Below are 112,303 nucleotides of genomic sequence, written 5' to 3'. Positions count from 1 at the left end.
GTGTCCGTGATGACCAAGGTCGCTGCGAAGAAGACGGCAGGTGTACTGGGCGACGACTTGGCACTGAATGCCCAGCAGGTCACCGGCGTGAAGGCGGACCGCGAATTGCCCGTGGTGTGGGCGGTGGCGAAGGGATCGGTGGTCAACAAGGCCATCCTGGTGCCGGCCGCGCTGGCGATCAGCGCACTGGAAACCTGGCTGCACGGCAAGGGCTACAACGTCCCGCTGGTGACGCCGCTGATGATGCTGGGTGGCGCCTTCCTGTGCTTCGAGGGCGTGGAGAAACTGGCGCACAAGTTCCTGCATGGCAAGGACACGGACAGCGAGCACCACGCCGAACTGGTCAAGGCGGTGCAGGACACGAACGTGGACATGGTCGCGTTCGAGAAGGACAAGATCCGCGGCGCCATCCGCACCGACTTCATCCTGTCGGCGGAGATCATCGTCATCTCGCTGGGCACGCTGACGGGACGCACCTTCATGGAGCAGGTGCTCACGCTGGTGGCGATCTCCGCAATCATGACCGTGGGCGTCTACGGCCTGGTGGGCGGCATCGTGAAGCTGGACGATGCGGGCCTGGCATTGACCTCCGATGTCCGCGAGAGCGGCTGGGCGCGGTTCAAGCGCGCCTTCGGCCGCGGCATCCTCTACAGCGCGCCCTACCTGATGAAATTCCTTTCCATCGCCGGCACCGCCGCGATGTTCCTCGTCGGTGGCGGCATTCTCGTCCACAGCATCCCGGCACTGCACCACTTCATCCAGCCTTACGCGGAAGGCAGCGTGGGCTGGTTGTGGGAAGGCCTGTTCAATGCAGGCGTCGGCGTGGTGGCCGGTGCGATCATCGTGGCCGTGGTCACCGCCATCTCGCGCCTGCGCGGCAAACGCCACGGCGCCTGAACCAGCGACGCCACGGCCCTCGCCCCGTCTCCGGATTTCATGCGAGCATCACACCATGACCGCGCCGAAACGCCTCCCGCCCTGGCATGAACACTTCCGCCTGCCCAGTGGGCGCGAACTGCTGATCCGGCCGATCCGGCCCGAAGACGCCGGCCCCATCCAGGGCGCGTTCGGACTGCTGGGTCCGGAGGAAATACGCCACCGCTTCCTCTACGCACTGAAGGAACTCACGCCGGAGATGGCGCAGCGGCTGGCGCATCCCGACCCCAATACCGAATTCGCGCTGGTCGCCGCCGAAACGCTGCCGCCGGGCGAAGCGCTGGTGGGCGCCGTGGCCCGCGCGGCCATGGTGCCGCGTACGCGCGATGCCGAGTTCGCCATCCTGGTCAGCCACTTCATCGCCGGCCAGGGGCTGGGCCGCCACCTGATGCGCAAGCTCGCCAAGTGGGCGCGCTCGAAGAAGCTCGACCGCCTGTATGGCGACGTGCTGGATTCCAACCAGCCGATGCTCGCGCTGGCGCAGTCGCTGGGGTTCAAGCGCGTGCGCGAGAACGACGGCTCCGGTCTGGTCCGCGTGGTACTGGATCTCAACGAAGAAGCCTGAGGCGCGCAGCGCTGGCGTTCCGATCAACGGCCGCCCAGGCATCGGCGCGCAGGCGTAGGCTGCCGTGCAGGGGGCTGGCGGCAAGCCCTGCCGTGTTCGCCCAGGTCACGGCCCATGGCTATCGACAATGATCGCCTGAACACCTTCCTCGGCCGCGCTGTCGGCGATCTCGGCGCGGCGATCAGCGCTACGCTGATGCTGGTCGGCGACCGCCTGGGCTTGTACCGCGCACTGGCGGCATCCCCTGCCACGCCTGCCGACCTCGCGCAGCGCACGCACACGCACGAGCGCTATATCCGCGAATGGCTGGCCAACCAGGCGGCCGGCGGCTACGTCACCTACGACGCCGACAGCGGACGTTACTCGCTCGATGACGCGCAGGCGCTCTGCCTGGCCAGCCCCGACAGTCCCGTCGACCTGGCCGGCGCCTACTACATCGTCGAAGCGGCCTTCCATGCGCTGGAACGCACGACCGAGAACTTCCGCACCGGCCAGGGCATGGAATGGGGCGAACACCATGCCTGCCTGTTCCACGGCACGGAACGCTTCTTCCGTGCCGGTTACCACGCCCACCTGCTGACCGAATGGCTGCCCGCGCTGGATGGCGCGGTCGAGAAACTCGGGCACGGCGCACGCGTGGCCGACGTGGGCTGCGGCCACGGCGCCAGCACGCTGCTGATGGCAAGAGCCTTCCCGCATTCGCAGTTCGTCGGCTACGACTACCATGCCGATTCCGTCCGTACCGCCAACGAGCGTGCAAGCGCCGCCGGCATCCGCAACGCGCGTTTCGAGGTGGCCGATGCGGTGGGCTATGACGAAGAAGACCTCGACCTGGTGACTTTCTTCGATTGCCTGCACGACATGGGCGATCCGATCGGCGCGGCCCGGCATGCGTACCAGGCCCTCAAGCCGGATGGCCACTGCCTGCTGGTGGAGCCGTTCGCCGGCGACCACGTACAGGACAACCTCAACCCGGTGGGGCGCGTCTATTACGGCGCTTCTTCGCAGATATGCGTACCGGTATCCCTCGCCCGCCACGGCCCCGCGCTGGGCGCCCAGGCCGGACAGGCCCGGTTGCAACAGGTGATGGCCGAAGGCGGATTCCGGCGTTTCCGGCGCGCGGCGGAAACGCCGTTCAACCTGGTACTGGAAGCCCGTCCCTGAACCTTGCCGAGGAATCCGCCATGCCCCGCTACCTGATCGAACGCGATATCGAAGGCGCCGGCCTGATGACGCCGGCCGAGCTCAGGACGGTCGCGCAGAAGTCGTGCAGCGTGCTGGGCGAACTCGGCCCGCAGGTGCAGTGGGAACACAGCTACGTCACCGACGACAAGATCTACTGCGTCTACCGCGCGCCCAGCGAAGCACTGGTCCGCGAACACGCACGCCTCGGCGGGTTTCCGGCCAGCCGCATTTCCGCGGTGACGCAGGTGATCGACCCCCTGACCGCCGAGTGACCCCAGCCGGGCGTGACGGCCAGCCGGCGCGCGCTTGGTAAACTCCACCTCCCTTCGCGCTGGGTACCCCACGGTGTCCGGCGCTGCCGCTGTTTTGTGTACCCATGACCGATACCAAGAAACCTGCCCTGCCCGCTCCGCCACTGCCTCGTGGCGGCCAATCCCGTGCCTGGTGGCGCGCGCCTTCGTCGCCCACCGCGCTGGCCTGGTCCATCGCCGCGGCCGCACGCGCGCATCCCGGCCCGGTGCTGGTGGTCGCGCGCGACAACCACGAGGCGCACCAGCTGGAAGCGGACCTGCACACGCTATTGGGCACGACAGCCGACGTGCCGGTGGTGCCGTTCCCGGACTGGGAGACGTTGCCGTACGACCAGTTCAGCCCGCACCCGGACATCGTGTCGCAGCGCCTGTCCGCGCTGCACCGCCTGCCGACGCTGTCGCGCGCGATCGTGGTCGTGCCTGTGCAGACGCTGATGCAGCGCCTGTCGCCGCTGCGCCACATCGTCGGCGGCAGCTTCGACTATCGCGTCGGGCAGCGCCTGGACTTCGACGCCGAAAAGCGCCGGCTCGAAGCGGCCAGCTACCGGCACGTGCCGCAGGTACTGGACCCGGGCGACTTCGCCGTGCGTGGCGGCCTGCTGGATGTCTATCCGATGGGCGCGGAGGCGCCGCTGCGGATCGAACTGCTCGACGACAGCATCGACTCGATCCGCCATTTCGATCCGGAAAGCCAGCGCTCGCTCGACAGGACCGATGCCGTGCAATTGCTGCCCGGGCGCGAAGTACCCCTGAACGAGCGTTCGGTGGAGCGCGCGATGACGCTGCTGCGCGACCGCTTCGACGTGGACACGCGCCGCAGTGCCCTGTATCAGGATCTGAAGTCCGGGCTGGCACCGGCGGGCGTGGAGTACTACCTGCCGCTGTTCTTCGACCAGACCTCCACGCTGTTCGACTACCTGCAGGAAAACACGCTGCCCGTGCTCACCGATGGCTTCGGTGAAGCCGCCGAGGCCTTCTGGGCACAGACCCGCAACCGCTACGAGCAGCGCCGCCACGACATCGAACGCCCGCTGCTGCCGCCGGACGAGCTGTACCTGTCACCGGACGGCCTGCGCGAGCAACTCAACCAGCGTGCGCGCATCGAAGTCTGCGGCGCGCAGCACAGCCGGCAGGCCGATGCGCTGCCGCTGGGCGACCAGCCGTTGCCGCCGCTGCCGGTCGCGGCGAAGGACGCGCCTGCGGGCGACGCGCTGAAATCGTTCCTCGGCCACTACCCGGGCCGCGTGCTGATCGCCGCCGACTCGCCGGGTCGGCGCGAAGCGCTGCTGGAAGTGCTGCAGGCGGCGGAACTGAAGCCAATGGTGGTCGCCGACTTCAGCGCCTTTCTCCCTTCTCCCGCCGGGAGAAGGTGGCGCGAAGCGCCGGATGAGGGTGCGGCGGAGATCTCGACGACGGAGCCATCGCGCACGTTCCGCACCCTCACCCCAACCCCTCTTCCGGGGGGAGAGGGGCTTCCGCGCTTCGCCATTGCAGTGGCGCCGCTCGCCGACGGCTTCGCCCTCGACGACCCGCGCATCGCGGTACTCACCGAACGCCAGTTGTTCCCCGAGCGCGCCACCCAGGCGCACCGGCGCAAGCGCACCGGCCGCGAACCGGAAGCGATCATCCGCGACCTCGGCGAGCTGACCGAGGGCGCGCCCATCGTCCACGAGGATCATGGCGTGGGCCGTTATCGCGGCCTGATCGCGATGGACGTGGGCGGCATGCCGGGCGAGTTCCTCGAGATCGAATACGCCAAGGGCGACCGCCTGTACGTGCCGGTCGCGCAGTTGCACCTGATCAGCCGTTATTCGGGCGCGTCGGTGGAAACGGCACCGCTGCATTCGCTCGGGGGCGAAGCCTGGGCCAGGGCGAAGAAGAAGGCGGCGGAGAAGGTGCGCGACGTGGCCGCCGAGCTGCTCGAGATCCAGGCGCGCCGGCAGGCCCGCGCCGGCCTGGCGCTGCACCTGGACCGCGCGATGTACGAGCCGTTCGCGGCAGGCTTTCCGTTCGAGGAGACACCCGACCAGCACCATGCCATCGAAGCGGTCATCCGCGACCTGGCCAGCAGTCAGCCGATGGACCGCGTGGTCTGCGGCGACGTCGGCTTCGGCAAGACCGAGGTGGCCGTGCGCGCCGCCTTCGCTGCGGCCAGCGCCGGCAAGCAGGTGGCGGTGCTGGTGCCGACCACGCTGCTGGCCGAGCAGCACTACCGCAACTTCCGCGACCGCTTCGCCGACTGGCCGCTGAAGGTGGAGGTCCTGTCGCGCTTCAAGACCACCAAGGAGATCAAGGCCGAGCTCGACCGCCTGGCGGAAGGCAAGCTGGACGTCATCGTCGGCACGCATCGCCTGCTGCAGTCGGACGTGAAGTTCAAGGACCTCGGGCTGGTGATCGTGGACGAGGAGCAGCGGTTCGGCGTGCGCCAGAAGGAAGCGCTGAAGGCGTTGCGCGCGAACGTGCACCTGCTGACGCTGACCGCCACGCCCATCCCGCGCACGCTCAACATGGCGATGGCCGGCCTGCGCGACCTGTCCATCATCGCCACCCCGCCGGCCAACCGCATGGCGGTGCAGACCTTCGTCACGCCGTGGGACGCGGCCATGCTGAAGGAGGCCTTCCAGCGCGAACTCGCGCGTGGCGGCCAGGTGTACTTCCTGCACAACGACGTGGAGAGCATCGGCCGCATGCAGCGCGACCTGCAGGAGCTGGTGCCCGAAGCACGCATCGGCGTCGCGCACGGGCAGATGCCGGAACGCGAGCTGGAACAGGTGATGCTGGATTTCCAGAAGCAGCGCTTCAACGTGCTGCTGTGCACGACCATCATCGAATCGGGCATCGACATCCCGAATGCGAACACCATCATCATGAACCGCGCCGACAAGTTCGGCCTGGCGCAGCTGCACCAGTTGCGCGGCCGCGTCGGCCGTTCGCACCACCGCAGCTACGCGTACCTCGTGGTGCCGGACAAGCGCAGCATCACCGCCGATGCGCAACGCCGGCTGGAAGCCATCGCCTCGATGGACGAACTGGGCGCCGGCTTCACGTTGGCCACGCACGATCTTGAAATCCGCGGCGCCGGTGAACTGCTGGGCGAGGACCAGAGCGGCCAGATGGCCGAGGTGGGCTTCAGCCTGTACACCGAACTGCTCGAGCGCGCGGTGCGTTCGATCAAGGCCGGCCACCTGCCCGACGTGGACCTGGGCCAGGAGCGCCGCGGCGCCGAGGTTGAGTTGAACGTGCCGTCGCTGATCCCGGACGACTACCTGCCCGACGTGCACACGCGCCTGACGCTGTACAAGCGCATCAGCAGCGCGCGCGACAAGGAGGAACTGCGCGACCTGCAGGTGGAGATGATCGACCGCTTCGGCCTGCTGCCGGATCCGGCCAAGTACCTGTTCGCCACGGCGGAACTGAAACTCGCCGCGAACGAGATGGGCATACGCAAGCTGGAACTCGGCGAGCATGGCGGCCGCATCGTCTTCGAGGCCAAGCCGAAGATCGACCCGATGGCCGTGATCCAGCTGATCCAGAAGCAACCCAAGCTCTACACGATGGAGGGTCCGGACAAGCTGCGCATCAAGGTGCCGCTGCCGGAGGCGCCCGACCGTTTCAATGCGGCCAAGGCATTGCTGACCACGCTGGCGGTGTGATGCAACTTGGCCCTTGCAGGAGGGGCTCCAGCCCCGATTTTTTTCGGTCAGGTGAGGGACGACGAAGCAGGAAGAAGCATCGGTGCTGAAGCCCTTCCTACGGGGGTGAGGCGATGCAATCCGTCGCGACCGCGTGCGACCCTGGCGCTACAGCTGCGATTCGATCGGCAGCCAGCCGACGGCACGCGCCACCCATCGGCGCCACGCGCTCGCTTCCGGTTCACGCTCCCACACCTTCGGCGGCTGCGTGGACGCGTCCTCCCAGCGCAGCGCGCCATCTTTCAGGGACACGCGATAACTCCGGTCGGGTGCGATCTTGGCCTGGTAGCTGCGCAGCAGCGCGGCGGCAGCACCGCGATCGCGGAACAGCACGCCCATCTCGGTGTTGAGGTTGACCGAGCGCGGGTCGAGGTTGAAGGAACCGATGAAGCCGGCGTCATCGTCCACGACGAACGCCTTCGTATGCAGGCTGGCACCGCTGGAACCGAACAGGCTGCTGTCCTGTTCGCCATGCGGCATCAGCTCGAACAGCGTCACCCCGCCTTCCAGCAACGCTACGCGATAGGGTGCGTAACCCCCATGCACGGCCATGACGTCGTTGGCAGCAAGCGAGTTCGTCAGCACGCCGACGTCCACGCCCTGCGCGCGCCTGGCCACCAGCCAGCGCGCGCCTTCGTCGCCCGGCACGAAGTACGGCGAGATCACCCGCAGCTGGCGCTTGGCCTCGCCCATCGCCCTGCCCAGCCGATGGACCAGCCACTGGCCCTGTCCTTCCCCTTGGCCCTTGGAGGCGGGATCGGAATACACACCCACGTCATCCAGCCAGTGCAGCGTAGTGCCCCCCACCAGCGCGCGGACGCCGGGGGAACGCCGCAACCTCGCCACGTAGTCGCCCGCCTGTGCGGACGCATACCCGGCATCGCCGTTCTCGCGCAGCCGCTCCAGTGCGCCCTCCTCCGCGGTCGTCAGCGCTGCGAGTGGAATGACCGAGGCGCTGTTCCAGAAGTCGTCGAAGATCGCCGCTGCCTGCGCGACCGCAGGTCCGATGAGTGCCGCATCCAGATCGAGGAAATTGGTCTGCGCGGCGGCGTCGAAATACTCGTCGCCCACGTTGCGGCCACCCACGACCGCCACGCGTCCATCGGCAATCCAGGCCTTGTTGTGCATGCGGCGGTTCATGCTGACCGGGCGCAACAGCATCTCGCTGGCACGGCCCAGCACGCCGGCACGACTGCGCGAGGGATTGAACAGGCGCACCTCGATGTTGGCATGCGCATCCAGTGCGGCGAGCTGGGAATCCTTGCCATGCGCGGTCATGTCGTCCAGCAGCAGGCGCACGCGCACGCCGCGATCGGCCGCGCGCAGGGCCTCGTAGCTCAGCAGGTTGCCGGTGAAGTCCTGGTTCCAGATGTAGTACTGCAGGTCCAGGCTGCGGCCTGCCGCGCGCGCCGTGGCGGCACGCACGGTGAAGGCGTCCAGGTTGTCCTGCAACAGGGCCATCCCGCTCCGCCCCGGATGCTCGCGCAGCAAGGGCGCGATGGCGCGGTCGAGCGGCGTGGCATCGGCGGCGATCGGCAGCGACATCGAGGCAGGTCCGCGCGCGGCCTCGGCGAACCTTCCGTAGCTGTACAGCGCCGTGCACGACGCCACCACCAGGATCAACAGCAGGATACCCAGCCGACGCAACCACCTGCGCATGGTGCCCCCTTCTTCACGCATGGAGCCTTATCGTAGCCGCAGCCGTGTGAGGACACCGCTTGCGCGGTCCTGCCCACCGTTGCACGCTCGATGCCTCCGTCATGTCCGGGATTGCCATGCGCCTGCCGTACCTGCTCCGCTTTTTCGCCCTGCTGCTCATGCTCCCGTTGCTCGCTGCCTGCGCTTCCGGACCGGCGCGGGAGGCCGCCTCGGCCCCCCTGACCTTCATCGTGGTGCGGCACGCCGAAAAGGCCACCGACGACCCGGAGAATCCGAGTCTCTCCGCCGCCGGCCTGGCCCGCGCCGATGCACTGGCCCAACGCCTGCACGATGTCCCGCTCGTCGCGGTATATGCCACCGAGTTTCGCCGCACCCGCCAGACCGCGCATCCGGCCGCCACCGCCCACGGATTGCCGGTAGAGGCGTACTACGCGCGTGGCCCGGCCGGTGAAGTCGCCGCGCAGTGGAAACAGCGGCATCGCGCCGGCACCGTACTGGTGGTGGGCCACAGCAACACCGTGCCCGACCTGGTTGCCGCCTTGTGCGGATGCGCCGCGGCGCCGATGGAGGAGACGGAGTACGACCGCGTCTCCATCGTCCGTGTGCATGCCGATCGGCCGGCAACCCTCGAGGTGCAGCGCTACGGCGCACCGACCGCGCGATGAAGGCCCTGTTCGGCGACTGGGATGGCAGCATCGCGCACGCACGCCGGCTGCAGGAGCTGCTGGCGACGGAAGTCGTGCTGCGCGACGACAGGCCCGACGTACCACGCTGGCTGGCGGGATTCGATGTCGGTTTCGAAGACGAAGGCGCCATCACGCGCGCCGCTGCCGTGCTGCTCGCCGCCGACACGTTGCAACCCGTCGCATCGGAGGTGGTGCGCGTCCCCACCTCCATGCCCTACGTCCCCGGCCTGCTGAGCTTCCGCGAACTGCCCGCGCTGGTGGCGGCGCTGGAACGCCTGCCGCACGCGCCGGATCTGGCCTTCATCGATGGCCAGGGCATCGCGCATCCGCGCCGGCTGGGCATCGCCGCGCATTTCGGCGTGGTGACCGGACTGCCCAGCATCGGCGTGGCGAAGAACGTGCTGTGCGGCAAGCACGATGCGCTCGGCGCTACGCCCGGAGAGCGCACGCCGCTCATCCATCGCGGCGAGCAGATCGGCTGGGCACTGCGCAGCAAGCTCCGTTGCAATCCGCTGATCGTGTCGCCCGGCCACCGGGTATCGATGCAGGGCGCGCTCGACGGCGTTCTGCGGACCTTGCGGGGCTATCGCCTGCCCGAACCCACGCGGCTGGCCGACCGGTTGGCATCGCGACGGGACTGACGGCGACCGGTGTCGGCTCATGCCCTTGATGGGGGATGCGCTGCAACGGATCGTTTCCGTATCGTCTGCCGGCGCCACGCCCCCGCGTGCGATGCTTCCGCCCACCCCGATCAGGACGCCCCCATGACCACGATCATCGCTCCCCGCGTGCACGACCTCGGCGGCGGCTTCAACGTGCGCCGCGCGGTACCCAGCCTGCAGGCCCGCAGCGTGGGGCCGTTCGTATTCGTCGACCACATGGGGCCGGCGGTGTTCGAGCCCGGGCGCGGTATCGATGTCCGCCCGCATCCGCACATCGGCTTGGCCACGGTGACGTTCCTCTGGTCCGGCGCGATCAACCACAAGGACACGCTGGGTTCGGAACAGGTGATCACGCCCGGCGACGTCAACTGGATGACCGCCGGCCGCGGCATCGCCCACTCCGAACGCACGCCGGGGGATATCCGCACCGGCCAGCACACGGTGCACGGCATGCAGACCTGGGTGGCACTGCCGACGTCGTACGAAGAGGTCGCGCCCGAGTTCCACCACCACACGGCGGCCACGCTGCCGGTGCTGGAACGCCCGGGCGTCCGGTTGCGCGTCATCGCCGGCCATGCGTATGGGGAGGAGTCGCCGGTAAAGGTATTCAGCGGCACGTTCAATGTCGCCGTCGACCTGCAGCCGGACGCGGAACTGGAGATCGACAACGGCCACGCCGAACGCGCGCTCTACATCCTCGAGGGCGACGCCCAGGTGGACGGCGCCGACATCCCGGAGAAGCACCTGGTGGTGTTCGAGCGTGGCACCCGACCGGTGCTGCGTGCGAAGACACCGCTCAAGGGCCTGCTGATGGGCGGAGAACCGCTCGACGCGCCCCGCCATATCTGGTGGAACTTCGTCTCCAGTTCGAAGGAGCGCATCGAACAGGCCAAGCAGGACTGGCTGGACGGTCGCTTCGGCCACGTACCTGGCGAAACCGAGTTTATTCCCCTGCCCGAACGCTGATGGACCCGGGCTCGCCGCGAATGTGACACTTCCTTCATTGCCGTTTGAATGCGCCCGGCATAACGCAAAGCAAACACTTGCAGCGAGCGGCTTCCGCTATCGTGCGCGCACCGTCATGTGACGGGACGCACACCAATGGGGGCGGGCATGAGTCTGGCAAAGAAACTCGCGGCGGAGTTCCTGGGGACATTCTGGTTGGTGCTGGGCGGCTGCGGCAGCGCGGTACTGGCAGCGCATTTCGGCGGTGACGGCAACCCGCTCGGCATCGGCTTTCTCGGCGTGGCACTGGCGTTCGGCCTGACTGTGCTTACAGGCGCGTACGCGTTCGGCCATATCTCGGGCGGGCACTTCAACCCCGCGGTGAGTTTCGGGCTGTGGGCGGGTGGCCGGTTCCCGGTCAAGGAGCTGGTGCCGTACATCGTGGCGCAGGTGCTCGGCGGCCTCGCGGCCGGCTTCATCCTGTGGCAGATCGCCAGCGGCAATCCGGCCTTCGCGGTCGATCCTAACGCGGCGGGCGCATTCGCCAGCAACGGCTATGGCGCGATGTCGCCCGGCGGTTACTCGGTGGCGGCGGCATTCCTGACCGAAGTGGTGCTCACGGCGTTCTTCCTGATCGTCATCATGGGTTCGACCCATGGACGCGCGCCCACCGGCTTCGCACCGATCGCGATCGGTTTGGCGCTGACCCTGATCCACTTGATCAGCATCCCGGTCACCAATACGTCGGTGAACCCGGCACGCTCCACCGCAGTGGCGTTGTTCGCCGGCCCGGCGGCCATCGGGCAGTTGTGGCTGTTCTGGCTGGCCCCGATCCTGGGCGGCCTGATCGGCGGCATGCTCTACGGCTGGATGGGACGGGATCGCGACTGAGCCCTGCAGCCTGTGCCCGTAACCACCGGGCACAGGCCCGACCTGCGGCGTGACGGGTGTCGCCGTTCGGCCATCGCTTGCGTTGTTTTGCGACGCAGCATGGGCTATGGTCGGGTCAACTGCCGGGGGAAAACGGCAGCCGACGTCGTGGAATGCCAGGGGACTACGCAGCGGCCGCACGCGGCCTGCCACGACGCGCGGACGAGTTGGCTCCGCCTACCGGGGCGCTCCACCCAGGGGATATCCATGAAGACCGTGATTGCAGTTTGCCTTGCCCTCTTTTCCGCCTCCGCGTGGGCGCAGGCTGCACCCTCGTGCCCCACCCTGCCCGCCAGCGCCGGCCTGCAGTGGGAACAGCGTGCCGATGCCAGCTTCATCGCCTGCAAGGCGATCACCGCCGATGGACGCCAGGTACTGAACGTGATGCTGACCTCGCGCGATCCGAAGATCCGCCTGGAACGGCGCCTTCGCGAAGAAGAGAGCACGTTCTCCGGCGAGGAGATCTACTGGTACAAGCTGGACCTGGGCGGACAGGAAACCACACCGGCCATGGCGTCCCGCCGCATCACCGTGGTCGAACTCGGCGACGACCAGTACGCGCAGGTCTGGATCAACGCGGACTCCGCGCAGGAACTCAGCTCGATGATTTCGCTGGCCCAGCAACTCGACGTGCGTGCGGCCAGCGCGCAACTCTCCGCCGGCAACTGACGCCACCGGCGGCATCCTCGACGGGAAGGCATGCCGCCCTTCGCATCAGAACCGGCCTTCCTGGAAGTCGACGAAGGCCTGCATCAGTTCCTGGCGTGTGTTCATCACGAAGGGGCCATGCCGCATGACCGGTTCGCGCAGCGGCCGGCCCGCCACCAGGATCAGCCGCGCCGGCTGGCTGCCGGCACGCACCTGCAGCGTGTCGCCACCGCCCAGCACCCCCATCTCGTGCGTGTCCAGCGGGCGGGCTTCGTCGCCCTCGCCCACCGTCACCGCACCCTCGAACACATAGGCGAACGCGTTGTGGCCGACGGGCAGCGTGTACTCCCACGCATGTCCCGGCTGCAGCGCGATGTCGAGGTACACCGGATCGGTGGCCGGTTGCGAGATCGGACCCTGCGTATCGCCGACAGCACCGGCGATCACCTTCACTTCGATGCCCTTGGCCGGGTGCGCAACCGGGATCTTCTCGGGTGCGAACTCCTGGTACTTCGGCGCCGTCATCTTGTCGCGCGCCGGCAGGTTCACCCACAACTGGAACCCGCGCATCCGCCCGGACTCCTGCTCGGGCATCTCCGAATGCACCAAGCCCCGGCCCGCCGTCATCCACTGCACCGCGCCCGGCGTCAGCAGGCCCTCGTTGCCGTGGTTGTCGCGATGGCGCATGCGGCCGTCCAGCATGTAGGTGACGGTCTCGAAGCCACGGTGCGGATGCTCGGGGAAACCGGCGAGGTAGTCCTCTGCCTTGTCCGTGCCGAACTCATCCAGCAGCAGGAACGGATCGAGGTCCGGCAGGTCGGGGCCGCCGATCACGCGCGTCAGCTTGACGCCCGCGCCATCGGACGTGGGTCGGCCGCGGATCGTGCGGATCACCCGGGCGGGCGTGGTGTCGGTCAGAGTGTTCATGGTGCCTCCAGTTCAACTGCCGACAAGATGGCACCGGCATGGCGGCTTAGGAACGGCACCCCACGTAACCATCCGTTCCACCGATGGCATGCCCGCTGCAGGAGGGGCTTTCTCGCCCATGACGAAGCCGGGCAAGCCAGGCTCCACCACGCAGGTCAGGCCACGTAGACCGACTTGATGTTCATGAACTCGTGGATGCCATGACCGGCCAGTTCGCGACCGAATCCCGAGCGCTTGGTGCCGCCGAACGGCAGGCGCACATCGCTGCGCACGATCGCGTTGACGAAGGCGGCGCCCACCTGCAGCTGGCGTGCGATGCGGTCGCCCCGCTCCACGTCCTTCGTCCACACGCTGGCGCCCAGGCCGAACGTGGTGTCGTTGGCCACGCGGACGGCTTCGGCATCGTCCCTGACGCGCAGGATGCTGGCGACCGGGCCGAACAGTTCCTCTTCGTAGGCGGGCATGCCCGGCACCACGGCATCGAGGATCGACGCCGGATAGCCCGCATGCGACGCATCGGGCTCGCCGCCCAGCAACACCTTCGCGCCCTTCGACACGCTGGCCTGCACCTGCTTGTGCAGTTCGTCGCGCAGGTCCTGGCGCGCCATCGGTGCCAGCGTGGTGGCCTCGTCCTGGGGATCGCCGAGCTGCAGCTTCGATGACGCCTCGACGAAGCGCTTCACGAATTCGTCCGCGATCGCGTCCTGCACGATGAAGCGCTTGGCCGCGATGCAGGTCTGGCCCGCGTTGCCGAAGCGCGACGCGACAGCGCCGGCCACGGTTTTCTCCAGGTCGGCATCGTCCAGCACGATGAAGGCGTCGCTGCCACCGAGCTCCATCACGCTCTTCTTCAACTGGCTGCCGGCGTTGGATGCCACGGAGCGTCCGGCGCGTTCGCTGCCGGTCAACGTCACGGCGGCCACGCGCGCATCGCGGATCACCTCGGCTGCCTGGTCGTTGTCGATGTGCAGCACACCGAACACGCCCGCAGGCAAGCCGGCGGTCGCCAGCACCTCGCCGATGATGTCGGCGCAGCGCGGCACGTTGCTCGCGTGCTTGAGCACCGCCACGTTGCCGGCCATCAAGGCAGGCGCGAGGAAGCGGAAGACCTGCCAGATGGGAAAATTCCACGGCATCACCGCCAGCACGCAGCCGATGGGTTCGTAGCGCACGTAACTGCGCTGGCCATCGGTGGCGACAGGCTGGTCCTGCAGGTAATCGGCCGCGTGGTCGGCGTAGTAGTCGCAAGCGCCGGCACACTTGTCGACTTCGGCCAGGGCTTCCTTGCGCAGCTTGCCCATCTCGGCCGTCATGGTGCGCTGGATGTCATCGCGGCGACGGCGCAGTTCGGCCCCGATCGCACGCAGCACCTTGCCCCGCTCGGCGAGCGACAGCGCGGCCCAGCTTGGAAACGCCTGCTGCGACGCCGCCAGCACGGCATCGACCTGCGCGGAAGTCATCAGTTCGTGGCGGTACTCGACCTGTCCGGTCGCGGGATTGACGGTTTCGATGGTCATGGCGTTCGTTCGATGTCGTGATGCTTGGAAGAATCCGAGTGTATTTTGCGAGCCGCGGCGTTACGTCGCCGTGGCGGGTTCCGCGCTTGCCACACCCCTGCACCCTTCCGCCGTCATCCCAGCGCACGCTGGGATCCATTTTTTGACCTTCGCGTAGACCCGAAGGATTCAGGACAGAAGCAGGGTGGATGCCTGCGTGCGCGGGGATGACGGACACGCGATGCGATCGCACCATCGGCGACCTGCCCATCCTGCTCCCGACGGGTTATCCGTTCTCCTGCAACGCCAGTTGCACGTCGCGCTGGCGACGCTTCTCCTCGCGGTACATGAACCACCAGCCCAGGAATGCCGCCACACTGACCACCATGATCATCAAGGTGGCGAGCGCATTGATCTTCGGGCTCAGGCCCCGCCGCACCGACGAGAACACCTCGATCGGCAATGTGGTCGAACTCGGACCGGCGACGAAGCTGGCGATCACCACATCGTCCAGCGACAGCGTGAAGGCGAGCAGCCAGCCGGACACCAGGGCGGGCGCGATGATGGGCAACGTTATCAGGAAGAACACCTTGATGCGGTTGGCACCCAGGTCCATCGCGGCTTCCTCCAGCGACTTGTCCAGTTCCGACAGGCGCGAGGACACGACGACGGTGACGAAGGCCAGGGTGAAGGTGACGTGCGCGATCCAGATCGACAGGATGCCGCCCGGCTTGAAGCCTATGAACTGGCCCAGCGACACGAACATCAGCAGGATCGACAGGCCGATGATCACCTCCGGCATCACCAGCGGCGCGGTGATCAGCGCACCGAACAGCGTCTTGCCGGGGAAACGCCGCATGCGGGTCATCACCAGCGCCGCCATCGTGCCCAGTACCACCGCGGCACTGGCGGTCCAGAACGCCACCTTGATGCTGATCCAGGCGGCACGCAGCATCTTCTCGTCGCGGAACAGCTCGCCGTACCACTTGAACGAGAAGCCCGACCACACCGTGGCCAGACGCGACTCGTTGAAGGAATACACCATCAGGATGAAGACCGGCACGTACAGGAAAGCGAAACCCAGCCCGAGCACCACCCAGTTGACGGTACGTTGTCCGACGCGGCTCATGTCAGCCTCCCTTCCAGCTCGCGTTGCTGTACGCGGTTGAAGATCAGGATGGGGACCAGCAGCAGGATCAGCATGACGATGGCCACCGCCGACGCCGCGGGCCAGTCGCGGTTGTTGAAGAACTCGCCCCACAGCACGCGCCCGATCATCAGCGTGTCCGGACCACCGAGCAGTTCGGGAATCACGAATTCACCCACCGCCGGGATCATCACCAGCATGCACCCCGCGATGATGCCGGCCTTGGACAGGGGCAGCGTGATGGTGAAGAACGCCTTCCAGGGTTTCGCGCCCAGGTCGTAGGCGGCCTCCAGCAGGCGGTTGTCGTGCTTCACCAGGTTGGTGTACAGCGGCAACACCATGAACGGCAGGTAGCAGTAGACGATGCCGATGTACGCCGCGAGCGGGGTGTACAGGATCTGCAGTGGCTCGTCGATGATGCCGATCTTCATCAGCAGGTTGTTGAGCAGGCCGTTGTTCTTGAGGATGCCGATCCATGCGTAGACGCGGATCAGGAACGACGTCCACGACGGCAGCACCACCAGCATCATCGCGATGTTGCGCGACGACGGTGGCAGGCGTGCGATGACGTAGGCGATCGGATACGCCACCAGCAGCGCGAGGAAGGTGGAGATGGCGGCGATCTTGATCGAGCTCAGATACGCCTGGATGTACTGCGAATCGGTGAACAGCGCGGTGTAGTTGCCCAGGTTGAGCTTGAGCGTCAACGCCTCGTCGATGTACTCGAGGATGGGCGTGTACGGCGGCATCGCGATCGCCAACTTGGCGAACGAGATCTTCAGCACGATCAGGAACGGGATGGCGAAGAACAGCAGCAGCCACACGTAGGGCACCGAGATGACGCCCCAGCGCGGCCCCGGCAGGCGCTTGCCCAGGGAACGGAGGATGTTCATGAGGTCAGCACCACGCCGTCGTTGTCGCCCCACCACACCCAGACCTCGTCATTCCATGTGAGTCCCTCGCTGGCCCAGCGCTGCACGTTGGCGAAGTTGGCCATGAACTTGTACCCGCTCGGCAGGCGCACGTGGTAGACCGAGTGGCTGCCGAAATAGGCGATGTCCTCGATCACGCCCTTCGCCTTGTTGTGCGGCTGCTCGGGTTCCTGCTTGCCGATGCCCAGCTTTTCCGGCCGTACCGCGAAGCCGACCTCCTGTCCTTCGAAGCCCGAGATGCCATGGCCGATGTAGATCGGGTCCGGCAGCTGCGGCGAACGGATGGTGACGTAGTCGGCTTCGTCTTCCTCCACCACGCCTTCGATCAGGTTGACCGAGCCGATGAACTCGGCGGCGAAGCGGCTGGTCGGCTGCTCGTATATTTCGTCCGGCGTGCCGACCTGGCGGATCCAGCCCTGGTCCATCAGCGCGATGCGGGTGGCCATGGTCATGGCCTCCTCCTGGTCGTGGGTGACCATCACGCAGGTCACGCCGGACTTCTCGATGATGCTGACCAGCTCCAGCTGCATCTGCGAGCGCAGCTTCTTGTCCAGCGCGCCCATCGGTTCGTCCAGCAGCAACAGCTTCGGGCCCTTTGCCAGCGAGCGCGCCAGCGCGACGCGCTGTTGCTGGCCACCGGACAACTGGTGCGGTTTGCGTTTGGCCAGTTTGCCCAGCTGCACCAGCGCCAGCATCTCCTCCACGCGCTTCCTGATCGCGTCCTTCGACAGGCCGTCCTGCTTCAGACCGAAGGCGATGTTCTGCTCGACCGTCATGTGCGGGAACAGCGCGTAGGACTGGAACATCATGTTGAGCGGCCGCTCGTACGGCGGCAGGTCGTTGAGCAGTTGCCCGTCCAGGTAGATCTTGCCGGACGAGGGCTTCTCGAAACCGGCGAGGCATCGCAGCAGCGTCGACTTGCCGCTGCCCGATCCACCCAGCAGCGCGAAGATCTCGCCCTTGCGGATCGTCAGGTTGGTGTCGTCCACGGCGACGAAGCCGTCGAACTCCTTGCGCACATCGACGATGCGCAGGTACTCCTGCGGGTTCGCCTTGCCGCCCTGTGCCGCGTCCTTGCCGCCGTTGCCCTGTTCTGCCGCCATGGAATTCCCCTGGTCGCCGGACCGCGTGGGCGCCGGCCATCGATATATCGCGTGGGTCCGCCGGACACCGGCACGGGCATCGCCCGTACCGGCCGCGGCGCTTACTTGCCGGTCTTCAGTTCCGTCCAGATGCGGGTGTACTGGCGGTCCACTTCCGGCGGGATGATGGCGAAGGTGAACAGCTTGGCTTCCACCTCGGGCGTGGGATAGATCGTCGGATCTTCCGTGATCGTCTTCTCCATCAGGTCCTTCGCCTTGGGGATCGCGTTCGGATAGCTGATGAAGTTCGAATTGTTCGCCATCACCTGCGGGTCGAGCAGGTAGTTGATGAAGGCATAGGCCTCATCGATGTGCTTGGCGCCCTTCGGGATGGCCAGCATGTCGAACCATTGCGGCGCGCCTTCCTTCGGGATGGCATAGGCGATGTTGACGCCGTTGCCCGCTTCGGCGGCGCGGTCGCGCGCCTGGATGATGTCGCCCGACCAGCCCACGACCAGGCAGGTATCGCCATTGGCCATCGCATCGATGTACTGCGAGGAATGGAAATTGGTGATGTACGGGCGGATCGTCTTCAGCAGCGCCGCAGCCTTGTCGATCACCGCCGCGTCCTGGCTGTTGGGATCCTCGCCCAGGTAGTTGAGCGCGATCGGGATGATCTCCGAAGGCGTATCCAGGAAGGTCACGCCGCAGTCCTTCAGCTTGGAAATGTTCTCTGGCTTGAACACGATGTCCAGGCTGTTGGCGATGTCGGTGTTGCCGAAGGCCGCCTTCACCTTGTCGACGTTGTAGCCGATGCCGGTGGTCCCCCACATGTAGGGGATCGCATGCTGGTTGCCGGGGTCCTGGTTCTCCAGCCGCTTCATGATGGCCGGGTCGAGGTTGGCGTAGTTGGGGATCTTGCTCTTGTCCAGCGGCAGGAACACGCCGGCCTGGATCTGCCTGCCGAGGAAATTCATCGTCGGCACCACCACGTCGTAACCGCTGCTGCCCGCCAGCAGCTTGGTTTCCAGCACCTCGTTGCTGTCGAACACGTCGTAGGTCACCTTGATGCCGGTGCTCTTCTCGAAGTTCGGGATGGTGTCTTCGGCGATGTAGTCGGACCAGTTGTAGACGTTGACCTGCTTGGCGCCGCCGGTGTCGGTGCCGCCTTCCCCGGCGGGTTTTCCGCCGCATGCGGCGAGGGTGCACAGGGCCAAGGTGGTTGCCAGTACGCGCAGTTTCATCAATCTCTCTCCGTTCGGCCCGCAAGGGCGGCTTGATGTGGTCCCGTACCGGCCTGTGGCCGCCGCGGGCATGCTGTCATTGCAATGGCCTGTTCCGTGCCGGCGTTGCTCCCCTTCTCCCCTCCCCTGTGTCGCCACCCGCTCCCGTGGGTGACGCCACGATGACGAAGGGCGCGTCCGTCATGGCCCGCGCCCTCGTGTGTGTCAGCGTCCGGTCTTCAGCTCCGTCCAGATGCGCGTGTACTGGCGATCCACTTCCGGCGGCAGCACCGCGAAGGTGAACAGTTTCGCGTCCACGTCCGCCGGGGGATAGATGGTCGGATCGTCCGCGATGCTCTTCTCGACCAGTGGCCGGGACGCAGGCACCGGGTTCGGATAGGTCACGTAGTTGGTGTTCGCCGCCGCGACCTTCGGGTCGAGCAGGTAGTTGATGAAGGCGTAGGCGTTGTCGACATTCTTCGCATCCTTCGGGATGGCCAGCATGTCGAACCACTGCGGCGCGCCTTCCTTCGGGATGGAGTACGCCACATTGACGCCGTTGCCCGCTTCGGCGGCGCGGTCGCGCGCCTGGATGATGTCGCCCGACCAGCCCACCACCAGGCAGACATCGCCGTTGGCCAGGTCGTTGATGTACGAGGATGAGTGGAAGTTGCGGATATACGGGCGGATCGACTTCAGCAGCGCCGCCGCCTTGTCGATGGTGGCCGGATCGAAACTGTGCGGGTCTTCGCCCAGGTAGTTCAGCGCGATCGGGATCAGCTCCGACGGCGTGTCCAGCACCGTGATGCCGCAGTCCTTCAGCTTGGCCGCGTTCTCCGGCTTGAACACCACGTCCCAGCTGCCGGTTACGGCGGTGTCGCCGAAGATGGCCTTGATCTTGTCGACATTGTAACCAATGCCGCTGGTGCCCCAGAGGTAGGGCACGGCGTACTGGTTGCCCGGGTCCTGCAGCGCGATGCGCTCGAGCATCTTCGGGTCGAGGTTCTTCAGGTTCGGGAGCTTGCTCTTGTCCAGCGGCAGGAACACGCCGGCCTGGATCTGCCGCCCAAGGAAGCTCAGCGACGGCACCACCACGTCGTAACCACTGCTGCCGGCCAGCAGCTTGGTCTCGACCATCTCGTCGCTGTCGAACACGTCGTAGGTGACCTTGACGCCCGACTGTTGCTCGAAGTTCGGGATCGTGTCCTCGGCGATGTAGTCGGACCAGTTGTAGACGTTGAGGGTCTTCGAGGACGCGTCGGCGGTGGCCTGCCCGTCCTTGCCGCCACAGGCTGCCAGTACGGCGGCGGCCAGCATGACGGTGAGGGTCTTGAGCTTCATCGGGGTCTCCATGGAATCAGGATCGGGGGATGGAAACATCATACGCCCGGGCCGCGACGCCGTGACGCAGCGCACGCATCGCGGCGCGGCCTCACAGCCCCAGATCGTCGGCAGTGTCGTTGAGCGCCTTCCATGTCTTGTCGAACAGCTCGTCCACCTGCGTACGGGTGATCACCAGCGGAGGCGACAGCAGCATCGCGTCCCAGGTGGCGCGCAGGATCAGCCCGTGCCTGAGCGCGTGGTCGCGACAGCGAGGACCGACGGTGCCACGCTCGGGGAAGAACGCGCGCTTGCGCTTGTCCGGCACCAGTTCCAGCGCGCCGACCATGCCGGCGATGCGCGCCTGCCCGACCAGCCGGTGTTCGCCCAGCTCGGCCCAGCGCTGCGCCAGGTAGGGCGCGACGTCGGTCTTCGCGCGCTCGACGATCTTCTCGTCCTGGAGGATACGGATGTTCTCCAGTGCCACCGCCGCGCACACCGGGTGGCCTGAGTACGTGGCCCCGTGCGCCAGTTCGCCGCCCTGCTCCTTCAGCACCTTGGCCACGCGGTCGTTGAACATCGCCGCGCCCAGCGGGATGTAGCCGGAGGTAATGCCCTTGGCCACCGGCATGATGTCCGGCTGGAAACCGAAGTACTGCGAACCGAACCACTCGCCGGTGCGGCCGAAACCGCAGATCACTTCGTCGGCCACCAGCAGCACGTCGTACTTGCGGCAGATGCGCTCGATCTCGGGCCAGTAGGTCTTCGGCGGAATGTAGACACCGATGGCACCCATGATGGGCTCGCCGATGAAGGCGGCCACGCGGTCCGGGCCGAGTTCGAGGATCTTGTCCTCCAGTCGGCGTGCGGCAACCAGCCCATACTCGTCCTCGTCCATATCGCCGCCGTCGGCGAACCAGAACGGAGGATCGATGTGGTGGATGTCGGGGATCGGCAGCCCGCCCTGCTTGTGCATGCCCTTCATGCCACCGAGGCTGGCGCCGGCCATGGTGGTGCCGTGGTAGCCGTCGTGGCGACCGATGAAGATGTTCTTCTGTGGCTTGTCCTGCACGGCCCAGAAATGGCGGACCAGGCGCAGGATGGTGTCGTTGGCCTCCGACCCGGAATTGACGAAGAAGGAGTGATTGAGATCACCCGGCGCAAGTTCCGCCAGCTTTGCGGCCAGCGCGATGGTCGGCTCGGTCGTGCACTGGAAGAAGCTGTTGTAGTACGCCAGCTGCGTCATCTGCTTCGACGCCACCTCGCCCAGTTCCTTGCGCCCATACCCGATGTTCACGCACCACAGGCCGGCGAACGCGTCGAGCAGCTGATTGCCTTCCGCATCCCAGACGTAGCAGCCCTCCCCCTTGGTGAGGATGCGCGTGCCTTTCTTCGCCAGCGCGGCGTTGTCGTTGAACGGATGCAGGTGGTGCTCGGCATCGAGCTTCTGCAGGGTGCGGGTGTCGAGTCGGGTCATGTGAGCTCCATCGATTTGAGCCCCTCTCCCACCGGGAGAGGGGTTGGGGTGAGGGGTGATGGAGTCCCGACCATTCAAGCGTCATGACCCCGTTCGCCCCTCATCCGGCGCTTCGCGCCACCTTCTCCCGGCGGGAGAAGGGAACAGCATTCAGACGTTCAACAACAGGAACTCCCGCTCCCACGAACTGATCACGCGGAAGAAGGTCTCGTATTCCTTGCGCTTCACCGAGATGTAGGCGCGCACGAAACGTGCGCCCATCAGCTCCTGCAGCGGCTTGCAGGCTTCCAGTTCGTCGAGCGCCTCGCCGAGCGAACGCGGCAGCTCGAAGCCGATGTCCTGCGCGCTGCTGGCCAGCGGTTCCGTCGGCTTGAGCTGTTCGCGAATGCCCAGCAGGCCGCAGGCCAGCGTGCCGGCCATGGCGAGATAGGGATTGGCATCGGAACCGGCGAAGCGGCTTTCCACGCGCATATTTTCCGGCGTGTCCATCGGCACGCGCAGGCCGCAGGTACGGTTGTCGTAACCCCACTGCACGTTGATGGGCGCCACCTGACCCAGCGCCAGCCGCCGGTAGGAGTTGACGTTGGGACCGAAGAACGCCATCGCCATTGGCACGTACTTCTGCAGGCCGCCCAGGTAGTGGCCGAACAGCTTGCTGCCCTTGCCCTCGGTCTTGCCGGTGAACACGTTGCGGCCGGTCTTCACGTCCAGCAGGCTCTGGTGGATATGCATGGCGCTTCCGGGCTCGTTCTCCATCGGCTTGGCCAGGAACGTGGCGTACACGCCATGGCGCATCGCCGCCTCGCGCATCGTGCGCTTGAACAGGAACACCTGGTCGGCGCGCGACAAGGCATCGTCGTGGGTGAAGTTGACTTCCAGCTGCGCCGCACCGGATTCGTGGATCAGCGTGTCCACGTCCAGTTCCATCGCATCGCAGTAGTCGTACATCAGGTCAAGGATGGGGTCGAACTCGTTGACCGCATCGATCGAATACGACTGGCGCGCGGTCTCCGGACGGCCGGAGCGGCCCGCGGGTGGCAGCAGCGGGAAATCCGGATCGGTGTTCTTCTGCACCAGGAAGAACTCCAACTCCGGTGCCACCACCGGGCGCAGCCCTTCTTTTTCATAAGCGGCCAGCACGCGCCTCAGCACGTTACGCGGCGCCAGGTCGTGCGGCTTGCCATCCTTGGTGTGGCAGTCGTGGATCACCTGCGCGGTGGGGTCGGTGGCCCACGGCACCATGCGGACGGTGTCGGGGTCGGGCCGCAAGAACATGTCCGAGTCCGACGGCGAAGTGAGCTCGTAGTAGTCGTCCGGATAGTCGCCGGTGACGGTGGTGGCGAAGATGCCTTCGGGCAGGCGCGTGCCGTAGTCGTGACTGAACTTGTCGGCCGGGATGATCTTGCCGCGCGCGATGCCGGTGATGTCGGGCACCAGGCATTCGACCTCGGTGATGCTGCGCTCTTTCAGCCAACGGCGCAGTGAACTTTCGGAGGGCTCGGCCGCTGCGGCTTTCTTTCGTTGTGTCTGTTTCTGGCTCATGGGGAACACGGTCCTGGAAAGGGAGGCACCGGCGCGGGACGGCCGGCGGCATTGGACACGGGCGCTTCAGCGCCCGCCCTCCCATGGCGGTGGATGCCGCCGCTTCATGCCACGCCTCCGCGCCCTGCCGCACGGGCGCGACAGGCGTCGCCGAATGCCCGGAAAAGTGCAAGGTAGAACGGGTTTTCCGCGACCTTCCATTCGGGGTGCCACTGCACGGCCAGCATGAAGGCGGCGCCATCGTGGCGGAACGCCTCGATCAGTCCATCCGGTGCCTGCGCTTCGACGACCAGCCCTTCGCCCAGGCGGCGCACGCCCTGGCCATGCAGCGAATTGACGGTGGCACGCGTATCGCCGACCAGCGTGGCCAGCATGCCACCCGGCACCAGCGCGATGTCGTGCGCAGGGCCGTACTGCACGTCCAGCGGATCGTCCCTGTTCTCGCGATGGTCCATGAAGCCGGGCTGCTCGTGCACTTTCTGGTACAGGCTGCCCCCGAAGGCGACGTTGACCTCCTGGAAGCCGCGGCAGATCGCCAGCACCGGCACACCCATCTCGATCGCCAGCGGGATCAGCGGCAGGTTGGTGGCATCGCGGCGGGGATCCAGCAGGTTGCCTTCGTAGCTGGATTCGTCGCTGTAATGATGCGGTTCGATATTGCTGACCGCGCCGGTCAGCAGCAGGCCATCGAGGCCCTCCAGCACTTGGCGCAGTGGCAGCACCGGGTCCAGCGTGGGCACCAGCAGCGGCAGGCAGCCGGCCCCGTCGACCACCGCGCGCACATATTTCTCGCCGACAGCGAGGAAGGGATGTGCACCGATTTGCTTGTGGTCGGTCGGCAGACCGACCCGCGGCAGCGGGGTCATGCAGGAAGCCCGAAGTGGCTTGCAGGCAAGTTAACCCGGCCGTTTTATTTTTACAACACGACACGCCAGGATGGCGTTTTCGGCGCCGATGTGGTGCGCTGCGGCACCAATTTCGGGCATTTCATTGACCTGAAGGAATTCAGGCGTTGAGTATTCTTGACGCACCGGCAGCTCTGCTAAGCTGCCTGCAGCCTCCAGGAACACCATCATGCGCCCCGATTCCGCCGCGCCTTCCCTGCCTGCCGACGACGCCGCCACGCTGGCCTCGATCCCCGATTGCGAGCAGATCGACCTGCTGCTGCCGGACATGAACGGCCTGCTGCGCGGCAAGCGCGTCACCCGTGATGCACTGGAGAAGGTGTATCGCGACGGCGTGTGCCTGCCGATGTCGCTGATCGCCACCGACATCACCGGCAACACCGTGGAGGAAACCGGCCTGGGCTACGACATCGGCGACGAGGACCGCGTGTGCCGGCCCGTACCGGGTTCGCTGCGGCCGGTGCCGTGGTCGCCACGCCCGGCTGCGCAACTGTTGTTGAGCATGGAGGATGCGCAGGGTGGCATGTTCGAGGCCAATCCGCGCGAAGTGCTCAGGCGCGTGCTGGCGCGCTACGCCGCACGCGGGCTGAAGCCGGTGGTCGCGGTGGAACTGGAGTTTTACCTGTTCGACCAGCGCATGGATGACGCCGGCCGCCCACGTACCTCGATCAATCCGGCGACCGGCCAGCGCAACACCAGCACGCAGGTCTACTACATGGAAGACCTCAACGACTACCGGGGCTTCACCGATGCGGTGGCCGCCGCGTGCCGTGCGCAACGCATCCCCGCCGACACCGCCGTGGCCGAGTACGCGCCAGGCCAGTTCGAGATCAACCTCAAGCACCGCGACGATGCCCTGCTCGCCTGCGACGACGCGATCTACCTCAAGCGCGCGATCAAGGCCGCCGCGCAGCAGCAGGGCCTGATGGCCAGCTTCATGGCCAAGCCGTTCGCCGAGCAGGCTGGCAGCGGCATGCATATCCATGCCAGCGTGCTGGATGCCAGCGGCCGCAACATCTTCGCCTCGCCGCCTTCAGCGCCGGCAGAGGCTCTGAAGCACGCCATCGGCGGCCTGCAGCGCAGCGACCAGGACTGCCTGCTGCTGTTCGCCCCGCATGCCAACAGCTACCGCCGCTTCGTGCTGAATGCGTTCGTGCCGCTCAACGACGTGTGGGGCTACAACAACCGCACCGTCGCCATGCGCATCCCGCACAGCGACGAAGCGAACACGCGTATCGAACACCGCATCGCCGGCGCCGATGCCAACATCTACCTGGTCACCGCTGCGGTGCTGGCCGGCATGCTGCACGGCATGGAGGAGGGTTTCGACCCCGGTCCGCCGGTAACCGGCAACGCCTACGACCAGACCGAGATCCGCACCCCGTTCTGGCGCGAGGCGATCGGATCGTTCATGGGCAGCGAGTTCATCCGCGCGCAGTTCGGCACGTCGTTCCAGCACATCTACGGCCAGCAGAAGCTCAAGGAAATGCACGGCTTCTATACCGAGGTGACGGATCTGGAGTACGCGTGGTACCTGCGGTCGGTGTGAGACGAATGTCGCGCGCTCTTCCAGCCGTCATTCCGGCGTACGCCGGGCTCTCAACCGCCGAACGGCGGCTCATCCATCTTGCTCTCGCTGCTGCCGGACAGCGAAACAGCAACGTGGATTCCGGCGTACGCCGGAATGACGGCAGGGGAACGTCTTGACCGTCTCCCTCGGCATGTCCTACCCCGACAGCTGGTACGCCGCCAGCGCCACGCCATTACCTGCGCAACCTGCGTTGGAAGGCCGTATCGAGGCCGACGTCTGCATCCTCGGCGCCGGCTATACCGGCCTGTCGGCGGCGCTGGAACTGGCCGATGCAGGCTACAAGGTCGTCGTGCTGGAAGCCGAGCGCATAGGCTGGGGCGCGTCGGGTCGCAACGGCGGGCAGGCGATCGCGGGCTTCGGTTGCGGCGAGGCCAAGCTGGAAGCGCTGGTCGGTTTCGACGACGCGAAGAAGATGTTCGACCTGTCGCTGGACGGCCTGCGCTGGCTGCGGGGTCGCATCGACCGGCACGGGATCGACTGCGATTGGCGCGATGGCCACGCCACCGTGCCGATCAAGCCGCGCCAACAGCACGAGGTCGAGCACGCGATCGAGGACCTCAACACACGCTACGGCCACCCCGTGCAGTGGTGGAGCCGCGAGCGCCTGCGTGCCGAGTTGGCCAGTGACCGCTATCTGGGCGCGATGTACGACCCGCTGAGCGGCCACCTGCATCCGCTCGCCTATGCGCTTGGCCTGGGTCGTGCGGCGGCGGCCGCCGGCACGCGGATCTTCGAAGGCTCGCGCGTCACCCAACTGGTCCGTGGTACGCGACCCGTGCTGAAGACCGCCTGCGGCGAAGTCGTCTGCGACACGGTCATCCTCGCCGGCAACGCGCTGCTGCGCGGCATCGCGCCCGAACTGGAAGCGCGGATGATGCCGGTCGGCACCTACATCGCCGCCACGCCGCCACTGGGCGAGGGGCGCGCACGCGACCTGATCCGCAACGACATGGCGGTCGCCGACACCAACTGGGCGCTGGACTACTTCCGCCTCGGCCGCGACCACCGCCTGCTGTTCGGCGGCCGCGCCAGCTATTCGACGATGACGCCGCCCAACCTGCGCGGCGTGATGACGCGGCGCATGCACCGCGTGTTCCCGCAACTGCGCGACGTGGGCATCGAGTACCTGTGGGGCGGAATGATCGACATATCCCTCAACCGCGCCCCGCACTGGGGCCGTCTGGCACCGAACCTGTACTTCGCACAGGGCTTCTCGGGCCACGGCGTGATCGCCGCCGGGCTGGCCGGCACCGTGATCGCCGAGGCCATCCGCGGACAGTCCGAACGGCTGGACCTGTTCGCCAGGATCCGCCATCACCCCTTCCCCGGCGGACGCGCCCTGCGCACCCCGCTCCTGGTCGCCGCGATGGCCTGGTACAAGCTTCGCGACGCCCTCTGGTGAGGCCGCTGCACGCGCCGGTTTCGTGACGGCGCTCTCAAGTCCATCACGGAGCGGCCGATAACGGGTACATGGATACCCCGTGGCGCCGATGACGATGCCGACACCCCTGCGTGTTCCAACCGCCCCTGCGAGCAATCCGCCCCTGCCACAGCGCATCCTGGTGGTGGAGAACTCGCGCACGCATGCGCGGCTGATCGGCGAGGCCATCGAGCAGAAACTCAGCCTCCCGGTGGTCTATGCCTCCACCCTGGGCGAGGCGCGCGCGACGCTGGAGAAGCACCCGGACTGGTTCATGGTGGTGACCAGCCTGGTGCTGGCCGACGGCAGCCACGACGAGGTGGTGGAGTTCTTCCTCTCGCGCCACTTGCCCACGGTGGTGGTGAGCGGCGTCTACGACGACAGCCTGCGCGAACAGGTGCTGCGACGGCAGGTCGTGGACTACGTACTCAAGAACACGCCGGGCAGCATCGATTACCTGGTCTGGCTGGTGCAGCGGCTGGAACGCAATCGCCGCATCGCCGCGCTGATCGTCGACGACTCGCGCTCGGCACGCCAGCATGCGGCGGCGCTGCTGTCGATGTACGGTTTCCGCGTGGTGGAAGCGGCGGATGGAGAGGCCGGCCTGGCGATGCTGGATGCCAACCCGGACATCCGCCTGGCCATCGTCGACCAGGAAATGCCCGGCATGAAGGGGCATGAGTTCACCCGGCGCCTGCGTGCACGGCATGCGCGCGACCACCTGGCGATCATCGGCATCTCGGGCACCAGCGATGGCAGCCTGGTGCCGCGCTTCCTCAAGAGCGGCGCCAACGACTTCCTGCACAAGCCCTTCTCGCGCGAAGAGTTCTTCTGCCGCGTCTCGCAGAACATCGACCAGCTGGAACTGATCGGCACGCTGCAGGACCTGGCCACGCGCGACTTCCTCACCGGCCTGCCCAACCGCCGCCACTTCCTGGCCGAATGCCACGCACTGCTGCCCAATACGCTGGGACGGCAACAGTCGGTGACGTCGGCGATCATCGACATCGACCACTTCAAGCACATCAACGACACCTACGGCCACGAGGCCGGCGACGTCGCGTTGAAGGCCGTCGCGCAGACGATCGCGCGACATGCCGGCACGCAAGACCTGATCGCCCGTTTCGGCGGCGAGGAGTTCTGTGCGCTGGTGCCCTACCTGGGTGAAAACGAAGCGATGGAGTACTTCGAGTCGCTACGCTCCGCGATAGAAGCGCTGGAAGTCGACATCGGCAGCCACAAGCTGCGCATGACGGTCAGCATCGGCGTCTTCCGGACGCGCTTTCCGGGCCAGACGCTCAATCATCTGCTCAGCGAAGCCGACCGGCGCCTTTACCTGGCGAAGGCGGGTGGGCGGAACCGGGTGGTGTCCAGCGGCTGAGGGGCGTCGCTCTTGTGTAGGAGCGACGTGAGTCGCGACCGCAACGTCGATACAACCGCGTCGGGTCGACGCTGCAAAAGCCGGCACAACATCGGGAATGGTGTCGGCTGAACCCGAGGCTGCCGATTCCGCTGGGTCTATGGTCGCGACTCACGTCGCTCCTACAACGACCAACCTCTGCTGCGACCACCTGTCGCGGCATTGATCCCGATCAATGCCGCGACACAGGCGCACACCTAGATTACCCCGGCATTCCGGCATCCGCCGGCAGGGGAATCCGCACATGACACTGCTGATCTGGCAGGACGACATGGATACGGGCATCGACATCATCGATGGCCAGCACCGCCGCATCGTGGAGATGATCAACCACCTGCACATCACCCAGAAGTCGATGGAACGCTTCGCCGTGGCCGAGGTGATCGATGAACTGGTCGACTACACACTGTCGCACTTCGCGTTCGAGGAGGAGCTGATGGAGGAAGCGGGCTATCCCTTCAGCGCCGCGCACAAGCGCGTGCATGAAGTGTTCACCAAACGCGTTTCCGAATACCGCATGCGCTTCGAGGCCGGCGAGGACATCGTGGACGAACTGCGCAGCATGCTGTCGCGCTGGCTGTTCAACCACATCCGCAACGACGACAAGGCCTACGCGGATTCGGTGAAGCGCCATCTCAACCAGTTCGTGAAGGACCACCAGCAGGGCGGTTGGCTGAGCCGCATCGTGAAGCGACTGTTCGGCTAGCGTGCACCGCGCGCGCTCACCGGCATCGCATGGCCCCGCACATGGCGCACGCTACCTGCGGCGCGGCATCACCAGCAGCGCCAGCAATGTCAGTACCGCCATCGCGGCCAGATACCAGCCCACCGATGCCAGGCCATAGCGTTCGCCGAGGCGCGTGGCGATGTAGGGCGCGGGCGACGCGCCCAGGATGCCCGCAAGGTTAAAGGCCAGCGACGCGCCCGTATAGCGCACCGCCGTGGGAAACATCTCCGCCAGGATCGTGCCGCAGGGACCGTAGGTCAGCCCCATCGCGCCCAGCCCCAGCGCCAGGAACGCGAGCACGCCGAGGTCACTGCCCGATTCCAGCAGCGGGGCGAAGACGAACCCGAAACCTATGATCAGCAGCGTGGCCACGATCATCGCGTTGCGCCGCCCGAACCGGTCCGCATACAGCGCCGACACCGGGATGGTCAGCGCGAAGAACAGCACGCCGACCATCTGCAGCATCAGGAAATGCTCGCGCGTGTAGCCCAGCTTCGACGTGCCCCAGCTCAGTGCGAACACGGTCATCAGATAGAACAGCACGAACGTCGCCACCAGCGCGAACGTGCCGGTCAGCAACGCGAAGGGATGTTCGCGCACCGTGGTCAGCATCGGCACCTTGACGCGCTCGTCGCGATCCAGCGCCTTCTGGAAATCCGGCGTCTCGGTAATCCGCAACCGCACCCACAGACCAACGAAGACCAGCGCCGCACTGGCGACGAACGGGATGCGCCAGCCCCAGGCCAGGAATTGCGCGTCCGTCATCACCTGGGTCAGCAGCAGGAAGATGCCGGTGGAGCAGAGGAAGCCGACCGGCGCACCGAGTTGCGGGAACATGCCGTACCACGCTCGCTTGCCCGGGGGCGCATTCTCCGTCGCCAGCAACACGGCGCCACCCCATTCGCCGCCCAGGCCGATGCCCTGCCCCAGCCGGCACAACGCCAACAGCACCGGCGCCATGATGCCGACCTGTGCATAGGTCGGCAGCAGGCCGATGACCACGGTCGAGATGCCCATCGTCAGCAGCGCCGCCACCAGCGTCGCCTTGCGCCCCACACGGTCGCCGAAGTGGCCGAACAACGCCGAGCCCACCGGCCGCGCGATGAACGCCAGTGCGAAGGTCGCGAACGACTGCAGTGTGGCCGTCGTCGGATCGCTCTGCGGGAAGAACAGGTGCGGAAACACCAGCACCGCCGCCGTGGCGTAGATGTAGAAATCGAAGAATTCGATGGTGGTGCCGATCAGGCTGGCGAACAGCACGCGGCCGGGAGAGTTGGCAGGGGCTGAGGCAACGGCGGTAGCGGTCATGGGCGGGCCGAGGGATTGGACGGGGCGATTCTGGCAGAACCACAACGCGCGGTGCTCAATGTGCCTCCCTTCTCCCCGCCGCGCGGGGAGAAGGAACATCAGCTACCCAGGTTGATCCACGTCGCCTTGATTTCGGTGTACTTGTCGAAGGCGTGCAGCGATTTGTCGCGGCCGTTGCCGGACTGCTTGTAGCCCCCGAACGGCGCGGTCATGTCGCCGCCGTCCCAGTAGTTCACCCACACGCTGCCCGCGCGCAACTTGCGCGCCACCCGATGGGCGCGACTGATGTCGCGCGTCCACACGCCGGCGGCCAGTCCGTATTCGCTGTCGTTGGCCATGCGCAGTGCTTCCTCTTCGCTGTCGAAGGCGATCACCGACAGCACCGGCCCGAAGATCTCCTCGCGGCTGATGGTGTGCTCGTGCGCCACATCGTCGAACACGGTCGGCTCGATATAGCACCCACCACTCACCACGTCGGCGCGCTGGCCACCCAGCGCCAACTTCGCGCCCTCGGCCTTGCCCTTCTCGATGTAGTCGAGCACGCGCTGCGTCTGGCCTTCGTCCACCATCGCGCCCATCGGCGCGCCGGGATCCAGCGGATGGCGGGGTCGCATCGCCTTGCCGGCCTCGACCACGCGCGCGACGAACTCATCCTTGATCGACCGCTCCACCAGCAGGCGCGAGGCTGCGGTGCAGACTTCGCCCTGGTTGTAGAAGATGCCGCCGGCGGCGGCCTTCGCGGCCACGTCGAGGTCGTGCGCGTCGGCGAAGACGAGGTTGGGGCTCTTGCCGCCACATTCCATGTACGCGCGCTTCATGTTCGACAGGCCCGCGCACTGCAGCAGGCGCTTGCCGACCGCGGTGGAGCCGGTGAACACCAGCCCGTCCACGTCCATGTGCAGCGCCAGCGGCTCCCCCGCGGTCTTGCCGAAACCGGGCACCACGTTCAGCACCCCCGCCGGGATGCCGGCCTCGATCGCGAGTTCGGCCAGGCGGATCGCGGTCAGCGGCGATTTCTCCGACGGCTTGAGCACGATGGAGTTGCCCATCGCCAGCGCCGGTGCAAGCTTCCACGACGCCATCAGCAGCGGGAAGTTCCACGGCACGATCGCGCCGATCACGCCCAACGGTTCGCGCGTCACCAGGCCCAGCTCGTCCTGACCGGTGGCGGCGACTTCGCCATACACCTTGTCCAGCGCTTCGGCTGTCCATCCCATGCAACGGATGGTGGCGGCGATGTCCACGCTGCGCGCGTCGCTGACCGGTTTGCCCATGTCCAGCGATTCCAGCAGCGCCAGCTCGTCCGCATGCTGTTCGATCAGCTGGGTGAGCTTGAGCAGCACTTTCTTGCGATGCGTCGGCCGCGCGTTGGACCACGAACCTGCATCGAAGCTGCGTCGCGCGGCGGCGACGGCGCGGTTGATGTCCTCTTCCTGCCCATCGGCGACCCGGCCCAGCACGCGCCCATCGATCGGGCTGACGCAGTCGAAGGTCTCGCCCGAGACGGCATCGACGTACTTGCCGTCGATGAAGGCCTGCGTGCGGATCGACAGCGTGCCGGCCATCGCTTGCCAGTCCTGTTGCGTGCGGCGGTTGCTCATGGAAGCTCCTGGCTATGTTCCCTTCTCCCACCGGGAGAAGGTGGCGCGTAGCGCCGGATGAGGGTAGGGCGGAGTCCGTGATGCCGGAGTGCCATGGCTTCGCCGGACCCTCACCCCAACCCCTCTCCCGGTGGGAGAGGGGCTCAAACGATCAAAACGTCGCCGGCGTATTGGCGCTGACGATCACCGCATCTTCTTCACCGACGTTGCGGAAGCGGTGCGGCGTGCGGCTTTCGAAGTAGTAGCCCTCGCCGGCCTTCAACACGCGCACCTGGTCGCCAACGGTGACCTCGACTTCGCCTGCGATCACCACCCCGCCCTCCTCGCCGTCGTGCGCCAGCATGCTGTCGCCGGTATCGCTGCCCGGCGGCATCACTTCGCGCAGGATGCACATCTGGCGCTGCGGGCGGTGCTGGCCGACGAGGAAGTAATGAATGCCGTTGCTGCCCACGTCCGGCAACTCGTCGGCGACATAGAACGGACTGTCGGGCAGCCCCTTTTCCAGGTCGAGCGTGAAGAAGTCGGCGAGCGAAATCGGGATGCCGTCCAGCACTTTCTTCAACGAGCTCACCGACGGGCTGACCTTGTTCTGCTCGATCAGCGAAATGGTGCTGTTGGTGACGCCCACGCGCTTGGCCAGCTCGCGCTGGCTGAGGCTTTTGGATTTGCGGACCAGTTGCAGGCGTGCGCCGATGTCCATCACCACCCTGACAGGAAAGCGGAAAGTGTTGCTGGATACTTTACACCCCTGGGCAGCCGTGTTGGAAAGCCCCGGACCCGCGTTTTGTAGGAGGGGCTTTAGCCCCGAGGCTTCTGGTGTGAAAGCGTCGGGGCTAAAGCCCCTCCTACAACAGCGATGCGCTCAGGGGGACCCACGGCACATCAGTTGTAAAGTTTTTTCAACGCGCTAAGCTGCCCGCATCCGTCCCGTCCCCTGGAGCCGCGATGAGCGCCGACGACACCTCAGCTGCCCTGGCCGACCATTACGCCCGCCAGAACCTGGAGGCACCTGCCTCGCTCGACCATTTCTGGATGCCGTTCACGGCCAACAAGCAGTTCAAGGCCAAGCCGCGCCTGCTCGCCAGCGCCTCCGGCATGTACTACCGCGATGTCGAGGGCAACGAGGTGCTGGATGCCACCGCCGGCCTGTGGTGCTGCAACGCCGGCCATGCGCGGCCCCGCATCGTCGAGGCGGTAAGGCAGCAGATCGGCACGCTCGACTTTGCGCCCAATTTTTCGATGAGTTCGCCGCTGCCGTTCAGGCTGGCGGAACGACTGGCCGCGCTTGCGCCGGGCGACCTCAACAAGGTGTTCTTCAGCAACTCCGGCTCGGAAGCCGTGGACAGCGCGCTGAAGATCGCGCTGGCCTACCACCGGGTACGCGGCGAAGGCCAGCGCACGCGTTTCATCGGTCGCGAGAAGGGCTACCACGGTGTCGGCTTCGGCGGCATGTCGGTGGGCGGCCTGCCGAACAACCGCAAGTGGTTCGGCCCCGGCCTGCCGGCGGTGTCGCACATCCGCCACACGCTGGATGTGTCGCGCAATGCATTCTCGAAAGGCCCGCCGCCGCACGGCATCGAACTGGCCGAAGACCTGGAGCGGCAGATCGCGCTGTACGACGCCTCCACCATCGCCGCCGTCATCGTCGAGCCGATCTCCGGTTCGGCCGGCGTGGTGATCCCACCGCAGGGCTACCTGCAGCGGCTGCGCGAGATCTGCGACAGGCACGGCATCCTGCTGATCTTCGACGAAGTGATCACCGGCTTCGGCCGCGTGGGGCATGCCTTCGGCGCACAGCGGTTCGGCGTCACGCCGGACATGATCACCGCCGCCAAGGGCATCACCAATGGCTGCGTGCCGATGGGCGCCACTTTCGTGTCGGACCGCATGTTCGACGCGTTCATGAGCGGGCCGGACAGCGCCATCGACATGTTCCATGGCTACACCTACTCCGGCCATCCGCTGGCCTGCGCCGCCGCGCTGGCCACGCTCGATACGTACGAGGAAGAAAACCTCTTCGACAAGGCGCTGGAGCTCGGCGACTACTGGCAGGATGCGCTGCATTCGCTCAAGGGCTTGCCCAACGTCGTGGACATCCGCAACTACGGCCTTGTCGGCGCGATCGAGCTGGCGCCACGCACCGGTGCACCGGGCGCGCGAGCCTACGATGTGTTCAGTCGTGCTTTCCACGAGGGCCACCTACTGATCCGGGTGACCGGCGACGTCATCGCCCTGTCGCCGCCCCTGATCGTGGAAAAGCACCACATCGACCGGATCGTGAATGTCCTGGCGGACACCATACGGGCAACCGCGTAAAATTACGGACCAATGGCACCAGCGCTCCCCACGCGCGAAGCCCCTTCCCGCTACTGGAGAGCAACATGCTGATTGGCGTCCCCAAGGAAATAAAGAACCACGAATACCGCATCGGCCTTACCCCGGCCGGCGCGCGCGAGCTGGTCTCGAACGGCCACCAGGTCCTCGTGCAGCGCGACGGCGGCAAGGCCATCGGCTTGACCGACGAGCAGTACGTCAAGGCCGGCGCGCAGATCGTCGACACGGCCGAAGAAATCTTTGCGCGCGCCGACATGATCATCAAGGTCAAGGAGCCGCAGCCGAATGAGTGCGCCATGCTGCGCCCCGGCCAGGTGCTCTACACCTATCTGCACCTCGCGCCCGATCCGGAGCAGACCAAGGCGCTGGTCGCCTCCGGCGCCACCTGCATCGCCTATGAGACCGTCACCGACCGCAAGGGCGGCTTGCCGCTGCTCGCGCCGATGTCGGAAGTGGCCGGCCGCATGTCGATCCAGGCCGGCGCGCACGCGCTGGAGAAGGCGCAGGGCGGTTCCGGCGTGCTGCTGGGCGGCGTGCCCGGCGTGAAGCCGGCCGAAGTGCTGGTGATCGGCGGTGGTGTGGTCGGCATCAACGCCGCGCGCATGGCGATGGGCATGAATGCGCACGTCACCATCCTGGACCGCTCGCTCGACCGGCTGAAGTACCTGGACGAGCTGTACGGCCATCAGCTGACCACGATCTATTCCACCCGCGATGCCATCGAGGAACGCCTGCCCGACACCGACCTGGTGATCGGTGCCGTGCTGATCCCCGGCGCCGCCGCGCCCAAGCTGGTCTCGCGCGACCAGCTGAAGCTGATGCGCCCCGGCTCGGTGCTGGTGGACGTGGCGATCGACCAGGGCGGCTGCTTCGAGACGTCGAAGGCCACCACCCACCAGAACCCGACCTACGAAGTGGACGGCATCATCCACTACTGCGTGGCCAACATGCCGGGCGGCGTCGCCCGCACGTCCACGTTCGCGCTGACCAACGCCACCCTGCCCTTCGCGGTGCAGCTGGCCAACAAGGGCGCGAAGCAGGCCATGCTGGACGACGAGCATCTGCTCAACGGCCTGAACGTGCACGCCGGCAAGATCACCTACAAGGCGGTCGCCGACGACCTGGGTTACGCGTACGTGCCGGCGCGGGAAGCGCTGGCCTGATCCTGCTGTTCCCTTCTCCCCGCGAGCGGGGAGAAGGTGCCGAAGGCGGATGAGGGGCATGCCGGCGCCGCAGCATTCGGGTCGCACCAAACACCTCGAACATCCGGACACTCGATACATCGCATAGCAGTTTCCACACAGGCTCCGTCGCCCCTCACCCGCCCTCCGGGCACCCTCTCCCCGCAAGCGGGGCGAGGGATTCCACCAGGTAGTCCGTCATGACCGAAGCGCTCTCCCACTTCATCAACGGACACAAGGCCGCCGGCAAGGGCGACCGTTTCGGCGATGTGTTCGATCCCGCCACCGGCACCGTCACCGCCCGCGTGCCGCTGGCTTCTGCAGATGAAGTGAAGCAGGCGGTGGACGCCGCATCCGCGGCCTTCCCCACATGGGCCGCCACCACGCCGCTGAATCGCGCACGCGTGATGTTCCGCTTCAAGGAACTGCTGGAAACGCACGCCGGCGATCTGGCGAAGATCATCACCTCCGAACACGGCAAGGTGCTGTCCGACGCGCGCGGCGAAGTGACGCGCGGGCTGGAAGTGGTGGAGTTCGCCTGCGGCATCCCGCACCTGCTCAAGGGCGAGCACTCGCTGAATGTCGGCCGCGATGTCGATTCGTGGAGCGAGTACGCACCTCTGGGCGTTGTCGCCGGCATCACGCCGTTCAATTTTCCCGCGATGGTGCCGCTGTGGATGTTCCCGGTGGCGCTGGCCTGCGGCAACACCTTCGTGCTGAAGCCGTCCGAACGCGATCCATCCGCCGCGCTGTTCATGGCCGACCTGCTGAAGCGCGCCGGATTGCCCGATGGCGTGTTCAATGTCGTGCACGGCGACAAGGTGGCGGTGGACGCGCTGCTCGACGAACCGCGCGTGCAGGCGCTGAGCTTCGTCGGCTCCACCCCGATCGCCGAGTACATCTATGCGCGCGGCTCCGCCAACGGCAAGCGTGTGCAGGCGCTGGGTGGGGCGAAGAACCACATGGTGGTGCTGCCTGATGCCGACCTCGATGGCGCGGTATCCGCGCTGCTCGGCGCCGGCTACGGCTCGGCCGGCGAGCGCTGCATGGCGATCTCGGTCGCCGTGTGCGTCGGCGATGCCACGGCCGATGCGCTCGTCGACAACCTCGCGCCGAAAGTCGCCGCATTGAAGATCGGCCCGGGCTGCCTGGACCCCGAGATGGGTCCGCTGGTCACGGCCGTGCACCGCGACAAGGTCCGGGGTTACGTCGATACCGGTGTTGCGGAAGGTGCGGTGCTGGTCGTCGATGGCCGCGGCCATGTGGTCGATGGCCACGCCGATGGCTTCTTCCTCGGCGGCTGCCTGTTCGACCGCGTGACGCCCGACATGACGATCTACCGCGAGGAGATCTTCGGCCCCGTCCTGTGCGTCATGCGCGTGCCCGACCTCGATGCCGCGCTGCAGCTGGTCAACGAACACGAGTACGGCAACGGCACCGCCATCTTCACCCGCGACGGCGGCGCAGCGCGCGAATTCGCCCACCGCGTGCAGGCCGGCATGGTCGGCATCAACGTGCCCATCCCGGTGCCGATGGCCTTCCACAGCTTCGGCGGCTGGAAGCGTTCGATCTTCGGCCCGTTGCACGTGCATGGCCCGGACGGCGTGCGCTTCTACACGCGCCTGAAGACCATCACTGCCCGTTGGCCGGAAACGCACGCCGCCGAATTCGTGATGCCGACGATGAAGTAAAGTCGGGGCCGGTCCCCTCGAGGTACTGGCCGATGTCCCTGTGCTCCATCCGCATCCTGGTTTCCCTTGCCTGCCTGGTCGCGTCCACGGCGGCGTCCGCAGCCGAGCCCGTCGCGCAGGTGCGCGTTGCCTTCGACCGCAACGGCGTCGTCAGTACCCGTGCGGAAGGCATGGCGGACCTCGCAACCGGCCGCAAGGTCACCGCAGACGATCCCGTGCGCGTCGCCTCCATCTCCAAGCTGGTGACCGCGATCGGCGTGATGCGGCTGGTCGACGCCGGCAAGCTCGATCTCGATGCCGACGTCTCGACATATCTGGGCTGGACGCTGCGCCACCCGCGCTTCCCCGCCACGCCGATCACCCTGCGCCTGCTGCTGTCGCACCAGTCCAGCCTCACCGACGCCGCCGGCTACTACGCCACGCCGCTGGGCGAACCACTGAAGACGATCCTCGACGATCCGAAGGCCTGGGACGACGCGCATGCGCCGGGCACGCACTTCCGCTACACCAACCTCAATTTCCCGCTGGTGGCGATGGCCATGGAGAATGCCACCGGCGAACGTTTCGACCTGCTGATGCGACGACTGCTGATCGATCCGCTGCCGCTCGATGCCTGCTTCAACTGGGAAAGCTGCGACAGCGCGACAGCCGCGCGCGCCGTCGTGCTGTACCGCGATGGCCAACCGGTGCGCGATGACAACCGTGCCGGCAAACCGGCCTGCGCCGTGGTGGTCGGGGACGGGGCGGCCTGCGACCTTGCGCGCTGGAAGCCCGGCGAGAACGGCGCCCTGTTCTCCCCGCAGGGCGGCCTGCGCATTTCCGCGAACGGCCTGGCGAAGATCGGCCGCCTGCTGCTCAATCGCGGCGAGGTGGACGGCGTGCGACTGCTGCAACCGGCCAGCGTCGCCGCACTCCTGGGTCCTCAATGGACGTTCGACGGCCGCAACGGCGTGACCCACGAGGAAGACACCGGCAGCGGCCAGGCGAACGCCTTCTTCTGCCGCTACGGACTGGCCGTGCAGACGCTGGCCACTCCGGTGGCGGGCTGCGGCGACGATCCCTTCGGTGATGGCATCGCACGGGCCGGCCACGCCGGCGACGCGTACGGACTGCGCTCGGGCCTGTGGGTGGACCTGCGCGCGGGTACCGGCGTGGCTTATTTCGCTACCGATACCGGAAGCTCCCCTGCCGGCGCGCGCTCGGCATTCAGCGGCATCGAGGAAGCGCTCGCGACAGGTAATCTCCCGCGGCCCTGACATCTGCGGAGCATCGCCCCACGCCCGCGCTCAAGATCTCCCCGGACAGGCCGATAGTGCCTACATGTCGCCCCGCGTCGGCCAACGCCGCGGGGCCCTAACGATCCAACAGGGGGATCCATCACCATGACGTCACGTCCGACCGTCCTGCTTTGCGACGACTCGCGCGCACTGCGCATGCTGGCTGCGCGCCAACTTGCCGATTGCGGTTTTGAAGTGGTCGGCGAAGCCGGCAACGGCCACGAGGCCGTCAACCAGTACCAGGCCTTGCACCCCGACCTGGTGCTGATGGACCTGGTGATGCCCGAATGCGACGGCAAGCAGGCCCTCAGCCGCATCCTCGCGCAGGATCCGGCGGCGCGCGTGGTGATCCTCAGCTCGCTCGGCGCACAGAGCGACATCGAGGAATGCCTGAAGTTGGGCGCGCGGTCGTACCTGCAGAAACCCATCGATCCCGAAGTGATGGATCGCGTGCTGCACGAAGCGGTCGCCTGACCGCCGCGCACGCCCTTCCTTCACTTCCGCACGAGACGACACCATGGCAGCGAAATTCCTGGGCCAGTTCCTGCTGGAACGCGGCACCATCACCTCCGCACAACTCCTCGCCGCGCTCGATGCGCAGCGTGCGTCCAATCCCCTGCTCGGCGAGCTGGCCGTCCACCATCGCATGCTGGATGCCGCGCAGGCCCGCCGCATCAACGAGCGCCAGCGTGCCGAAGACCGGCGCTTCGGCGACATCGCCCTGGAAATGGGCCTGCTGGATGCCGGGCAACTCGATGTACTGCTGACCGCCCAGAAGAAAGGCCGCAAGCTGTTTGGCCAGATCCTGGTCGAGCAGGGCGCGGTGAGCGCAGAACTGCTCGACGCCGAACTGGTCGCCCATCGCCGTGACCTCGACGAAGCCAACCATGCGCTGGCGCTGGGCATTGCCGGCCACACGCTGGCCGACATGGCCACCAGCACCATCCGGGTCTGCAATCGGCTGTTTCCGCGCCTGGCCGGCAGCCAGTGCCAGGCATCGGGCATCGCGGACGATGCCGTGCTGGATGCCTGCGACGTCACCGCGCACGTACGCATCGACGCCGGTTCGGAATCCCTGCTGGTCGGCGTGGGCTGCAGTCGCGCCACCGCCCGGGCCATGGCCTGCTCATTGCTGTCGATCACGCCGGAGGAATGCGACGAAGAACTCGCCGTCGATGCGCTGGGCGAACTGGTCAACGTGCTGATGGGCTATGTGGTGCGGGACACGCTCGCCGAAGACGCCAGCTATCGCGCGCACCCACCGAGCACGGCCCTCTCCGCCGCCGACCTGGCCTCCAGCCGGAGCACGCTGGCCCTGTCGATGGCATCCCAGCGCGGCGACTTCGTCCTCATCGTCGGTTGAGGCGGCTTACGCCCGCGTCAGCCGCCACGCGCGGTGGATGCGGGCGTTGCGCTCGAAATCCGGGGGAATGGTTTTCGCGCTGATGTCCTCGCAGCGCGCGAACTCGGCTACCGCATCCTCGTCCAGCTTGAAGCGGCGGAAGTTGTTGCTGAAGTACAGCACGCCGCCCGGCGCCAGGCGGGCGACCGCCGCGCGCAACAGGCGCACCTGCTCCTTCTGCACGTCGAAGTCGTCGGCACGGGCGGAATTGGAGAATGTGGGCGGGTCGCAGAAGACCAGGTCGTACTCGCCCTGCTCCGCTTCCAGCCAACGCATGGCATCGGCCTGCACCAGACGATGCTTTGAACCGCCAAGGCCGTTCTCGGCCAGGTTGTCAGCGCACCACTGCAGGTAGGTCGCGGAAAGGTCGACGCTGGTCGTGGTCGCCGCGCCCGCCACCGCCGCCTGCACGCTGGCCACGCCGGTGTAGCAGAACAGGTTGAGGAACCGCTTGCCGCGCGCTTCCTGCGCCATGCGCCAACGCAGCGGCCGGTGGTCGAGGAACAGGCCCGTGTCCAGGTAGTCGAACAGGTTCACCCGCAGCAGCGCACCCGATTCGCGCACCACGACGAATTCGTCCCGCTGCTGCATGCGGCCGTACTTCGCGCCGCCCTTGCCGCGTTCGCGCGACTTCACCGCGATCTGCTCCTGCGGCACGCCGAACACCTCGCGCGTGGCCGCCAGCAGCTCGCTGAAACGGCGACGTACGTCGTGCTCGGGAATGGTGGCGGGCGCGGCGTATTCCTGCACGTGCAGGAAAGTCCGCGCCTCCCCGCCTTCCTCGGCATACACGTCGATGGCGGCGGCGTACTCGGGCAGGTCGGCGTCGTAGACGCGGTAGCACGTGACGCCGTCGCGCGCGCGCCAGCTCTTGAACTTCTTCAGATTCTTGCGCAGGCGGTTGGCCACCATCTGCGCGCCGTCCGACAGCGGACGCGCCTCGCGCGGTTCGCGTGCAGGCACCGCGACCGGGTCGCAGACGATCAGGGCGCACTCGATGGCCCCGTTGAACAACTGGTACTTCTTGCCGGCGCGCAGGCCGGTGGCATACCCCAGCTCCGCATTGCCGCACAGCAGGCTGGCCCGCCATTGCGGCACCGCGCGCTGCAACGCATCCCCCAGCGCGCGATACAGCGCGGCGTCGGCCGCCAAGCGTTCGTCGTAGGGCGGATTGCAGACCACCAGGCCGCGTGGTTCTTCGCGCACGGGCAATTGCGCCACGTCGCATGCCTCGAACTGCAACTGGCCGGCCAGGCCTGCGAGCACCGCGTTGTCCCGGGCAGCGCGGATCGACCCCAGGTCGACATCGCTGCCGAAGAAGGCCGGCCTGAGGGCCTTGCGGCCCTCGGATTCGCGCTGCACCGCGTCGGCGAACAGGGCACGCCACGCCTCCGCATCGAAGCCCAGCCAGCGCGACGGCAACAGGCTGCCGTGCCGCTGCAGGCCGGGTGCGACATCGGCCGCCATCAATGCGCCTTCGATCAGCAGCGTGCCGCTGCCGCACATCGGGTCCAGCAACGCGCCCCCTTCGTGGTACAGCGCCGGCCAGCCGCCACGCATCAGCACGGCGGCCGCGAGGTTTTCCTTCAAGGGCGCTTCGTTCTGTGCCTGCCGCCAACCCCGACGATGCATCGGCCCGCCACCCAGATCGATGGAGATCGTCGCGCGCCCCTTGCGCAGCGACAGATTGATGCGCACGTCGGGCTGTTCCACGTCCACCGAGGGCCGCTCCAGCCCCTGCTGGCGCAGGCGGTCGACCACCGCATCCTTGACGCGCTGCGCGGCGTAGCGCGCGTGGGTGATGGCTTCGCCGGAGACATGGGCATCGACCGCCAGCGTCAGCTCCGGCCGCGTGTGCTGCTCCCATGCGATCGCCATCACGCCGTCATACAGCGCCTGCTCATCGAGGCACTCGAACTCTGCAATGGCCCACAACACGCGGCTGGCCAGGCGCGACCACAACACGGCGCGCTGGGCATCCAGCGGTTCGCCATCGGCATTCACGCCCGCGACGGTGGCGGTGGCCTTGGGGACGCCGAGCGCAAGCAGCTCATCGGCGAGCAGGTATTCCAGGCCTTTGGCGCAGGAGACGAAGAACTTCAAGGGAAACCTCGGATATTGAGCGTCGTCATCCCCGCGAAAGCAGGGAGCCATGTCGATGTTGCTTCCGACCTTGGCAGTGACAGAAAGCAAGATGGATGACCCGCCGTTCGGCGGTTGAAAGCCCGGCATGCGCCGGAATGACGGCAGGGAAAATCAAAGACTGGCGAGCAACTGCCCGAATGCCTCCGCCGACGCAGCCACGTGGTCCGACAACCGGTGCCCGTCGTTCACCAGCAGCAGGCGGGCGCGGCGCGCGTGCGCCCAGTCGACCACGGCCTGCGCGGGAATCAGTTCGTCATCCCACCCGTGGATGACGGAAACCGGCACCGCGGCGGCGTCAAGTTCCGGCAGCGGGCCCATGCTGATCGGCGGTGCCATCAGGAACAGGCCGCGCACCGGAACCTCGCGCGAGATGCGGCCGGCGATATAGGCGCCGAGGCTGGAACCGGCCAGCACCACGGGGCCGCGCGCGGCCGCCGCCTGCGCCAGGCCACGCAGGCGATCCAGCCGCGCCACCACATCGCCCAGCGAACTGACATCACGCCGCGCGTCGAGGTCCGTGTAGTCGGGACGTTCGTGGCTCCAACCCAGGCGTTCGGCGACATCCGCCAGCGCGGTGACCTTGGTGGCGTCGGGGCCGCTCTCGAAGCCGTGCGACAGGATGCAGTGGCCACGCATCACAGCGCTTCCACCACGTCGCCGACGCGGAACGTGCCGCCCTCGACGACGCGCGCGCACAGGCCGCCATGGCCGCGCATCGCGTTGTAGCCGCCAGGGCCCAGCGCATCTTCCATGCGCGAACACGGATCGCACTCCTCGGTGCCCTCGAACACCGCGTCGCCGATGCGGAAACGACGCTCCTTCAGGGCGATCAGCGGAATGCCGGAGACGACCATGTTCCGTCGTAGCAGCGCGGGCACCAGGTCCGGACGCTGCGCGAGCGCTGCGATCACCGGCAGGTGCTCGGCCTGGATCAGGGTGATGCCACGCTTGCCGCTGCCGCCCTTGTAGCGGTCCCCGACCAGGCCAACGCCGGTGACGGCTTCGACGATCCCGGTGGCGACCATGATCTCATCGCGGGCCGGCCGCAGGCCGATCCACTCCACCTTGCCGGCACGCGGCAGGGTGGCCATGAGCTTGGCCAGCGGGGATTCGGGGTTGAGCGGCATGAGGAACCGGCTTGGCGGGGAAGGCCGCCAGTTTACCGGACCGGGCTACGGCCCGCCCCCGCCTGCTAGCATCGGCGCATGAGCACCGAACGCCCCACTTTCGCTTGCATCGTCGATCCGCTGCCCTACGAGGAGAAGCTGGATGCGCGTCCGCTGGCGCAGATCGACCTGGTGGTGATCCACTGCACCGAGCTGCCCGACCTGGCGATGGCTCGCGAGTACGGCGAACGCATCCTGCATGCGTCCGGCACCGGCAACAGCGGCCACTACTACATCGACCGGGACGGCAGCGTGCACGTCTATGTGCGGCCGGACCGCGTCGCCCACCATGTGCGCGGCTACAACCCGCGCTCGGTCGGCATCGAACTGGTCAATACCGGACGCTATCCCGACTGGCTCGCCGTCGGCAGCCAGAAGATGGAACAGCCCTACCCCGACGCGCAGATCGACGCCCTGAAAGCGCTGCTAGAGCATCTGCGGCAGGAACTGCCCGCGCTGCGCTACATCGCCGGGCACGAAGAACTGGACACCGCGCGCGAACCCGCCAGCGACGACCCGGACGTCAGCGTGCCGCGCAAGATGGATCCCGGCCCGCTGTTCCCTTGGGATGCCGTGCTGCGCGCCACCCCACTGGAGCGCCTGGTGCCAGACCATCCCGTGTAGGAGGGGCTTGAGCCCCGATGCTTCGCGTTGGGAGCCGCCAGAAGCGTCGGGGCTCAAGCCCCTCCTACAGGCTGGCCGCTATAATTCGCCGGTCATCGCCACAGGCATCGCGCCCTTGTCCCCCGCTCCCGAACCCGTCGTCTCCGAACTGATCGAACTGCTGTCGCTGGAGCGGCTGGAAGACAACCTGTTCCGCGGCCAGAGCCGCGACATCGGCACCAAGTATGTCTTTGGCGGCCAGGTACTGGGCCAGGCGCTGTCGGCCGCACAGGCCACCGTGGATGGCAGCAGCGGCGAGCGCCGCGCACATTCCCTGCATGCGTACTTCCTGCGTGCCGGCAACATCGAAGCCCCGATCGTCTACGAAGTGGACCGCACGCGCGATGGCGGCAGCTTCTCGGTGCGCCGGGTGACCGCCATCCAGCATGGCCGGGTGATCTTCTTCTGCGCCGCGTCGTTCCAGGCCGGGGAAGACGGCGCGGAACATCAATTGTCGATGCCGGAAGTCCCGCAGCCGGAAGACATCGCCAATGCCCCACCCGTGCCCGCGGACGTGATGGCCACCTTGCCGCCGAAGGTCCAGCGCTGGATGTCGCGGCGCGGGCCGTTCGAGTTCCGCCACGTCTATCCGCGCGATGAACTGAACCCGCCCAAGCGCCCGCCGTTCCAGCAGGTCTGGTTCCGCCTGAGCGAACCCGTGGGCGATTCGCCCGAACTGCATCGCGCGCTGCTCGCCTATGCCTCCGATTTCCAGTTGCTGGGCACGGCCACCTACCCGCACGGCATCAGCTACTACCAGCCCAACGTGCAGATGGCGTCACTGGATCATGCGCTGTGGTTCCATCGCCCGTTCCGCGCGGACGATTGGCTGCTGTATTCCATCGACAGCCCCAGTGCGAGCGGTTCGCGCGGCCTGGCGCGGGGACAGATCTTCGACCGCCAGGGCCGGCTGGTCGCCAGCACCGCGCAGGAAGGCCTGATCCGCGTGGTGCCGGACGCGGAAGCGGCGTCGGCCGTGCCGGCGAAGGACTGAGGGCGCACGCATGCGGCAAGTGTTCTCCAGCCAGCGGATCGAGACCGTCGAAGGCGTGGCCAAGATGCTGACCGAGGCGGGCATTCCCGTCTTCATCAGCAACGGCCGCTCCTACCAGAGCAAGCGCGGCGGACAATTCAGCTATACCGAACCGGTGAAGGCCCAGCTGCAGCCCGCGCTGTGGGTACGCCATGCCGAGGACCAGCCACGCGCCCGCGCACTGCTGCGCGAAGCCGGCCTGCTGGAGACCACGCGTCCGGGCCAGGGGCCCACGCTGACGTTCCGCACCGACCAGGAAGCCGACGCCGCGCCGCGGCGGTCGTGGGCCTGGCGCATCCGTCTGGTCCTGCTGGCGCTGATCGCCCTGGCTGCGGCCGTGATGTGGATGCGGCGCCCCGCGCCTGCGCCCGCGCCGGTACCGCAGCCGCAGGAAACGCCCGCCCCCGCACCGGCCGATGCAGCGCCGGAAGAAGACCGCATCCGCATCCAGCCCGCCACCGGCGGCTGAGCCCGGCACCTGCAGTGCCGGTTCTGGTCACATCCGTCGCACCGGTCCGTCAGGGTCATCAGCCCCTCCGATGATCCTGACCCGATGACTGCCCTTGCCCTCGACCTGATGCTGCAGACCGAACTGCCCGCTGCCGCGCGCGGCAGCCACGAAGCCTACGGCCGCATCGTCAACGCCTGCCAGAACACCGTCACCGCGATTGCCCTGGCGATCACCCGCGACGTGCAGGCCAGCGAAGACATCGCGCAGGAGGCCTTCCTCAAGGCCTGGCAGCAGCTCGACAAGCTCAAGAACACCGCCAGTTTCCTGCCCTGGCTGCGACAGATCACCCGCAACCAGGCCCGCGACTGGCTGCGTGCGCAGCACGGCCGCCCGTTGTCCGGCGAAGCGGCCGAGATCGCCATCGGCATGGCCGCCGATCCTGACCCTTCGCCGTCGGAGCGCCTGTTGCAGACGGAGGAGGAAATCGCTGCCACCGAGATCATTTCCGCACTGCCGGAGGACAGTCGCGAAACCCTGCTGCTGTTCTATCGCGAGGGCCAGAGTTCGCAACAGGTAGCCGAGCTGCTGGGCCTCAGCGATGCCGCCGTGCGCAAGCGGCTGTCGCGGGCGCGCGCCTGCGTTCGCGAAGAACTGTTGAAGCGCTTCAGCGACTTCGCGCGCACCACCGCACCCAGCGCCGCCTTCACCATGATCGTGCTTGGGGGACTGGTCGGGGCAATGCCGGCCGCGAGCGCGGCGACGATGATCGGCACCGGCGTGCTGGGCAGTGGCCTGGGCCTCGGCAAACTGGGGACGGGCGGGCTGACCACCGGCGGTATCACCGGTGGCGTGGCCGGTGGGTCGCTCGGCGTGATCTTCGAACAGATCACCCACCACCCGGCCGTGCTGGGCGGCATGATCGGCGGCATCGCCGGGGGCCTCGCGGGCTATGCCTTCACGTGGTGGTACCTGGCGCGCTTCTGCCAGACCGCGCAGGAACGCCAGCAGGTGCGCCGCTTCATGGCCCTCAATACCGTGACCGGCTCGGCATGGCTGTTCTGCCTGATGCTGGCGACCGTGCTCTTCACCGGGTCGCAGGCCATTCTCGCGGTAACGCTGGCCGGCCTGTGCGCGATCAACTACCAGTACCTGGTCACCCTGCCCCGGATCATGGATCCGATCCTCGCCCATCCGGCCAACACGCAACGGCGGCGCGGCTACGACTACGTGATCGGCAGGAAGGCCGTGGCATTGACCAGTGTGCTCGCTATCGGCGCCATCCTGTTTGCGCTGATCGACAGCGGGCGCCTGCTCCTGTAGTTCCCCGGCCTTCCCGGGCGGGTCACACTCTGCTTCGCCGGTCGTCGTGCCTGCATGACCACGAAGAAGCGAAGACATCATGGACGCCCTGGCGATCGAACTTTCCCTGCGTGAGGCATTGCCGGCGGCCGCGCGCGGCGACCATGCGGCGTACGGCCGCGTGGTGGCGATGTGCCAGAACGCCATCACCGGCATCGCGCTGGCGATCACGCGCGATATGCAGGCCAGCGAGGACATCGCGCAGGAAGCGTTCCTGAAAGGATGGCGGCAGTTGGCCACGCTGAAGAACCCGGACAGCTTCCTGCCCTGGCTGCGCGAGATCACCCGCAACCTGGCGCGCGACCACCTGCGCGCGCAGCGACGGCGTCCGATGACGGGCGGTACGGCGGAACTGGCATTGACGCTCGCCGCCGACACCGCGCCCACGCCGGCCGAGACGCTGTTGCAGACCGAACAGGAACAGGCCGCGCGCGAGGTCATCGCGGCCTTGCCGGAAGACAGTCGCGAAGTGCTGCTGCTCTACTACCGCGAAGGCCAGCGCTCGCACCAGGTCGCCACGTTGCTGGGCATCACCGACGCCGCCGTGCGCAAGCGCCTGTCGCGTGCGCGCCAGTACGTGCGCGAAGACCTGATGACGCGCTTCGCCGAGTTCGCGCACACGTCGGCGCCGTCGGCGGCGTTCGCCAGCGGGGTGTTGGGCATGCTGGCGGTTGCTGCACCACCCATCGCGGGGGCCGCTGTACTCGGCAGTGGCGGTGCGGTTGCGGGCAAGGGATTACTGAAGCTGCTGGGCGGATCGGCAGGCGTCGCGGCGCTGGGAACATTCATCGGCATCAGTGCGGTGTGGTTCGGCATCCGCAAGCCGCTGAAAGATCCTCTGGATGCGCAGGAACGACGCGACCTGGTTCGCTACGGCGTGTTCTGCACCCTGCTGATCGCGGGCTTCGTCGCGGGCATCATCGCCCTGGCACAGATGCGCGGGTGGGTACCGCACCTGGGGGTAACCCTGGTCTACATCGGCGGCATCTGCTGGGCCAGCGGGCATTGGCTGCCGCGCATCCTGAAGCGCCGCCAGGACCGGGACCTGCAACGCGACCCGGAAGGCATGCGCCGGCAGGTGCATCGCCAGCGCTTCTGGCGGATGTGGGGTCTCGTGCTGGCTGTTGGCCTGGCGCTGACCGGACTGTTCACGGGGCTGATCATGTCAGGCCGCCTCTCTTTCTGACGACCCGGTCCGTACGCACCCTGAAACCCGGGTGCGTGCGTGGTGCTCAGCGTCGGGAAGGCTTGCCGGCGGCCAGTTCTTCCCGGGACAGGGCGCCATCCTTGTTGCTGTCCAGCGCATCGAAGCGGCCGGCCAGGCGGCTGTTGTCCTTCACTTCATCGCGCGACAGGCTCCCATCCCTGTCCTTGTCCGCAGCGGCGAAGCGCTCATCCATGCGGGCCTGCATGCGCTGCTGGAACTCGGTGCGACGCTGCACGTCCGCCTGGTCGATCTCCGCACGGGTCAGCTTGCCGTCCTTGTCGGCATCGGCCTTGGCGAACCATTCGTCGCGGCGTTGCTTGCCGCGCGCTTCACGATCGGCGCGGTCGATCACGCCATCCCTGTTCGCATCCATCGTGTCGAAGCGTTCGGCGAAACGTGGCTGCGCCGCGGCTTCGGCACGGCTGACCTTCCCGTCGCCATCGGTATCCAGCTTCCTGAAGCCATCGCCGTGACGCGATCCGCCATGGCGGCCATGTCCGCGCATGCCCTTGTGCTGCGGACGTTCGTCGGCAGTCAGCTTGCCATCGCCGTTCTTGTCCAGCTCGGCGAAACGCTCGGCCAGGCGCGGATGCGCCGCCGCTTCGGCCTTGTCGATGGCGCCATCGGCATTCTTGTCCAGGCTCGCGCGCGCCGGCTTCTGCGCGTCGCCGGCCTGTGTGGCGGCCAGCGCGGAGCCGGCGCCAAGGGCGGCCAGCACGGCCACGAAAAGCAGGGTCTTGCGGTTCATCATGTTCTCCTGGAGACGCGGCGCCGGTTGCGCCACTGACACCGAAAACGCGCCGATGCCGCCCGCGTTGACGCGCCGACGACCGCGTTCAGCCAGCGGACGGTCGCGGTCCACGCGACACCGGCGCCGCAGTATGCTGACCGCATGCCTGCCCCACTCGCCCGCGCCCTCTCCATCTTCGGCCACCCGATGCTGGTGTTGCCGATGGCGGTGCTCGCCATCGCGCTGGCGCAGGGGGAACGCCGAACAGCGGCGTGGTCGGCACTGGGCTTCGGCGCATTCGCTGCGCTGGTGATGGGCTTCTCCTGGTGGCAGGTCCGTCGTGGGCGCTGGGGGCACGTGGACGCCAGTGCGCGGCATGAGCGCAGCGCCTTGAATCGCTTCCTGCTGATCGCGCTGACGGCTGGCGCCGTGCTGGTCGCATGGCGCGGGGCTCAACCATTGCTTGCGCTCGGGCTGGCATTGTCGGCCTTCATGATCCTGGCGGCCATGCTCACGGCGCGCTGGTGCAAGCTCTCCCTGCACCTCGCATTCGCGGTGTTCGCCGCGCTCCTGCTGCACAAGGTGGGAACACTGTGGATGGTCATCGCCCTGCTGTTCGCCACCGCCATCGCGTGGTCGCGCCTCGCGCTGGAACGCCACACGCGTCGCGACCTGCTTGCAGGCGCGGTGGTTGGCGCAGTGGCGGGCCTTGCGTTCTGGCCGCTGGCTGCGCGCTGGGGAGGATGACGTGGGCGAGAACAACCAGCCTATCGACGACCTGCGCCTGTTCCATACCGGAGAGCATCCCTGCGGATACTGGCCCGACCGCGTCGCGCGCGACCTGGTGCTGGACCCGCGCGACCCGCGCCTGCCGCAGTTGTATCCGGATGCGCTGGGCTGGGGCTTCCGTCGCTCGGGCGATATCGTCTACCGCCCGCACTGCCGGCAATGCCGTGCCTGCGTGGCGGTGCGGATCCCGGTGGCCGACTTCGCCCCGGACCGCAGCCAGCGCCGCTGCGCCGCGCGCAACACGCGCGTGGAAACGCGGATCGTCGCCGCGCTGCGTGGCGAGGAACACCTGGCTCTCTACCGGCGTTATCTGGCCGCCCGCCATCCGCTGGGTGGCATGGACGACCACGGGGCGACGGAGTTCGACCAGTTCCTGGTGGGCAGCTGGTCACGTGGCCGTTTCGTGGAGTTGCGCGAGGACGGCCAGCTGCTCGCGGTGGCGGTGACCGATGTCATCCCGGGCGCACTGTCGGCGGTCTACACCTTCTACGATCCTGCGCTGGAAGCGCGCAGCCTGGGTACGCTGGCGATCCTGCGGCAGATCGAATGGGCTCGGCGCGATGGCTACACGCACCTTTACCTGGGTTACTGGATAGAGGGCCATCGCAAGATGGACTACAAACGCCGCTTCCGGCCACTCGAGCACTTCGACGGTCGCCGCTGGCACCGCAGCACGGAGTGACGGCACTGGGGTGCACACGGGTGTCATGCCTGCATGGCATCATGCCGGCATGCGAAAACCCACCGTCCTGCTTCCGATGATCCTCGCCCTGGCCGCATGCAGCGGCTTCATCCCGCACAGCGACAGCCACGGCACAACGGGGCCGGCGTTGCGCGTGGCGACCTACAACACATCGCTCTTTTCCGACGAGGCGGGCGGCGTCATCCGGCAGCTTGAAGGCGACGACGCGCATGCGCGCAAGATCGCCGCCGTGCTACAGAAGGTGCGCCCCGACCTGGTGCTGCTCAACGAGTTCGACTACGACGACGCGCATCGCGCCGCCGACCTGTTCCAGCGGCGCTATCTGGATGTCGCCCAGCCCGGCGGCGGCGATCCGCTGCACTACGCCTACCGGTATCTCGCGCCGGTCAACACCGGCGTACCCAGTGGCCTGGACCTGGACCGCAATGGCAGTGTCGGCAGCGCGGGACGCGAGCGCGGCAACGATGCCTGGGGCTACGGGCTGCACCCCGGCCAGTACGGCATGCTGGTGCTGTCGCGCTTCCCGATCGATGAAGCGCAGGTGCGCACGTTCCAGCTGTTGCGGTGGAGCGCGATGCCCGGTGCCAGCAACCCCGTCGACCCGACGACACACGAACCTTTCTACGCCGATGCCGTCTGGAAGCAGTTGCGCCTGTCGTCGAAATCGCACTGGGACGTGCCGGTTCGCACACAGGACGGCGTGGTGCACTTCCTGGTTTCGCACCCGACGCCGCCGGTGTTCGATGGCCCGGAGAACCGCAACGGGCTGCGCAATGCCGACGAAATCCGGCTGTGGCGCGAGTACCTGGGCGCGAGCGATGTCCCGTGGCTCTGCGACGACCAGGGGCGATGCGGGGGACTGGCCGCCGACGCGCGCTTCGTCATCGCAGGCGACCTCAACAACGATCCCGCCGATGGCGACGGCCACCACGAAGCCATCATCGAGCTTCTCGAACACCCGCGCGTGATGCGCATGGCCACGCCCCGCAGCGAAGGCGGCGAAGAAGTCGCACTCGCCTACGCGGCGAAGGGCTTGCAGCGCCGTGGCGCACCCGCGCATGTCACGGGTGATTTCGGGCGCCGGAACGGCGCGCTGCGCCTGGACTACGTGCTGCCGTCCACCGGCTTCGCGTTGATGGGCAGCGGCGTGTTCTGGCCGAAGAAGGACCACCCGCACGCCGCCATTGCCGATGGCAGCGATCATCATCTGGTGTGGGTGGACCTGGCCCTCTAGGACGGAGTGCCGCGGCGCGACTTATGCCGCTCCCACCGCCGGCGCCGCGATCCGTGGGCCGAAGCCGAAGACGGCCTCGTTCTGCGCCGACACGATCATCCGGATCATGCTGCCCGGCACCATCAGCTCCACCTGCACGTCATGGCCTTCGGCATCCTTGCCCACCAGGGTCATTTCGGTGAAGGCGCCGCCGGTATCGATCTCCTTGCAGAAGATGTGCGGGCCTTCGGGCTGGTTGGCCAGATAGGGCTTGATCGCTTCACCCAACGCTTCCAGCGCCTGCGGGAAGAAGAACACGGCGTAGCCGGTATTTCCGTTCATGGCGCGCCCCTCATTCCAGTTCGATGGTGATGGTTTCGGCGGCCGCGCGCGCTGCCGTCCGCGCAGTCTCGATGCTGTCCGCACGCGCCAGCGTCACGCCCACGCGGCGATGCCCTTCCACGCGCGGCTTGCCGAACAGGCGCAGCGCGGTATCAGGCGCGGCCAGCGCGCCTTCCACGTTGCCGAACAGCGGCACGCCGTGGCCATGCGCCAACATCGCGCATGAGGCGGACGGTCCGCTCTGGCGGATGACCGGAATAGGCAGGCCCAGGATCGCGCGTGCATGCAGCGCGAACTCCGACAACTCCTGCGACACCAGCGTGACCAGCCCGGTGTCGTGCGGACGCGGCGACACTTCGCTGAACCACACATCGTCGCCCTTGACGAACAACTCCACGCCGAACAGGCCCCAGCCGCCCAGGTCGTCTGTCACGGCCCGCGCGATCTGCTGCGACCGCTCCAGCGCGCGCGCGGTCATCGGCTGCGGCTGCCAGCTCTCGCGGTAATCGCCATCCTTCTGCCAGTGGCCGATCGGATCGCAGAACGCGGTGCCGCCGGCGTGGCGCACCGTCAGCAGAGTGATCTCGTAGTCGAAGTCGATGAAGCCCTCGACGATGCAGCGACCGGCACCGGCGCGACCGCCGGTCTGGGCATAGTCCCAGGCCGTGTCGATGTCCGCCTCGCCGCGCAGCGTGCTCTGGCCCTTGCCTGACGACGACATGACCGGCTTGACCACGCACGGCAGGCCGATGGCCTTCACCGCATCGCGATACTCCTCGAACGTATCCACGAAGCGATAGGGCGATGTCGGCAGGCCGAGGGTTTCCGCCGCCAGGCGACGGATGCCTTCGCGATCCATCGTCAGCCGCGCGGCGCGCGCGGTGGGAATGACGCGCGCAGCGCCCTCGGCTTCCAGCTCCACCAGCGTCTGGGTGTGGATAGCCTCGATCTCGGGCACCACCAAGTGGGGTTTTTCCCGCGCGATCAGTTCGCGGATCGCCGCCGGATCCAGCATGTCCAGCACGTGCGAGCGGTGTGCAACCTGCATGGCCGGGGCATCGGCATAGCGGTCGGCGGCGATCACCTCCACGCCCAGTCGCTGCAGCTCGATGGCCACTTCCTTGCCCAGCTCGCCGGAACCCAGCAGCAGGACGCGGGTGGCGTGGGGCGTAAGCGGGGTGCCGAGGGTCGTCATGCGCGGTGGTCCGTGGAAAGAGGGCGCCAGTTTACCGGGCGGGCCGACGGACGGCGGAGGCCGCTCGTTGACATTTGATATCAAATTGATATCTTTCAATCTCAACCAAGGGGATGTGCCATGAGAGAGAACGCCAAGTCGTCGCTGCCCGGAATTCCGGTCCTTTTGGGGGTCCTGCTGCTGGCCCTGGGGGCCGCCGCCATCTTCATCATGTCCGCCGCCAACAAGCAGCCCGCCGGCCTGTTGCTGGGTGCCCTGCTCGGGGCCACCGCCCTCTTCGTCATGGCGGGCCTGTACAAGCTGGAGCCCAACCAGTCCGCCGTGCTCAGCCTGTTCGGCAAGTACGTGGGTACGGTGAAGGACAACGGCCTGCGCTGGAACAACGTCTTCTTCACCAAGAGGAAGATCTCCCTGCGCATCCGCAATTTCGAAAGCAGCCGCCTGAAGGTCAACGAGCTGGATGGCAGCCCGATCGAGATCGCAGCCGTGATCGTGTGGCAGGTGGTGGATTCGGCCGAAGCCGTGTTCAACGTGGACGACTACGAGAGCTTCGTGCACATCCAGTCCGAATCCGCGCTGCGTGCGATGGCCTCCAGCTATCCCTATGACCAGCACGAGGATGGCCAGATCGCGTTGCGCAGCCACCCGCAGGAGATCTCGCAGCACCTGCAGGAGCAGATCGCCGAGCGCCTGGGCAAGGCCGGCGTGGACGTGATCGAAGCCCGCATCAGCCATCTGGCCTATGCACCCGAGATCGCCCAGGCGATGTTGCAGCGGCAGCAGGCCAACGCGGTGATCGCAGCCCGTACGCGCATCGTGGCCGGCGCCGTCGGCATGGTCGAAATGGCCCTTGCCGAACTGCAGAAGAACGATGTGGTGAAGCTGGACGAGGAGCGCAAGGCGCAGATGGTCAGCAACCTGCTGGTCGTGCTGTGCGGCGAGCGCGGCACCCAACCCATCGTCAACACCGGCTCCATCTACTGACGCGGGCGCACGCGCATGCACGCCCTCGTCCCGCTGGTCCTCGCCATCTCAGGCCTGCCCGCCCTGCTCATCGGCGCGTGGATGAGCCGCGAACCCGATTCCCGCTCGCGCGGCATGGCCGTGCACTGGGTGCTCGTGGGACTGGCGATCCAGGCCGGCGCCGTAGGCGTGTACTGGGCCGGCGATGACAACGGCCGGGTACACGCCATCGTGATCGCGATGGTCGTGCTGGTGAATGCGCTGATCGTGTCGATGCTGCTGCAGCTGCGCCGCAACAGGAACAACCCGTGAGCGAGAAGCAGGACAAGAAGGCCTATCCGCTGCGCATCAATGCCGAGGTCCTGGCCGCGGCGCAGCGCTGGGCGGACGACGAACTGCGATCGCTCAATGCCCAGATCGAATACGTGCTGCGCGATGCGTTGCGCAAGTCCGGACGGTTGCCGAAGGGCGATGCGTCCGCCAACACCAGGAAGGACTCGCCATGAACCACCGCTGGAGCCACAAGGTCGTCGAGGTTCCGTACAAGATGTTCGCCGGCAAGCTCACCGACCGCATCCAGCAGGAGCTGGACAAGATGAGCGCGCAAGGGTGGGAGCTGGTCAGCACGCTCTTCATCGAACACGAAGTCTCGGTGCGCCTGTTCTTCCGGAAGCCGGCCTGAGCGCCGACGCTGTGGCCGGGCTCGTCAGACGGATCAAGCGCATTTGGGTCGCGCTGGGACTGGCGGCCACGAGCGATGAAGGCGTCTCGATCGTGCATGCCGGTGGTCGCTGGGAGCTCCGGCCGCGCACTGCGGTGGCGCAAGCGACCGGCCTGCTGTTCTCCTGCCGCGCACTGGTCGACCCGCGCGCCTACGCCGACATCCTCCAGACCTGTACTCCCTCCGCCGACGCGCACTAGGAGCCCCATGCAACAGAAGCAGGAATTCGACGTCGCCCCGCTGTCCTCCCACGTCGCCTGGTGGCTGTGGCTGCCGGTGCTTGCCGCGATCGGCGCGGTGATCGTGGCGATGACGATGGAATCCCGCACCCCGCCGCCCTCGGCGGCATGGCTGGCGGTGCCGTTCGTGCTGGCCGTCGGCGTGGTGCTCACCTTCGCCCTGCGGCGTCGCCGGATCGTGCTGAACAACCGCGAATTGCAGGTGCTCGCGACGTTCTACACCAGGAAGCTCGCGGTGGAAGCCTTCGATCTCGACAGGGCACGCATACTGAGCCTGGAAGAACACACCGACCTGGCACCGATGCTGAAGACGAACGGTTTCAGCCTGCCGGGCTTCAAGGCCGGCCATTTCCGATTGCGCAACCTCACCAAGGCGTTCTGCCTCGTCACCGACCGTACCCGTGTCCTGCTGTTGCCACAGCGGGATGGCGGCCTCCTGATGCTCAGCCCGACACGCCCTGCCGATGTGCTGGCACGCTTGCGCGAACTGGCGGCCCCCACGCCGCGCCGCTAAGCTGCGGGCATGCACCGCCTGCCCGCCCGACCGCTGAAATCCATCCTGCTCAACACGGCGCAGATCGAACTATGGCCTGCCGACCTGCTGCGCGTGCGCAGCAACGCTGACGCGCGAGCTGTCGCGACGGCGCATACCGTATTGCGCCGCAAGCACGACGGCCGCTACCTGGCCGCGATCTCCCACCGCGCCGTGCAGCCGCTGGTGCCACGCCTTCGTCGGGAACCGGGGCTGGGTGACGCGTGGGATGCGCTTGACAGGCTTGAAGCAGGAGGCACGCGCGGTTTTGATGCAGGCGCGCCGGGCTCGTTGCCACTGCATGCCCTGCAGGATCGGCTCCACGCGCTGGGACTGGATGAAGCATACGGCGAACGCACGGGGTTGCCGCTGGTCGCGGAACCCGCTGCCCTCGCCTTCGCCGGATTCGACCGCTACCGCCGGCCGCTTTGGTTGACCGCCGGCGCAGCCCGGGCCTGGCGCGCAATGCAGGCGGCGGCCGCACGCGAGGGCGTATCGCTGGATGCGATCTCCGGTTATCGCAGCCACGACTACCAACTCGGCATCTTCGCGCGGAAGCGCGCGCGCGGGCAGACGGTGGACCAGATCCTTACCGTGAACGCGGCACCCGGATACAGCGAACACCACAGCGGCAATGCGCTCGACATCGGCACGCCCGGCGAGCCGCCGGCCGAAGAATCGTTCGAGCACACTGCCGCCTTCGCATGGCTGACCGGGCATGCCGGCAATTTCGGCTTTGTCTTGAGTTACCCGCGCGGCAATCCGCATGGCATCGTCTATGAGCCTTGGCATTGGTGTTTCGTGGGAGCGGCCACCTCTTGACGGTATGGGCACGCGGCGCACACGCTGGGCGCGGGTCAGCTGACGAATACCGCCGACGGCGGTACAGGCGAAGGCGTCGCTCGGCCCCTTACGTCCCTGGAATCCAACCGGAAGGAAGCCATGAGCACACCCAACCCGTATGAAAGTCCCGCCGCGACAGTGGCCGATGCACGCCAGCCTCTCGAGCGTGACCTGCCAGACGAAATCACGCGCCCGATAAAGCACGGCTGGGTCGCTGCATGCATCTCCGGCGCGATGACGTTGCTCGTGACCCTGGTTTCGCTGGGAGGTGCCGACCGTGAAATTGGTTACGACGCGTGGAATCTCGTCGATGTCGGTCTGATCGCACTGCTCGCGTTCGGCATCTACAAGCGCAGCCGCACGGCGGCCACGATCATGCTGCTCTATTTCGTGCTGTCGAAGATCCTGGTCATGGTCGAGACCGGCAAGCCCTCCGGGCTTGTGCTGGGCCTGGTGTTCGCCATCTTCTACTTCCGTGCGATGACGGCGACCTACCGTTACCACCGTTTCCTGCGGGACTGGAAACGCAACCCGCCGGCACCCAGGCGCTCGCTCAGCGAGGACCCCTTGTTCGCCGGGAAAGCCACTGACAGCGGCGCGAGCTGAGCGACTCCGAAGGCCCGCCTTTTCACAGGCGGGCGGGATCCCCGGTCAATCCTGCGAACGCTTCGTCGGCGTCTTCGCCTCGACACCGAAGTCCGCGATGCGCCATAGATATTGCGCTGCGTAGGTGCGGTAAGGGCCCCATTTCTCACCGCGAGCCAGCAATTCCTTCGGCGTCGGCATGGCATCGAGCTTGTCGACGAACTGCGCGCCCTTGCGCACGCCAAGGTCGTCGATGGGCAGCACGTCGGGCCGTCCCAGGCGGAACATCAGCATCATCTCCACCGTCCAGCGGCCGATGCCGCGGATGGGCACCAGCGCGGCGACGATGTCGTCCTCATGCATGGTGGACATCTGCCGCAGCGTAGGGATTTCGCCCCGTTGCTCACGCGCCGCGAGATCGCGCAACGCCAGTGCCTTGTTGCCGGAAACCCCGCAGGCGCGCAGCGCGACGTCGTCAATCCGGCCCAGTGTGTCGAAGTGCAGGCGGGCACTGCCGATGGCCGCTTCCACGCGCCCCACGATGGTGGCGGCGGCCTTGCCGCTCAGCTGCTGGTAAAGGATCGCCTTGGCCAGCGCATCGACGGGGTCGAAGGTCTTCTTCCATGTGGGCTGCGGTTCGATGTAGCCGATCCGCTTCATCCACGCACCCAGTCTGCGGTCGCGCCGGGTCAGGTGGTCCCACGCATGTTCCGTATCGAAGCCGCGCGCGTGACGGGGCATGGCGTCAGCGCCGGACCGCGTCCAGTGCCCATAGCAACCAGCCCAGCATCAGGGTAATGCCGCCGGCCGGGGCGAGGCGCGTGCTGAGGCCACCCAGCGCGCCAGCCACCAGGCTGCCCGAAAAGAGCAGCGTGCCCAGCAACAGCAGGCACAACGCCACTTTGCCCATGCGCCGCGTGGTGCCGGGCGCCAGCGCCGCCAAGGCAAGCCCATGCCCGAAAGCGAACAACGCTGCGGTCTGCAGGTGCGACTGCGCGAGTCCGGCACCCCCGCCGTGCGAGGCATACGCCGACAGGCCGACAGCCGCAGCGGCGAACACGGCCCCGGAAAACGCGAGGAAAGAAGGCTTGCGTTGGCGACGGTCGTAATTCATGGGTGCTGCAGACCTCGTGGAAGGGCCGGCATCCTGCCAGGGGCGGAAAGAAGCGCGGAGATCCGTGCTCCCACAAACGCAACGCGCCGCATGAAGCGGCGCGTTGGCGTGGTACTCGTCATTGCGGACGATGGTCCGGGCAGTGTTACTGCTTGACCGCCCAGTAGATGTCGAACTTGCCGCCGGCATCGAAGGAGCCATCGACACCCGACTTCCAGGACTCGTACGGACGATCGACCACTTCGTGGCCGGCGGTGACGGCCCAGGCGCGCAGCGCATTGCGCTGGTTGTCGAGCTCGGCCATGTAGCCGGTGTAGCTGGCGAACGCCGACTTGCGGGCTTCGGTACGAACGTACTCGACCGGTGCGCCCGAGGGGATGGTGACCTTCAACTCACCCGTGGAAGCGACCGGCGCGGGCGCAGCGGCAGGTGCCGTTTCACCGTCGGCGGCGGCGGCATCGGCCTTCGGCGCTGCACTGCCCTTGCGGACCGGCTGCGCCACGTCGAACGCGTACTTCTCGGTGCCGAAGTCGGTGGTGATGATACGCAGCGGACCGGCGGCGACCAGGCCGTTGGCATCCATCACGCGCTTGATCCACTCCTGGTTCTGCTTGATCGACGCCTTGATGGCGTCGTTGGTGCGGTCGATGTTGCCTGCGTTGACGACCAGCAGGTCTTCGGCGGGCACCTCGACGATTTTCAGGTCGGTCAGCGGGCTGCCTTCGGTGCGGTAGTCGAAGTTCGGCACGGTGGCCAGCATGTTGGTCAGCTTCGACAGGCCGGCCTTGACGGCGTCACCGACGTGGCGACTCACGTACATGCCGGCGTAGCGGCCGAGCAGGTTGAAGCCGTACTTCACCTCGTAGCTCTGAGTGATCTTTACGTTGCGGTTGTTCTTGCCGCTCGGCTCCAGCGTGAAGACGCTGCGCTTGTCGCTGCCCATGCGCTTGTCGGTAATCGCATACGCGATCTTGCCGGTGCCGCCGCTCGGCGCCGGACGCTCGCTCTCGACGATTTCCCAGCTGCCCTGGCCCCAGCCCGCATTGGCGGAGTTGAAGTCCACCTTCGCGCCGACGCCGGAGTTGTCTTCCCCGCCCGAGTAGCTCAGTTCGTTGGCCGCGCTCGGGATCAGCGGGTTCCAGTCCTTCAGTCGACGCACGTTGTTCAGCGTGTCGAACACGATGGTCATGCGACGGTTGGTCTCGACGCTTTCCTGCAACTCGCGCGAGGACGGCAGGACCAGGCCGATCACCAGAAACAGCGCCAGAACCAGCGCCAACGCAATCACGAACTCGATCAAACGGGTCATTCAGGAGTCTCCGGGGGCCGGTGCCTCGGCCGTGAAAAAAATGCAACGCGCATCCTAGCAGGGTTGGCAGCCTTCGGGCAGCCCACCTGACACCGGTTGGCCGCCCTATTCCGGGGCGTATGGAAAGGGGCCTCGGCGGCCAGGGCGCACCTGTGCGCTGCAGCAACAGACCCTGCCGCGGACTTCAGACCAACTGCAGTTCGAACGCCTTGAGCACCGCCCGCGTGCGGTCGCGCACACCCAGCTTGGAAAGGATGTTGGAGACATGGTTCTTGATGGTCCCCTCGGCCACACCCAGCGAGTTGGCGATCTCCTTGTTGGAGAAGCCGCTAGCCATCAGCCGGAGGATCTCGGTCTCGCGGTCCGTCAACGGATCCGGGCGGTCCAGGCTGACGAACTCGTTGCGCATGTGCTCCAGGCCGGACAGCAGGCGCTGGGTGACGGCCGGCTGCACCAGCGAGCCGCCGCCGGCCACGGTGCGGATGGCGCCGACCAGTTGCTCCAGCGACACATCCTTCAGCAGGTAGCCCTTGGCGCCTGCCTTCAGCCCGGCAAGGACGAGCTGGTCGTCGTCGAACGTGGTCAGGATGATGGTGGGGGGAAGCTGGCCCGTTCTGGCCAGTGCCTGCAGCGCCTCCAGGCCCGACATCACCGGCATGCGCATGTCCATCAGCACCACGTCGGGGTTGACCTGCGGGACCAGGTCGACGGCCTGTTTCCCGTCTGCGGCCTCGGCCACCACCTCGATGCCGTCGTCCAGCGCCAGCAGGGAACGGATGCCCTGGCGCACCAGGGTTTGGTCGTCGACCAGACAGACACGGATCACGGGGTTCCTCCGGAGCTGAGCTCGGGTGTGGGTTCGGGTTGTGGAAGGGGGCGGGGCGCGAGGCCGGGTACGGCCTCGTTGACGGGCAACGCGATGTGCAGGCAAAAGCCCCGTCCGGGCTGTGTCTCGATGCGCAGGTCGCCACCGTACTGGGACAGGCGCTCGCGCATGCCGGTGAGGCCGTTGCCCGCGACCACCTGCCCGCTACCGGCACCGTCGTCGCGGGCATCGATCAGGATCTTCGCCCCATCTCGCCGGCAATGCAGCCACAGGTGGCGGGCGTTGGCATGGCGGACGGCGTTGGTGATGATCTCCTGGGTGCACCGCAGCAACACATGGGCGCGGTGCGGGTCTTCGAGGGTCAGGGGCTCTTCGATATCCATGTGGATGGCCAGCGAAGGGACTTTTTCGGCCAGCGGAACCAGCGCCGCCCCCAGATCGATGGCGCCGCTGTCGCGCAGCTGGCTGACGGCTTCGCGTACGTCGGTCAGCAGCAGCCGGGCCAGCGTATGCGCCTGGCGCACGTGCTCCTGCGCGCGCCCCTCGGTCATGTGGCCGGCAACTTCCAGGTTCAGGCTCAGGGCGGTCAGGTGGTGCCCCAGCAGATCGTGCAATTCGCGGGAGATGCGGGTGCGCTCGTTCACCCGGGCGCTCTCGGCCAGCAGCACGCGGGTGGCGCGCAGTTCCGCGTTGAGTCGCCGCTGCTCTTCACGCGCCTGGGCCTGCTGGCGCGCCACGTAGGTGGTGATCAGCACGAAGGCCGAAAACCCCACGTAGAACATCGACTGGAACAGGGCCTCCCAGAAATTGAAGTCGTCGCGGGCCATGAACGACGGCACCAGCAGGACGTGCGCGGCCAGCAGCCAGGCCACCGCGAAGCGCAGTTCCAGCAGCCAGGGCAGCACGCCGGCCATGATCAGCAGCAGCACGGCGCCCAGCCCGGTCTGGGTGTAGAAGCCCACCCCGATCGCGGTCGCCGTCAGCACCATGGCCAGCGGCACGTTCCATGCCACCGGCAGGCCATCCCGACGGCCATCCAGCGCACGCGTCGCCAGCCAGTAGACGCCGCCAAAGGTGAAGTAGCACAGCGCGGTCAGCGGCAGGTTGACGCCCTGCTCGTCCGTTCCGCTGGACGGCGGCAGCACCCACACATTCAGGATGATGGGAATCCCCACCAGGGCCCATGTGTAGAGCCCGGCGGCGCGCAGCAGGCGGGTATGGCTGAGTCGTCCCAACATCCAGGCATCTTAGGCGGAATCGCGCGCGACCATGTCCCAACTAAAGTCATGCCCGCGTTGGAATGGGGATGGCCGGGTTCATCCCCCGCTCACCCGCCGCCTCGCCCGTCGCTGCGGCACCATGCGATAATCCCCGCTTGGCCGTGCGCCGCCCTGCAAGACCCGTTCGGAGTCAGGTAATGTCGATTGTCATCCGCGACGTGCGCGAGCACGAGCTGGATTCCGTCCTAGCCCTCAACAACAATGCCGGACTGGCGATCCTGCCGCTGGATTCGGCCAAGGTCCGCCGCTTCTACGAACAGGCCGAGTACTTCCGCGTCGCCGAACGCGACGGCAACCTCGCCGGTTTCCTGGTCGGCTTCGGCTCGAACGCCGGGCATGACAGCAGCAACTTCGCCTGGTTCCGCGACCGCTACCCGCAGTTCTTCTACATCGACCGCATCGTGGTGGCCAGCCGCCGCCGCGGCGGTGGCGTGGGCCGGGCGTTCTACGCCGACGTGCAGAGCTATGCGGAACTGCGCTATCCGCAGCTGGCCTGCGAAGTCTTCCTCGACCATGGCGCCGACCCCGCCCTGCTCTTCCATGGCAGCTTCGGCTTCCGCGAGATCGGCCAGAACGTCATGGCCGAGGCCAACGTGCGCGCCAGCATGCTGATGAAGGAACTGTGCAGCTATCCGTGGGTCCGCGAGACCTATGGCGACGCCCTGCCGGACGCACCGTGGGCCCGCACCCGGCTGCTGGCCGATGCCAGCACGCAACGGCCGACGGGTACATGAGCGTGACGCGAGCCTCCATGGACTACGAACAGGCCGGTGAACTGAAGATCGGCCAGGTCGGCATCGCCAACCTCCGCATCCGCACCCTCGATGTCGACCAACTGATCCGCGAGATGCGCGAGCGCGTGGAGCGCGCGCCCAAGCTGTTCGGCCGCGCTGCCGTGATCGTCGACTTCGGCGGCCTGACCCGCCTGCCGGACGAAGCGACGGCACGCGCACTGATCGACGGTCTGCGCGGCGCCGGCGTCCTCCCGGTGGCGCTGGCCTATGGCACGCGTGAAACCGAAACCCTTTCCGAACAGCTCGGCCTGCCCCTGCTGGCCAAGTTCCGCGCGCAGTACGAACCGGTGGCGCAGGCCACGCCCGCCCCCGCGCGGGCCGAACCCGCGCCCGCCCCCGCCAAGGCGGCGCCGGCACCCACGGCGAAAGCCGCGGACACCAAGCCTGGGCTGGTCCAGAAGACCCCTGTGCGATCGGGCCAGCAGCTTTACGCGGAAAACCGCGACCTGACCGTGCTGAGCACCGTGGGTGCCGGCGCCGAAGTCATCTCCGACGGCTCCATCCACATCTACGGCGCCCTGCGCGGCCGCGCCCTCGCCGGCGCGCGCGGCAACGCCGATGCGCGCATTTTCTGCCGCGAGTTCCATGCCGAACTGGTCGCCGTCGCCGGTCACTACAAGGTGATGGAGGAAGTACCCAAGGAACTGCGCGGCAAGGCCGTGCAGATCTGGCTGGACCAGGACCAACTCAAGATCGTCGCGCAGGAATGATGCGCTGCGTTACCCCAAATAGAAGAACGACCAAGGAGAACACCGTTGGCTGAAATCATCGTAGTCACGTCCGGCAAGGGCGGAGTGGGCAAGACCACCACCAGCGCCAGCATCGCATGCGGTTTGGCCCGTCGCGGCAAGAAGGTCGCGGTCATCGACTTCGACGTCGGCCTGCGCAACCTCGACCTCATCATGGGCTGCGAACGCCGCGTCGTGTACGACTTCGTCAACGTCACCCAGGGCGAAGCCACCCTGAAGCAGGCCCTGATCAAGGACAAGCGCTTCGATACGCTGTACGTGCTGGCCGCCTCGCAGACCCGCGACAAGGATGCGCTGACCAAGGAAGGCGTGGAGAAGGTGCTGAAGGACCTGTCCGACGACGGCTTCGACTACGTCGTGTGCGACTCGCCGGCCGGCATCGAGAAAGGCGCGTTCCTGGCGATGTACTTCGCCGATCAGGCCATCGTGGTGGTCAACCCGGAAGTGTCCTCCGTGCGCGACTCCGACCGCATCCTCGGCCTGCTGGACTCCAAGACCCGCAAGGCCGAGAACGGCGAGACGCTGAAGGCCAACCTGCTGCTGACGCGCTACAACCCTGCGCGCGTGGAAGGCGGCGAGATGCTCAGCATCAAGGACGTGGAGGACGTGCTGGGCCTGAAGACCCTGGGCGTGATCCCCGAGTCGGGCGACGTGCTCAACGCCTCCAACAAGGGCGAACCGGTCATCCTCGACCTGGAATCGCCGGCCGGCCAGGCCTACGACGACACCGTGGGGCGCCTGCTGGGCGAAGACCGCCCGATGCGCTTCATCACCCTTGAGAAGAAGGGTTTCTTCACCAAGTTGTTCGGAGGTTGAACATGGGCCTGTTCGATTTCCTCAAGGCGAAGAAGAACACCGCCGAAACCGCGAAGAACCGCCTGCAGATCATCATCGCGCAGGAACGCAATTCGCGTGGCGCCCCCGACTACCTGCCGCTGCTGCGCCGCGAGTTGCTGGAAGTCATCAAGAAGTACGTCAACGTCGACGTCGACGCGGTGAAGGTCGACCTGATCAAGGATGGCGACCACGACGTGCTGGACATCTCGGTCGCGCTGCCTGAAGGCAACTCCTGACCACGGGCGGAGCATCGCTCCGCCCTGACTGTCCCGCCCGCATGAATGCCGCTGCAGACACCCTCGAACCCGACGTGATGCGCGTGGCGGCATTGCCGTTCGGTGCCGCAGCCACGCTGCTGGCGCGCTACGGACTGATCCTGCACCGCGTCGACGACGGCGCACCGATTCCCGGCAGCTTCTGGGGCGAACCGGAAGCCGGCGTCATCGCCCACAACGTCTACGTGCGTTGTGACACCCCCGTGCACTCGATGCTGCACGAAGCCTGCCACCTCATCGTCCTTCCGCCGGAACGCCGCGCGCAGGTGCACACCGACGCCACCGATTCGGTGATCGAGGAAGACGCCACCTGCTGCCTGCAGATCATCCTGGCCGACGAACTGCCGGGCGTGGGTCGCGGCCGGCTGATGGCGGACATGGACGCGTGGGGCTACACGTACCGGTTGGGATCGACGCAGGCGTGGTTCGAGCAGGACGCCGACGATGCCCGGACGTTCCTCCGCGAACGTGGACTGCCGAACCGCTGAGACCGCGCGCCCCTGTAGGAGCGACGTAAGTCGCGACCGCGCACCTTCCGGCGACGTGCAAGTCGGGGCATCCAGCTATAGAAGGAACCGGGACCCCGACGTCGAGCGGTCGCGACTTACGTCGCTCCTACAGGGGGAATGCACGCCGCACTTGCTGCCCCCGCCGCCTCTCACTACCCTTCGGGTTCCCGTGCCAGCCGAACCCCGAAGGACTTCCCGTGAAGCAACGCCACCTCCTGCTCGCACTCGCCGTCGGCGCCTGCGTCGCCACGCTCGCCGCCTGCAAGAAGGACGAGCCCGCCGCAGACACTGCCGGCGTGCCCACCGCGCCGCAGGGCGAGACCGCCGACCAGTTCATCGCGCGGGTCAACGACGAGTTCAAGAAAATGTACCCGGAGCTGACCGCCGCGCAATGGCTGTCCAGCACCTACATCAACGACGACAGCCAGCTGCTCGCCGCCAAGGGCAACGAGCGCTACCTGACCCAGCTCAACAGCTGGATCGAGCAGGCGAAGAAATTCGAAGGCCAGAAGATGTCGCCCGAGACCGCGCGCGCCATCCAGCTGCTGAAGCTGGCCACCGCGATGCCTGCGCCGAAGGATCCGGCCAAGCTGGCCGAGTTGACCCAGATCGCCACCAAGATGGAAGGCACCTACGGTGCCGGCACCTATTGCACCGGCGAGGGCGACGACAAGAAGTGCCGGCAGCTGGGTGAACTCGAAGATGTGCTGCGCAGCAGCCGCGACTACGACGCCCAGCTGGACGCATGGCAGGGCTGGCACACCATCGCCCAGCCGATGCGCACCGATTACACGCGCTTCGTCGAACTGGTGAACGAAGGCTCGAAGGAAATGGGCTTCGCCGACGCCGGCGAGATGTGGCGCAGCGGCTACGACATGACGCCCGCCGAGATCGCCGCCGAAACCGATCGCCTGTGGGGCCAGGTCAAGCCGCTCTACGAACAGCTGCACTGCTACACCCGCACCAAGCTGCAGGCCACTTACGGCGTGGAGAAGGGCCAGGTCAACGGCCTGCTGCCGGCGCACCTGATGGGCAACATGTGGCAGCAGGACTGGGGCAATCTGTGGGACGTGCTGGAGCCCTACAAGGGTGCCGGCAGCCTGGACATCACCGGCGCGCTGGAAAAGCAGTACCAGGCTGATTATCAGGCGGCACTCGGCAAGGCCGGCCCGGGACCGGGCACCGACAAGCTGTTCCAGGCCGAGCGCGAGGCACAGCTGCAGGTCGCCAAGCAGATGACCGAACGTGCGCAGGAGTTCTACACCAGCCTCGGCATGCCGAAGCTGCCGGAGAGCTACTGGTCCAAGACCCAGTTCATCAAGCCGATGGACCGCGACGTGGTCTGCCACGCCAGCGCCTGGGACATGAACATGGCCGGCGACGTACGCACCAAGATGTGTATCAAGCCGAACGAGGAAGACTTCACCACCATCTACCACGAGCTCGGCCACGTCTATTACTACCTGGCCTACAACAAGCTGCCGCCGCTGTTCCAGACCGGCGCGCATGACGGCTTCCACGAAGCGATCGGCGACACCATGGTGCTGGCGATGACGCCGGACTACCTGAAGTCGATCGGCATGGTCGACGCCCCGCAGCAGAGCAACGAAGCGCTGATCAATGCGCAGATGCGCATGGCGCTGGCGAAGGTGTCGTTCATGCCGTTCGGCCTGATGATCGATCGCTGGCGCTGGGGCGTGTTCGACGGCAGCATCAAGCCGGCCGACTACAACAAGGCCTGGTGGGAACTGAAGGCCAAGTACCAGGGCGTGGCGCCGGCCACCGCGCGCGGCGAGGATTTCTTCGACCCGGGTGCGAAGTACCACGTGCCGGGCAACACACCGTACACGCGCTACTTCCTTTCGCACGTGCTGCAGTTCCAGTTCTACAAGGGCCTGTGCGACGCGGCCGGCTACAAGGGACCGCTGTACAACTGCAGCTTCTACGGCAACAAGGCGGCAGGCCAGAAGTTCTGGGCGATGCTGGAAAAGGGCGCTAGCCAGCCGTGGCAGTCCACGCTGAAGGAACTCACCGGCGGCGAGAAGATGGACGCCGGCGCGGTGCTGGAGTACTTCGCTCCGCTGCAGGATTGGCTGAAGCAGCAGAACGAAGGGCAGACCTGCGGTTGGCAGGCGCCTGCGGCTGCAGCCACGCCGACACCCGCGACACCCGCGACACCGGCGAAGTCGTAAGCTGCAGCAACGGGACGGGCCGGTGACGGCCCGTCTTTTTATTCAGAACACACAGCCACAAGGATGTCATTGATGAAAGCGCGCTACCCCCTGTCGACCCTGTTGCTTGTCTTGCTGGCCTCGCCTCATTGCGCCATCGCACAGACCGGCCCGCAGGTCGGCAGCGAAACCAGCCGCACGCCAACGTTGGCGCCAACGCAATGGAAGCTCGCCGCCTTCCCGTCACGCAGCGCCACCCCGCTGCGCTACCGGGAACTATCCATCAGCCGGTTGCTCGACGTGCAACGGTACAACACGGTCCAGCGCATCAAGGCCACCCAGATAGGCGTGGGCCGGGGGCTGACGGGTGAAGGCGTCGACCGCACGACGCCAGTGCTGCGCTGGATTCCCCTGAAGACCGGCGGTGCGGTCGCACGCCTGCAGGTCACTTCGCCGGATGCCCTCGGCCTGCGCGTGGGACTGCAACTGCAGGGACTGCATCCGCATGTCGAACTGCGCTTCGGTGGCTCCGACGCGCCTTCACAAGCGGTTGCGACGGTGAACGCATCCGAGGCCCAGCAACTGGTGGATGCGCAAGGCATCTACTGGACACCAGGCACCGACGGCGCCACCCAGATCATCGAGATCTATCGTCCCGCGCACGTCAAGGCATTGCAGGCACGTCTGCAGGCACCAAAGCTGTCGCATCTGCTGACCAACAGCCGCAACGATTTCAAGCTGCTCAAGTCGCTGGGCGATGCGGGCAGCTGCAACATCGACGTGGTCTGCAAGGTTGCCGAGTACGGCCCTGCCTTCGTGCAGGCGAAAAACGCCGTGGCCCACATGACCTTCGTCGAGAGCGACGGCAAGGGCTATGTCTGCACCGGCACACTGCTCAACGACACCGTCCCCTCGACGCAGGTGCCCTACTTCTATACCGCGGCGCATTGCATTTCCAGCCAGTCGGTAGCCAACACGCTCAACACCTATTGGGCGTACGAGAACTCCACCTGTGGCGGCGCGGATGGCGCGAGGCGCAACCCGGTGATCGGCGGCGCGGACCTGCTGTATGCGGACGAAGACCTGGACGCGCTGTTGCTGCGTCTGAAGAATCCTGCTCCCGCCAACGCCACGTTCGCAGGCTGGGATGCCAGCACGCTCGGCACGGGCGCGGACGTCATCGCCATCCATCATCCCCAGGGCGACGCCAAGAAAGTATCCCGGGGCCAGCATGTCACCGATACCTACGCCGAGCTCTATACCGTAGCCTGGCTCGAAGGCACCACGGAAGGCGGCAGCAGCGGCTCGGGCCTGTTCACGCGCTACCGCGACAGCAGCCTGCGCCTGCGGGGTGGCCTGCTGGGTGGCGATGCCCTGTGCTCCAACACCGGTTCCACCGGAAATGCCCTCAACCGCGACCACTACTCGCGGCTCGACCTGGTCTTTCCGCACATCAAACAGTGGATAGCCTCGGAGCCGGTGAGCGAGAACAGCTCGCAGCCGCTGATACGTTCCGCCGGTGCCGTCGCGCAGGGCCAGGGCTCACGCACCATCGTCCCAACGGAAACCATGACAAGGCCGACTGCGCGGCCCGCCATCGAACGTCCTCGCGTGATGACCCCCGCGCGACACTCGCTGCGCGAGCGCTGATCGCAGCGAGCAGGTGACAAAGAGGCCGGCGTATGCCGGCCTCTTCCTTTGCGGCCCCTCACAGGCTTCATCACCAGCACACATCGCGCGCGCAGGCTGGATGCGAACCGACCGAAAAGCATCCACTGCCATGCCGACTATCTTTACCCACGCCCTCATCCCCCTGGCCGCCGGCGTTTCGCTGGGGCGGACACGTCTTCCACCGAAACTGGTCGCCGCCGGCATCGCCGCCGCGATGCTGCCGGATGCCGACGTGGCGATGTTCAAGCTGGGGATCGAGTACGCGCATGATTTCGGCCATCGGGGCGCTAGCCACTCGCTCGCATTCGCCGTCTTCTGCGGCGCGTTCGCGGCGGGCTTCGCACGGTGGTTGAAGGTGCGCGCCGTCACCGCATTCCTGTTCATCGCCCTGTCCGTGGCCTCGCATCCACTGCTGGACATGCTGACCGATGGCGGCCTGGGCGTCGCGCTGTTCTGGCCGTGGTCCGACGCACGTCACTTCGCGCCCTGGCGGGTGATCGAAGTGTCGCCGTTCGCGAACCGTTTCTTCAGCGCGCGTGGCGCGGAGGTACTGGCGTCAGAACTGCGCTGGATCTGGGTGCCGGTAGGCGTCATGACGGGTCTGGTGGTGTGGCTGCGCCGACCGCATGCGACGTTGTAGGAGCGACGTCAGTCGCGACCGCACGGCTGGAGGAGTCGAGTGCGACCATGATGAGCACAGAGCGCGGCAGCGGAACCACGGCCGCCTCGTGACTCGTCGATGGCCAGCCCCAGGACGTGGTCGCGACTGACGTCGCTCCTACAGGGATGCAACGCGCATCAGTTCACGTCCGGCGCCGGATCCGGCTTGCCCGTCTTCATCTGTTCGGCGAGCTGCGCTTCGAACTGCTCCAGCGTCAGTCCCTGCGTGGCGGCTTCGATCACGGCGGTGTCGCGCAGTTCGTCGGAATACACCAGGCGTACCGCGTTGCCCTGTGCTTCGTGCAGCACCGCCGCCTGCTTGATCATCGCCAGCACTTCGGCGGCGCTGTCGGAGGTGCCCGCGATGCGGCCGTCCATGCCCAGCACCCAGACGCCGGCCTGGCGCACGACGCCGGCCAGCAGTTCGCCTTCGGGATTGCGCAACTCGGCATGCGGCTCGATGGCGGGCGCATTCGCTCGCGCCTGGTTGTGCGCCTTGGTCGCCTTGCGCTTCTTCGCCTCGCGGCGCGCCTTGGACTGGATGGACATGGACGGTCTCGCAGGAAGTCAGAGTTGATCGGTGGGTTCGAGCGTCGCGGGCTCGCGCGGGCACGCGGGCAGGCGCCGGCTGGCATTCGCTTCCCATTGCCACATCAGCCAGCCGGCCAGCACGAAGCCGGCCATACCCAGTGCCAGGTGGAGGCCGTGATGGCTCAGCAGCGGTGAAAGCAGGCCGGCGATGATCGCGTTGACCACCAGGTTGCTGAACGCCTGCAGCGACGAAGCGGCGCCGCGCTGGCGCGGATACATGTCCAGGATGGCCAGGGTCAGGATCGGGAACACCAGGGCGACGCCCAGTGCCGCCAGCATCATCGGCAGCACCGCCCAGGGCACGCGGATGTCGTCGCCCGCCGAGGCGGTGTAGGCCACGTTCGCCACCATCGCCAGCGCCATGCACGCGTAGCCGATCCTCACCAGGCGCGCGCCCTCGACACGTCCCGCTGCACGCCCGGACAGGAACGCGCCCAGCACCATGCCGCCGATCGTCGGCAGGAACAGCCACGCGAACTGTTGCTCGTTCAGATGCAGCAGGTCCATCACGAACGCCGGCGCGGAAGCGATGTACAGGAACAGGCCACCGAAACTCAGCGAACCGGCCAACGCCAGTCGCACGAAACGCCGGTTGCGCACGATGCCCACGTAATCGCGCAGCAGGCGACGGGGCGACACGTGCAGGCGTGCCTCCGGCGGATGCGTCTCCGGCAGCCAGCCGACCACCGCCACCAGCAACAGCAGCGAGAACCCGGCGAGGAACCAGAAGATCATCGGCCACGCGCTCCAGCCCAGGATCCAGCCCCCCACGATCGGTGCGATGGCCGGTGCGATGCCGAAGATCATCGATACCTGGCTCATCAGCCGCTGCGCGTCATCGCCGTTGCGCGCATCGCGGATCACCGCGCGCCCGACGATGAAGCCCACGCCGGCCGACAGGCCCTGCACGGCCCGGAAGAACAGCAGCGTGGCCATGTCGGTGGACAGCGCGCAACCCACCGACGCCAGCAGGAACACTATCAGCCCCCCCAGGATCACCCGCTTGCGGCCGAACGTATCGGACAGCGGCCCATGCACCAGGCTCATCAGCGCGTACGTCAGCAGGTACACGCTGATCGTCTGCTGCATCGCCACCTTGTCGGCGCCCAAGTGCGCGCCCATGGCGGGGAACGCAGGGAAGATCGTGTCGATGGAGAACGGGCCGAACATCGCCAGCCCACCCAGCAGGAGGGCCAGGCGGCGGTTGGAGATGGCGCGGGGAGCCGTCATTGCGGGGAAAAACTCCAGGCGGGCGCGGCCGGCATGCATGAACAGGCGGCGCGGGGCTGCACATGGTACGCCGAAACCGCCAGCGGCCCGCCGCGCCGGGCTATAATCGGCCGGCAAGACCCGGTGGGAGAAGCCCGTCGTCCGCGACGTGCTGCCGAAGGCGCAAACGCCCGTAATCGCTCAGGCCCGATACCACCCCTGCTGCAAACACTCTGGAGAGACCGGCCGCCCTCGTGGCAGCGCCGGCGCCGAAGGGGCACGAAGCACGCGACCTCGTCCGCCGCGCTTCCAAACTCTCAGGCAAAAGGACAGAGGGGCACCCCACACGCGGTTTCCGCGTGCCCGGTCCTATTGCCCTTCCCGGATGCCTTCCATGTCGAACACCCCCTCCCTGCGCGAGCTCGAGCACCACGGCGCGTTCCTCGAACGCCACATCGGCCCCAACGACGCCGAGATCGCACACATGCTGCGCATCGTCGGCCATGACTCCCTGGAGGCGATGACCGACGCCATCGTGCCGGCCAGCATCAAGTCCGCACAGCCGCTGGCCCTGCCCGCGCCGATCAACGAGGAGGAGGCGCTGGCCAAGATCCGTGCCGTCGCCATGCGCAACCAGGTGTTCCGCAGCTTCATCGGCCAGGGCTACTACGGCACGCTCACGCCGAAGGTCATCCTGCGCAACATCCTCGAGAACCCGGCCTGGTACACCGCGTACACCCCCTATCAGGCGGAAATCTCGCAAGGCCGCATGGAAGCGCTGATCAACTTCCAGACCATGGTCGCCGACCTGACCGGCATGGAGATCGCCAACGCCTCGCTGCTGGACGAAGGCACCGCCGCCGCCGAGGCGATGACGCTGGCCAAGCGCTCGGCCAAGTCGAAGTCGAACACCTTCCTGGTCGCCGGCGACACCCATCCGCAGACGCTGGAAGTGCTCGCCACCCGCGCCGAACCGCTGGGCATCACCGTCGATGTCGTGCGTTCCACCGATGCCTTCCACCAGAAGCTCGCCGCCGGCGATTACTTCGGCGTGCTGGTGCAGTACCCCGCCTCCAGCGGCTGGGTGGAAGAGTGGACGAAGGACGCCGAAACCATCCACGCGCACAACGCGCTGTTTGTCGTCGCCACCGACCTGCTCGCGCTGACCTTGCTGAAGCCGCCGGGTGAAATGGGTGCGGACATCGTGATCGGCAACTCGCAGCGCTTCGGCGTGCCGTTCGGTTTCGGCGGCCCGCACGCCGCGTTCATGGCCTGCCGCGATGCCTACAAGCGCAGCATGCCGGGTCGCCTGATCGGCGTGTCGGTCGATGCCGAAGGCAAGCCGGCCTACCGCCTCACCCTGCAGACGCGCGAGCAGCACATCCGCCGCGAGAAGGCCACGTCCAACATCTGCACTGCGCAGGTGTTGCTCGCCGTCATGGCCAGCATGTACGCCGTCTACCACGGCCCGGAGGGCCTCAAGCGCATCGCCGACCGCGTGGCCCGCCTGACCGCCATCCTCGCCGAAGGCCTGCGCACGCTGGGCTACCCGGCCGTGCATGCCAGCGCCTTCGACACGCTGTGCATCGAACCGGGCGACGCACGCGGCGCCATCCTCGCCCGCGCCCATGCCGCCCGCATCAACCTGCGTGTGCGCGGCAATGGCTCGCTGTGCATCTCGCTGGACGAGACCACCACGCGCGCCGATGTCGAAGCGCTGTGGGGCGTGTTCGCCGGTGAAAGCGCCACGCTGCCGTCGGTCGACGCCCTGGACGCCAGCGCGCCCTCGCTGGTGCCTGCCGCCCTGCGCCGCACCAGCGACTTCCTGACCCACCCGGTGTTCAACACGCACCACAGCGAACACGAGCTGCTGCGCTACATGCGTGCCCTGGCCGACAAGGACCTGGCCATGGATCGCACCATGATCCCGCTGGGCAGCTGCACCATGAAGCTCAATGCCACCGCCGAGATGATCCCGGTGACGTGGCCGGAGTTCGGCGGCATCCACCCGTTCGCGCCCGCGGACCAGACGGCCGGCTATACGCAGCTGATCGACGAACTGGAAGCCATGCTGGTGGAATGCACCGGCTACGACGCGGTCAGCCTGCAGCCCAACTCCGGCGCGCAGGGCGAATACGCCGGCCTGCTGGCGATCCGCGCCTACCATCGCTCGCGCGGTGAAGCGCACCGTGACATCTGCCTGATCCCCGAGTCCGCCCACGGCACCAACCCGGCGTCCGCGCAGATGTGCGGCATGACCGTGGTGGTCACCAAGTGCGATGCCAACGGCAATGTCGATGTCGAGGACATCCGCCGCGCCGCCGAGAAGTACAGCGAACGCCTGGCCGCGATCATGATCACCTACCCCTCCACGCACGGCGTGTTCGAGGAAGACGTGGTGGAGATCTGCGAGATCGTGCACCGGCATGGCGGCCAGGTGTACACCGACGGCGCCAACATGAATGCCCTGGTCGGCGTGGCCAAGCCAGGCAAGTGGGGGTCGGACGTCTCGCACCTCAACCTGCACAAGACCTTCTGCATCCCGCATGGCGGCGGCGGCCCCGGCGTGGGTCCGTGCGCCGTGAAGGCGCACCTGGCGCCGTACCTGCCGAAGAAGCTGGGCGGCGAAGGCGATGTCGGCATGGTGTCGGCGGCCAGCTTCGGCAGTGCCAGCATCCTGCCGATCAGCTGGATGTACGTCACCCTGATGGGCGCGCAGGGCCTGCGCAAGGCCACCCAGGTGGCACTGCTCAACGCCAACTACATCGCCAAGCGGCTGGAACCGCATTTCGAGACGCTCTACACCGGCCGCAACGGCCTGGTGGCGCACGAGTGCATCCTCGACCTGCGCCCGATCAAGGACCGCACCGGCATCAGCGCCGAGGACGTGGCCAAGCGACTGATCGACTTCGGCTTCCACGCGCCCACGCTGAGCTTCCCGGTCGCCGGCACGCTGATGGTGGAACCCACCGAGAGCGAATCGCAGCACGAGCTGGACCGCTTCATCGACGCGATGATCGAGATCCGCGAGGAAATCCGCGCGGTCGAGGACGGCCGCCTGGACCGCGAGGACAACCCACTGAAGAACGCGCCGCACACCGCCACGATGGTGATGGCCAGCGAGTGGACCCACGCCTATCCGCGCGAACTGGCCGCCTTCCCACTGGCCACGCTGAAGCTGCAGAAGTACTGGCCGCCGGTTGCCCGCGTGGACAACGTCTACGGCGACAAGAACGTCATGTGTGCGTGCATTCCGGTGGATGCGTACAAGGACGAAGTGGACGCCTGAGTGCGGCGCCACGGATGACGAAAAAGCCCCGCCGATGCGGGGCTTTTTCTTACCGTCCCTGCAACGTGCGTGCACGCGCGATACTGGGCACGCTTGCATTCGACTCACGGGGAGACGCGTCGATGAAGGTAGTCATCAACGGAGCGGGCATCGCGGGTACCGCGCTCGCGTATTGGCTGGGCAGGCTCGGCCACGACGTGACGCTGGTGGAACGCGCGCCCGATCTGCGCACCGGCGGGTTCGTGGTCAACCTGTGGGGCATCGGCTACGACGCACTGGAAAAGATGGGCTTGCTGCCAAGGTTGCTGGAACTGCAGCACCACTCCGACGAGTTGCGCATGGTGGACCGTGCCGGGCGTACCCGTGGCGGCTACCCGTCCAGCGTGCTGTTGAAGCTCGCCAAGGGGCGCATGGCCACGCTGGCGAGATCCGACATCGCCGCAGCCATCTACGGCGCCTTGGACGGCCAGGTGGACACCCGGTTCGGCGACAGCGTCACCACCATCGACGATGACGGGACACGGGTACGAGTCGGCTTCGACCATGCGCCACCGCAGGAGGCGGATCTCGTGATCGGCGCCGACGGCCTGCATTCGCGCGTCCGTCACCACGTATTCGGCCCCGACGCACGGTTCGAATACCCGATGGGATGCCACGTCGCCTCGTTCGAGGCAGCCGGCTACCGGCCACGCAACGGGAATGCCTATGTGGCGTATACCGCACCCGGCCGCTACGTGGCCCGCTTTCCGATGCGCGACGATCGGATGCTCTTCTTCGTCCTGCTGCGCGACGAGCACCTCGCGGGCGGGACGCCCTGCGACCATGTCGGGCGGAAGGCCGCATTGACCCACGCCCTCGACGGCATCGGGTGGGAATCCGATGCCATCGTCTCAGCCATCGCACGGACGGACGACATCTACTTCGACAGCATCAGCCAGATCCGCATGGCCACCTGGGTCCAGGGCAACGTGGCATTGATCGGCGACGCTGCCGCGTGCCCTTCCCTCATCGCGGGAGAAGGCGCCGGCTTCGCGCTGGCGGAAGCCTACATGCTCGCGGGCGAGCTGCACCGGCACGGCAACGACACCACTGCCGCGCTCGCCCGCTACCAATCACGGCTACACGCTGTCATCGCCCGCAAGCAGAAACATGCGGAAAGCCTGGCAGCGTCGTTCGTGCCCAGAACGGCGCTGGGCGTGCGCCTGCGTGACTACACCACGCTCCTGATGCGGCTCCCCGTCTTCCCCAGGCTCCTGATGGGGCGCTACTTCCGCGACGAACTGGTCTTGCCTGACTACGGGATCTGAAACCCGGCATGGGTATCCAACGCCACGCGCTACCGCGGGCGGCGCGCGGGTAACATCGCCACCATGACCGACCTGACTGCACTCGCCCTCGATGCCCTGATCTTCATCGGCCTGGCCTGGACGGCGTGGCGCGTGCTGGGGCGTTCCATTCCCATCGCCGTCATCCCCATCATCATCGGCTTGCTGCTGGCGGCCACCGGCGTGCTGCCTGCCAGTTGGGGCATACCGTCGAAGCCCGGCGACCAGATCGGCTTCATCGGCGTGCTGCTGCTTGCGTTCACCGCCGGCCTGGAAACGCGTCAGTCCGCGCACCTGCCCACCACCGCCGATGCCAAGCCGCTGCCGCGCACGCAAGCGCTGCGCTTCGTCGCCAGCGCGGGCATGGCGCTGCTGCTGCCGTTCGCGCTCGGCACGCTTGCAGCGCATGCCTACTTCACCGGTTTGCCGGGCTGGGAGGCGCCGGAGGGCGGCGCCTGGATGGGGGCGCTTGCGATCGGCCTGTGCATCGCGGTCAGCGCGCTGCCGGTGCTGATCGGTATCGCGCGTGAACTCGGCCCGCTGCACCGGCCGCTGACCCAGCTCGCGCTGCGCATCGCCGTGATCGACGACGCCGTACTGTGGATCGGCCTGGCACTGCTGTTGTTGGCGGCCGAAGGCGGTTCGCTGCTGGCCGGCGCTTCCGCCCTGCACCTGCTCGCGGTGGGCACGCTCGTCATGCTGGCCGCCGCCGGCACGCTGGCGCAGCGCATGCAAGGAGAGTTGCCCCTGTGGCTGGTGTGGCTGTCATTGCCGGTGTTCCTCGTGGCCGGCGCCTGGGCGAGTTCGCAGCTGGGTCTGCATGCATTGCTCGGCGCCTATTTCGGTGGCGCGATGGTGCCGCCAGCATGGTCCAGGCGACTGCCGGTGGAACGCCTGGGCCAGTTCGCCCTGATCGGGCTGGCGCCGCTGTTCTTCGGCCACAGCGGCCTGAAGATCGATGGCAGCGTACTGGGCTGGGCCTCGCTGCAGGCGTCGCTGGTGCTGCTCGTGCTGGCGGTCGTCGCCAAGCTGGTCGCAGTACTGCTGTGTCCGCCGGCCCCCTCACTGTCGCGCCGTGAAGCGCTGGCCGTGGGTGCGCTGTTGCAATGCAAGGGGCTGATGGAAATCGTCGCGGCCACCATCCTGCGTGACCACGGCCTGCTGTCCGAACACGCCTTCGCCGCACTGGTCACCCTGGCCGTGCTGTCGACCCTGCTGACCGGCCCGTTCTTCCGCCTCCTCGTGCGTCGCCACGCGCAAGCCGATACCGGCGGACGGCAGACCGCATGAGGTGCGCCGCGCACGCCACGTCGTGGATCAGACGTCCAGGTAGGGCCGCACCGTCTCCGCCAGCCATGCCATGAATGCCTGCACGCGCTGCGGCAGGTGGCGACGATGCGCATACAGCAGGGACACCGGCATCGCTTCGGCACGGTACTGCGGCAGCACTTCCACCAGCAGGCCCTGGTCGATCAATGTCCGCAACCCTGCGGCCGGCGCCTGGATCAGCCCCAGGCCGGCGATGCAGGCGGCTTCGTAGGCATCGGAACTGTTGACCGTCAGCGCACCTTGCACGGGCACGCTGGTGAACTGCACCCCATCCCAGTACTCCCACCCATCCGGTCTGCCACCGAAGGTGCTGGCGTAGTGGATCATGCGATGCGCGTGCAGGTCCTCCGGTGACTGCGGTATGCCATGCCGCTGCAGGTACGCCGGGCTGGCGCAGGTCACCACGCGCAACTGGCCCAGTGGCCGTGCGATCAGGCTGGTATCGGCCAGCGTGCCCACGCGCAGCACGCAGTCGAAGCCCTCGCGCACCACGTCCACCCGACGGTCGGTACAGCTCAGTTCCAGTTCCAGTTGCGGGTGATCGTGCAGGAAGGCCGGCAGCTGCGGCAGCACGAAGTGCCGTGCGAAACGCGCCGGCATGTCCACGCGCAGCCGGCCACGCAATGCCTGGGGTGTACGCACGAACAGGTGCTGCACCTCGTCCATGTCGGCCAGCAGGTCCTGGCAACGCTCGTAGAACGCCTGGCCGTCCTGGGTCAGCTGCACACGCCGCGTGGTCCGGTGCAGCAGTTGTGTGCCCACCCACGCTTCCAGCTGCTGGACGGCCGTGGACACGCTGGCCTTGGGCAGGCCCAGGCTGTCGGCGGCGCGGGTGAAGCTGGCCATCTCGGCGACCCGGACGAAAGCCTGCATGGCGTCGAGGCGGTGCATGGCGGCTCCAGCGATTGTTCGCCATTGGCGAACGGTCAAATCAGTTTAAGCCGATTTATCCAAGGATTACCGCCCAATACAGTGCCGCCACGGTGAATCCACCGCCTTCCCCGACTGGAGCCCTGCCATGACCAAGACCCCTTCCCCTCTTACCCTGATCACCGGCGGCAGCCGCGGCCTGGGCCGCAACATGGCCCTCGCCATCGCCCACCAAGGCCACGACGTCATCCTCACCTACCGTAGCCAGCAGGCCGAGGCCGCGGCCGTCGTCGCCGAGATCGAAGCCCTCGGCCAGCGCGCCGCCGCGCTGCCGCTGGACGTGGGCCAGAGCGACACGTTCGACGCCTTCGTCGACGCGGTGCGTGCCCAGCTCACCACGTGGGGCCGCGATCGCTTCGATCATCTGGTCAACAACGCCGGCATGGGCGTGCATGCCGGCTTTGCCGAGACCACGCGCGCGCAGTTCGACGCGCTGGTCGACGTGCACTTCAAGGGACCGTTCTTCCTCACCCAGGCGCTGCTGCCCCGGATCGCGGATGGTGGTCGCATCATCAACATTTCCTCGGGCCTGGCCCGCTTCGCCCTGCCCGGCTACGCGGCGTATGCGGCGATGAAGGGCGCGATGGAAGTGCTGACGCGCTACCAGGCAAAGGAGCTGGGCGCGCGCGGGATCGCGGTGAACATCGTCGCGCCTGGCGCGATCGAGACCGACTTCGGCGGTGGTGCCGTGCGCGACAACGCGCAGCTCAACGCGTTCGTCGCCTCGCAGACCGCGCTGGGCCGCGTCGGCGTGCCCGACGATATCGGCGGCGTGGTCGCCTCGCTGCTCTCGCCGGCCAATCGCTGGATCAATGCGCAGCGCATCGAGGCGTCGGGCGGGATGTTCCTGTAGGAAGTGTCCTTCTCCCCGCGAGGCGGGGAGAAGGTGCCCAAAGGGCGGATGAGGGGCGAGCGCGAACGCTGAGCCACCCTGCCGCTTACTGCTCCTTGGCGCCGCTCGCCCCTCACCCGCCTTCGGCACCCTCTCCCCGCTGGCGCAGGGAGAGGGAGGCTCGCGTCAAAACTCCACCTTGACTGACGGCGCACTACGCTTCGCCTCGCCGTGGTAGACCGCTTCGATGTTGTTGCCATCCGGGTCGAGCACGAACGCCGCGTAATAGCCCGGGTGGTACGGGCGCTCGCCGGGCGCGCCATGATCGGTGCCGCCGTTCGCCAGCGCCGCCGCGTGGAAGGCATCCACCATCGCGCGGTCCTGCGCCTGGAACGCCAGATGATGGCGGCCGGTGAGTTCGCCCTGCGCCGCTTCGCTGTCGGCGGTGGAGACGAACAGTTCGTCCGCCCAGAAATATCCCTCATCCTCGCCGCCCATCGGCACGCCGAGCACCTCGAACACGGCGGCATAGAACGTGCGGCTGGCGTCCAGGTCGCGCACGACCAGCTGGATATGGTCGATCAGGCGACCGCGATGCAGTTCGTTGGTTTCCAAGGCGCAATCCTCCGGTTGAAGAGCCGACAGTGATGGCACGGCATGCGGACAGTGAGTGTCCGCGATCATTCGTCAGCACGGCGTCAATGCGTACAGCCAGGACACCGTAACGCGCTCTCCACACGCGGACGCAGATGATCGACGGATGCAGACCCTCGCGCACCGCGATGGCTGGTCCGTCGTCCAGGAGACCCCAGATGGCCGCACGCAAATCCCCTTCCGCCTCATCGAACACCGGCAAGGCCGACACGCCGACACCCGGCAACGGCGGCGAGCTCCACTTCAACGCAGGTGGCAAGCACCCGCCGCTGACCACCAACCAGGGCATCCCGGTCAGCGACAACCAGAACTCGCTGCGCGCGCACGATCGCGGACCGACGCTGCTGGAAGACTTCATCCTGCGCGAGAAGATCACCCACTTCGACCACGAGCGCATTCCCGAACGCATCGTGCATGCGCGCGGTTCCGGTGCGCACGGTTACTTCGAACTGACCAAGTCCCTGAAGAAGTACACCACCGCCCGCGTACTGACCGAGACCGGCGTGCGCACGCCGGTGTTCTGCCGCTTCTCCACCGTGGCCGGCGGCGCCGGTTCGGTGGACACGCCGCGCGACGTGCGCGGCTTCGCGGTGAAGTTCTACACGCAGGAAGGCAACTGGGACCTGGTGGGCAACAACATCCCGGTGTTCTTCATCCAGGATGCGATGAAGTTTCCGGACCTGGTGCACTCGGTGAAGATGGAACCGGACCGTGCCTATCCGCAGGCCGGCAGCGCGCACGACACGTTCTGGGATTTCATCTCGCTGACACCGGAAGCCTTCCACATGATCATGTGGGCGATGAGCGACCGCACCATCCCGCGCTCGCTGCGCATGATCGAAGGCTTCGGCGTGCACAGCTTCCGCCTGCTCGATGCCAAGGGCAACAGCACTTTCGTCAAGTTCCACTGGCGACCCAAGCTCGGCATCCAGTCGACCGTGTGGGACGAAGCAGTGAAGCTGCAAGCGGCCGACAACGACTTCCATCGCCGCGACCTGTTCGAAGCCATCCAGAAGGGCGACTTCCCGGAATGGGAACTGGCCGTGCAACTGTTCACCGAGGAACAGGCCGATGCGTTCCCCTTCGATCATCTGGATCCCACCAAGCTGATCCCGGAAGAACTCGTGCCGTTGACGGTGATCGGCCGCATGGTGCTGGACCGCTGGCCGGACAACTTCTTCGCCGAAACCGAACAGGTCGCCTACTGCCCCGCCAACATCGTGCCCGGCATCGATTTCAGCAACGATCCGCTGCTGCAGGGCCGGTTGTTCTCCTACCTGGACACGCAGCTCTCGCGACTGGGCGGCCCCAACTTCCACCAGATCCCGGTCAACGCGCCGAAGTGTCCGTTCGCCAACCTGCAGCGCGACGGCCACATGCAGATGCAGGTGCCGAAGGGACGTGTGAACTACGAGCCCAGCAGCCTGCAGCCGGATACGCCGCGGGAAACACCGGCCGGCTTCCGCAGCCATGCGACCGTGGCGGATGGCCGAAAAGGGCGCGTGCGGCCGGAGAGTTTTGCCGACCACTACAGTCAGGCGCGGCTGTTCTTCCGCAGCCAGAGCGCGCCGGAGCAGGCGCACATGGCGGCCGCCCTGGTGTTCGAACTGTCGAAAGTGGAAACACCGCACGTGCGCGAAGCGATCGTCGGCCACCTGCGCCACGTCGATGCGGACCTGGCCAAGCGCGTCGCCGACGGCCTCGGTCTGGATGCGCTGCCGCCGGCGCCGGCCACCGCCGTCAAGCCGCAGGACATGCCGCCTTCACCGGCCTTGCAGATCATCGGCAAGATGAAGCCCACGCTGCAGGGCCGCTGCGTCGGCATCCTGGTGGACGACGGCTCCGATGCCGCCGCCATCGCCGCGCTGCGCAAGGCGGCGGAAGCGGACGGCGCGCAGGTGAAGATCGTCGCGCCGAAGATCGGCGGGGCGAAACTCGGCAACGGCAAGCGCCTGCCGGCGGACGGGCAACTGGCCGGCACGCCGTCGATGGTGTTCGACGCGGTGGCACTGGTGCTGTCGGACGCCGCCGGCAAGGCGCTGGCATCGGAAGCCGCGGCGGTGGACTGGGTGCGCGATGCGTTCGGCCACCTGAAGGCCATCGCGCATGACGACGGTGCGGCCGCGGTGATCAAGGCCGCGGGCATCGGCAAGGATGCCGGTGTGATGAAAGCCGGCGATACCGTCGCCTTCATCAAGGCCGCGCGCACCCGCCAGTACGCACGCGAACCCAAGGTCCGTACCCTGCCCTGATCCATCCCCATCCCAGCCCTTGGCCAGGAAACCACTGCATGCCCGAATCCATCTATGACGCCCTGCGCGAAAGCCATGAAACCCAGCGCTCCCTGTGCCGCCGCCTGCTGCGTTCGAAACCCGGCACGCGCGAGCGGCTCGACCTGTTCACTGGGCTCCGGATCGAATTGGCCGCGCATGCCGCCGCGGAGGAGCGCTTTCTCTACGCGCCCATCCTGATGGACGACATGGGGCTGGATTCTTCCCGCCACGCCCTGCACGAACACCACCAGATCGACGAGCTGGTCGAAGACCTCCAGTCCCTCGACCCCCGTTACGCCGCCTGGCTGAAGAAGGCGCGCGAGTTGTCGGAGAAGGTCCACCACCACCTGCGCGAGGAAGAGAAGAAGTTCTTCCAGGTGTCCGGCAAAATCCTCGGCGCGACGAAGAAAATACAGTTGGCCCGCCAGTACCGCCGCGACTACACGCGCATGCGGCGGAAGCTGGAAGCGGAATAGCACCCGCACGCCCCGCGACGACGCCGCGCCCGCACGGTAGGCTGCCGGCATGGATTCCCTGATCGCCGCCGCCGGCCGGGCCCTGACGGCCGGCGATGTCCTGGGCGCGCTCAAGCACGTGGGCTGGCGGGACGACCCGCCCGCACTGGCCCTGCGCGGCATCGCGATGGCGCAGCTCGGCGACTATCCGCGCGCGCGCGATCTCCTGCGTCGTGCCGCGCGCGGCTTCGGTCCGCGAGAGCCCTTGGCGCGGGCACGCTGCGTGATCGCCGAGGCGGAGGTGGCATTGGCCCTCCGCGACTTCGGTGCCGAGCCGCAGCGCCTGGACGCCGCCGCACAGGCACTGGCCGCACGCGGCGACCTCGCCAACGCACGCCATGCGGAACTGATTGCCCTGCGCCGTCACCTGCTGCTCGGACGGCTGGAGGCCGCGCATGCCGCCCTGGATGCGCTCGATCTGGAGGGCGCACCCGCCGCACACCATGCCCTGGCTGCACTCGCCGCCGCCGAGATCGCACTGCGCTCGCTGCGCACGCGCGATGCGCGTCTGGCGTTGCGGCGTGCACGGACCACCGCCACGCAGGCCGGCATCCCCGCGCTGTCCGCCGAGATCACGCAGGTCGAAGCCAGCCTGCGGCGTCCTGCCGCGCGCATCCTGCACGCAGGCCACGAGCAACCGGTCACGCTGGACGACGTTGAAGCGCTGCTCGCTTCCGGCACGCTGGTCGTCGATGCCATGCGCCACGCGGTGCGCGATGCCACCGGCATGGCATCGTTCGCGCGGCGCCCCGTGCTGTTCGCGCTGCTGCGTGCACTCGCCACCGGCTGGCCCGGCGATGTCGACCGCAACGCACTGATCGCGCGCGTGTTCCGCACGCGCCAACCGGACGAGACGCACCGCGCACGGCTGCGCGTGGAGATCGGGCGGTTGCGTCGCCTGCTCGCGCCATTCGCCGACCTCACCGCCACCGCGCGCGGCTTCCAGCTCTCGCCGCACGCCACGCGCGGCGTGGTCTTACTGGCGCCGCCGGTCGAAGGCGAACAGGGCGCGTTGCGCGGGCTGCTGGCCGACGGCACGGCCTGGTCCACCTCCGCACTCGCGCTGGCCACCGGCGACAGCCAGCGCTCCGTACAGCGCGCGCTCGCCGCGATGGAAGCGGCCGGCCAGGTCCGTGCGATCGGGCGTGCTCGCGCGCAACGCTGGGTGGCGCCTCCGCTGGCCGGATTCACGACGATCTTGTTACTCCCCGCCACGCCGACGGGTGCGTAGATTGGCCCCGTCCCCGCACACCCGGAGCAAGCCATGAACGACACTACCCGCCACGCCACCGCCAGTCCCGCCGAGATCGTCCGCGAATACGGCCCGTTCCAGGCCAATGGCGGTGTGGCTGGCGTCACCCACGACGGCCACCACGTGTGGGCCGCCACCGGCGACCGTCTCATCGCCATCGATCCCGCCAGCGGCGACATCGCGCGCAGCCTTCCGCGCGCGGCCGATGCCGGCACCGCCTTCGACGGCACGCACCTGTACCAGTTGGCCGAAGCGCGCATCGACAAGATCGATCCCGCCACCGGCGCCGTGATCGCCTCGATTCCCGCGCCGGGCCAGGGCGGCGATTCGGGCATGGCGTGGTCCGACGGCAGCCTGTGGGTGGGCCAGTACCGCGAACGCCGCATCGTGCAGATCGACCCGGCCACCGGCGCCGTGCTGCGCACCCTCGAATCCGATCGCTTCGTCACCGGCGTGTCCTGGGTCGACGGCGAGTTGTGGCACGCCACGTGGGAAGGCGACGACAGCGACCTGCGCCACATCGACCCGCACGATGGCCACGTGCTGGAACGCCTCGACATGCCCGCGGGCGTCGGCATCAGCGGCCTGGAATCCGACGGCGGCAACCTGTTCTATTGCGGCGGCGGCCCCAGCGGCATGCTGCGCGCGGTAAGACGTCCCGCACGCGTCGACTGACAACGCCTGCCGCCCCGTGCGGCGCCCCTGAATTCCTTCCTCCACTGCATGCAGGCATGCGGCACGGATGACGCTCGCCTGCTCGCCTGCTTGCCCGCCTGCACCTTCGCCAAGGAGCCTGCCATGAACACGCATGCACACGACACGCCCGCCATCGTTTCCCGCGACGCATGGCGCACCGCCCGCCTCGCGCTGCTCGCGCGGGAAAAGGAACTCACCCGCCTGCACGACCGGATCGCACGCGAACGCCGCGCCCTGCCCTGGGTCCGCGTGGACACGCCCTACGCCTTCGACACGCCGCACGGTATCCGTACGCTGGCGGAGCTGTTCGACGGCCGCCGCCAGTTGATGGTGCAGCACTTCATGTTCGCGCCCGGCTGGGAGCAGGGCTGCAAAAGCTGCTCCTTCATGGCCGACCACCATGCCGGCGCGCAGCTGCACCTGGCCCAGCGCGACCTCACCCTGCTCGCGGTTTCGCGCGCACCATTGGCCGATATCGAAGCGTTCCGCCAGCGCATGGGCTGGACCTTCCCGTGGGTGTCCTCGCATGGCACCTCGTTCAACCACGACTTCGGCGTCAACTTCACCCGGGAGGAGATGTCGCGCGGCGCGGTGGAATACAACTACACGCGGCAACCGTTCCCGCACGAGGAAGCGCCCGGCATCAGCGTGTTCGTACGGGACGAGGCCGGCCAGGTCTTCCACACCTATTCGCGCTACGGCCGCGGCGTGGAAGCGATGATGCACACCTACGCGCTGCTGGACCTCACTCCGCACGGGCGCAATGAAGACGCGGAGGAATATCCGATGGCCTGGGTACGCCATCACGACCGCTACGATGCGGCCCCCGTCGCCACGGCGGGGGCGTGCTGTTCGGCCAAGCCCTGAGGTAGCGCACCGTCATGGGCCTGTCCGAACCATGGCTTCCGTGGCTGGCCGTCGCCGGCCTTGGTGCCCTGCACGGCCTGAGCCCGGCGAACGGCTGGATGTTCGCGGCGGCGCGTGCCGCGCAGTCCGGCGATGCGCGCGATGTGCGTCGCGCCCTGCTGCCGATCGCCATCGGGCACGCGCTGTCGGTGGCACTCGTGGTGGTGCTGGTGATGCAGGGCGTGCTGTGGGAGCCGCATCGCGTGCAGGTCGTGGCCGGCGCCTGCCTGCTTGCGCTGGCGGCATGGCGAATGGTTCGACGACCGTGCAAGCCCGCCGCCCACGCCACGCATCGTTCACAGGCGGGCCTGGCCGCCTGGTTCTGCCTGATGGGTACAGCGCATGGCAGCGGCCTGATGCTGGTACCCGCGCTGCTGCCACTGTGCGTGTCGAGCGGACCCGCGCGTGCCATCACCGCGACCGGATCGCTGCTGCCGATGCTCGCCGCCGTGGCCCTGCACCTGCTGGCGATGCTGGCGACAACCCAGATCGTCGCCCGTGGCGTCTGCCGCGGACTGCGGCATCGCGCATGCGCGCCGGATGCGGCGTGGACACCGGCCCTCGCGTTGGCAGGCGCGCTCCTGATCGTGCTTCGCTGAAAACGCTACGCCTTCTTTACGCCGCCGAAGGTATGTCGGCATGGCGGCTTTACGCGGGAGACGCCTATCGTGGCCACACCGCACGCGATGTGCGCCACGACCCGATGCATGTCCATCCTGATCCTGCGCGGCCCGCATGCCGCGCCTCCCGACACCCACTCCATCTATCCACCGTTGCGGCAGCGTGCGAACGCGGCCGGCGAGGCGCTGCACTGCCGCGTCTTCACGACGGTCCGCGACCTGCTGTCCGGCTTGCGCCGCGCGCGTGCCGAACCGACCGACATGCTGCTGCTCGATGTTGGCGACCTGGCCCTTCATGACGCCACCCAGGCCCGTGCCCTGCGCGACGCGCTCGACAGCCTGCCCTCGCCCTATATCGAAGTGCACGCCGATGCCGCACACGCGCTGGAACCGCGCGTGCAACCGCAGCATGCGCCGCTGGTCACCGTGATCCTGCGCAACGACCTGCCGCGCGCCTACGCGATGGCGCTGGACATCGCGCTGCGCCGCCTGCGCCCCGCCCCATCCGCAGGGACATTCCATGCCTGAGCCGGAGCCCCTCATGTCCATCCTCGTCATCCGCGGTCCCGAACGCCACGACGCCCTCACCTCACCGCCGCCCCCGCTGCCACCGTCGGTGCTCGGCGCCCTGGTGCAGCGCGCCGGCTGCGCCGGACAGACCCTCGCCGTGCGCAGCTGCGCCTCCGCCACCGAAGTGCTGGCCGCCCTGCGCCTGGCCAACGAATGGGGTGTACGCGCCACCCTGCTCGACCCCGGCGCACTCACCGACCATCCCCTGCTGCAGCGCGCAGTACACGGCCTCACGCATCCTTACGTGGAAGTACACGGCGACCTGGGCGAACACCCACATGTGCTGCCCGTCACCACCGGCCGGCGCCTGGCGGTCGTCGACGGCTACGGCGCGCGCAGCTATGCGCTGGCGCTGGAGATCGCGCTGGAACAGCTCGGTTGCGCGGAGTGCGAATGCGATGTGCACGTCGGCACCTGAGGCAATCCGGGCGGCATCCCATCGCCACTATTTCGCCGACTACGAGGTCTACGACGCCGGCCAGCGCATCGCCTGGGGCCAGGTGACGATCGCCTGCGAAGCGCCCGACCTTGCGGTGCAGGCGCTGCGCGCACGCGCCGCCGCACAACAGGGCGTGGCCGCCGGCGCGATCCGTCTGCGCTGCATCAGCCGCCTGTGACCGCACGCGGCGGATGTCACTGAACCGTCATCCACGCCGCGTACCTTGCCGCCCTTTCTACGACGTGGGACGGGACCTTGGCCGAACACGCGATCCGCGCGCTCACGCGTGTGTTCACCGACCAGGCACCCGCGCTCCGGGGATTCTTCGCGCGCCGCGGCGCCAACGACGAAGCCGAAGACCTCGTCCAGGAAACCTACCTGCGCCTGCTGCGCGCGCATCAGGGCCAGGGCGAGCACATCGCCAACCCCGAGGCCTACCTGTTCACCGTCGCGCTCAACCTCTCGCGCGAACAGGCTGCACGCCGGCAGCGCACGCCGGTGCCGGTGGAAGATGTGGAGCAGGTGGCCGCGCTGGTCACCAGCGTGGACGGCGTGGAGGATGCGACCGAGCGCGCGCAGCGCCGGCAACACATGCAGGCCCTGCTGGCCAGCCTGCCTGCGCGCACGCGTGCGGTGCTGGTGATGCAGTATCGCGACGGCCTGACCTACCGCCAGATCGGTGAACGTCTGGGCGTGTCTTCGCACATGGTGAAGAAGCACGTGGTGCACGGCCTGGCCGTATGTCGTCGTGCGATGGGGGCCGCGTGATGGCCACGCCTTTGTTCCCGTCCGGCGCTGCCGCGGCAACCCGCGAAGCCGCGTACTGGCACGTGATGCAACGCGAAGGCGCGCTAAGCCCCGCCGACCAGCAGCGCTTCATGGAATGGCTGGTGGCCTCGCCCGCGCACCTGCGCGAATACCTGGCCATCGCAAGCGTCGCCGCCGAGATCGGCGATGCCGTACGCGGACTGCCCCCGGAATCCGAGCAAGCGGGCACGCGCAACAACATCATCCCGCTGCCATTGCGCACCGCACGTGCACCCGTCACGCATGCGCCGCCGCGTCGTCTTTCGCGCATCACCGTCGCGGCGGCCGTGTTGCTGGGCATCGGCGTCGCCGTGCATGCGACGCTGCCCAACGCGCGCCACTACATCGCCGCACATGGCACACCGCGCGTGGTCACGCTCGAAGACGGCACGGTGATGCACCTCAATGCGGAAAGCGACGTCACTGCAACCATCGGCCTGCTGCGCCGGCGCGTCGAACTGGCGCGCGGCCAGGCGAGTTTCGTCGTGGCCGAAGATCGCCGCCCGTTCACCGTGCACGCGGCCGGGCTGGAGGTGCGCGACATCGGCACCACTTTCGACGTATCGCTGCAACGCGACCAGGCGCGCTTCGGCGTGGCCGAGGGGCGCATCCACGTGATCGACCTTGCGGGCAAGGGGCGGCTGCTCGCCGACCTGACGGCCGGACAGTCCGCGCACGTGGCCCACGCAGATCGCCAGGTCAGTGTGGTCCAGGAAGATGTCGGCGCCATGACGGCGTGGTGGCAACGGCGCGTCGTGTTCCGCGACGAACCCCTGCGCGACATCGCCGACCGCTTCAACCGCATGAACACCGTGCGCCTGCGCGTGGACGACAGCGAGGCCGGCGCGCTGCGCCTGACCGGCAACCTGCGCGCGGACGACGTGGCGTCGTTGCGCGCCTTCCTGGACGAACAACCCACGCTCGCGGTCAGCGCCGATGCGCGCGAGATCCGCGTGCATTCGCATCGCACACCCACGCATGGTGCGTGGTGAAGCTGGCGCTGTAAGAAAAAATTCATGGAAAAACCGGTGCCCGACCGGCGCCGTGGGCCCTCGTAATGGGGGTGCGTGCGTGTTGTCGCGCGCCACCACCCCACTCCACCCGGACACCACGATGCGCCGACTCCTCGTTCTTTCCATCGCTCTGGCCCTGCAGACAGCGACCGCCCACGTCGCCGCCCAACAGGCGACCGTCGCGACCGACGTCATCCCCTCGCAATCGCTCGACAGTGCGCTCAATGCGCTGTCGCGACAGACCGGACTGCAGTTCGTCTACAACGCACAGGCAGGCAATCCGCGCACGCGCGCCGTGCCCGCCGGCCTGTCGTCCGAGCAGGCTCTCACCCATCTCCTCGAAGGCACCGGCCTGCGCTTCCGCTATCTCAATGCCAGCACCGTCACCATCGAATCCGACGTCGCCAGTGCACCGACCGTCCCGGCAACGCCTGCGTCGGCACCGGCCGCACCCGCGACCGTGCCCACGGCACAGGCGGTGGATGCGCAGGAGCTGGAAAGCGTCACCGTGGTGGGCAGCTACAGCCGCAGCCTGGAACAGGCGGTGGACATCAAGCGCTACAACGTGGGCTTTTCCGACTCCATCGTCGCCACCGACGTGGCCGACTTCCCGGAGCAGAACCTCGCCGAGGCCCTGCAGCGCATGCCGGGCGTGACCATCGAACGCAACAAGGGTATGGGCAGCAAGGTCAACGTGCGCGGCCTTCCCTCCGAGTACACCCACGTATCGATCAACGATCTCGCCACCGCCTCCGGCAGCGGTGGGCGCGATGTGGAGTTCGACCTGTTCGCCTCGGAGATCATCCAGCAGGTCACCGTGCAGAAGTCGCCGACGGCGGCGGACGAGGAAGGCGGCATCGCCGGTTCGGTGGAGATCTCCACTGCACGCCCGTTCGACTACAACGGCCGCAAGCTGGTCGCGTCCGCCGAAGGCGCGCACAACTCGATTTCGGAAGAGACCGATCCGAAGTTCGCCTTCCTGGCCAGCGATACCTGGGGCGACTGGGGTGCACTGGTGTCGTTCTCGCATGCCGAACGCACCAACCGCACCGATTCGACCTCGGGCATCAACTTCCGCCCGATGTCGCGCTTCCTCGGCGCGTCCGGCACGCGCGGTTCGCAAGCCGAAGCCGTGATTGAGCGCGATACCGGCTGGGTGATCAACAACCGCGCCAACACCGCCGAAAGCAATCTGATCGTGTTCCAGGACAAGGTCGGCGATCGCGCGTACCTCAACGACCAGGAAAAGTGGGGCGCCACCGCTTCGCTGCAGTACAGGCCCAGCAGCACTTTCAGCCTGACCTTCGACGCCATGGTCGGCGGTTACGACACCACCGAGGACGAATACGACGCCGCGGCGTACTCGGCCTCCAGCCGCAGCACGCTGGAGACGATCCACGAGTACGACGCCACCACGCTGTCCGACTACGGCATGCTGGTGCTGCGCGACGTGTCGTACACCGCCACCCAGCATGAGTTCCTCAGCAAGGAGCGCATCAACGAAACCGACTACGGCCAGTACAGCCTTGCGCTGGACTGGAACAACGACCTCTGGGACGTGGAAGCGATGGCCGGCTACTCCGGTGTGGAGAAGACGCTGGACTATTCCAACCTGAAGCACGTCGCCTATGCGCCCTCCCGCACACGCTGGACCGGCCGCAGCGGCGAGACGATCCCCAGCGCCAGCTCCGCCGGCTTCGACATGTACGGCTCGCCCGAGCGCTACCTGTTCGAGGCGTACGAGACCACGCTGGAGAAGATCAACGACGACAAGTACGCCGCCAAGGTGGACGTGACGCGCAAGCTCGAACTGCCCTTCCTGCCGGCCCTGCAGAACGTGCAGTTCGGTGCGCGTTACACCGATCGCAGCAAGGAGCGCCAGTACGGCGAACTCAAGATCACCGGGCCGGGCCCCGGCGACGCCTCATGGGTCAACACGCGCACGCTGGCGGACAGCCCGCTGCAGTGGATCGGCGACATCGTCCCCGGCGGTGCCTACAGCGTGAAGGACCTCGACTGGCAGCAGGTCTCCAACGATTTCGCGCGCGGTTACTTCCGCTATCCCGGATTCTCCACGCCGTTCGACGACGCGCAGTACTATCGCGTCGACGAGGAAGTCGCCAGCCTGTACGCGATGGCGAACCTGGATTTCAACATCGGCCGGGTGCCGGTGACGGTGAATGCGGGCGCGCGCTATGTCGACACCTCGGTGGTGTCCTTCGGCTACCACCCGGTGCAGAACCCCGATGGAAGCACCGGCTACACGGATACGCCGGTTTCGAAGGACGGCGGCTACACCGACGTGCTGCCCAGCTTCAACCTGACCGCTGAACTTACCGACGGCCTGCTGCTGCGCGCCGCGGGTTCCGAGACATTGATCCGCCCCTCGCTCAGCGACGTGGCCTACAAGCGCACGGCGAGCTGGAGCTCGTTCCGCTTCACCGATGGCAACCCGGACCTGAAGCCCACCTACGCCAAGCAGTGGGAGATCGGCCTGGAGAAGTACCTGGACAACGGCGGCCTGCTGGCGGCATCGTACTTCCGCAAGAAGATCGATGGCGTGGTGGTCAGCGCATTGACGGGCGTGGTCGAGGATGTCGCGGTCTACAACGCCAACGGCACGCTCAACGGCTACTACGATTTCGACGTGTACCAGCCGGTGAACGCGAAAGGCTCGTACGACGTGGACGGCATCGAGCTGATCGCGAACCTCCCGCTGCGCGCGTTCCACGAGGCACTGGACGGCTTCGGCATCAATGCCAACTACACGATGCTGGACAGTTCGCTGGCCGGCGAATCCGACCTCGGCATCCGTACGCCGATGCCCGGCCTGGCGGAGAAGACCTGGAACTTCACCGCGTACTACGAGAACCAGCACTTCGATGCGCGCGTGTCGTACAACCACAAGGACGAGTACGTGGAATCGATCGGCTACAACATGTATCCGATCTGGCGCGACGCCTATGGCCAGTTGGATATCTCGATCGGCTACAGGATCAACGACCACCTCAAGCTCAGCCTGAAGAGCATCAACATGACCGACGAGGAGACCAGCGGCTACACGATGGATCCCTCGTTCCCGACCATGTACGAGAAGTCGGGCCGTCGCATCAGCCTCGGCCTGCGCGCCGACTTCTGAGCGCCCGCGCCGCCGGTTCCGGGCGGCGCATTCCTGTCCACGCCCGGGCCGCCGTTGCGGCGGCCCGGCACGTGCGGCGCGCGATGTCGCGCCCGTCCGAGGAGTCCACGATGTTGCGTCACCTGATCTGCCTGGGCTTGCTGGGCCTTTCTCCCGTCGTGCACGCGGATGACGCCGACGCCGGCCGCGCGTGGCAAGCCGGCGACCACCACGTGCACAGCGAGTGGAGCGTGGACTGGGACCGTACCACCACCCCGCCCACGCCGATCCGGGGCGGCGATTCTCCCTACACACGCAGCCACAATGCCCGCCAGGCGCTGAGGCACGGCCTTGCCTGGATGGTGCACACCGACCATGGCGGCCCCGGTCACTCCAGGGTGACGCAGGAACATGCATGGCCCGCGCTCGAGCAGGCGCGCCGCGATGTTCCATCGTTGATCCAGTTCAACGGCATGGAGTTCGATGTGCCCGGGGCCGAGCACGCCTCGCTGGTCATCGCGCCCGGCAAGCACGAGCGCGATGAACTGGTGGAGATCGAACACCGCTTCAGCCGCAACGAACCCGTGGATGGCATCGCGCGCGATGACGGCCAGACCATGATCGATGCGCTGGCGCGCATGCGCACCCTGCCTGCGCCACCGCTGATGTTCGTCAACCATCCCTCGCGCACCGCCACCGGTGTTGGCGCCTGGGGCGAGGTGGAACCCACCGAACTGCGCGCGTGGCACGACACCGCACCACGCGTGCTGGTGGGCATGGAAGGCGCGCCCGGCCACCAGGCCACGCGCACCGAACGCGGCCTGTATCGCAACGCCGCCGCACCCACCTTCGGTGGTTTCGATCAGATGACTACGCAGATCGGAGGCGTGTGGGACACGCTGCTCGCGGAAGGCCGCCGCTTCTGGATCACGGCCAGCTCCGATTCGCACGAAAACCTGCGCGACGGCGGGCGCGACTACGACCCGGGCGAATACAGCAAGACCTATGTGTGGGCACGACGCGACGCGCGCGACATCCTCGACGGCCTGCGCCACGGTCGCATGTTCGCGGTCACGGGCGATGTGATTGATGCACTGGAGCTGACGGTCAGCGCAACGGGCCGGGACTCGCGCACGGCGACGCTGGGCGACACGCTGACAATCCCGGCGGGCACGACGATGCGCATCGAGCTCCGGGTGCGGCAACCGGCGCGGCCCAACCACCATGGCGAACATCCGTCGCTGGCGCAGCTGGAACTGATCGTCGGCACGTCCGGCGAGGATGGCACGCCACGCATGCAGAGCAGGCGCTGGACCACCGGCACTTGGCGCACCGATGGGCCCTGGCGCATCGTCACCTGGGACCTGCCGGTCCCCGCGCGTGGCGCGTTCGTGCGCGCACGCGGCAGCAACACGCTGGAGACGACGCCGATCGCGGACGTGCCCGGCGAGGATCCCTGGCGCGACCTGTGGTTCTATTCCAACCCCGTGTTCGTCGATACCGGCGACCAAGCGTCGGAGACCCACTAGCGGGACAGCGCGCATTCACTCCCCCGTGTGACCCCGCGCCCAGTTCGCCGCAAGCGGCATGCGCGCGTTGACGCCGTCTTTCCAAACTGCGCGCAACACTGCATGCGTGGTCGGCGCCGCAGCAGCGGCAATCCGGATCCAGGTGAACAGCCACGGCGACCACAAGGGTACCGTTGTACGAAGCCCTAGCTTCGTCCAGCTTGGCTGCAAGTGCGTCCCCGTCGAAGGATCGCTGGCGCGGTACCCTCTTCATGATGCAGGACATTCCGCACTCACACCGATGCACCCTTCTCCCTGCGAAGCGGGGAGAAGGTGGCCGAAGAGCCTGCCCCGTACTTGATACGGGGCCGGATAAGGGCCAAGCGCGATGCGTCCGGTCGGTGGCAGTATCACTGCGTTGCAGTGGCCCTGCCGACCATGTAGAACGCGACGGCGCGGCCTGCATCGGGAGAGGCGCGCCTCATACGTTCGGCGGCAGTGGCAGGCGCGCGCGCGGCGCCGGGTCGCATCGCGGCGCAAGCGATTGCAACTGGCAGAACGTGGCGTCGTAGGCGGCCACTTCCTCCTGGTACTGGCACAGCGCACGGAACGGACTGCGCGCGGACAGCGCCTGTGCGGTCGCACGCAGGCGTTCGCCGTCGGGATGGGTCTGTACCAGCGCCGCCACCCACACGGTGAGGGCTTCGAGTTGGCCGGTGGTGCGGGCGTCGCTGGTTTCCAGGCGATCCAGCAGGTTGTGCAGGTGGGTTTGCGAATACAACAGCATGGGGCATGACATCCGGTGAGTGATCACCGCGGCCTGGCCCCTGTTCCAGCGCGTTGGTTTTCCCTGTTCACGGGCGTCACAACGCGCTCCGGCCAAACCGGTGGGGCCGGAGTCAGGCGCCGTTGGGGAAGGCGTGACTTCCGGCCTATCGATGCCGCTGGATCAGGCGAGGTGGGTGCGCAGATCCACGTCGGCCACCTTGTCCTGGTAGTCCTCCTTCGGGTCCACGCCGAACAGCAGCTTCACGCCGGCCAGCAGGCTCTGCTCGTTGAGCCATATCTCCGCGTGCTCGGCGTCGAAGCGCAGCAGCGCCAGCTTCGGATCATCCTTGCCACCCTCGTACCACGCGGCGACGAAGGGGTTCCACAAGCGATCGATCACGCCGCGATCGTCATCGCGGACCAGCATGCCCTGCAGGCTGGCGAACACGTCGTGCCCCATCGACGCGAACGTGGCCAATGCCCGCTGCGGGGATCGCGTGCGCTGGGCCAGCTGGTTGTCGGTGGCGGTGAAAATCCACAGCGGACCGCGGCCTTCATGTTCCAGCAGCGCTGTCATCGGCCGCGTATGGCCCTCCTCAGCGCCATCCAGCCCCAGCATCAGCGTGCGATCGGACTTGACTGCTTTCCAGAGCTTCTTTTCGAGTTCTTCGGGGGTATGCATGGCGCGACTCCTTTCTCTTCATCGTGGATGCCTGCAACCTAAAGCGGACGATGTGGTGCGCCCGTCAAGATCGCCCGCCATTCGTCAGCCCGCCGTCATGTTTGTGGCGCAGGCGTCACGGGCACTGCACTGGAACATGAATGCGCAACGCGGATTTCACCTGTCGTTCGCGACGGGCCGCGCACGCTCGCTTGGCATTACCCACCAAGGAGATTCGACATGAATACCCCTCGCCTCCTGCTGTCGCTGGGCCTGATGTCGGTGATGTCGGCCGCCGCAGCACAGACGTACGGCCCGGAAGACGAAGGCCGCCGCTTCAGCGACGGCAGCAAGGTCGTCTGCAAGAACGTGGAAGTGCAGAAGAACAGCAAGGACCCCAACCGCGTGGCGGGCACGGCCATCGGTGCGGTCGTGGGCGGCCTGCTGGGCAACCAGGTCGGCAGCGGCAGCGGCAAGAAAGTCGCCACTGTCGGCGGTGCCGTGGCCGGTGGTGCCATCGGCCGCAAGGTGCAGGGCAACAGCCAGGAGGACAAGGGCGACCGCATCGTCGAACGCCGTTGCGAGCGCGTGTACCGCTAGGCTCACACCCCCTCGGGACAGGTGCCGACAGGCGCCCGTGGCGACGAGGCCGCGGGCGCTTTTTTTTCAGTCGTCCCGCAGCGTCATCGGACGAGAAGTGCGTTGCGCCTCACTCGACGGAAAGGCACCGGGGCCAAGGGCCGGTCGGATGTCGTCGGGCCAGAGACCCGGATCCGCTGCGCTTCCATGCCCGCCGACCTGGCATGGGCGCCGTCAGGACACCAGTTGCAGCCGAAGTTCCTTCGGCAGGGCGAAGACCATGTTCTCGGGCTCGCCTGCGAGTTCGCTGACGCCGCCCGCGCCCAGGTCACGCAGGCGCTGGATGACGCCTTCGATCAGCACATCGGGCGCCGAGGCGCCGGCCGTCACACCGATGCGCTGCTTGCCCTCGATCCAGCGCGGGTCGATCTCGTGCGCGCCGTCGATCAGGTACGACTCCACGCCATCGCGCTCGGCCAGCTCGCGCAGGCGGTTGGAGTTGGAACTGTTGGGTGAACCCACGACCAGGACAAGATCGCATTCCTTGGCCAGATCGCGCACGGCGTCCTGGCGGTTCTGCGTGGCGTAGCAGATGTCGTCGTTCTTCGGCCCATGGATCGCCGGGAAGCGCGCCTGCAGCGCCTGGATGATGCCGACGGTGTCGTCCACCGACAGCGTGGTCTGGGTGGTGTAGAACAGGTTGTCGGGCTGGCTCACTTCGAGTGTGGCGACATTGTCGATGTCCTCCACCAGGTAGATGCTGCCGGCGCCGCCTTCTCGGCTCCACTGCCCCATCGTGCCTTCCACCTCGGGATGGCCGGCATGGCCGATCAGCACCACGTCACGGCCGGCACGGCAGTGGCGCGCGACCTCCAGGTGCACCTTGGTCACCAGCGGACAGGTGGCGTCGAACACCTTCAGGCCGCGCCGCGCGGCTTCACCGCGTACCGCCTGCGACACGCCGTGTGCACTGAAGATGACGGTCGCGCCGTCCGGCACTTCGTCCAGTTCCTCGACGAAGATCGCGCCGCGTTGCTTCAGGTCATCGACGACGAAGCGGTTGTGGACCACTTCATGCCGCACGTAGATCGGCGCGCCCAGCGTCTCGATGGCGCGTTTGACGATCTCGATGGCGCGGTCGACGCCGGCACAGAAACCACGGGGATTGGCGAGCAGGACGTCCATAAGACCGATAGTACCGAAGGCAGAGAAATGAAAAGGTAAATGTATCGCCAGCACCGATCCCGCATGGCACCTGCGCCCCTCTCCCGCCTGCGGAAGAGGGGAACGGGGTAAGGGCAGACCGCCGCGACGCGTTTCGTAGGGTGGGCCCTGGCCCACCGTGTTGATGCGTCATCGCGCGGCGGGCCAGGGCCCGCCCTACGCGGTCTTCTTCTTGCCCTCGAACAACCCGAACAGCGCAATGCCGATGGCCCCACCCACCACCGCGCAATCCGCGATATTGAACGCCGGCCAGAAGTGGTCCCGCCAGTGCCACTGGATGAAGTCGATCACGTGGCCGTGGATCTGGCGGTCGATGACGTTGCCCAGCGCGCCGCCGATCACCAGTGCGTATGGCAACGCCTGGCGCCAGTCGCCGCGGCGCGTGCGAGACAGCCAGAAGCCGAGCAGGCCGCTGATGCACACCGCCAGCACGGTGAAGAACCACAACTGCCAGCCGCCGGCATCGGCGAGGAAGCTGAAGGCGGCGCCGGTGTTGTAGGTGCGGTACCAGTTCCAGAAGCCCTCGATCACCGGGATGGCGGTGTATTCCGGCAGCGACGCCAGCACCCAGGCCTTGGACCACTGGTCAAGGCCGATCACCACAGCCGACAGCAGCAGCCAGATCAGCGCGTTGGGTTTGGGATGTTTGTTCATCGCATTCCTGTTGGAAGAAGACCTGTAGGAGGGGCTTTAGCCCCGATGCCTCGCTCGGGACGCAGTCGGGGCTAAAGCTCCTCCTACAGGGGAAACTCAGAACCAGCGGCGGTCTTCGCCGGCGCCGTCGATGTTGCTGACGCAGCGGCCGCACAGCTCCGGATGCCCGGCATGCGCGCCGACATCGGCGCGGTAGTGCCAGCAGCGCACGCACTTGCTCTTGGTGGTCGGCGTGGCCAGCACGAAGACCTCGTCGGCACTGACCTCGGAGACGGTGACGTCGCCGCTGATGAACAGGAAGCGCAGCTCCTCCGCGAGCGGCTGCCACTTCGCGGCCTTGATCGCGCTCACCGATACGGCGATCTCGGCTTCCAGTGCGGCACCGATCAGGCCGTTGGCGCGCATCGGCTCCAGCACCTTCGCCACCTGCTCGCGCAACGCCAGCAGTTCGTCGAAGTCAGCGGCATTCAGTGCAGCGCCTTCCGGCAGCGGCGCAAGGCCGTCGTACCAGGTGGCGAACAGCACATTGCCGGCGTGCTCGCCGGGCAGGTACGCCCACATCTCGTCGGCGGTGAAGGTGAGCACCGGCGCCACCCAGCGCACGAAGGCTTCGGCGATGCGGTACATCGCGCTCTGCGCGCTGCGCCGGCCGCGCGAATCCTCGCGCATGGTGTACAGGCGGTCCTTGGTGACGTCCAGGTACAGCGAACCGAGGTCGACGCTGCAGAAGTTCAGCAGGGCCTGCACGATCTCGGCGAAGTCGTAGCGTTCGTAGGCGGCCTTGATCCTTTCCTGCAGCTCGAAGGCCCGGTGCACGATCCAGCGGTCCAGCGCGACCATGTCGTCCACCGCGACCAAATCGCGCGCCGGGTCGAATCCGTTGAGGTTGCTGAGCAGGAAGCGCGCGGTGTTGCGCAGGCGCCGGTAGGCGTCGGCGTTGCGCTTGAGGATTTCCTGCGACAGCGACATCTCGTTGCTGTAGTCGGCACTGGCGATCCACAGGCGCAGGATGTCTGCGCCCAGGGTCTTCATGATGTCCTGCGGCTCGATGCCGTTGCCCAGCGACTTGGACATCTTGCGGCCGTGCTCGTCCACGGTGAAGCCGTGGGTGAGGCACTGCTTGTACGGGGCTGCCTTGTCGATCGCCACGCCTGTGAGCAGCGAGGACTGGAACCAGCCGCGGTGCTGGTCGGAGCCTTCCAGGTACAGGTCGGCCGGCTTGCCGATGCCGCGCTCCAGCAACACCGCTTCGTGGGTGACGCCGGAGTCGAACCAGACATCGAGGATGTCGGTGATCTTGTCGTAGTCCTTCGCCTCGTCGCCCAGCAGTTCGGCTGCGTCCAGCGTGTACCAGACATCGACGCCGCCCTGCTCCACCTTGTCGGCCACGGCGCGCATCAGCTCGACGCTGCGTGGATGCGGCTCGCCGGTTTCGCGATGCACGAACAGCGCGATCGGCACGCCCCAGGTGCGCTGACGCGAGATGGTCCAGTCCGGACGGCCATCGACCATGCCGGCGATGCGGGCTTCGCCCCACTGCGGGAACCAGCCGACGTGTTTGATCGCGTCGAGCGCGTCAGCGCGCAGGTTGGCCTGCTCCATCGAGATGAACCACTGCGGCGTGGCGCGGAACGCGATGGGCGTCTTGTGGCGCCAGCAGTGCGGGTAGCTGTGTTCCAGCTTGCTGAAGGCGAGCAGCGAACCGCCCTGCTTCAGCACGTCGATGATGACGTCGTTGGCCTTCCAGATATGCAGGCCGGCCAGCTCCACGCCATGCGCGGCCGGCGTGGACGGCAGGTAGACGCCACGGCCATCGACCGGATTGAGCTGGGCGGCGGTGTACTTGTCCAGCAGGCCGTACTGCTTGCTGACGACATAGTCCTCCTGACCGTGGCCGGGCGCGGTGTGCACGGCGCCGGTACCGTCCTCGGCCGACACGTGGTCGCCCAGCAGCACGGGGATGTCGCGCGTGTCGTAGAACGGATGCGCGAACAGCATGCCTTCCAGCGCACTGCCCTTCACCCGCGCATGCACGACCACGTCGGTGACGCCGTAGCGCTGCAGCGCGCGCGCAGCCAGCGCATCGGCCAGCACCAGCCAGCGGCGCCTGCCGTCGTGCGCAGGGCCTTCAACCAGCGCGTACTCCAGTTCGCCACCGACCGAGATCGCCAGCGAGGCCGGCAGCGTCCATGGTGTGGTGGTCCAGATGGGCAGCGCGACTTCGACATCAGCCGGCACGGTGGCGCCGAACGCGTTCGCCACCGCCTGCGCATCGCGGGCGGCGTAGGCCACATCGACGGCGGGCGAGACCTTGTCGGCGTATTCGATCTCCGCCTCCGCCAGTGCCGAGCCGCAGTCGAAGCACCAGTGCACCGGCTTCACGCCGCGCGTGAGGTGGCCGTTGGCGACGATCTTCGCCAGCGCGCGGATCTCGTTGGCTTCGAAGCGGAAATCGAGCGTCTTGTACGGGTTGTCCCAGTCGCCGGTCACACCCAGGCGCTTGAAGTCCTTGCGCTGGATGTCGATCTGCGATTCGGCGTACTCGCGGCACTTCTGGCGGAACTCGACCGCGTCGAGCTTCACGCCGACCTTGCCGTACTTCTTCTCGATGGCGATCTCGATCGGCAGGCCGTGGCAGTCCCAGCCCGGGATGTACGGCGCATCGAAGCCGGCCAGGTACTTCGACTTGACGATGATGTCCTTGAGGATCTTGTTGACCGCGTGGCCCAGGTGGATAGCGCCGTTGGCATACGGCGGGCCGTCGTGCAGCACGAACAGCGGGCGGCCCTTGGCGTTCTCGCGCAGCTGCGCGTACAGGCCCTGGCTTTCCCAGCGGGCCAGCGTGTCGGGCTCGCGCTTGGGCAGGTCGCCGCGCATCGGGAAATCCGTGGCGGGCAGATGGAGGGTCGCTTTGTAGTCCTGGCTCACGCCGTCGCTCGTTCTTTGTGTTCGGAAAGGAGGGCGCGCGCCTGGTCGGCATCGCGGTGCATCTGCTCGGTGAGGCTGGGCAGATCGGGGAATTTCAGTTCGTCGCGCAGCTTGGCGACGAACTCGACTTCGATATGGCGCCCGTAGAGGTCACCGGCGAAGTCGAACAGGTGGGCTTCCAGCAACGGCTCCACGCCGTCCACTGTCGGCCGCGTGCCGAAGCTGGACACCGACGGCCAGGGCTGGTCGCCAACGCCGTGTACCCAGGTGGCGTAGATGCCGGACAGGGCCGGCGTCTTCGGAAAGCGCAGGTTGGCGGTGGGAAACCCGAGCGTGCGACCGAGCTGCTTGCCGCGCACGACACGGCCACCGATCGCATACGCCCGACCCAGCAGGCGGGTGGCGGTGGTGAAGTCGCCACCCTTCAGCGCTTCGCGGATGCGGGTGCTGGAGACGCGGTCACCCTGGGCGTGCACGGGCTCGATTTCGCCGGCGCTGAAACCCAGTTCGCTCCCCATCGCCTGCAGGAGGGCGAGGTCGCCACCGCGACGGTGGCCGAAACGGAACTCCGGGCCGATCCATACTTCGCGTGCCGCCAGGCGACCGACCAGCAGCGTGCGGACGAAGTCTTCGGCCGACATGGCCGAGAGTTTCGCGTCGAAACGCAGCAGGCCGACATGATCGGCACCCAGGTCAAGCAGGCCTTCGACTTTGGCCCGGGCCAGGGTCAGCCTCGGCGGCGGGTTGTCCCTGGCGAAGAACTCGCGCGGCAGCGGCTCGAAGGTGACCACCACCGCCGGCACGCCCAGCGCACGGGCACGCGTCACCGCATGCCGCACCAGCGCACGGTGGCCCGAGTGGAGGCCATCGAAGGCGCCGATGCAGACCACGCTACCGTGCGGGCACAGAGACCCGCCATCGACGTCACGGAACAGCCTGCTCATGGATTCCTGTCTGAAGGTCGACCATGCCAGGCCGGACCGGGATTGCGTCGCAAGACCTTGAAGTATAGCCGCCCGGGCCAGCTTCAATGCCCACGCAGGTCACGTGGACGGATGCCCTGCAGCCAGAGCAGGCCGCCGTAGAGCGCGCCGCCCGCGCCCACCGTCACCGCCAGGCGCCACCCTCGTTCCCACCACGCCCAAGCCGACCAGTCCGGCCAGGCCAGCCGGAATGCCAGCACCACCAGCGTCATGGCGAATGTCGCCACACCGATCTGGCGGAGGAAGCGACCCCACCCCGGCTGGCGGCGATAGACGCCTGCCTTCCGCAGCAGCCAGGCCAGTTGCAACGCATTGACCCAGCCGGCGATGGCGATGGCTAACGCCAGCAGCGCGTGGGCGCCCTGCACTTGGCCTAGCGCATTCTTCAGGTTGCCACCGGCCGCCTCCAGCGCCTGGCGGCCGGGCTCCGTGCCGTAGAGCATCGCGGCGAAGAACAGCAGCGTGCACAGCGCATTGGTCAGAACCGCCACGATCGCGGCCTTCACCGGGGTGCGGGTGTCCTGGCGCGAATAGAACGCCGGTGCCAGTACCTTCACCAGCAGGAAGGCGGGCACGGCGATGGACTGGGCCATCAGACTCCAGCTGGCCATCTGCACGTCCGTGGCGTCGAACTGGCCGTACTGGAACAGCGTCGACAGAAGCGGCTGGGCGCACAGGACCAACCCGGTGCAGGCCGGCAGGCCGATCAGCAGGCAAAGCCGGAAGCCCCAGTCCAGACCCTTCGAGTAACCGTCCGGGTCGGTTTCGGCATGGCGGCTGGACAGGTGCGGCAGGATTACCGTGCCGATGGCGACACCGAACATGCCCAGCGGGAATTCCAGCAGGCGGTCGCTGTAGTACAGCCAGCTGACACTGCCGCTGACCAGCAGCGCGGCGATCCATGTATTGAGCAGCAGGTTGAACTGGGTCACCGAGGAGCCGAACAGCGTGGGCACCATCAGGGTCAGGATCCTGCGCACGCCGGCATGGGCGAAGTCCAGCCGCGGGCGCGGCAGCAGGCCGAGCCGGAACAGCGACGGCAACTGGAACCCCAACTGCAGTACGCCGGCGATGAACACGCCCCACCCCAGCACCATCACCGAACTGCCGAACCAGTGCTTGGCGGACAGCGCCGCCGAGATCATCGCCACATTCAGCAGTACCGGCGACAGCGCCGGGACGGCGAAACGCTGGTAGCTGTTGAGCACAGCGCCGACCAGCGACGCCAGCGAGATGAACAGCGCGTAGGGGAACGTGATGCGCAGCAGGTCGGTCAGCATCGCCATCTGCGCGGCATCGAAGTTCGGCGCGATCAGGCCGGCGATCTGCGGCGCCAGCAGGATGACGATGGCGGTCAGCACCATCAGCGCGGCCGCCAGGGTACCGGCCACCCGATCGACCAGAGCCTTGACCTCCTGCGCGCTGCGGGTGGCCTTGTACTCGGCCAGCACCGGGACGAAGGCCATCGAGAACGACCCTTCGGCCGAGAGCCGCCGCATGAAATTGGGGATCCGGAACGCCACGAAGAAGGCGTCCATCATCCCGCCCGCTCCGAAGACATGGGCGTAGACCTGGTCCCGGACCAGTCCCGAGAGCCGGGACAGGAAGGTCATGGAGCTGAAGACGGCGGCCGAACGCAGCAACCTGCCGCTCATCGCCCCCCCTTTTCCCGGGGACGACCCAGGTTGACGCAACCCATTGAATGCCCCATAATTTCCGGCTCTATTACCCGTCTTCCGTTCACCCCCTGAATTCTCTCAGGTATTCACCAGGAATCCCACTGTGGCCAATATCAAGTCCGCCAAGAAGCGCGCCAAGCAGACCGTCGTGCGCAACGCGCGCAACGCCGGCCAGCGTTCGATGCTGCGCACCGCCGTCAAGAAAGTCCTGAAGGCGCTCGACGCCAACGACGCCGCCGGCGCCCAGGCTGCGTTCGTCACGGCCCAGCCGATCCTCGACCGCCTGAGCTCGCGCGGCCTGATCCACAAGAACAAGGCCGCCCGCCACAAGAGCCGCCTGAACGCCCGCATCAAGGCCCTGCAAGCGGCCTGATTCACGGCGGTATGCAACGCGAAGACACGGAAGCCCGCCGCAAGGCGGGTTTCTTTTTGCCTGTGCGTCAATGCCGGGATGCCGGAACCGGATGGTCGCCGACCACACCGAAAAAAAAGCCCGCCTTCCGGCGGGCTTTTTTTCTCAGCCCTCGCGGGCAGCCTCGTCGGCCTCTTCCTTCAGGCGGTCGAAGAACGCCATCACGTCCTTCATGATCGGCCAGGTGCCCTCGCGCGAAATGGCGGACACCTGGTACCACGGCTGGGTCCAGCCAAGGCTGGCGATGATCTCGTCCGCCCGCTCCTTGGCCTCGTCCTCGAACATCAGGTCGGCCTTGTTGAGCACCAGCCAGCGCGGCTTCTGCAGTAGTTCGGGATCATGCTTCTCGAGTTCGCGCTCGATGGCGCGGACCTGCTCGACCGGATCGATGCCGTCCACGCCGCCCTCCATCGGCGCCATGTCCACCAGGTGCAGCAGGATGCGCGTGCGCTGCAAGTGGCGCAGGAACGTCGCGCCCAGGCCGGCACCGTCGGCGGCGCCTTCGATCAGGCCCGGGATGTCCGCGATCACGAAGCTCCGGTGCGCTTCCACGCTGACCACGCCGAGGTTCGGGTACAGCGTGGTGAACGGATAGTCGGCCACCTTCGGCGTCGCCGCCGACACCGCGCGGATGAAGGTGCTCTTGCCGGCGTTGGGGAAGCCGAGCAGGCCGACGTCGGCCAGTAGCTTCAGTTCCAGCTTCAGCAGGCGCTCCTCGCCCTCTTCGCCCGGGGTCGCTTTGCGCGGCGCACGGGTGATTGAGCTCTTGAAGTGCATGTTGCCCAGCCCGCCCTTGCCACCCTTGGCCACCAGCAGGCGGTCGCCGTGCCGGGTCAGGTCACCGATCACTTCGTCGGTACTGACATTGGTCACCACCGTGCCCACGGGCACCGTGATGGTCAGGTCTTCGCCGGCCTTGCCGTACATCTGCCGACCCATGCCGTTCTCGCCACGCTGGGCGCGGAACTGGGTCTGGTGGCGGAAGTCGACCAGGGTATTGAGATTCTCGTCAGCCTGCAGCCAGACACTGCCGCCGTTGCCGCCATCACCTCCGTCCGGCCCGCCCAGCGGAATGAACTTCTCGCGGCGGAACCCCACGCAACCGTTGCCGCCGTTGCCGGCGCCGACCTGGATTTCTGCTTCGTCTACGAGTTTCATGGGATTGGACTGACGTAATGGGGGAGAAGGTGCAACAGGTGCATGAAGCGGGGTGGAAGTCAGGGCGTTGAAATCATGCCGCAGCCGCAACCACGGTGCCCGCAAACGAAAAGCCCCGCACGCGGCGGGGCCCTTCGCTCGGCGTGTGCGAAAGCCTCAGGCTTCCGTTACCACGCTCACGGTGCGGCGCTTCTTGGCGCCCTTGATCGAGAACTCGACCTTGCCATCGACCAGCGCGAACAGCGTGTGGTCGCGGCCCAGGCCGACGCCCGGACCCGGATGGAACTGGGTGCCACGCTGGCGGATGATGATGTTGCCCGCATCGATCGCCTGACCACCAAAGACCTTGACGCCCAGCATCTTCGGGTTGGAGTCGCGGCCGTTGCGCGATGAGCCTACGCCCTTTTTATGTGCCATGACTGCTTCTCCTTACTTGTTGATGCCGGTGATTTCGATTTCGGTGTAATGCTGCCGGTGACCCTGGCGCTTCATGTGGTGCTTGCGGCGGCGGAACTTGATGATGCGCACCTTGTCGGCGCGGCCATGGCCGACGACCTTCGCGGTGACGGTGGCGCCCTTCAGGGCGTCGCCCAGGCTGATGGTCTCGCCATCGCCCAGCATCAGGATGTTGTCGAAGGTGAGTTCGTTGCCGGCTTCGGCTTCGAGCTTCTCGACGCGGAGCGTCTCGCCCTTCATCACGCGGTACTGCTTACCGCCCGTGACTACGACTGCGTACATGTGGATTCCTTGGTTTCTGTAGTTATTTTCTGGAGCCTGCCTGCCATCGAGGGCGGACAGAAGCGGAATTTTAGTGGATTCAGCGAGTTACGGTCAACCCGCTCCCCGCCCCGACCAGCCTCCGGCTCCCCGGGACTTTCTTCACGGACAGGGAGTGTCCGCATTGGCGCGCAGACTGGCGCCTGAGGGCGGTAACAGGTCCCGTCGGCAACGAGGCAGACCATTGTAGATCAATGACTTGCATGGATTGCCCCCGCCGTGGCCTGCTTGCGGACGGCGGTCGCGGGCACGGCAGCAGCCTGGCCCACCCGACCGGCTGCCCGGCTGACTGAGCGCCCACCCGAACCCGCTGCTTCGCTGGCAATGGCGCTATTTGCCCCCACCTAGTCACATCGCTACGCTTCCTTGTTCGCTTTCCGGATCCCCCCACCCGATGGCCATGGACTTCATCCGCATCCGCGGAGCCCGTACCCACAACCTCAAGAACATCGATCTCGACCTGCCGCGCGACAAGCTGATCGTGATCACCGGCCTGTCCGGTTCCGGCAAGTCGTCGCTGGCGTTCGACACCATCTACGCCGAGGGTCAGCGCCGCTACGTGGAATCGCTGTCCGCGTACGCGCGGCAGTTCCTGTCGGTCATGGAAAAGCCCGACGTCGACCACATCGAGGGTCTGTCGCCGGCGATCTCGATCGAACAGAAGTCGACCAGTCACAACCCGCGCTCGACGGTCGGCACGATCACCGAGATCTACGACTACCTGCGCCTGCTGTACGCCCGCGTCGGCCTGCCGCGCTGCCCGGACCACGGCTATCCGCTGGAGGCGCAGACCGTCAGCCAGATGGTCGACCAGGTGCTGGCCCTCGACGGCGAGCAGCGCTACATGCTGCTGGCACCGGTGATCCGCGAGCGCAAGGGCGAACATGCGCAGGTGTTCGACCAGCTGCGCGCGCAGGGCTTCGTGCGCGTTCGCGTGGATGGTGAGTTGCACGAGATCGATGCCGTGCCACCGCTGGCGCTGCGCCAGAAGCACACCATCGAAGCGGTGATCGATCGCTTCCGTCCGCGCGAGGACCTCAAGCAGCGCCTGGCCGAGAGCTTCGAGACCGCGCTGAAGCTGGGCGACGGCATGGCGCAGGTGATGTCGCTCGACCAGCCCGATGCAGCCCCGCTGCTGTTCTCGTCGAAATATTCCTGCCCGGTCTGCGATTACTCGCTGCCGGAACTGGAACCGCGCCTGTTCTCGTTCAACTCGCCGGTCGGCGCCTGCCCCACGTGCGACGGCTTGGGCGTGGCGCAGTTCTTCGACCCCTCGCGCGTGGTCGTGCATCCGGAGCTGTCGCTGGCCGCCGGTGCCGTACGCGGCTGGGATCGTCGCAATGCTTACTACTTCCAGCTGATCGCATCGCTGGCTAAGCATTACCAGTTCGACACCGACGCGCCGTGGCAGTCGCTGCCGGAGAAAGTGCAGCAAGCGGTGCTGTATGGCAGTGGCGAAGAGGTGATCACCTTCACCTACCTCACCGAGTCGGGCGGGCGCACGCAGCGCAAGCATCGCTTCGAGGGCATCGTGCCGAACCTGGAACGCCGCTATCGCGAGACGGAATCGCCGGCCGTGCGCGAGGAGCTGGCGAAGTACATCAGCGATCGTCCCTGCCCCGATTGCCAGGGCGCACGCCTCAACAAGTCCGCGCGCAACGTGTTCGTCGCCGACCGTCCGCTGCCATCGCTGGTGGTACTGCCGGTGGACGAAGCGCTGGCGTTCTTCCGCGGCCTCGACCTGCCCGGCTGGCGCGGTGAGATCGCTACCAAGATCGTCAAGGAAATTGCCGAACGCCTGGGATTCCTGGTCGACGTGGGCCTGGATTACCTGACGCTGGAACGCAAGGCCGACACACTTTCCGGCGGTGAAGCGCAGCGCATCCGCCTGGCTTCGCAGATCGGCGCCGGCCTGGTTGGCGTGATGTACGTGCTGGACGAGCCGAGCATCGGCCTGCACCAGCGCGACAACGAACGGCTGCTTGGTACGCTGACGCGCTTGCGCGATCTCGGCAACACCGTGATCGTGGTGGAGCACGATGAGGACGCCATTCGCATGGCCGACTACGTGCTGGACATCGGACCGGGTGCCGGCGTGCACGGCGGCGAGATCGTCGGCCAGGGCACCCTGGACGACCTGCTGAAGTCACCGCGCTCGCTGACCGGACAGTACCTGTCCGGCAAGCGCCAGATCGAAGTGCCGAAGGCGCGCCACAAGGCGAACCCGAAGATGACGCTGCACCTGCGCGGCGCCACCGGCAACAACCTGAAGGACGTGGACCTGGACATCCCGTCGGGGCTGTTCACCTGCATCACCGGCGTATCGGGTTCGGGCAAGTCCACGCTGATCAACGACACGCTGTACTCGCTGGCCGCGAACGAGATCAATGGCGCCTCGCACAAGCCGGCACCGTACCGTGAAGTGACCGGCCTGGACCTGTTCGACAAGGTCGTCGACATCGACCAGTCGCCGATCGGCCGCACGCCGCGCTCCAATCCGGCAACCTACACGGGCCTGTTCACGCCGCTGCGCGAACTGTATGCGCAGGTGCCGGAGTCGCGCGCGCGCGGCTACTCGCCGGGACGTTTCAGCTTCAACGTGCGTGGCGGCCGCTGCGAGGCCTGCCAGGGCGACGGCATGATCAAGGTGGAGATGCACTTCCTGCCCGACGTGTACGTGCCCTGCGATGTCTGCCACGGCAAGCGCTACAACCGCGAGACACTGGAAATCCTCTACAAGGGTTACAACATCAACGACGTGCTGGAAATGACGGTCGAGGATGCGCTGACCCTGTTCGAGCCGGTGCCGTCGATCGCGCGCAAGCTGGAAACGCTGATGGACGTGGGCCTCAGCTACATCAAACTGGGCCAGAGCGCGACCACGCTGTCCGGCGGCGAAGCGCAGCGCGTGAAACTGTCGAAGGAGCTCTCGCGCCGCGACACCGGCCGCACGCTGTACATCCTGGATGAGCCGACCACCGGCCTGCACTTCCACGACATCGAGCACCTCCTGGCCGTGCTGCACAAGCTGCGCGACGACGGCAACACCATCGTGGTGATCGAGCACAACCTGGACGTCATCAAGACCGCCGACTGGGTGGTGGACCTGGGGCCGGAAGGCGGCCATCGCGGCGGCCAGATCCTGGCCACCGGCACGCCGGAAGACATCGCGGCGCATCCCGGTTCGCACACCGGCCGCTTCCTCGCCAAGCTGCTGCCGGAATCGAAGACGCCCAAGGCCAGCAAGCCGGCCGCGGTCGCCAAGCCTGACGTGCTGCCCCCGCGCAAGTCCGCCACCAAGAAAACCACCAAGTCCACGACGAAGAAGGCCGCACGATGAGCGCCACTCCCGATGCCAACGACGCTGGCCGCAAACTGCTGGCGAAGATCCCGATCAGCGTGCGCTGGCGCGACATGGACAGCATGGGCCACGTCAACAACGCCAAGTACATCTCGTACCTGGAAGAAGCACGCGTGCGCTGGATGCTGACGGTGCCGGACGTGTCGATGACGGACCGCATCGCACCGGTCGTGGCCGCCAACAACATCAACTACAAGCGCCCGCTGACCTGGCCGAACGACGTGGTGGTGGAACTCTACGTCGACCGCCTGGGCACCAGCAGCGTGACCATCGGCCACCGCATCGTGTCGACGAAGGACGACAGCGTGCTGTATTCCGACGGCAACGTGGTGGTGGTGTGGATGGACACGCAGACCGGCCACAGCGCGCCACTGCCGGCGGCGATCCGCGCGGTATCGGAATAACGGCGCTCTTGGCCCCCTGTAGGAGCGACGCAAGTCGCGACCGGAATCTTCCTGAGACAGTGGATGCAAAAGGCTATCCAATTGCTTCCGTCTACGCCGGTCCATGCTTCCGGTTCTGCCGTGTCGCTTCAGGTCCGCAGTCGCGACTCACGTCGCTCCTACAGGAATCGACGCGCTCAGGGCGCGGTCTTGCGCACGTCGAACGCGACAGGCAGTGAACGCCCGTCGGCCAGCCTCAGCGTGATCACGACTTTCTCGCCAAACGCTATCGGCGCGTAAGGGCCATGCAGCATCAGATGCAGCCCGCCGGGCTTCAGTTCGGCGGCCTTGCCGTGCGCGATGGGCAGCGCGGCCACTTCGCGCATGCGGCTGACGCCGTTTTCCTCGCGCGTCTCGTGCAGCGACACGTCGGCGAAGGCCAGGCTTTCGGCACCGGTGACGCTCACCGGCTTCGCGCAGGGATTCTCGATGCGGGCGAAGCCCGCCATCATCGGCATCGCGACCGGTGGCAGGCGCACCCAGGCCCCCTTCACCACGGGCAGGCACTCCGCCGCGTTGGCGGAGCCCATGCAGGCGATCAACAGCGCGGACAGACGGATCGTTCCGGAGCGATGGTTCATGCGCCTATGATACTGGCCTGACTTCAGGGAGAGGATGAATGACGGCGCTCATCGACACCACCGATTACGGCGACATCCGCGAGATCCGCCTCGCCCGGCCGCCGGTCAATGCCTTGAATACCGACCTGTGCCGCGCACTGATCGAGGCGGTCAACCACGCGATGGGCGATGGCGCGCGCGGCATCGTGCTGGCCGGCAACCCGAAGATCTTCTCTGCCGGCATGGACGTTCCCTATCTGCTCTCGCTGGGCGACGACCGCAAGGCGCTTCTCGATGCCTGGCAGGCATTCTTCGGCGCGGCGCGCACGCTGGCCGAATCACGCGTACCGGTGGTGGCGGCCATCACCGGCCACGCGCCGGCCGGCGGCTGCGTCCTGGCGCTGTGCTGCGACTATCGCGTGATGGCGCGCAGCGCGGATCCCGCCCGTCCCTTCGCGCTCGGTCTCAACGAGACCCAGGTGGGGCTGGTGGTACCGGAGGGCATCCAGCGCCTGATGCGTCGCGTGGTCGGGAACTACCGTGCGGAACGCCTGCTGGTCGCGGGCGAAATGGTGCCCGCCGAACGTGCGCTCGACATCGGCCTGGTGGACGAACTGATCGACCAGCAGGAGGTTGTCGCCCGTTCGGTGGCCTGGCTGCAGCAACTGCTGGGCCTGCCGCACCACCCGATGCTGCAGACGCGCGCCCTCGCCCGCCGCGACCTGGTCGAGGCCCTGGACCCTTCCCTGATCCAGCTGGAACGCTTCGTCGATGCATGGCACGCGCCCGACACGCAGCAGGCGTTGCGGGCGCTGGTGGAAAAGCTGGGGAAATGACCTGCTCCGGCGTCACTCGCCGCGCGCGATGGGACGCGACGGATCGCTGATCCATCCGCTCCACGAACCCGGATAGACCCGCGCGCCATGGAGCCCGGCGTGCTCGAAAGCGAGCAGCAGATGGCACGCCGTCACGCCCGAGCCGCACATCAGTACGGCGTCGTCGGCGCGCCGGCCGCCGAGCATGGCGGTCAATTCGGCCTTGAGCTCGTCAGCAGGCCTGAAATGGCCGCCCCTGAGGTTCTGCATGAAGGGCCGGTTGAGCGCCCCCGGCACATGGCCGGCCACCGCGTCGATGGGTTCCACTTCGCCGCGGAACCGCTCCGGCGCGCGCGCATCCACAAGCCACCCGCTGTCTTCGTCCAGGCGGGCCAGGATATCGTCCGCGCCGACGATCTGACGTCTATCGAAACGCGCGGGGTAGGCCGGCGCCTTCGGCACCTCCTGTACGGTCGCGGTTTCCGCACCCCCCGCCGCACGCCAAGCGGACAGGCCGCCATCAAGCACGGCAACGCGCACGTGACCCAGCATTTTCAGCAGCCACCACAAGCGCGCGGCGGCCATGCTGCCGTCGGCGGCGTCGTACACCACGACCTGATGCGCCGGCGTGATGCCCCATTGGCCCAGACGAAGGGCGAAGGCCGCCTCGTCCGGCAACGGATGCCGTCCCTCGCTGGCCTTGCCAAGATCCGACAGGTCCTCGTTGAGATCCGCATGGACCGCACCCGGCAGGTGCGATTGCAGGTAAGCCGCGCGGCCGGCCCCGGGCTCCATCAGCGCGAAGCGTGCATCGACGACACGCAGCTGCGGGTCGCCGATGACGGCCAACAGCGCTTCCACATCGACGAGGGTAGTCCAGTTCATGCGAGCCGCTCCAGTCGTTGCCGCAGATTGAACAGGATCGAGGCGGTCGCGCCCCAGATGCGCTGCCCGGGCCATGCGTACTCGAGCACCACGCGACGACGCCCCCGGTAGTCGACCTCCACGCGGCGCAGATTGTCAGGGGAAAGCAGGTAGTCCAGCGGAACTTCGAACACGTCGGCCACTTCGTTCGGCTCGGGCACAGGGACGAACGCGGGGTCGATCACCGCCACGACCGGCACCACCCGGAAGCCGCTGATCGTAGTGAAGGGATCGAGGAAGCCGAGCGGCGTCACCTGGGATGCCGGCAACGCGATTTCCTCATGGCTTTCGCGCAGGGCTGCCGCGACTGCGTCGGTATCCGCAAGCTCGATGCGCCCACCGGGAAAGCTGACCTGCCCACCATGGTGACGCAGGCCGTCCGTGCGGCGCGTCAACAGCACCTGGGTGCCTTCGTCGCGCGGTACCAGCCCTGCCAGTACCGCCGCCTCGGCCAACGGGCCCGGCGGCAGCAGGTCGGCCAGTTCGTCATGATTCCAGCCCGGTTCGCGGGGCGCCGCGCCCAGCGGATGCAGTGCGCGACGCAGGGCGTCGCCTTCGCGCAGGCGCTGTTCCAGCGGCACGCGCGCCCGTTCGCGGGCCGGCAGCACGGCCTCCATCAGACGCAAGCGTTCGTCATCGTTCATCTGCGACCAGCGCGCGATTTCCGAAGTGGTGCGAAGACAGCCTTCGCAGAGCCCGTCGTCATCCAACGTACAGACGCCGATGCATGGGCTGAGCACGGCGCGGAAAGCGGTATTCATTTCATCTGGCACCTGCGGAGGGTAGCGCGGAAACGCTGCCCGCCGCTGAAAAGCACTGCGCCGGCACAAGGCCGGCGCAGACGGAACGTGGTGTTGACAGCCACTGGCTCCCCGCCTGCGCGGGGATGACGCAATGACCGGGGCGCCCGCGCGGTGCGCGGACGCGTCATTGCGTCACTTGACGCTGACCAGCTTGATCTCGAAGACCACCGCCACGTTCGGCGGGAAACCGGTGCGGGGATCGGCACCATAGGCCTTGTCCGGCGGCAGCGCGACTTCCCACTTGGCGCCTGCAGGCATCTGCAGCAGGGCTTCACGCATGGCCGGCATCTCGACAGCACTGACCTTCAGATCCTTCATCTGCTGCGCCGGGCGTGCCTCGGCCGGGCGCTGGCCGAACGGATACGGGCCGGACACCAGCAGTTCGACCGTGCTTGCCTGGGT

109 protein-coding genes, 2 pseudogenes and 1 riboswitch (2 of these 112 cut by a window edge) are annotated in these 112,303 nt (G+C 67.1%); of the genes and pseudogenes, 66 read left to right on the top strand and 45 right to left on the bottom strand.

All coding sequences use genetic code 11. The features are described from left to right. From IB223_RS05980 to mfd, 5 genes are all read left to right on the top strand, one after another. Positions 1-897 carry the 3' portion of a DUF808 domain-containing protein gene (locus IB223_RS05980; RefSeq protein ID WP_192200720.1) on the top strand. 57 nt of this gene lie to the left of the window's left edge, so only the last 897 of its 954 coding nucleotides appear in the window; its start codon lies beyond the left edge, outside the window; its stop codon occupies positions 895-897. A 55-nt stretch (positions 898-952) separates the two neighbouring features. Continuing rightward, complete coding sequence (locus tag IB223_RS05975) at positions 953-1,501, top strand: GNAT family N-acetyltransferase (RefSeq protein ID WP_192200719.1); 549 nt, start codon at positions 953-955, stop codon at positions 1,499-1,501. Between the two features lie 114 nt (positions 1,502-1,615). Beyond that, a complete protein-coding gene (locus tag IB223_RS05970) occupies positions 1,616-2,665 on the top strand; it encodes a class I SAM-dependent methyltransferase (RefSeq protein WP_192200718.1) in 1,050 nt (349 codons plus the stop codon). 20 nt (positions 2,666-2,685) lie between these two features. After that, complete coding sequence (locus IB223_RS05965; RefSeq protein WP_192200717.1) at positions 2,686-2,958, top strand: DUF4242 domain-containing protein; 273 nt, start codon at positions 2,686-2,688, stop codon at positions 2,956-2,958. A 104-nt stretch (positions 2,959-3,062) separates the two neighbouring features. Continuing rightward, positions 3,063-6,650, top strand: a complete 3,588-nt coding sequence (mfd, locus tag IB223_RS05960) for a transcription-repair coupling factor (protein WP_192200716.1) — start codon at positions 3,063-3,065, stop codon at positions 6,648-6,650. Between the two features lie 147 nt (positions 6,651-6,797). Here the strand turns inward: mfd and IB223_RS05955 are convergent, their stop codons facing one another. After that, positions 6,798-8,369, bottom strand: coding sequence for a phospholipase D family protein (locus IB223_RS05955; protein WP_225590818.1), 1,572 nt, complete (start codon positions 8,367-8,369; stop codon positions 6,798-6,800). A gap of 80 nt (positions 8,370-8,449) precedes the next feature. On the opposite strand from IB223_RS05955, the gene IB223_RS05950 reads away from it, so the two are divergent. The 5 genes from IB223_RS05950 (at position 8,450) to IB223_RS05930 (ending at position 12,240) form a co-directional block, all read left to right on the top strand. Then, positions 8,450-9,013, top strand: a complete 564-nt coding sequence (locus IB223_RS05950) for a histidine phosphatase family protein (protein ID WP_192200714.1) — start codon at positions 8,450-8,452, stop codon at positions 9,011-9,013. Beyond that, positions 9,010-9,675, top strand: a complete 666-nt coding sequence (nfi, locus tag IB223_RS05945) for a deoxyribonuclease V (protein ID WP_192200713.1) — start codon at positions 9,010-9,012, stop codon at positions 9,673-9,675. Before IB223_RS05950 ends, nfi begins: the two co-directional genes overlap by 4 nt. Positions 9,676-9,798: 123 nt before the next feature. Then, positions 9,799-10,662 carry a pirin family protein gene (locus IB223_RS05940; protein WP_192200712.1) on the top strand — a complete coding sequence of 288 codons (864 nt, stop codon included), beginning with the start codon at positions 9,799-9,801 and terminating at the stop codon, positions 10,660-10,662. A 147-nt stretch (positions 10,663-10,809) separates the two neighbouring features. Continuing rightward, complete coding sequence (gene aqpZ / locus IB223_RS05935; protein ID WP_192200711.1) at positions 10,810-11,532, top strand: aquaporin Z; 723 nt, start codon at positions 10,810-10,812, stop codon at positions 11,530-11,532. Positions 11,533-11,778: 246 nt separating this feature from the next. Beyond that, on the top strand, positions 11,779-12,240 hold the full coding sequence (locus tag IB223_RS05930) for a hypothetical protein (protein ID WP_192200710.1): 462 nt from the start codon (positions 11,779-11,781) through the stop codon (positions 12,238-12,240). A 45-nt stretch (positions 12,241-12,285) separates the two neighbouring features. Here IB223_RS05930 and IB223_RS05925 read toward each other — a convergent pair whose 3' ends face one another. The 11 genes from IB223_RS05925 to IB223_RS05875 all read right to left on the bottom strand — a co-directional run bounded on the left by IB223_RS05925 (position 12,286) and on the right by IB223_RS05875 (position 24,441). Further along, positions 12,286-13,146, bottom strand: coding sequence for a pirin family protein (locus IB223_RS05925; protein ID WP_192200709.1), 861 nt, complete (start codon positions 13,144-13,146; stop codon positions 12,286-12,288). Between the two features lie 155 nt (positions 13,147-13,301). Continuing rightward, positions 13,302-14,663, bottom strand: coding sequence for an NAD-dependent succinate-semialdehyde dehydrogenase (locus tag IB223_RS05920; RefSeq protein WP_192200708.1), 1,362 nt, complete (start codon positions 14,661-14,663; stop codon positions 13,302-13,304). 265 nt (positions 14,664-14,928) lie between these two features. Further along, a complete protein-coding gene (locus IB223_RS05915) occupies positions 14,929-15,771 on the bottom strand; it encodes an ABC transporter permease subunit (RefSeq protein WP_192200707.1) in 843 nt (280 codons plus the stop codon). Beyond that, complete coding sequence (locus IB223_RS05910; RefSeq protein ID WP_192200706.1) at positions 15,768-16,682, bottom strand: ABC transporter permease subunit; 915 nt, start codon at positions 16,680-16,682, stop codon at positions 15,768-15,770. Before IB223_RS05910 ends, IB223_RS05915 begins: the two co-directional genes overlap by 4 nt. Next, entirely contained in the window at positions 16,679-17,824 is a 1,146-nt protein-coding gene (gene potA / locus IB223_RS05905; protein ID WP_192200705.1) for a polyamine ABC transporter ATP-binding protein, read from the bottom strand. Before potA ends, IB223_RS05910 begins: the two co-directional genes overlap by 4 nt. A 101-nt stretch (positions 17,825-17,925) precedes the next feature. Further along, positions 17,926-19,047 (bottom strand): polyamine ABC transporter substrate-binding protein, encoded by a 1,122-nt coding sequence (locus IB223_RS05900; RefSeq protein WP_192200704.1) that lies wholly within the window; start codon positions 19,045-19,047, stop codon positions 17,926-17,928. A gap of 204 nt (positions 19,048-19,251) precedes the next feature. Continuing rightward, positions 19,252-20,367 carry a polyamine ABC transporter substrate-binding protein gene (locus tag IB223_RS05895; RefSeq protein WP_192200703.1) on the bottom strand — a complete coding sequence of 372 codons (1,116 nt, stop codon included), beginning with the start codon at positions 20,365-20,367 and terminating at the stop codon, positions 19,252-19,254. A gap of 91 nt (positions 20,368-20,458) precedes the next feature. Further along, positions 20,459-21,823 (bottom strand): aspartate aminotransferase family protein, encoded by a 1,365-nt coding sequence (locus tag IB223_RS05890; RefSeq protein WP_192200702.1) that lies wholly within the window; start codon positions 21,821-21,823, stop codon positions 20,459-20,461. A gap of 150 nt (positions 21,824-21,973) precedes the next feature. Then, entirely contained in the window at positions 21,974-23,365 is a 1,392-nt protein-coding gene (locus IB223_RS05885) for a glutamine synthetase family protein (protein WP_192200701.1), read from the bottom strand. Positions 23,366-23,469: 104 nt separating this feature from the next. Further along, on the bottom strand, positions 23,470-24,231 hold the full coding sequence (locus IB223_RS05880) for a gamma-glutamyl-gamma-aminobutyrate hydrolase family protein (protein ID WP_192200700.1): 762 nt from the start codon (positions 24,229-24,231) through the stop codon (positions 23,470-23,472). 30 nt (positions 24,232-24,261) lie between these two features. Continuing rightward, the gene (locus IB223_RS05875; protein WP_192200699.1) at positions 24,262-24,441 is read right to left on the bottom strand and encodes a hypothetical protein; all 180 of its coding nucleotides are present in this window, start codon (positions 24,439-24,441) and stop codon (positions 24,262-24,264) included. Here IB223_RS05875 and IB223_RS05870 point away from each other — a divergent pair. The 4 genes from IB223_RS05870 to IB223_RS05855 all read left to right on the top strand — a co-directional run bounded on the left by IB223_RS05870 (position 24,440) and on the right by IB223_RS05855 (position 29,407). After that, complete coding sequence (locus tag IB223_RS05870) at positions 24,440-25,819, top strand: glutamine synthetase family protein (protein ID WP_192200698.1); 1,380 nt, start codon at positions 24,440-24,442, stop codon at positions 25,817-25,819. The two genes, IB223_RS05875 and IB223_RS05870, sit on opposite strands and share 2 nt — an antisense overlap. Before the next feature lie 172 nt (positions 25,820-25,991). Next, positions 25,992-27,263 (top strand): FAD-binding oxidoreductase, encoded by a 1,272-nt coding sequence (locus IB223_RS05865; protein WP_192201262.1) that lies wholly within the window; start codon positions 25,992-25,994, stop codon positions 27,261-27,263. A gap of 88 nt (positions 27,264-27,351) precedes the next feature. Beyond that, the gene (locus tag IB223_RS05860) at positions 27,352-28,662 is read left to right on the top strand and encodes a diguanylate cyclase (RefSeq protein ID WP_225590948.1); all 1,311 of its coding nucleotides are present in this window, start codon (positions 27,352-27,354) and stop codon (positions 28,660-28,662) included. A 283-nt stretch (positions 28,663-28,945) separates the two neighbouring features. Continuing rightward, the gene (locus IB223_RS05855) at positions 28,946-29,407 is read left to right on the top strand and encodes a bacteriohemerythrin (RefSeq protein WP_192200697.1); all 462 of its coding nucleotides are present in this window, start codon (positions 28,946-28,948) and stop codon (positions 29,405-29,407) included. A 51-nt stretch (positions 29,408-29,458) separates the two neighbouring features. On the opposite strand, the gene IB223_RS05850 is transcribed toward IB223_RS05855, so the two are convergent. From IB223_RS05850 to IB223_RS05840, 3 genes are all read right to left on the bottom strand, one after another. Beyond that, positions 29,459-30,736: an MFS transporter gene (locus IB223_RS05850; RefSeq protein ID WP_192200696.1), complete on the bottom strand. Its 1,278-nt coding sequence runs from the start codon at positions 30,734-30,736 to the stop codon at positions 29,459-29,461. 98 nt (positions 30,737-30,834) lie between these two features. Next, positions 30,835-32,337 carry an aldehyde dehydrogenase gene (locus IB223_RS05845; RefSeq protein ID WP_192200695.1) on the bottom strand — a complete coding sequence of 501 codons (1,503 nt, stop codon included), beginning with the start codon at positions 32,335-32,337 and terminating at the stop codon, positions 30,835-30,837. A gap of 151 nt (positions 32,338-32,488) precedes the next feature. Next, on the bottom strand, positions 32,489-33,037 hold the full coding sequence (locus IB223_RS05840; protein ID WP_192200694.1) for a cupin domain-containing protein: 549 nt from the start codon (positions 33,035-33,037) through the stop codon (positions 32,489-32,491). Positions 33,038-33,282: 245 nt separating this feature from the next. On the opposite strand from IB223_RS05840, the gene IB223_RS05835 reads away from it, so the two are divergent. From IB223_RS05835 to IB223_RS05810, 6 genes are all read left to right on the top strand, one after another. Beyond that, the gene (locus IB223_RS05835; RefSeq protein ID WP_192200693.1) at positions 33,283-34,653 is read left to right on the top strand and encodes an aspartate aminotransferase family protein; all 1,371 of its coding nucleotides are present in this window, start codon (positions 33,283-33,285) and stop codon (positions 34,651-34,653) included. 65 nt (positions 34,654-34,718) lie between these two features. After that, positions 34,719-35,834: an alanine dehydrogenase gene (ald, locus tag IB223_RS05830; protein WP_192200692.1), complete on the top strand. Its 1,116-nt coding sequence runs from the start codon at positions 34,719-34,721 to the stop codon at positions 35,832-35,834. Positions 35,835-36,052: 218 nt separating this feature from the next. Next, the gene (locus IB223_RS05825; RefSeq protein WP_192200691.1) at positions 36,053-37,543 is read left to right on the top strand and encodes a CoA-acylating methylmalonate-semialdehyde dehydrogenase; all 1,491 of its coding nucleotides are present in this window, start codon (positions 36,053-36,055) and stop codon (positions 37,541-37,543) included. Between the two features lie 32 nt (positions 37,544-37,575). After that, a complete protein-coding gene (locus IB223_RS05820) occupies positions 37,576-38,799 on the top strand; it encodes a serine hydrolase domain-containing protein (RefSeq protein ID WP_192200690.1) in 1,224 nt (407 codons plus the stop codon). Positions 38,800-38,925: 126 nt separating this feature from the next. Then, the gene (locus tag IB223_RS05815; RefSeq protein ID WP_192200689.1) at positions 38,926-39,294 is read left to right on the top strand and encodes a response regulator; all 369 of its coding nucleotides are present in this window, start codon (positions 38,926-38,928) and stop codon (positions 39,292-39,294) included. Between the two features lie 43 nt (positions 39,295-39,337). Then, entirely contained in the window at positions 39,338-40,183 is an 846-nt protein-coding gene (locus IB223_RS05810; RefSeq protein ID WP_192200688.1) for a chemotaxis protein CheX, read from the top strand. A gap of 6 nt (positions 40,184-40,189) precedes the next feature. Here the strand turns inward: IB223_RS05810 and rlmKL are convergent, their stop codons facing one another. The 3 genes from rlmKL to IB223_RS05795 form a co-directional block, all read right to left on the bottom strand. Further along, complete coding sequence (gene rlmKL, locus IB223_RS05805) at positions 40,190-42,325, bottom strand: bifunctional 23S rRNA (guanine(2069)-N(7))-methyltransferase RlmK/23S rRNA (guanine(2445)-N(2))-methyltransferase RlmL (RefSeq protein WP_192200687.1); 2,136 nt, start codon at positions 42,323-42,325, stop codon at positions 40,190-40,192. Between the two features lie 153 nt (positions 42,326-42,478). After that, complete coding sequence (locus IB223_RS05800; protein ID WP_192200686.1) at positions 42,479-43,006, bottom strand: YqiA/YcfP family alpha/beta fold hydrolase; 528 nt, start codon at positions 43,004-43,006, stop codon at positions 42,479-42,481. Next, a complete protein-coding gene (locus IB223_RS05795) occupies positions 43,003-43,494 on the bottom strand; it encodes an MOSC domain-containing protein (RefSeq protein ID WP_192200685.1) in 492 nt (163 codons plus the stop codon). Before IB223_RS05795 ends, IB223_RS05800 begins: the two co-directional genes overlap by 4 nt. A gap of 78 nt (positions 43,495-43,572) precedes the next feature. Here IB223_RS05795 and IB223_RS05790 point away from each other — a divergent pair, with 78 nt between their 5' ends. The 5 genes from IB223_RS05790 to IB223_RS19015 all read left to right on the top strand — a co-directional run bounded on the left by IB223_RS05790 (position 43,573) and on the right by IB223_RS19015 (position 48,225). Then, complete coding sequence (locus IB223_RS05790; RefSeq protein ID WP_192200684.1) at positions 43,573-44,157, top strand: N-acetylmuramoyl-L-alanine amidase; 585 nt, start codon at positions 43,573-43,575, stop codon at positions 44,155-44,157. A 115-nt stretch (positions 44,158-44,272) separates the two neighbouring features. Then, positions 44,273-45,190 (top strand): acyl-CoA thioesterase II, encoded by a 918-nt coding sequence (gene tesB / locus IB223_RS05785; protein ID WP_192200683.1) that lies wholly within the window; start codon positions 44,273-44,275, stop codon positions 45,188-45,190. Positions 45,191-45,200: 10 nt separating this feature from the next. Continuing rightward, entirely contained in the window at positions 45,201-45,698 is a 498-nt protein-coding gene (locus IB223_RS05780; RefSeq protein ID WP_192200682.1) for a DUF2007 domain-containing protein, read from the top strand. A gap of 84 nt (positions 45,699-45,782) precedes the next feature. Then, complete coding sequence (locus IB223_RS05775) at positions 45,783-47,000, top strand: sigma-70 family RNA polymerase sigma factor (protein WP_192200681.1); 1,218 nt, start codon at positions 45,783-45,785, stop codon at positions 46,998-47,000. A 79-nt stretch (positions 47,001-47,079) separates the two neighbouring features. Further along, the gene (locus IB223_RS19015) at positions 47,080-48,225 is read left to right on the top strand and encodes an RNA polymerase sigma factor (RefSeq protein WP_192200680.1); all 1,146 of its coding nucleotides are present in this window, start codon (positions 47,080-47,082) and stop codon (positions 48,223-48,225) included. Positions 48,226-48,271: 46 nt separating this feature from the next. On the opposite strand, the pseudogene IB223_RS18810 reads toward IB223_RS19015, so the two are convergent. Then, positions 48,272-48,431: pseudogene (locus IB223_RS18810) on the bottom strand (hypothetical protein); the annotation flags it as partial. A 53-nt stretch (positions 48,432-48,484) separates the two neighbouring features. Further along, positions 48,485-48,997, bottom strand: a pseudogene (locus tag IB223_RS05765) (calcium-binding protein); the annotation flags it as partial. 141 nt (positions 48,998-49,138) lie between these two features. Between IB223_RS05765 and IB223_RS05760 the strand changes: the two are divergent. From IB223_RS05760 to IB223_RS05750, 3 genes are read left to right on the top strand one after another with little or no spacing between them, the layout of a single operon-like run. After that, positions 49,139-49,723, top strand: coding sequence for a phosphatase PAP2 family protein (locus IB223_RS05760; RefSeq protein WP_192200678.1), 585 nt, complete (start codon positions 49,139-49,141; stop codon positions 49,721-49,723). 1 nt (position 49,724) lies between these two features. Continuing rightward, a complete protein-coding gene (locus IB223_RS05755) occupies positions 49,725-50,447 on the top strand; it encodes an arginyltransferase (RefSeq protein ID WP_192200677.1) in 723 nt (240 codons plus the stop codon). A gap of 49 nt (positions 50,448-50,496) precedes the next feature. After that, positions 50,497-51,702 (top strand): endonuclease/exonuclease/phosphatase family protein, encoded by a 1,206-nt coding sequence (locus IB223_RS05750; protein ID WP_192200676.1) that lies wholly within the window; start codon positions 50,497-50,499, stop codon positions 51,700-51,702. Between the two features lie 21 nt (positions 51,703-51,723). Here IB223_RS05750 and IB223_RS05745 read toward each other — a convergent pair whose 3' ends face one another. Both IB223_RS05745 and purT read right to left on the bottom strand, forming a co-directional pair. Continuing rightward, positions 51,724-52,023: a hypothetical protein gene (locus IB223_RS05745; RefSeq protein ID WP_192200675.1), complete on the bottom strand. Its 300-nt coding sequence runs from the start codon at positions 52,021-52,023 to the stop codon at positions 51,724-51,726. A gap of 10 nt (positions 52,024-52,033) precedes the next feature. After that, complete coding sequence (purT, locus tag IB223_RS05740; RefSeq protein ID WP_192200674.1) at positions 52,034-53,218, bottom strand: formate-dependent phosphoribosylglycinamide formyltransferase; 1,185 nt, start codon at positions 53,216-53,218, stop codon at positions 52,034-52,036. A 120-nt stretch (positions 53,219-53,338) separates the two neighbouring features. Here purT and IB223_RS05735 point away from each other — a divergent pair, with 120 nt between their 5' ends. The 8 genes from IB223_RS05735 to IB223_RS05700 all read left to right on the top strand — a co-directional run bounded on the left by IB223_RS05735 (position 53,339) and on the right by IB223_RS05700 (position 57,122). Continuing rightward, the gene (locus IB223_RS05735) at positions 53,339-54,202 is read left to right on the top strand and encodes an SPFH domain-containing protein (RefSeq protein WP_192200673.1); all 864 of its coding nucleotides are present in this window, start codon (positions 53,339-53,341) and stop codon (positions 54,200-54,202) included. Between the two features lie 15 nt (positions 54,203-54,217). After that, on the top strand, positions 54,218-54,493 hold the full coding sequence (locus tag IB223_RS05730; protein WP_192200672.1) for a hypothetical protein: 276 nt from the start codon (positions 54,218-54,220) through the stop codon (positions 54,491-54,493). Continuing rightward, positions 54,490-54,687: an Arc family DNA binding domain-containing protein gene (locus IB223_RS05725; RefSeq protein ID WP_192200671.1), complete on the top strand. Its 198-nt coding sequence runs from the start codon at positions 54,490-54,492 to the stop codon at positions 54,685-54,687. The genes IB223_RS05730 and IB223_RS05725 overlap by 4 nt, the downstream gene beginning before the upstream one ends. Further along, on the top strand, positions 54,684-54,863 hold the full coding sequence (locus tag IB223_RS05720; RefSeq protein WP_192200670.1) for a DUF4177 domain-containing protein: 180 nt from the start codon (positions 54,684-54,686) through the stop codon (positions 54,861-54,863). The genes IB223_RS05725 and IB223_RS05720 overlap by 4 nt, the downstream gene beginning before the upstream one ends. Positions 54,864-54,874: 11 nt before the next feature. After that, a complete protein-coding gene (locus IB223_RS05715) occupies positions 54,875-55,102 on the top strand; it encodes a hypothetical protein (RefSeq protein WP_192200669.1) in 228 nt (75 codons plus the stop codon). 7 nt (positions 55,103-55,109) lie between these two features. Further along, a complete protein-coding gene (locus IB223_RS05710; RefSeq protein ID WP_192200668.1) occupies positions 55,110-55,655 on the top strand; it encodes a PH domain-containing protein in 546 nt (181 codons plus the stop codon). Positions 55,656-55,664: 9 nt separating this feature from the next. Then, complete coding sequence (locus IB223_RS05705) at positions 55,665-56,495, top strand: M15 family metallopeptidase (protein ID WP_192200667.1); 831 nt, start codon at positions 55,665-55,667, stop codon at positions 56,493-56,495. 120 nt (positions 56,496-56,615) lie between these two features. Next, on the top strand, positions 56,616-57,122 hold the full coding sequence (locus IB223_RS05700) for a hypothetical protein (RefSeq protein WP_192200666.1): 507 nt from the start codon (positions 56,616-56,618) through the stop codon (positions 57,120-57,122). 45 nt (positions 57,123-57,167) lie between these two features. Here the strand turns inward: IB223_RS05700 and IB223_RS05695 are convergent, their stop codons facing one another. The 5 genes from IB223_RS05695 to IB223_RS05675 form a co-directional block, all read right to left on the bottom strand. After that, positions 57,168-57,842 carry a DNA-3-methyladenine glycosylase gene (locus IB223_RS05695; protein ID WP_192200665.1) on the bottom strand — a complete coding sequence of 225 codons (675 nt, stop codon included), beginning with the start codon at positions 57,840-57,842 and terminating at the stop codon, positions 57,168-57,170. Between the two features lie 4 nt (positions 57,843-57,846). After that, on the bottom strand, positions 57,847-58,215 hold the full coding sequence (locus IB223_RS05690; RefSeq protein ID WP_192200664.1) for a DUF423 domain-containing protein: 369 nt from the start codon (positions 58,213-58,215) through the stop codon (positions 57,847-57,849). 145 nt (positions 58,216-58,360) lie between these two features. After that, entirely contained in the window at positions 58,361-59,524 is a 1,164-nt protein-coding gene (locus IB223_RS05685; RefSeq protein WP_192200663.1) for a polyketide cyclase, read from the bottom strand. A gap of 184 nt (positions 59,525-59,708) precedes the next feature. Then, entirely contained in the window at positions 59,709-60,350 is a 642-nt protein-coding gene (locus tag IB223_RS05680; protein ID WP_142123895.1) for a response regulator transcription factor, read from the bottom strand. After that, positions 60,347-61,588 (bottom strand): sensor histidine kinase, encoded by a 1,242-nt coding sequence (locus tag IB223_RS05675; RefSeq protein WP_192200662.1) that lies wholly within the window; start codon positions 61,586-61,588, stop codon positions 60,347-60,349. Before IB223_RS05675 ends, IB223_RS05680 begins: the two co-directional genes overlap by 4 nt. Positions 61,589-61,767: 179 nt before the next feature. On the opposite strand from IB223_RS05675, the gene IB223_RS05670 reads away from it, so the two are divergent. From IB223_RS05670 to IB223_RS05635, 8 genes are all read left to right on the top strand, one after another. Next, on the top strand, positions 61,768-62,364 hold the full coding sequence (locus tag IB223_RS05670; protein ID WP_192200661.1) for a GNAT family N-acetyltransferase: 597 nt from the start codon (positions 61,768-61,770) through the stop codon (positions 62,362-62,364). 2 nt (positions 62,365-62,366) lie between these two features. Next, positions 62,367-63,134 carry a septum site-determining protein MinC gene (gene minC, locus IB223_RS05665; RefSeq protein WP_343227170.1) on the top strand — a complete coding sequence of 256 codons (768 nt, stop codon included), beginning with the start codon at positions 62,367-62,369 and terminating at the stop codon, positions 63,132-63,134. Positions 63,135-63,179: 45 nt separating this feature from the next. After that, positions 63,180-63,989, top strand: a complete 810-nt coding sequence (gene minD / locus IB223_RS05660) for a septum site-determining protein MinD (protein WP_142123892.1) — start codon at positions 63,180-63,182, stop codon at positions 63,987-63,989. Between the two features lie 2 nt (positions 63,990-63,991). Beyond that, a complete protein-coding gene (gene minE, locus IB223_RS05655) occupies positions 63,992-64,246 on the top strand; it encodes a cell division topological specificity factor MinE (RefSeq protein WP_192200660.1) in 255 nt (84 codons plus the stop codon). A 77-nt stretch (positions 64,247-64,323) separates the two neighbouring features. After that, positions 64,324-64,773: a hypothetical protein gene (locus IB223_RS05650; protein ID WP_225590943.1), complete on the top strand. Its 450-nt coding sequence runs from the start codon at positions 64,324-64,326 to the stop codon at positions 64,771-64,773. A 218-nt stretch (positions 64,774-64,991) separates the two neighbouring features. After that, positions 64,992-66,986: a M2 family metallopeptidase gene (locus IB223_RS05645; protein ID WP_192200658.1), complete on the top strand. Its 1,995-nt coding sequence runs from the start codon at positions 64,992-64,994 to the stop codon at positions 66,984-66,986. Positions 66,987-67,058: 72 nt separating this feature from the next. Then, positions 67,059-68,615, top strand: coding sequence for a serine protease (locus IB223_RS05640; RefSeq protein ID WP_192200657.1), 1,557 nt, complete (start codon positions 67,059-67,061; stop codon positions 68,613-68,615). Positions 68,616-68,745: 130 nt separating this feature from the next. Then, entirely contained in the window at positions 68,746-69,276 is a 531-nt protein-coding gene (locus IB223_RS05635; protein WP_192200656.1) for a metal-dependent hydrolase, read from the top strand. A gap of 158 nt (positions 69,277-69,434) precedes the next feature. On the opposite strand, the gene IB223_RS05630 is transcribed toward IB223_RS05635, so the two are convergent. Both IB223_RS05630 and IB223_RS05625 read right to left on the bottom strand, forming a co-directional pair. Beyond that, the gene (locus IB223_RS05630) at positions 69,435-69,845 is read right to left on the bottom strand and encodes a hypothetical protein (protein ID WP_192200655.1); all 411 of its coding nucleotides are present in this window, start codon (positions 69,843-69,845) and stop codon (positions 69,435-69,437) included. 18 nt (positions 69,846-69,863) lie between these two features. Beyond that, a complete protein-coding gene (locus IB223_RS05625) occupies positions 69,864-71,117 on the bottom strand; it encodes a multidrug effflux MFS transporter (protein WP_192200654.1) in 1,254 nt (417 codons plus the stop codon). A gap of 202 nt (positions 71,118-71,319) precedes the next feature. Continuing rightward, positions 71,320-71,439, top strand: a riboswitch (glycine riboswitch). A 42-nt stretch (positions 71,440-71,481) separates the two neighbouring features. On the opposite strand from IB223_RS05625, the gene gcvP reads away from it, so the two are divergent. The 3 genes from gcvP to IB223_RS05610 all read left to right on the top strand — a co-directional run bounded on the left by gcvP (position 71,482) and on the right by IB223_RS05610 (position 77,000). After that, on the top strand, positions 71,482-74,385 hold the full coding sequence (gene gcvP / locus IB223_RS05620) for an aminomethyl-transferring glycine dehydrogenase (protein WP_192200653.1): 2,904 nt from the start codon (positions 71,482-71,484) through the stop codon (positions 74,383-74,385). A gap of 122 nt (positions 74,386-74,507) precedes the next feature. Continuing rightward, the gene (locus IB223_RS05615; RefSeq protein ID WP_192200652.1) at positions 74,508-75,692 is read left to right on the top strand and encodes an FAD-binding domain; all 1,185 of its coding nucleotides are present in this window, start codon (positions 74,508-74,510) and stop codon (positions 75,690-75,692) included. Positions 75,693-75,755: 63 nt separating this feature from the next. After that, on the top strand, positions 75,756-77,000 hold the full coding sequence (locus IB223_RS05610) for a cation:proton antiporter (RefSeq protein WP_192200651.1): 1,245 nt from the start codon (positions 75,756-75,758) through the stop codon (positions 76,998-77,000). A gap of 27 nt (positions 77,001-77,027) precedes the next feature. Here the strand turns inward: IB223_RS05610 and IB223_RS05605 are convergent, their stop codons facing one another. Beyond that, entirely contained in the window at positions 77,028-77,930 is a 903-nt protein-coding gene (locus tag IB223_RS05605) for a LysR family transcriptional regulator (protein ID WP_192200650.1), read from the bottom strand. Between the two features lie 127 nt (positions 77,931-78,057). Here IB223_RS05605 and IB223_RS05600 point away from each other — a divergent pair, with 127 nt between their 5' ends. After that, positions 78,058-78,822, top strand: coding sequence for an SDR family oxidoreductase (locus tag IB223_RS05600; RefSeq protein ID WP_192200649.1), 765 nt, complete (start codon positions 78,058-78,060; stop codon positions 78,820-78,822). 165 nt (positions 78,823-78,987) lie between these two features. Here the strand turns inward: IB223_RS05600 and IB223_RS05595 are convergent, their stop codons facing one another. Further along, positions 78,988-79,416: a VOC family protein gene (locus tag IB223_RS05595; protein WP_192200648.1), complete on the bottom strand. Its 429-nt coding sequence runs from the start codon at positions 79,414-79,416 to the stop codon at positions 78,988-78,990. A gap of 197 nt (positions 79,417-79,613) precedes the next feature. On the opposite strand from IB223_RS05595, the gene IB223_RS05590 reads away from it, so the two are divergent. The 13 genes from IB223_RS05590 to IB223_RS05530 all read left to right on the top strand — a co-directional run bounded on the left by IB223_RS05590 (position 79,614) and on the right by IB223_RS05530 (position 93,193). After that, complete coding sequence (locus IB223_RS05590; protein WP_192200647.1) at positions 79,614-81,707, top strand: catalase; 2,094 nt, start codon at positions 79,614-79,616, stop codon at positions 81,705-81,707. Between the two features lie 38 nt (positions 81,708-81,745). Beyond that, positions 81,746-82,204: a hemerythrin domain-containing protein gene (locus IB223_RS05585; protein ID WP_192200646.1), complete on the top strand. Its 459-nt coding sequence runs from the start codon at positions 81,746-81,748 to the stop codon at positions 82,202-82,204. A 49-nt stretch (positions 82,205-82,253) separates the two neighbouring features. Further along, positions 82,254-83,474, top strand: a complete 1,221-nt coding sequence (locus tag IB223_RS05580; protein WP_192200645.1) for a helix-turn-helix domain-containing protein — start codon at positions 82,254-82,256, stop codon at positions 83,472-83,474. 33 nt (positions 83,475-83,507) lie between these two features. Then, positions 83,508-84,170 carry a PQQ-binding-like beta-propeller repeat protein gene (locus tag IB223_RS05575; protein ID WP_192200644.1) on the top strand — a complete coding sequence of 221 codons (663 nt, stop codon included), beginning with the start codon at positions 83,508-83,510 and terminating at the stop codon, positions 84,168-84,170. Between the two features lie 123 nt (positions 84,171-84,293). Next, entirely contained in the window at positions 84,294-85,058 is a 765-nt protein-coding gene (locus tag IB223_RS05570) for a thioredoxin family protein (protein ID WP_192200643.1), read from the top strand. A gap of 14 nt (positions 85,059-85,072) precedes the next feature. Beyond that, complete coding sequence (locus IB223_RS05565) at positions 85,073-85,696, top strand: hypothetical protein (RefSeq protein WP_192200642.1); 624 nt, start codon at positions 85,073-85,075, stop codon at positions 85,694-85,696. Positions 85,697-85,804: 108 nt separating this feature from the next. Beyond that, complete coding sequence (locus tag IB223_RS05560) at positions 85,805-86,245, top strand: hypothetical protein (protein WP_192200641.1); 441 nt, start codon at positions 85,805-85,807, stop codon at positions 86,243-86,245. A 13-nt stretch (positions 86,246-86,258) separates the two neighbouring features. Further along, positions 86,259-86,705, top strand: a complete 447-nt coding sequence (locus tag IB223_RS05555) for a 3-dehydroquinate dehydratase (protein WP_192200640.1) — start codon at positions 86,259-86,261, stop codon at positions 86,703-86,705. Beyond that, positions 86,686-86,904: a hypothetical protein gene (locus IB223_RS05550; RefSeq protein WP_192200639.1), complete on the top strand. Its 219-nt coding sequence runs from the start codon at positions 86,686-86,688 to the stop codon at positions 86,902-86,904. The genes IB223_RS05555 and IB223_RS05550 overlap by 20 nt, the downstream gene beginning before the upstream one ends. A gap of 77 nt (positions 86,905-86,981) precedes the next feature. Further along, positions 86,982-87,494: a sigma-70 family RNA polymerase sigma factor gene (locus IB223_RS05545; RefSeq protein ID WP_192200638.1), complete on the top strand. Its 513-nt coding sequence runs from the start codon at positions 86,982-86,984 to the stop codon at positions 87,492-87,494. Then, complete coding sequence (locus IB223_RS05540) at positions 87,494-88,525, top strand: FecR domain-containing protein (protein WP_192200637.1); 1,032 nt, start codon at positions 87,494-87,496, stop codon at positions 88,523-88,525. Before IB223_RS05545 ends, IB223_RS05540 begins: the two co-directional genes overlap by 1 nt. A gap of 121 nt (positions 88,526-88,646) precedes the next feature. Continuing rightward, on the top strand, positions 88,647-91,685 hold the full coding sequence (locus tag IB223_RS05535; protein ID WP_192200636.1) for a TonB-dependent receptor: 3,039 nt from the start codon (positions 88,647-88,649) through the stop codon (positions 91,683-91,685). A 110-nt stretch (positions 91,686-91,795) separates the two neighbouring features. Further along, positions 91,796-93,193, top strand: coding sequence for a hypothetical protein (locus tag IB223_RS05530; RefSeq protein ID WP_192200635.1), 1,398 nt, complete (start codon positions 91,796-91,798; stop codon positions 93,191-93,193). 460 nt (positions 93,194-93,653) lie between these two features. Here the strand turns inward: IB223_RS05530 and IB223_RS05525 are convergent, their stop codons facing one another. Continuing rightward, positions 93,654-93,959, bottom strand: a complete 306-nt coding sequence (locus IB223_RS05525) for a hypothetical protein (protein ID WP_192200634.1) — start codon at positions 93,957-93,959, stop codon at positions 93,654-93,656. A gap of 162 nt (positions 93,960-94,121) precedes the next feature. Next, positions 94,122-94,622, bottom strand: a complete 501-nt coding sequence (locus IB223_RS05520; RefSeq protein ID WP_192200633.1) for a pyridoxamine 5'-phosphate oxidase family protein — start codon at positions 94,620-94,622, stop codon at positions 94,122-94,124. A gap of 219 nt (positions 94,623-94,841) precedes the next feature. On the opposite strand from IB223_RS05520, the gene IB223_RS05515 reads away from it, so the two are divergent. After that, positions 94,842-95,201: a glycine zipper 2TM domain-containing protein gene (locus IB223_RS05515; RefSeq protein ID WP_192200632.1), complete on the top strand. Its 360-nt coding sequence runs from the start codon at positions 94,842-94,844 to the stop codon at positions 95,199-95,201. Positions 95,202-95,414: 213 nt separating this feature from the next. Here the strand turns inward: IB223_RS05515 and ispH are convergent, their stop codons facing one another. The 5 genes from ispH to murJ all read right to left on the bottom strand — a co-directional run bounded on the left by ispH (position 95,415) and on the right by murJ (position 102,624). After that, positions 95,415-96,365, bottom strand: coding sequence for a 4-hydroxy-3-methylbut-2-enyl diphosphate reductase (ispH, locus tag IB223_RS05510; RefSeq protein ID WP_192200631.1), 951 nt, complete (start codon positions 96,363-96,365; stop codon positions 95,415-95,417). Between the two features lie 195 nt (positions 96,366-96,560). Continuing rightward, positions 96,561-97,058, bottom strand: a complete 498-nt coding sequence (gene lspA / locus IB223_RS05505; protein ID WP_192200630.1) for a signal peptidase II — start codon at positions 97,056-97,058, stop codon at positions 96,561-96,563. A gap of 96 nt (positions 97,059-97,154) precedes the next feature. Next, entirely contained in the window at positions 97,155-99,986 is a 2,832-nt protein-coding gene (gene ileS / locus IB223_RS05500; protein WP_192200629.1) for an isoleucine--tRNA ligase, read from the bottom strand. Further along, positions 99,983-100,930 carry a bifunctional riboflavin kinase/FAD synthetase gene (locus tag IB223_RS05495; RefSeq protein ID WP_192200628.1) on the bottom strand — a complete coding sequence of 316 codons (948 nt, stop codon included), beginning with the start codon at positions 100,928-100,930 and terminating at the stop codon, positions 99,983-99,985. The genes ileS and IB223_RS05495 overlap by 4 nt, the downstream gene beginning before the upstream one ends. Positions 100,931-101,013: 83 nt before the next feature. Then, positions 101,014-102,624 carry a murein biosynthesis integral membrane protein MurJ gene (murJ, locus tag IB223_RS05490; protein ID WP_192200627.1) on the bottom strand — a complete coding sequence of 537 codons (1,611 nt, stop codon included), beginning with the start codon at positions 102,622-102,624 and terminating at the stop codon, positions 101,014-101,016. Positions 102,625-102,751: 127 nt separating this feature from the next. On the opposite strand from murJ, the gene rpsT reads away from it, so the two are divergent. After that, on the top strand, positions 102,752-103,021 hold the full coding sequence (gene rpsT / locus IB223_RS05485; protein WP_192200626.1) for a 30S ribosomal protein S20: 270 nt from the start codon (positions 102,752-102,754) through the stop codon (positions 103,019-103,021). A 144-nt stretch (positions 103,022-103,165) separates the two neighbouring features. On the opposite strand, the gene cgtA is transcribed toward rpsT, so the two are convergent. The 3 genes from cgtA to rplU form a co-directional block, all read right to left on the bottom strand. After that, positions 103,166-104,218 carry an Obg family GTPase CgtA gene (cgtA, locus tag IB223_RS05480; RefSeq protein ID WP_192200625.1) on the bottom strand — a complete coding sequence of 351 codons (1,053 nt, stop codon included), beginning with the start codon at positions 104,216-104,218 and terminating at the stop codon, positions 103,166-103,168. Positions 104,219-104,374: 156 nt separating this feature from the next. Continuing rightward, the gene (gene rpmA / locus IB223_RS05475) at positions 104,375-104,635 is read right to left on the bottom strand and encodes a 50S ribosomal protein L27 (protein WP_142123858.1); all 261 of its coding nucleotides are present in this window, start codon (positions 104,633-104,635) and stop codon (positions 104,375-104,377) included. Positions 104,636-104,647: 12 nt separating this feature from the next. Then, the gene (rplU, locus tag IB223_RS05470; protein ID WP_055935657.1) at positions 104,648-104,956 is read right to left on the bottom strand and encodes a 50S ribosomal protein L21; all 309 of its coding nucleotides are present in this window, start codon (positions 104,954-104,956) and stop codon (positions 104,648-104,650) included. 433 nt (positions 104,957-105,389) lie between these two features. On the opposite strand from rplU, the gene uvrA reads away from it, so the two are divergent. Further along, the gene (uvrA, locus tag IB223_RS05465) at positions 105,390-108,335 is read left to right on the top strand and encodes an excinuclease ABC subunit UvrA (protein ID WP_192200624.1); all 2,946 of its coding nucleotides are present in this window, start codon (positions 105,390-105,392) and stop codon (positions 108,333-108,335) included. Then, complete coding sequence (locus IB223_RS05460) at positions 108,332-108,760, top strand: thioesterase family protein (protein ID WP_192200623.1); 429 nt, start codon at positions 108,332-108,334, stop codon at positions 108,758-108,760. Before uvrA ends, IB223_RS05460 begins: the two co-directional genes overlap by 4 nt. 176 nt (positions 108,761-108,936) lie before the next feature. Here IB223_RS05460 and IB223_RS05455 read toward each other — a convergent pair whose 3' ends face one another. Further along, entirely contained in the window at positions 108,937-109,359 is a 423-nt protein-coding gene (locus IB223_RS05455) for a copper chaperone PCu(A)C (protein WP_192201259.1), read from the bottom strand. 59 nt (positions 109,360-109,418) lie between these two features. Here IB223_RS05455 and IB223_RS05450 point away from each other — a divergent pair, with 59 nt between their 5' ends. Next, a complete protein-coding gene (locus IB223_RS05450; RefSeq protein ID WP_192200622.1) occupies positions 109,419-110,195 on the top strand; it encodes an enoyl-CoA hydratase/isomerase family protein in 777 nt (258 codons plus the stop codon). 12 nt (positions 110,196-110,207) lie between these two features. Here IB223_RS05450 and IB223_RS05445 read toward each other — a convergent pair whose 3' ends face one another. The 3 genes from IB223_RS05445 to IB223_RS05435 all read right to left on the bottom strand — a co-directional run. Then, complete coding sequence (locus tag IB223_RS05445) at positions 110,208-111,059, bottom strand: sulfurtransferase (RefSeq protein ID WP_192200621.1); 852 nt, start codon at positions 111,057-111,059, stop codon at positions 110,208-110,210. Next, on the bottom strand, positions 111,056-111,859 hold the full coding sequence (locus IB223_RS05440; RefSeq protein WP_192200620.1) for a DUF1289 domain-containing protein: 804 nt from the start codon (positions 111,857-111,859) through the stop codon (positions 111,056-111,058). The genes IB223_RS05445 and IB223_RS05440 overlap by 4 nt, the downstream gene beginning before the upstream one ends. Positions 111,860-112,033: 174 nt before the next feature. Then, positions 112,034-112,303, bottom strand: the final stretch of a protein-coding gene (locus tag IB223_RS05435) for an FKBP-type peptidyl-prolyl cis-trans isomerase N-terminal domain-containing protein (protein WP_142123851.1). 432 nt of this gene lie beyond the right edge of the window; the window shows 270 of its 702 coding nt (coding positions 433-702); its start codon lies off the right edge, out of view; it ends in the stop codon at positions 112,034-112,036.

Origin of the sequence: Pseudoxanthomonas sp. PXM03 (assembly GCF_014852005.1) — a bacterium.
Taxonomy (GTDB): Bacteria; Pseudomonadota; Gammaproteobacteria; order Xanthomonadales; family Xanthomonadaceae; genus Pseudoxanthomonas_A.
The sequence above is the reverse complement of the archived record's forward strand: the minus strand, read 5'-3'. Positions and strand labels throughout refer to the sequence as shown.

What these genes read in the sequence shown, in the direction of transcription:
- IB223_RS05975 (WP_192200719.1), top strand. Translation starts at nt 953, where the DNA reads ATGACCGCGCCGAAACGCCTCCCGCCCTGGCATGAACACTTCCGCCTG.
- IB223_RS05970 (WP_192200718.1), top strand. Translation starts at nt 1,616, where the DNA reads ATGGCTATCGACAATGATCGCCTGAACACCTTCCTCGGCCGCGCTGTC.
- IB223_RS05965 (WP_192200717.1), top strand. Translation starts at nt 2,686, where the DNA reads ATGCCCCGCTACCTGATCGAACGCGATATCGAAGGCGCCGGCCTGATG.
- mfd (WP_192200716.1), top strand. Translation starts at nt 3,063, where the DNA reads ATGACCGATACCAAGAAACCTGCCCTGCCCGCTCCGCCACTGCCTCGT.
- IB223_RS05955 (WP_225590818.1), bottom strand. Translation starts at nt 8,369, where the DNA reads ATGCGTGAAGAAGGGGGCACCATGCGCAGGTGGTTGCGTCGGCTGGGT.
- IB223_RS05950 (WP_192200714.1), top strand. Translation starts at nt 8,450, where the DNA reads ATGTCCGGGATTGCCATGCGCCTGCCGTACCTGCTCCGCTTTTTCGCC.
- nfi (WP_192200713.1), top strand. Translation starts at nt 9,010, where the DNA reads ATGAAGGCCCTGTTCGGCGACTGGGATGGCAGCATCGCGCACGCACGC.
- IB223_RS05940 (WP_192200712.1), top strand. Translation starts at nt 9,799, where the DNA reads ATGACCACGATCATCGCTCCCCGCGTGCACGACCTCGGCGGCGGCTTC.
- aqpZ (WP_192200711.1), top strand. Translation starts at nt 10,810, where the DNA reads ATGAGTCTGGCAAAGAAACTCGCGGCGGAGTTCCTGGGGACATTCTGG.
- IB223_RS05930 (WP_192200710.1), top strand. Translation starts at nt 11,779, where the DNA reads ATGAAGACCGTGATTGCAGTTTGCCTTGCCCTCTTTTCCGCCTCCGCG.
- IB223_RS05925 (WP_192200709.1), bottom strand. Translation starts at nt 13,146, where the DNA reads ATGAACACTCTGACCGACACCACGCCCGCCCGGGTGATCCGCACGATC.
- IB223_RS05920 (WP_192200708.1), bottom strand. Translation starts at nt 14,663, where the DNA reads ATGACCATCGAAACCGTCAATCCCGCGACCGGACAGGTCGAGTACCGC.
- IB223_RS05915 (WP_192200707.1), bottom strand. Translation starts at nt 15,771, where the DNA reads ATGAGCCGCGTCGGACAACGTACCGTCAACTGGGTGGTGCTCGGGCTG.
- IB223_RS05910 (WP_192200706.1), bottom strand. Translation starts at nt 16,682, where the DNA reads ATGAACATCCTCCGTTCCCTGGGCAAGCGCCTGCCGGGGCCGCGCTGG.
- potA (WP_192200705.1), bottom strand. Translation starts at nt 17,824, where the DNA reads ATGGCGGCAGAACAGGGCAACGGCGGCAAGGACGCGGCACAGGGCGGC.
- IB223_RS05900 (WP_192200704.1), bottom strand. Translation starts at nt 19,047, where the DNA reads ATGAAACTGCGCGTACTGGCAACCACCTTGGCCCTGTGCACCCTCGCC.
- IB223_RS05895 (WP_192200703.1), bottom strand. Translation starts at nt 20,367, where the DNA reads ATGAAGCTCAAGACCCTCACCGTCATGCTGGCCGCCGCCGTACTGGCA.
- IB223_RS05890 (WP_192200702.1), bottom strand. Translation starts at nt 21,823, where the DNA reads ATGACCCGACTCGACACCCGCACCCTGCAGAAGCTCGATGCCGAGCAC.
- IB223_RS05885 (WP_192200701.1), bottom strand. Translation starts at nt 23,365, where the DNA reads ATGAGCCAGAAACAGACACAACGAAAGAAAGCCGCAGCGGCCGAGCCC.
- IB223_RS05880 (WP_192200700.1), bottom strand. Translation starts at nt 24,231, where the DNA reads ATGACCCCGCTGCCGCGGGTCGGTCTGCCGACCGACCACAAGCAAATC.
- IB223_RS05870 (WP_192200698.1), top strand. Translation starts at nt 24,440, where the DNA reads ATGCGCCCCGATTCCGCCGCGCCTTCCCTGCCTGCCGACGACGCCGCC.
- IB223_RS05875 (WP_192200699.1), bottom strand. Translation starts at nt 24,441, where the DNA reads ATGATGGTGTTCCTGGAGGCTGCAGGCAGCTTAGCAGAGCTGCCGGTG.
- IB223_RS05865 (WP_192201262.1), top strand. Translation starts at nt 25,992, where the DNA reads ATGTCCTACCCCGACAGCTGGTACGCCGCCAGCGCCACGCCATTACCT.
- IB223_RS05860 (WP_225590948.1), top strand. Translation starts at nt 27,352, where the DNA reads ATGACGATGCCGACACCCCTGCGTGTTCCAACCGCCCCTGCGAGCAAT.
- IB223_RS05855 (WP_192200697.1), top strand. Translation starts at nt 28,946, where the DNA reads ATGACACTGCTGATCTGGCAGGACGACATGGATACGGGCATCGACATC.
- IB223_RS05850 (WP_192200696.1), bottom strand. Translation starts at nt 30,736, where the DNA reads ATGACCGCTACCGCCGTTGCCTCAGCCCCTGCCAACTCTCCCGGCCGC.
- IB223_RS05845 (WP_192200695.1), bottom strand. Translation starts at nt 32,337, where the DNA reads ATGAGCAACCGCCGCACGCAACAGGACTGGCAAGCGATGGCCGGCACG.
- IB223_RS05840 (WP_192200694.1), bottom strand. Translation starts at nt 33,037, where the DNA reads ATGGACATCGGCGCACGCCTGCAACTGGTCCGCAAATCCAAAAGCCTC.
- IB223_RS05835 (WP_192200693.1), top strand. Translation starts at nt 33,283, where the DNA reads ATGAGCGCCGACGACACCTCAGCTGCCCTGGCCGACCATTACGCCCGC.
- ald (WP_192200692.1), top strand. Translation starts at nt 34,719, where the DNA reads ATGCTGATTGGCGTCCCCAAGGAAATAAAGAACCACGAATACCGCATC.
- IB223_RS05825 (WP_192200691.1), top strand. Translation starts at nt 36,053, where the DNA reads ATGACCGAAGCGCTCTCCCACTTCATCAACGGACACAAGGCCGCCGGC.
- IB223_RS05820 (WP_192200690.1), top strand. Translation starts at nt 37,576, where the DNA reads ATGTCCCTGTGCTCCATCCGCATCCTGGTTTCCCTTGCCTGCCTGGTC.
- IB223_RS05815 (WP_192200689.1), top strand. Translation starts at nt 38,926, where the DNA reads ATGACGTCACGTCCGACCGTCCTGCTTTGCGACGACTCGCGCGCACTG.
- IB223_RS05810 (WP_192200688.1), top strand. Translation starts at nt 39,338, where the DNA reads ATGGCAGCGAAATTCCTGGGCCAGTTCCTGCTGGAACGCGGCACCATC.
- IB223_RS05795 (WP_192200685.1), bottom strand. Translation starts at nt 43,494, where the DNA reads ATGCCGCTCAACCCCGAATCCCCGCTGGCCAAGCTCATGGCCACCCTG.
- IB223_RS05790 (WP_192200684.1), top strand. Translation starts at nt 43,573, where the DNA reads ATGAGCACCGAACGCCCCACTTTCGCTTGCATCGTCGATCCGCTGCCC.
- IB223_RS05780 (WP_192200682.1), top strand. Translation starts at nt 45,201, where the DNA reads ATGCGGCAAGTGTTCTCCAGCCAGCGGATCGAGACCGTCGAAGGCGTG.
- IB223_RS05775 (WP_192200681.1), top strand. Translation starts at nt 45,783, where the DNA reads ATGACTGCCCTTGCCCTCGACCTGATGCTGCAGACCGAACTGCCCGCT.
- IB223_RS19015 (WP_192200680.1), top strand. Translation starts at nt 47,080, where the DNA reads ATGGACGCCCTGGCGATCGAACTTTCCCTGCGTGAGGCATTGCCGGCG.
- IB223_RS05760 (WP_192200678.1), top strand. Translation starts at nt 49,139, where the DNA reads ATGCCTGCCCCACTCGCCCGCGCCCTCTCCATCTTCGGCCACCCGATG.
- IB223_RS05750 (WP_192200676.1), top strand. Translation starts at nt 50,497, where the DNA reads ATGCGAAAACCCACCGTCCTGCTTCCGATGATCCTCGCCCTGGCCGCA.
- IB223_RS05745 (WP_192200675.1), bottom strand. Translation starts at nt 52,023, where the DNA reads ATGAACGGAAATACCGGCTACGCCGTGTTCTTCTTCCCGCAGGCGCTG.
- purT (WP_192200674.1), bottom strand. Translation starts at nt 53,218, where the DNA reads ATGACGACCCTCGGCACCCCGCTTACGCCCCACGCCACCCGCGTCCTG.
- IB223_RS05735 (WP_192200673.1), top strand. Translation starts at nt 53,339, where the DNA reads ATGAGAGAGAACGCCAAGTCGTCGCTGCCCGGAATTCCGGTCCTTTTG.
- IB223_RS05730 (WP_192200672.1), top strand. Translation starts at nt 54,218, where the DNA reads ATGCACGCCCTCGTCCCGCTGGTCCTCGCCATCTCAGGCCTGCCCGCC.
- IB223_RS05720 (WP_192200670.1), top strand. Translation starts at nt 54,684, where the DNA reads ATGAACCACCGCTGGAGCCACAAGGTCGTCGAGGTTCCGTACAAGATG.
- IB223_RS05710 (WP_192200668.1), top strand. Translation starts at nt 55,110, where the DNA reads ATGCAACAGAAGCAGGAATTCGACGTCGCCCCGCTGTCCTCCCACGTC.
- IB223_RS05705 (WP_192200667.1), top strand. Translation starts at nt 55,665, where the DNA reads ATGCACCGCCTGCCCGCCCGACCGCTGAAATCCATCCTGCTCAACACG.
- IB223_RS05700 (WP_192200666.1), top strand. Translation starts at nt 56,616, where the DNA reads ATGAGCACACCCAACCCGTATGAAAGTCCCGCCGCGACAGTGGCCGAT.
- IB223_RS05695 (WP_192200665.1), bottom strand. Translation starts at nt 57,842, where the DNA reads ATGCCCCGTCACGCGCGCGGCTTCGATACGGAACATGCGTGGGACCAC.
- IB223_RS05690 (WP_192200664.1), bottom strand. Translation starts at nt 58,215, where the DNA reads ATGAATTACGACCGTCGCCAACGCAAGCCTTCTTTCCTCGCGTTTTCC.
- IB223_RS05685 (WP_192200663.1), bottom strand. Translation starts at nt 59,524, where the DNA reads ATGACCCGTTTGATCGAGTTCGTGATTGCGTTGGCGCTGGTTCTGGCG.
- IB223_RS05675 (WP_192200662.1), bottom strand. Translation starts at nt 61,588, where the DNA reads ATGTTGGGACGACTCAGCCATACCCGCCTGCTGCGCGCCGCCGGGCTC.
- IB223_RS05670 (WP_192200661.1), top strand. Translation starts at nt 61,768, where the DNA reads ATGTCGATTGTCATCCGCGACGTGCGCGAGCACGAGCTGGATTCCGTC.
- minE (WP_192200660.1), top strand. Translation starts at nt 63,992, where the DNA reads ATGGGCCTGTTCGATTTCCTCAAGGCGAAGAAGAACACCGCCGAAACC.
- IB223_RS05650 (WP_225590943.1), top strand. Translation starts at nt 64,324, where the DNA reads ATGCGCGTGGCGGCATTGCCGTTCGGTGCCGCAGCCACGCTGCTGGCG.
- IB223_RS05640 (WP_192200657.1), top strand. Translation starts at nt 67,059, where the DNA reads ATGAAAGCGCGCTACCCCCTGTCGACCCTGTTGCTTGTCTTGCTGGCC.
- IB223_RS05635 (WP_192200656.1), top strand. Translation starts at nt 68,746, where the DNA reads ATGCCGACTATCTTTACCCACGCCCTCATCCCCCTGGCCGCCGGCGTT.
- IB223_RS05630 (WP_192200655.1), bottom strand. Translation starts at nt 69,845, where the DNA reads ATGTCCATCCAGTCCAAGGCGCGCCGCGAGGCGAAGAAGCGCAAGGCG.
- IB223_RS05625 (WP_192200654.1), bottom strand. Translation starts at nt 71,117, where the DNA reads ATGACGGCTCCCCGCGCCATCTCCAACCGCCGCCTGGCCCTCCTGCTG.
- gcvP (WP_192200653.1), top strand. Translation starts at nt 71,482, where the DNA reads ATGCCTTCCATGTCGAACACCCCCTCCCTGCGCGAGCTCGAGCACCAC.
- IB223_RS05615 (WP_192200652.1), top strand. Translation starts at nt 74,508, where the DNA reads ATGAAGGTAGTCATCAACGGAGCGGGCATCGCGGGTACCGCGCTCGCG.
- IB223_RS05610 (WP_192200651.1), top strand. Translation starts at nt 75,756, where the DNA reads ATGACCGACCTGACTGCACTCGCCCTCGATGCCCTGATCTTCATCGGC.
- IB223_RS05605 (WP_192200650.1), bottom strand. Translation starts at nt 77,930, where the DNA reads ATGCACCGCCTCGACGCCATGCAGGCTTTCGTCCGGGTCGCCGAGATG.
- IB223_RS05600 (WP_192200649.1), top strand. Translation starts at nt 78,058, where the DNA reads ATGACCAAGACCCCTTCCCCTCTTACCCTGATCACCGGCGGCAGCCGC.
- IB223_RS05590 (WP_192200647.1), top strand. Translation starts at nt 79,614, where the DNA reads ATGGCCGCACGCAAATCCCCTTCCGCCTCATCGAACACCGGCAAGGCC.
- IB223_RS05585 (WP_192200646.1), top strand. Translation starts at nt 81,746, where the DNA reads ATGCCCGAATCCATCTATGACGCCCTGCGCGAAAGCCATGAAACCCAG.
- IB223_RS05580 (WP_192200645.1), top strand. Translation starts at nt 82,254, where the DNA reads ATGGATTCCCTGATCGCCGCCGCCGGCCGGGCCCTGACGGCCGGCGAT.
- IB223_RS05575 (WP_192200644.1), top strand. Translation starts at nt 83,508, where the DNA reads ATGAACGACACTACCCGCCACGCCACCGCCAGTCCCGCCGAGATCGTC.
- IB223_RS05570 (WP_192200643.1), top strand. Translation starts at nt 84,294, where the DNA reads ATGAACACGCATGCACACGACACGCCCGCCATCGTTTCCCGCGACGCA.
- IB223_RS05565 (WP_192200642.1), top strand. Translation starts at nt 85,073, where the DNA reads ATGGGCCTGTCCGAACCATGGCTTCCGTGGCTGGCCGTCGCCGGCCTT.
- IB223_RS05560 (WP_192200641.1), top strand. Translation starts at nt 85,805, where the DNA reads ATGTCCATCCTGATCCTGCGCGGCCCGCATGCCGCGCCTCCCGACACC.
- IB223_RS05555 (WP_192200640.1), top strand. Translation starts at nt 86,259, where the DNA reads ATGTCCATCCTCGTCATCCGCGGTCCCGAACGCCACGACGCCCTCACC.
- IB223_RS05550 (WP_192200639.1), top strand. Translation starts at nt 86,686, where the DNA reads ATGTGCACGTCGGCACCTGAGGCAATCCGGGCGGCATCCCATCGCCAC.
- IB223_RS05540 (WP_192200637.1), top strand. Translation starts at nt 87,494, where the DNA reads ATGGCCACGCCTTTGTTCCCGTCCGGCGCTGCCGCGGCAACCCGCGAA.
- IB223_RS05535 (WP_192200636.1), top strand. Translation starts at nt 88,647, where the DNA reads ATGCGCCGACTCCTCGTTCTTTCCATCGCTCTGGCCCTGCAGACAGCG.
- IB223_RS05530 (WP_192200635.1), top strand. Translation starts at nt 91,796, where the DNA reads ATGTTGCGTCACCTGATCTGCCTGGGCTTGCTGGGCCTTTCTCCCGTC.
- IB223_RS05525 (WP_192200634.1), bottom strand. Translation starts at nt 93,959, where the DNA reads ATGCTGTTGTATTCGCAAACCCACCTGCACAACCTGCTGGATCGCCTG.
- IB223_RS05520 (WP_192200633.1), bottom strand. Translation starts at nt 94,622, where the DNA reads ATGCATACCCCCGAAGAACTCGAAAAGAAGCTCTGGAAAGCAGTCAAG.
- IB223_RS05515 (WP_192200632.1), top strand. Translation starts at nt 94,842, where the DNA reads ATGAATACCCCTCGCCTCCTGCTGTCGCTGGGCCTGATGTCGGTGATG.
- ispH (WP_192200631.1), bottom strand. Translation starts at nt 96,365, where the DNA reads ATGGACGTCCTGCTCGCCAATCCCCGTGGTTTCTGTGCCGGCGTCGAC.
- lspA (WP_192200630.1), bottom strand. Translation starts at nt 97,058, where the DNA reads ATGAACAAACATCCCAAACCCAACGCGCTGATCTGGCTGCTGCTGTCG.
- IB223_RS05495 (WP_192200628.1), bottom strand. Translation starts at nt 100,930, where the DNA reads ATGAGCAGGCTGTTCCGTGACGTCGATGGCGGGTCTCTGTGCCCGCAC.
- murJ (WP_192200627.1), bottom strand. Translation starts at nt 102,624, where the DNA reads ATGAGCGGCAGGTTGCTGCGTTCGGCCGCCGTCTTCAGCTCCATGACC.
- cgtA (WP_192200625.1), bottom strand. Translation starts at nt 104,218, where the DNA reads ATGAAACTCGTAGACGAAGCAGAAATCCAGGTCGGCGCCGGCAACGGC.
- rpmA (WP_142123858.1), bottom strand. Translation starts at nt 104,635, where the DNA reads ATGGCACATAAAAAGGGCGTAGGCTCATCGCGCAACGGCCGCGACTCC.
- rplU (WP_055935657.1), bottom strand. Translation starts at nt 104,956, where the DNA reads ATGTACGCAGTCGTAGTCACGGGCGGTAAGCAGTACCGCGTGATGAAG.
- uvrA (WP_192200624.1), top strand. Translation starts at nt 105,390, where the DNA reads ATGGCCATGGACTTCATCCGCATCCGCGGAGCCCGTACCCACAACCTC.
- IB223_RS05460 (WP_192200623.1), top strand. Translation starts at nt 108,332, where the DNA reads ATGAGCGCCACTCCCGATGCCAACGACGCTGGCCGCAAACTGCTGGCG.
- IB223_RS05450 (WP_192200622.1), top strand. Translation starts at nt 109,419, where the DNA reads ATGACGGCGCTCATCGACACCACCGATTACGGCGACATCCGCGAGATC.
- IB223_RS05445 (WP_192200621.1), bottom strand. Translation starts at nt 111,059, where the DNA reads ATGAACTGGACTACCCTCGTCGATGTGGAAGCGCTGTTGGCCGTCATC.
- IB223_RS05440 (WP_192200620.1), bottom strand. Translation starts at nt 111,859, where the DNA reads ATGAATACCGCTTTCCGCGCCGTGCTCAGCCCATGCATCGGCGTCTGT.